Origin of the sequence: Brevundimonas sp. LjRoot202 (genome assembly GCF_964253355.1) — a bacterium.
In the GTDB taxonomy this organism is placed as follows: Bacteria; Pseudomonadota; Alphaproteobacteria; order Caulobacterales; family Caulobacteraceae; genus Brevundimonas.
This window is the reverse complement of the sequence record NZ_CAXUQW020000002.1, coordinates 35,001-141,584: the sequence shown is the minus strand read 5'-3', so window position 1 is coordinate 141,584 and position 106,584 is coordinate 35,001. Positions and strand designations below refer to the sequence as shown.

General features: G+C 69.9%; 116 protein-coding genes and 1 tRNA gene (2 of these 117 running past the window's edge). 53 read left to right on the top strand and 64 right to left on the bottom strand.

Features of this window, described 5'->3' with window-relative positions:
* Positions 1 to 1,117, bottom strand: partial view of an adenylosuccinate lyase gene (gene purB / locus ACSQ1L_RS05580; RefSeq protein WP_435992783.1) — the 5' portion only. 191 nt of this gene lie to the left of the window's left edge; 1,117 of the gene's 1,308 nt are visible here — the first part of the coding sequence; it begins with the start codon at positions 1,115 to 1,117; its stop codon lies beyond the left edge, outside the window.
* A gap of 132 nt (positions 1,118 to 1,249) precedes the next feature.
* Here purB and ACSQ1L_RS05575 point away from each other — a divergent pair, with 132 nt between their 5' ends.
* Complete coding sequence (locus tag ACSQ1L_RS05575) at positions 1,250 to 1,897, top strand: glutathione S-transferase (RefSeq protein WP_435992781.1); 648 nt, start codon at positions 1,250 to 1,252, stop codon at positions 1,895 to 1,897.
* 185 nt (positions 1,898 to 2,082) lie between these two features.
* Here the strand turns inward: ACSQ1L_RS05575 and ACSQ1L_RS05570 are convergent, their stop codons facing one another.
* Entirely contained in the window at positions 2,083 to 3,708 is a 1,626-nt protein-coding gene (locus tag ACSQ1L_RS05570; protein WP_435992780.1) for a lytic transglycosylase domain-containing protein, read from the bottom strand.
* 192 nt (positions 3,709 to 3,900) lie between these two features.
* Positions 3,901 to 4,692, bottom strand: a complete 792-nt coding sequence (locus tag ACSQ1L_RS05565; protein WP_435992779.1) for a uracil-DNA glycosylase — start codon at positions 4,690 to 4,692, stop codon at positions 3,901 to 3,903.
* A 201-nt stretch (positions 4,693 to 4,893) separates the two neighbouring features.
* Here ACSQ1L_RS05565 and ACSQ1L_RS05560 point away from each other — a divergent pair, with 201 nt between their 5' ends.
* From ACSQ1L_RS05560 to ACSQ1L_RS05540, 5 genes are all read left to right on the top strand, one after another.
* Complete coding sequence (locus tag ACSQ1L_RS05560; protein WP_435993655.1) at positions 4,894 to 6,549, top strand: electron transfer flavoprotein-ubiquinone oxidoreductase; 1,656 nt, start codon at positions 4,894 to 4,896, stop codon at positions 6,547 to 6,549.
* 56 nt (positions 6,550 to 6,605) lie between these two features.
* Complete coding sequence (locus ACSQ1L_RS05555; protein ID WP_435992777.1) at positions 6,606 to 8,417, top strand: tetratricopeptide repeat protein; 1,812 nt, start codon at positions 6,606 to 6,608, stop codon at positions 8,415 to 8,417.
* A gap of 3 nt (positions 8,418 to 8,420) precedes the next feature.
* Complete coding sequence (locus tag ACSQ1L_RS05550; protein ID WP_435992775.1) at positions 8,421 to 9,284, top strand: 4-(cytidine 5'-diphospho)-2-C-methyl-D-erythritol kinase; 864 nt, start codon at positions 8,421 to 8,423, stop codon at positions 9,282 to 9,284.
* A gap of 215 nt (positions 9,285 to 9,499) precedes the next feature.
* A complete protein-coding gene (locus tag ACSQ1L_RS05545) occupies positions 9,500 to 10,144 on the top strand; it encodes a fasciclin domain-containing protein (RefSeq protein ID WP_435992773.1) in 645 nt (214 codons plus the stop codon).
* Positions 10,145 to 10,250: 106 nt separating this feature from the next.
* Positions 10,251 to 11,171 carry a hypothetical protein gene (locus ACSQ1L_RS05540; RefSeq protein ID WP_435992771.1) on the top strand — a complete coding sequence of 307 codons (921 nt, stop codon included), beginning with the start codon at positions 10,251 to 10,253 and terminating at the stop codon, positions 11,169 to 11,171.
* A gap of 29 nt (positions 11,172 to 11,200) precedes the next feature.
* Here ACSQ1L_RS05540 and ACSQ1L_RS05535 read toward each other — a convergent pair whose 3' ends face one another.
* On the bottom strand, positions 11,201 to 11,938 hold the full coding sequence (locus tag ACSQ1L_RS05535) for a polysaccharide deacetylase family protein (RefSeq protein WP_435992769.1): 738 nt from the start codon (positions 11,936 to 11,938) through the stop codon (positions 11,201 to 11,203).
* A 438-nt stretch (positions 11,939 to 12,376) separates the two neighbouring features.
* Here ACSQ1L_RS05535 and ACSQ1L_RS05530 point away from each other — a divergent pair, with 438 nt between their 5' ends.
* Both ACSQ1L_RS05530 and glyS read left to right on the top strand, forming a co-directional pair.
* Positions 12,377 to 13,264 (top strand): glycine--tRNA ligase subunit alpha, encoded by an 888-nt coding sequence (locus ACSQ1L_RS05530; RefSeq protein ID WP_435992767.1) that lies wholly within the window; start codon positions 12,377 to 12,379, stop codon positions 13,262 to 13,264.
* Positions 13,264 to 15,441 (top strand): glycine--tRNA ligase subunit beta, encoded by a 2,178-nt coding sequence (gene glyS, locus ACSQ1L_RS05525; protein ID WP_435992765.1) that lies wholly within the window; start codon positions 13,264 to 13,266, stop codon positions 15,439 to 15,441. Before ACSQ1L_RS05530 ends, glyS begins: the two co-directional genes overlap by 1 nt.
* 10 nt (positions 15,442 to 15,451) lie before the next feature.
* Here glyS and ACSQ1L_RS05520 read toward each other — a convergent pair whose 3' ends face one another.
* From ACSQ1L_RS05520 to ACSQ1L_RS05495, 6 genes are all read right to left on the bottom strand, one after another.
* On the bottom strand, positions 15,452 to 16,414 hold the full coding sequence (locus ACSQ1L_RS05520; RefSeq protein WP_435992763.1) for a glycerophosphodiester phosphodiesterase family protein: 963 nt from the start codon (positions 16,412 to 16,414) through the stop codon (positions 15,452 to 15,454).
* Positions 16,415 to 16,461: 47 nt separating this feature from the next.
* Positions 16,462 to 17,265 carry an inositol monophosphatase family protein gene (locus ACSQ1L_RS05515; protein WP_435992761.1) on the bottom strand — a complete coding sequence of 268 codons (804 nt, stop codon included), beginning with the start codon at positions 17,263 to 17,265 and terminating at the stop codon, positions 16,462 to 16,464.
* A gap of 97 nt (positions 17,266 to 17,362) precedes the next feature.
* A complete protein-coding gene (gene efp, locus ACSQ1L_RS05510) occupies positions 17,363 to 17,929 on the bottom strand; it encodes an elongation factor P (RefSeq protein WP_435992759.1) in 567 nt (188 codons plus the stop codon).
* A 93-nt stretch (positions 17,930 to 18,022) separates the two neighbouring features.
* Positions 18,023 to 18,547, bottom strand: coding sequence for a tryptophan-rich sensory protein (locus tag ACSQ1L_RS05505; RefSeq protein WP_435992757.1), 525 nt, complete (start codon positions 18,545 to 18,547; stop codon positions 18,023 to 18,025).
* A gap of 51 nt (positions 18,548 to 18,598) precedes the next feature.
* A complete protein-coding gene (bfr, locus tag ACSQ1L_RS05500; RefSeq protein WP_435992755.1) occupies positions 18,599 to 19,099 on the bottom strand; it encodes a bacterioferritin in 501 nt (166 codons plus the stop codon).
* Between the two features lie 159 nt (positions 19,100 to 19,258).
* Positions 19,259 to 19,444 (bottom strand): (2Fe-2S)-binding protein, encoded by a 186-nt coding sequence (locus tag ACSQ1L_RS05495; protein WP_435992753.1) that lies wholly within the window; start codon positions 19,442 to 19,444, stop codon positions 19,259 to 19,261.
* 125 nt (positions 19,445 to 19,569) lie between these two features.
* On the opposite strand from ACSQ1L_RS05495, the gene thiE reads away from it, so the two are divergent.
* From thiE to ACSQ1L_RS05470, 5 genes are all read left to right on the top strand, one after another.
* Positions 19,570 to 20,229, top strand: coding sequence for a thiamine phosphate synthase (thiE, locus tag ACSQ1L_RS05490; RefSeq protein ID WP_435992751.1), 660 nt, complete (start codon positions 19,570 to 19,572; stop codon positions 20,227 to 20,229).
* 75 nt (positions 20,230 to 20,304) lie between these two features.
* Positions 20,305 to 21,999 (top strand): ATP-binding protein, encoded by a 1,695-nt coding sequence (locus ACSQ1L_RS05485; protein WP_435992749.1) that lies wholly within the window; start codon positions 20,305 to 20,307, stop codon positions 21,997 to 21,999.
* Positions 22,000 to 22,107: 108 nt separating this feature from the next.
* Positions 22,108 to 23,502 (top strand): cytochrome ubiquinol oxidase subunit I, encoded by a 1,395-nt coding sequence (locus ACSQ1L_RS05480; protein ID WP_435992747.1) that lies wholly within the window; start codon positions 22,108 to 22,110, stop codon positions 23,500 to 23,502.
* Positions 23,499 to 24,524: a cytochrome d ubiquinol oxidase subunit II gene (gene cydB / locus ACSQ1L_RS05475; RefSeq protein ID WP_435992745.1), complete on the top strand. Its 1,026-nt coding sequence runs from the start codon at positions 23,499 to 23,501 to the stop codon at positions 24,522 to 24,524. Before ACSQ1L_RS05480 ends, cydB begins: the two co-directional genes overlap by 4 nt.
* 159 nt (positions 24,525 to 24,683) lie before the next feature.
* Entirely contained in the window at positions 24,684 to 25,493 is an 810-nt protein-coding gene (locus ACSQ1L_RS05470) for a hypothetical protein (protein ID WP_435992743.1), read from the top strand.
* Here the strand turns inward: ACSQ1L_RS05470 and ACSQ1L_RS05465 are convergent.
* From ACSQ1L_RS05465 to ACSQ1L_RS05450, 4 genes are all read right to left on the bottom strand, one after another.
* Positions 25,490 to 25,918 (bottom strand): YkgJ family cysteine cluster protein, encoded by a 429-nt coding sequence (locus ACSQ1L_RS05465; RefSeq protein WP_435992741.1) that lies wholly within the window; start codon positions 25,916 to 25,918, stop codon positions 25,490 to 25,492. The genes ACSQ1L_RS05470 and ACSQ1L_RS05465 overlap by 4 nt on opposite strands.
* On the bottom strand, positions 25,903 to 26,241 hold the full coding sequence (locus tag ACSQ1L_RS05460; RefSeq protein WP_435992739.1) for a VOC family protein: 339 nt from the start codon (positions 26,239 to 26,241) through the stop codon (positions 25,903 to 25,905). The genes ACSQ1L_RS05465 and ACSQ1L_RS05460 overlap by 16 nt, the downstream gene beginning before the upstream one ends.
* A gap of 160 nt (positions 26,242 to 26,401) precedes the next feature.
* Positions 26,402 to 27,127: an ABC transporter permease gene (locus ACSQ1L_RS05455; protein WP_435993653.1), complete on the bottom strand. Its 726-nt coding sequence runs from the start codon at positions 27,125 to 27,127 to the stop codon at positions 26,402 to 26,404.
* A gap of 26 nt (positions 27,128 to 27,153) precedes the next feature.
* Positions 27,154 to 28,098 (bottom strand): ABC transporter ATP-binding protein, encoded by a 945-nt coding sequence (locus ACSQ1L_RS05450; RefSeq protein WP_435992737.1) that lies wholly within the window; start codon positions 28,096 to 28,098, stop codon positions 27,154 to 27,156.
* A 102-nt stretch (positions 28,099 to 28,200) separates the two neighbouring features.
* Between ACSQ1L_RS05450 and ACSQ1L_RS05445 the strand changes: the two genes are divergently transcribed.
* Both ACSQ1L_RS05445 and ACSQ1L_RS05440 read left to right on the top strand, forming a co-directional pair.
* Positions 28,201 to 28,695 (top strand): DUF2975 domain-containing protein, encoded by a 495-nt coding sequence (locus tag ACSQ1L_RS05445; RefSeq protein ID WP_435992735.1) that lies wholly within the window; start codon positions 28,201 to 28,203, stop codon positions 28,693 to 28,695.
* Entirely contained in the window at positions 28,695 to 28,931 is a 237-nt protein-coding gene (locus ACSQ1L_RS05440) for a helix-turn-helix domain-containing protein (RefSeq protein ID WP_435992733.1), read from the top strand. Before ACSQ1L_RS05445 ends, ACSQ1L_RS05440 begins: the two co-directional genes overlap by 1 nt.
* On the opposite strand, the gene ACSQ1L_RS05435 is transcribed toward ACSQ1L_RS05440, so the two are convergent.
* Positions 28,928 to 29,422 (bottom strand): DUF6702 family protein, encoded by a 495-nt coding sequence (locus ACSQ1L_RS05435; protein WP_435992731.1) that lies wholly within the window; start codon positions 29,420 to 29,422, stop codon positions 28,928 to 28,930. The two genes, ACSQ1L_RS05440 and ACSQ1L_RS05435, sit on opposite strands and share 4 nt — an antisense overlap.
* A 1-nt stretch (position 29,423) precedes the next feature.
* Positions 29,424 to 31,817: a M1 family metallopeptidase gene (locus ACSQ1L_RS05430; protein WP_435992729.1), complete on the bottom strand. Its 2,394-nt coding sequence runs from the start codon at positions 31,815 to 31,817 to the stop codon at positions 29,424 to 29,426.
* Positions 31,818 to 32,048: 231 nt separating this feature from the next.
* Here ACSQ1L_RS05430 and ACSQ1L_RS05425 point away from each other — a divergent pair, with 231 nt between their 5' ends.
* Both ACSQ1L_RS05425 and ACSQ1L_RS05420 read left to right on the top strand, forming a co-directional pair.
* Positions 32,049 to 32,393, top strand: coding sequence for a glycine zipper 2TM domain-containing protein (locus tag ACSQ1L_RS05425; RefSeq protein WP_435992727.1), 345 nt, complete (start codon positions 32,049 to 32,051; stop codon positions 32,391 to 32,393).
* A 49-nt stretch (positions 32,394 to 32,442) separates the two neighbouring features.
* The gene (locus ACSQ1L_RS05420) at positions 32,443 to 32,691 is read left to right on the top strand and encodes a hypothetical protein (protein WP_435992725.1); all 249 of its coding nucleotides are present in this window, start codon (positions 32,443 to 32,445) and stop codon (positions 32,689 to 32,691) included.
* A 288-nt stretch (positions 32,692 to 32,979) separates the two neighbouring features.
* On the opposite strand, the gene tipF is transcribed toward ACSQ1L_RS05420, so the two are convergent.
* A complete protein-coding gene (tipF, locus tag ACSQ1L_RS05415; protein ID WP_435992723.1) occupies positions 32,980 to 34,248 on the bottom strand; it encodes a flagella assembly cyclic-di-GMP phosphodiesterase TipF in 1,269 nt (422 codons plus the stop codon).
* Positions 34,249 to 34,356: 108 nt separating this feature from the next.
* Between tipF and ACSQ1L_RS05410 the strand changes: the two genes are divergently transcribed.
* Complete coding sequence (locus tag ACSQ1L_RS05410) at positions 34,357 to 35,127, top strand: SDR family NAD(P)-dependent oxidoreductase (protein ID WP_435992721.1); 771 nt, start codon at positions 34,357 to 34,359, stop codon at positions 35,125 to 35,127.
* 79 nt (positions 35,128 to 35,206) lie between these two features.
* Positions 35,207 to 36,049 carry a lysophospholipid acyltransferase family protein gene (locus ACSQ1L_RS05405; protein ID WP_435993651.1) on the top strand — a complete coding sequence of 281 codons (843 nt, stop codon included), beginning with the start codon at positions 35,207 to 35,209 and terminating at the stop codon, positions 36,047 to 36,049.
* On the opposite strand, the gene ACSQ1L_RS05400 is transcribed toward ACSQ1L_RS05405, so the two are convergent.
* From ACSQ1L_RS05400 to ACSQ1L_RS05380, 5 genes are all read right to left on the bottom strand, one after another.
* Positions 36,046 to 36,573, bottom strand: coding sequence for a response regulator (locus ACSQ1L_RS05400; RefSeq protein WP_435992719.1), 528 nt, complete (start codon positions 36,571 to 36,573; stop codon positions 36,046 to 36,048). The two genes, ACSQ1L_RS05405 and ACSQ1L_RS05400, sit on opposite strands and share 4 nt — an antisense overlap.
* Positions 36,574 to 36,687: 114 nt before the next feature.
* Positions 36,688 to 37,515, bottom strand: coding sequence for a M23 family metallopeptidase (locus ACSQ1L_RS05395; protein ID WP_435992717.1), 828 nt, complete (start codon positions 37,513 to 37,515; stop codon positions 36,688 to 36,690).
* A complete protein-coding gene (locus tag ACSQ1L_RS05390; RefSeq protein ID WP_435992715.1) occupies positions 37,512 to 37,712 on the bottom strand; it encodes a DUF2093 domain-containing protein in 201 nt (66 codons plus the stop codon). Before ACSQ1L_RS05390 ends, ACSQ1L_RS05395 begins: the two co-directional genes overlap by 4 nt.
* 48 nt (positions 37,713 to 37,760) lie before the next feature.
* The gene (gene xseA, locus ACSQ1L_RS05385) at positions 37,761 to 39,236 is read right to left on the bottom strand and encodes an exodeoxyribonuclease VII large subunit (RefSeq protein ID WP_435992713.1); all 1,476 of its coding nucleotides are present in this window, start codon (positions 39,234 to 39,236) and stop codon (positions 37,761 to 37,763) included.
* Between the two features lie 133 nt (positions 39,237 to 39,369).
* On the bottom strand, positions 39,370 to 39,618 hold the full coding sequence (locus ACSQ1L_RS05380) for a DUF6289 family protein (RefSeq protein ID WP_435992711.1): 249 nt from the start codon (positions 39,616 to 39,618) through the stop codon (positions 39,370 to 39,372).
* A 228-nt stretch (positions 39,619 to 39,846) separates the two neighbouring features.
* Here ACSQ1L_RS05380 and ACSQ1L_RS05375 point away from each other — a divergent pair, with 228 nt between their 5' ends.
* Positions 39,847 to 40,269, top strand: a complete 423-nt coding sequence (locus tag ACSQ1L_RS05375) for an OmpA family protein (RefSeq protein ID WP_435992709.1) — start codon at positions 39,847 to 39,849, stop codon at positions 40,267 to 40,269.
* An 85-nt stretch (positions 40,270 to 40,354) separates the two neighbouring features.
* Positions 40,355 to 41,785, top strand: a complete 1,431-nt coding sequence (locus ACSQ1L_RS05370) for an amidohydrolase family protein (RefSeq protein ID WP_435992707.1) — start codon at positions 40,355 to 40,357, stop codon at positions 41,783 to 41,785.
* Positions 41,786 to 41,793: 8 nt separating this feature from the next.
* On the opposite strand, the gene ACSQ1L_RS05365 is transcribed toward ACSQ1L_RS05370, so the two are convergent.
* The gene (locus ACSQ1L_RS05365; protein ID WP_435992705.1) at positions 41,794 to 43,227 is read right to left on the bottom strand and encodes a serine hydrolase domain-containing protein; all 1,434 of its coding nucleotides are present in this window, start codon (positions 43,225 to 43,227) and stop codon (positions 41,794 to 41,796) included.
* A gap of 234 nt (positions 43,228 to 43,461) precedes the next feature.
* Here ACSQ1L_RS05365 and ACSQ1L_RS05360 point away from each other — a divergent pair, with 234 nt between their 5' ends.
* Complete coding sequence (locus ACSQ1L_RS05360; protein WP_435992700.1) at positions 43,462 to 43,827, top strand: hypothetical protein; 366 nt, start codon at positions 43,462 to 43,464, stop codon at positions 43,825 to 43,827.
* 3 nt (positions 43,828 to 43,830) lie between these two features.
* Here ACSQ1L_RS05360 and ACSQ1L_RS05355 read toward each other — a convergent pair whose 3' ends face one another.
* The gene (locus ACSQ1L_RS05355; RefSeq protein ID WP_435992698.1) at positions 43,831 to 44,766 is read right to left on the bottom strand and encodes a GlxA family transcriptional regulator; all 936 of its coding nucleotides are present in this window, start codon (positions 44,764 to 44,766) and stop codon (positions 43,831 to 43,833) included.
* A gap of 89 nt (positions 44,767 to 44,855) precedes the next feature.
* Here ACSQ1L_RS05355 and ACSQ1L_RS05350 point away from each other — a divergent pair, with 89 nt between their 5' ends.
* Positions 44,856 to 46,028, top strand: coding sequence for a DJ-1/PfpI family protein (locus tag ACSQ1L_RS05350; RefSeq protein WP_435992696.1), 1,173 nt, complete (start codon positions 44,856 to 44,858; stop codon positions 46,026 to 46,028).
* On the opposite strand, the gene ACSQ1L_RS05345 is transcribed toward ACSQ1L_RS05350, so the two are convergent.
* On the bottom strand, positions 46,009 to 46,233 hold the full coding sequence (locus ACSQ1L_RS05345; RefSeq protein WP_435992694.1) for a hypothetical protein: 225 nt from the start codon (positions 46,231 to 46,233) through the stop codon (positions 46,009 to 46,011). The two genes, ACSQ1L_RS05350 and ACSQ1L_RS05345, sit on opposite strands and share 20 nt — an antisense overlap.
* A 140-nt stretch (positions 46,234 to 46,373) precedes the next feature.
* Between ACSQ1L_RS05345 and purD the strand changes: the two genes are divergently transcribed.
* Entirely contained in the window at positions 46,374 to 47,648 is a 1,275-nt protein-coding gene (purD, locus tag ACSQ1L_RS05340) for a phosphoribosylamine--glycine ligase (RefSeq protein ID WP_435992692.1), read from the top strand.
* 3 nt (positions 47,649 to 47,651) lie between these two features.
* Here purD and ACSQ1L_RS05335 read toward each other — a convergent pair whose 3' ends face one another.
* A complete protein-coding gene (locus tag ACSQ1L_RS05335) occupies positions 47,652 to 48,353 on the bottom strand; it encodes a murein L,D-transpeptidase catalytic domain-containing protein (RefSeq protein ID WP_435992690.1) in 702 nt (233 codons plus the stop codon).
* A 139-nt stretch (positions 48,354 to 48,492) separates the two neighbouring features.
* On the opposite strand from ACSQ1L_RS05335, the gene ACSQ1L_RS05330 reads away from it, so the two are divergent.
* The gene (locus tag ACSQ1L_RS05330; protein ID WP_435992688.1) at positions 48,493 to 49,794 is read left to right on the top strand and encodes an amidohydrolase family protein; all 1,302 of its coding nucleotides are present in this window, start codon (positions 48,493 to 48,495) and stop codon (positions 49,792 to 49,794) included.
* A 92-nt stretch (positions 49,795 to 49,886) separates the two neighbouring features.
* Positions 49,887 to 50,357 (top strand): CHRD domain-containing protein, encoded by a 471-nt coding sequence (locus tag ACSQ1L_RS05325; RefSeq protein ID WP_435992686.1) that lies wholly within the window; start codon positions 49,887 to 49,889, stop codon positions 50,355 to 50,357.
* On the opposite strand, the gene lpxK is transcribed toward ACSQ1L_RS05325, so the two are convergent.
* The 4 genes from lpxK to ACSQ1L_RS05305 are packed head-to-tail and all read right to left on the bottom strand — an operon-like array spanning position 50,350 to position 55,172.
* Positions 50,350 to 51,363, bottom strand: a complete 1,014-nt coding sequence (gene lpxK, locus ACSQ1L_RS05320) for a tetraacyldisaccharide 4'-kinase (protein ID WP_435992684.1) — start codon at positions 51,361 to 51,363, stop codon at positions 50,350 to 50,352. The two genes, ACSQ1L_RS05325 and lpxK, sit on opposite strands and share 8 nt — an antisense overlap.
* Positions 51,360 to 52,649 carry a 3-deoxy-D-manno-octulosonic acid transferase gene (locus ACSQ1L_RS05315; RefSeq protein WP_435992682.1) on the bottom strand — a complete coding sequence of 430 codons (1,290 nt, stop codon included), beginning with the start codon at positions 52,647 to 52,649 and terminating at the stop codon, positions 51,360 to 51,362. The genes lpxK and ACSQ1L_RS05315 overlap by 4 nt, the downstream gene beginning before the upstream one ends.
* 1 nt (position 52,650) lies before the next feature.
* Positions 52,651 to 53,337: a lysophospholipid acyltransferase family protein gene (locus tag ACSQ1L_RS05310; protein ID WP_435992680.1), complete on the bottom strand. Its 687-nt coding sequence runs from the start codon at positions 53,335 to 53,337 to the stop codon at positions 52,651 to 52,653.
* Positions 53,334 to 55,172 (bottom strand): ABC transporter ATP-binding protein, encoded by a 1,839-nt coding sequence (locus tag ACSQ1L_RS05305; RefSeq protein WP_435992678.1) that lies wholly within the window; start codon positions 55,170 to 55,172, stop codon positions 53,334 to 53,336. The genes ACSQ1L_RS05310 and ACSQ1L_RS05305 overlap by 4 nt, the downstream gene beginning before the upstream one ends.
* A gap of 158 nt (positions 55,173 to 55,330) precedes the next feature.
* Here ACSQ1L_RS05305 and ACSQ1L_RS05300 point away from each other — a divergent pair, with 158 nt between their 5' ends.
* The gene (locus ACSQ1L_RS05300; RefSeq protein ID WP_435992676.1) at positions 55,331 to 55,996 is read left to right on the top strand and encodes a fused DSP-PTPase phosphatase/NAD kinase-like protein; all 666 of its coding nucleotides are present in this window, start codon (positions 55,331 to 55,333) and stop codon (positions 55,994 to 55,996) included.
* 6 nt (positions 55,997 to 56,002) lie between these two features.
* Here the strand turns inward: ACSQ1L_RS05300 and ACSQ1L_RS05295 are convergent, their stop codons facing one another.
* The 10 genes from ACSQ1L_RS05295 to ACSQ1L_RS05250 all read right to left on the bottom strand — a co-directional run bounded on the left by ACSQ1L_RS05295 (position 56,003) and on the right by ACSQ1L_RS05250 (position 63,059).
* Positions 56,003 to 56,227, bottom strand: coding sequence for a hypothetical protein (locus ACSQ1L_RS05295; protein WP_435992674.1), 225 nt, complete (start codon positions 56,225 to 56,227; stop codon positions 56,003 to 56,005).
* Positions 56,224 to 56,433 (bottom strand): hypothetical protein, encoded by a 210-nt coding sequence (locus ACSQ1L_RS05290; RefSeq protein ID WP_435992672.1) that lies wholly within the window; start codon positions 56,431 to 56,433, stop codon positions 56,224 to 56,226. Before ACSQ1L_RS05290 ends, ACSQ1L_RS05295 begins: the two co-directional genes overlap by 4 nt.
* 43 nt (positions 56,434 to 56,476) lie before the next feature.
* Entirely contained in the window at positions 56,477 to 56,752 is a 276-nt protein-coding gene (locus ACSQ1L_RS05285) for a DUF4170 domain-containing protein (RefSeq protein ID WP_435992670.1), read from the bottom strand.
* 22 nt (positions 56,753 to 56,774) lie between these two features.
* Positions 56,775 to 57,584, bottom strand: coding sequence for a 3'(2'),5'-bisphosphate nucleotidase CysQ (locus ACSQ1L_RS05280; protein WP_435992668.1), 810 nt, complete (start codon positions 57,582 to 57,584; stop codon positions 56,775 to 56,777).
* A complete protein-coding gene (locus ACSQ1L_RS05275) occupies positions 57,581 to 58,936 on the bottom strand; it encodes a TldD/PmbA family protein (protein WP_435992666.1) in 1,356 nt (451 codons plus the stop codon). The genes ACSQ1L_RS05280 and ACSQ1L_RS05275 overlap by 4 nt, the downstream gene beginning before the upstream one ends.
* Positions 58,937 to 58,988: 52 nt before the next feature.
* A complete protein-coding gene (locus tag ACSQ1L_RS05270) occupies positions 58,989 to 59,396 on the bottom strand; it encodes an MAPEG family protein (protein ID WP_435992664.1) in 408 nt (135 codons plus the stop codon).
* Between the two features lie 2 nt (positions 59,397 to 59,398).
* Positions 59,399 to 61,228, bottom strand: coding sequence for a M14 family metallopeptidase (locus ACSQ1L_RS05265; protein ID WP_435992662.1), 1,830 nt, complete (start codon positions 61,226 to 61,228; stop codon positions 59,399 to 59,401).
* Between the two features lie 70 nt (positions 61,229 to 61,298).
* Positions 61,299 to 61,847, bottom strand: a complete 549-nt coding sequence (locus ACSQ1L_RS05260) for a hypothetical protein (protein WP_435992660.1) — start codon at positions 61,845 to 61,847, stop codon at positions 61,299 to 61,301.
* A 67-nt stretch (positions 61,848 to 61,914) separates the two neighbouring features.
* The gene (locus tag ACSQ1L_RS05255; RefSeq protein WP_435992658.1) at positions 61,915 to 62,574 is read right to left on the bottom strand and encodes an NIPSNAP family protein; all 660 of its coding nucleotides are present in this window, start codon (positions 62,572 to 62,574) and stop codon (positions 61,915 to 61,917) included.
* Positions 62,571 to 63,059, bottom strand: coding sequence for a DUF1579 domain-containing protein (locus ACSQ1L_RS05250; RefSeq protein ID WP_435992656.1), 489 nt, complete (start codon positions 63,057 to 63,059; stop codon positions 62,571 to 62,573). The genes ACSQ1L_RS05255 and ACSQ1L_RS05250 overlap by 4 nt, the downstream gene beginning before the upstream one ends.
* A gap of 88 nt (positions 63,060 to 63,147) precedes the next feature.
* Between ACSQ1L_RS05250 and ACSQ1L_RS05245 the strand changes: the two genes are divergently transcribed.
* Entirely contained in the window at positions 63,148 to 64,122 is a 975-nt protein-coding gene (locus tag ACSQ1L_RS05245; protein ID WP_435992654.1) for a helix-turn-helix transcriptional regulator, read from the top strand.
* Between the two features lie 3 nt (positions 64,123 to 64,125).
* Here ACSQ1L_RS05245 and ACSQ1L_RS05240 read toward each other — a convergent pair whose 3' ends face one another.
* The 6 genes from ACSQ1L_RS05240 to ACSQ1L_RS05215 all read right to left on the bottom strand — a co-directional run bounded on the left by ACSQ1L_RS05240 (position 64,126) and on the right by ACSQ1L_RS05215 (position 68,837).
* The gene (locus ACSQ1L_RS05240; protein WP_435992652.1) at positions 64,126 to 64,461 is read right to left on the bottom strand and encodes a hypothetical protein; all 336 of its coding nucleotides are present in this window, start codon (positions 64,459 to 64,461) and stop codon (positions 64,126 to 64,128) included.
* 98 nt (positions 64,462 to 64,559) lie between these two features.
* A complete protein-coding gene (locus ACSQ1L_RS05235) occupies positions 64,560 to 66,098 on the bottom strand; it encodes a UbiD family decarboxylase (protein WP_435992650.1) in 1,539 nt (512 codons plus the stop codon).
* Between the two features lie 10 nt (positions 66,099 to 66,108).
* Entirely contained in the window at positions 66,109 to 66,762 is a 654-nt protein-coding gene (locus ACSQ1L_RS05230; RefSeq protein WP_435992648.1) for a Pr6Pr family membrane protein, read from the bottom strand.
* Positions 66,762 to 67,010, bottom strand: a complete 249-nt coding sequence (locus ACSQ1L_RS05225) for a helix-turn-helix domain-containing protein (RefSeq protein WP_435992646.1) — start codon at positions 67,008 to 67,010, stop codon at positions 66,762 to 66,764. Before ACSQ1L_RS05225 ends, ACSQ1L_RS05230 begins: the two co-directional genes overlap by 1 nt.
* 75 nt (positions 67,011 to 67,085) lie before the next feature.
* On the bottom strand, positions 67,086 to 67,937 hold the full coding sequence (locus tag ACSQ1L_RS05220) for an aldo/keto reductase (RefSeq protein ID WP_435992644.1): 852 nt from the start codon (positions 67,935 to 67,937) through the stop codon (positions 67,086 to 67,088).
* Positions 67,938 to 67,958: 21 nt separating this feature from the next.
* The gene (locus ACSQ1L_RS05215) at positions 67,959 to 68,837 is read right to left on the bottom strand and encodes an alpha/beta hydrolase family protein (protein ID WP_435992642.1); all 879 of its coding nucleotides are present in this window, start codon (positions 68,835 to 68,837) and stop codon (positions 67,959 to 67,961) included.
* Between the two features lie 122 nt (positions 68,838 to 68,959).
* On the opposite strand from ACSQ1L_RS05215, the gene ACSQ1L_RS05210 reads away from it, so the two are divergent.
* A complete protein-coding gene (locus ACSQ1L_RS05210; RefSeq protein WP_168044841.1) occupies positions 68,960 to 69,196 on the top strand; it encodes a DUF3297 family protein in 237 nt (78 codons plus the stop codon).
* Positions 69,197 to 69,199: 3 nt separating this feature from the next.
* Here the strand turns inward: ACSQ1L_RS05210 and ACSQ1L_RS05205 are convergent, their stop codons facing one another.
* The gene (locus tag ACSQ1L_RS05205; RefSeq protein ID WP_435992640.1) at positions 69,200 to 69,976 is read right to left on the bottom strand and encodes an META domain-containing protein; all 777 of its coding nucleotides are present in this window, start codon (positions 69,974 to 69,976) and stop codon (positions 69,200 to 69,202) included.
* Positions 69,977 to 70,166: 190 nt separating this feature from the next.
* Between ACSQ1L_RS05205 and ACSQ1L_RS05200 the strand changes: the two genes are divergently transcribed.
* From ACSQ1L_RS05200 to ACSQ1L_RS05175, 6 genes are all read left to right on the top strand, one after another.
* Entirely contained in the window at positions 70,167 to 71,597 is a 1,431-nt protein-coding gene (locus ACSQ1L_RS05200) for a M20/M25/M40 family metallo-hydrolase (protein WP_435992638.1), read from the top strand.
* A gap of 50 nt (positions 71,598 to 71,647) precedes the next feature.
* Positions 71,648 to 71,732 (top strand) — tRNA-Leu (locus tag ACSQ1L_RS05195).
* Between the two features lie 37 nt (positions 71,733 to 71,769).
* Entirely contained in the window at positions 71,770 to 72,339 is a 570-nt protein-coding gene (locus tag ACSQ1L_RS05190) for an alpha-ketoglutarate-dependent dioxygenase AlkB (RefSeq protein ID WP_435992636.1), read from the top strand.
* 106 nt (positions 72,340 to 72,445) lie between these two features.
* The gene (gene pyk / locus ACSQ1L_RS05185) at positions 72,446 to 73,882 is read left to right on the top strand and encodes a pyruvate kinase (RefSeq protein WP_435992634.1); all 1,437 of its coding nucleotides are present in this window, start codon (positions 72,446 to 72,448) and stop codon (positions 73,880 to 73,882) included.
* Positions 73,883 to 73,910: 28 nt separating this feature from the next.
* Positions 73,911 to 74,951 carry a DNA adenine methylase gene (locus tag ACSQ1L_RS05180; protein WP_435992632.1) on the top strand — a complete coding sequence of 347 codons (1,041 nt, stop codon included), beginning with the start codon at positions 73,911 to 73,913 and terminating at the stop codon, positions 74,949 to 74,951.
* A gap of 55 nt (positions 74,952 to 75,006) precedes the next feature.
* The gene (locus tag ACSQ1L_RS05175; RefSeq protein WP_435992630.1) at positions 75,007 to 75,261 is read left to right on the top strand and encodes a hypothetical protein; all 255 of its coding nucleotides are present in this window, start codon (positions 75,007 to 75,009) and stop codon (positions 75,259 to 75,261) included.
* Here ACSQ1L_RS05175 and ACSQ1L_RS05170 read toward each other — a convergent pair.
* The 5 genes from ACSQ1L_RS05170 to ygfZ all read right to left on the bottom strand — a co-directional run bounded on the left by ACSQ1L_RS05170 (position 75,258) and on the right by ygfZ (position 78,625).
* A complete protein-coding gene (locus tag ACSQ1L_RS05170) occupies positions 75,258 to 75,857 on the bottom strand; it encodes a ribonuclease HII (protein ID WP_435993649.1) in 600 nt (199 codons plus the stop codon). The two genes, ACSQ1L_RS05175 and ACSQ1L_RS05170, sit on opposite strands and share 4 nt — an antisense overlap.
* A gap of 65 nt (positions 75,858 to 75,922) precedes the next feature.
* Positions 75,923 to 76,510: a DNA-3-methyladenine glycosylase I gene (locus ACSQ1L_RS05165; RefSeq protein WP_435992628.1), complete on the bottom strand. Its 588-nt coding sequence runs from the start codon at positions 76,508 to 76,510 to the stop codon at positions 75,923 to 75,925.
* Positions 76,511 to 76,579: 69 nt separating this feature from the next.
* Positions 76,580 to 77,134: a hypothetical protein gene (locus tag ACSQ1L_RS05160; protein WP_435992627.1), complete on the bottom strand. Its 555-nt coding sequence runs from the start codon at positions 77,132 to 77,134 to the stop codon at positions 76,580 to 76,582.
* Between the two features lie 5 nt (positions 77,135 to 77,139).
* A complete protein-coding gene (locus tag ACSQ1L_RS05155; RefSeq protein WP_435992625.1) occupies positions 77,140 to 77,790 on the bottom strand; it encodes a cyclase family protein in 651 nt (216 codons plus the stop codon).
* Between the two features lie 43 nt (positions 77,791 to 77,833).
* Positions 77,834 to 78,625 carry a CAF17-like 4Fe-4S cluster assembly/insertion protein YgfZ gene (gene ygfZ, locus ACSQ1L_RS05150; RefSeq protein ID WP_435992623.1) on the bottom strand — a complete coding sequence of 264 codons (792 nt, stop codon included), beginning with the start codon at positions 78,623 to 78,625 and terminating at the stop codon, positions 77,834 to 77,836.
* An 84-nt stretch (positions 78,626 to 78,709) separates the two neighbouring features.
* Between ygfZ and ACSQ1L_RS05145 the strand changes: the two genes are divergently transcribed.
* Entirely contained in the window at positions 78,710 to 79,663 is a 954-nt protein-coding gene (locus tag ACSQ1L_RS05145; protein WP_435992621.1) for a glycosyltransferase family 9 protein, read from the top strand.
* A gap of 9 nt (positions 79,664 to 79,672) precedes the next feature.
* Complete coding sequence (locus tag ACSQ1L_RS05140; RefSeq protein ID WP_435992619.1) at positions 79,673 to 81,004, top strand: dihydroorotase; 1,332 nt, start codon at positions 79,673 to 79,675, stop codon at positions 81,002 to 81,004.
* Here the strand turns inward: ACSQ1L_RS05140 and ACSQ1L_RS05135 are convergent.
* Genes ACSQ1L_RS05135 through ACSQ1L_RS05125 form a run of 3 tightly spaced genes read right to left on the bottom strand, consistent with a single transcriptional unit; the run spans position 81,001 to position 82,911 of the window.
* Positions 81,001 to 81,930 (bottom strand): alpha/beta hydrolase, encoded by a 930-nt coding sequence (locus ACSQ1L_RS05135; RefSeq protein WP_435992617.1) that lies wholly within the window; start codon positions 81,928 to 81,930, stop codon positions 81,001 to 81,003. The two genes, ACSQ1L_RS05140 and ACSQ1L_RS05135, sit on opposite strands and share 4 nt — an antisense overlap.
* Positions 81,931 to 81,952: 22 nt before the next feature.
* Entirely contained in the window at positions 81,953 to 82,618 is a 666-nt protein-coding gene (locus ACSQ1L_RS05130) for an SdpI family protein (RefSeq protein WP_435992615.1), read from the bottom strand.
* Positions 82,615 to 82,911 carry a metalloregulator ArsR/SmtB family transcription factor gene (locus ACSQ1L_RS05125; protein WP_435992613.1) on the bottom strand — a complete coding sequence of 99 codons (297 nt, stop codon included), beginning with the start codon at positions 82,909 to 82,911 and terminating at the stop codon, positions 82,615 to 82,617. The genes ACSQ1L_RS05130 and ACSQ1L_RS05125 overlap by 4 nt, the downstream gene beginning before the upstream one ends.
* 333 nt (positions 82,912 to 83,244) lie before the next feature.
* Here ACSQ1L_RS05125 and ACSQ1L_RS05120 point away from each other — a divergent pair, with 333 nt between their 5' ends.
* Positions 83,245 to 83,574 (top strand): hypothetical protein, encoded by a 330-nt coding sequence (locus ACSQ1L_RS05120; protein WP_435992611.1) that lies wholly within the window; start codon positions 83,245 to 83,247, stop codon positions 83,572 to 83,574.
* A 12-nt stretch (positions 83,575 to 83,586) separates the two neighbouring features.
* Here ACSQ1L_RS05120 and erpA read toward each other — a convergent pair whose 3' ends face one another.
* The gene (gene erpA, locus ACSQ1L_RS05115) at positions 83,587 to 83,964 is read right to left on the bottom strand and encodes an iron-sulfur cluster insertion protein ErpA (RefSeq protein WP_435992609.1); all 378 of its coding nucleotides are present in this window, start codon (positions 83,962 to 83,964) and stop codon (positions 83,587 to 83,589) included.
* A 77-nt stretch (positions 83,965 to 84,041) separates the two neighbouring features.
* Here erpA and ACSQ1L_RS05110 point away from each other — a divergent pair, with 77 nt between their 5' ends.
* The 11 genes from ACSQ1L_RS05110 to ftsA all read left to right on the top strand — a co-directional run bounded on the left by ACSQ1L_RS05110 (position 84,042) and on the right by ftsA (position 94,649).
* The gene (locus ACSQ1L_RS05110) at positions 84,042 to 85,217 is read left to right on the top strand and encodes a deoxyguanosinetriphosphate triphosphohydrolase (RefSeq protein ID WP_435992607.1); all 1,176 of its coding nucleotides are present in this window, start codon (positions 84,042 to 84,044) and stop codon (positions 85,215 to 85,217) included.
* A 107-nt stretch (positions 85,218 to 85,324) separates the two neighbouring features.
* Positions 85,325 to 86,086, top strand: coding sequence for an SPOR domain-containing protein (locus ACSQ1L_RS05105; RefSeq protein WP_435992605.1), 762 nt, complete (start codon positions 85,325 to 85,327; stop codon positions 86,084 to 86,086).
* On the top strand, positions 86,083 to 87,135 hold the full coding sequence (gene nagZ / locus ACSQ1L_RS05100; protein WP_435992603.1) for a beta-N-acetylhexosaminidase: 1,053 nt from the start codon (positions 86,083 to 86,085) through the stop codon (positions 87,133 to 87,135). The genes ACSQ1L_RS05105 and nagZ overlap by 4 nt, the downstream gene beginning before the upstream one ends.
* Positions 87,132 to 87,950, top strand: coding sequence for a segregation and condensation protein A (locus tag ACSQ1L_RS05095; protein WP_435992601.1), 819 nt, complete (start codon positions 87,132 to 87,134; stop codon positions 87,948 to 87,950). Before nagZ ends, ACSQ1L_RS05095 begins: the two co-directional genes overlap by 4 nt.
* Positions 87,950 to 88,606 (top strand): SMC-Scp complex subunit ScpB, encoded by a 657-nt coding sequence (scpB, locus tag ACSQ1L_RS05090; RefSeq protein WP_435993647.1) that lies wholly within the window; start codon positions 87,950 to 87,952, stop codon positions 88,604 to 88,606. The genes ACSQ1L_RS05095 and scpB overlap by 1 nt, the downstream gene beginning before the upstream one ends.
* Positions 88,607 to 88,674: 68 nt before the next feature.
* Complete coding sequence (murC, locus tag ACSQ1L_RS05085; protein WP_435992599.1) at positions 88,675 to 90,105, top strand: UDP-N-acetylmuramate--L-alanine ligase; 1,431 nt, start codon at positions 88,675 to 88,677, stop codon at positions 90,103 to 90,105.
* 32 nt (positions 90,106 to 90,137) lie between these two features.
* Positions 90,138 to 90,569 carry a hypothetical protein gene (locus tag ACSQ1L_RS05080; RefSeq protein ID WP_435992597.1) on the top strand — a complete coding sequence of 144 codons (432 nt, stop codon included), beginning with the start codon at positions 90,138 to 90,140 and terminating at the stop codon, positions 90,567 to 90,569.
* Positions 90,566 to 91,477 (top strand): UDP-N-acetylmuramate dehydrogenase, encoded by a 912-nt coding sequence (gene murB / locus ACSQ1L_RS05075; RefSeq protein WP_435992595.1) that lies wholly within the window; start codon positions 90,566 to 90,568, stop codon positions 91,475 to 91,477. The genes ACSQ1L_RS05080 and murB overlap by 4 nt, the downstream gene beginning before the upstream one ends.
* Positions 91,478 to 91,489: 12 nt before the next feature.
* Positions 91,490 to 92,428 carry a D-alanine--D-alanine ligase gene (locus tag ACSQ1L_RS05070; protein WP_435992593.1) on the top strand — a complete coding sequence of 313 codons (939 nt, stop codon included), beginning with the start codon at positions 91,490 to 91,492 and terminating at the stop codon, positions 92,426 to 92,428.
* A complete protein-coding gene (locus ACSQ1L_RS05065) occupies positions 92,416 to 93,315 on the top strand; it encodes a cell division protein FtsQ/DivIB (protein ID WP_435992591.1) in 900 nt (299 codons plus the stop codon). The genes ACSQ1L_RS05070 and ACSQ1L_RS05065 overlap by 13 nt, the downstream gene beginning before the upstream one ends.
* Positions 93,312 to 94,649, top strand: coding sequence for a cell division protein FtsA (gene ftsA / locus ACSQ1L_RS05060; RefSeq protein ID WP_435993646.1), 1,338 nt, complete (start codon positions 93,312 to 93,314; stop codon positions 94,647 to 94,649). Before ACSQ1L_RS05065 ends, ftsA begins: the two co-directional genes overlap by 4 nt.
* A 40-nt stretch (positions 94,650 to 94,689) precedes the next feature.
* On the opposite strand, the gene ACSQ1L_RS05055 is transcribed toward ftsA, so the two are convergent.
* Positions 94,690 to 95,253 (bottom strand): DUF3035 domain-containing protein, encoded by a 564-nt coding sequence (locus tag ACSQ1L_RS05055; protein WP_435992589.1) that lies wholly within the window; start codon positions 95,251 to 95,253, stop codon positions 94,690 to 94,692.
* A gap of 61 nt (positions 95,254 to 95,314) precedes the next feature.
* Positions 95,315 to 95,821, bottom strand: a complete 507-nt coding sequence (lspA, locus tag ACSQ1L_RS05050; protein ID WP_435992587.1) for a signal peptidase II — start codon at positions 95,819 to 95,821, stop codon at positions 95,315 to 95,317.
* A 165-nt stretch (positions 95,822 to 95,986) separates the two neighbouring features.
* Between lspA and ACSQ1L_RS05045 the strand changes: the two genes are divergently transcribed.
* Positions 95,987 to 97,243, top strand: coding sequence for a cation:proton antiporter domain-containing protein (locus ACSQ1L_RS05045; RefSeq protein WP_435992585.1), 1,257 nt, complete (start codon positions 95,987 to 95,989; stop codon positions 97,241 to 97,243).
* A gap of 12 nt (positions 97,244 to 97,255) precedes the next feature.
* Here ACSQ1L_RS05045 and ACSQ1L_RS05040 read toward each other — a convergent pair whose 3' ends face one another.
* Entirely contained in the window at positions 97,256 to 98,047 is a 792-nt protein-coding gene (locus ACSQ1L_RS05040) for a PhoH family protein (protein ID WP_435993645.1), read from the bottom strand.
* Between the two features lie 292 nt (positions 98,048 to 98,339).
* Between ACSQ1L_RS05040 and ACSQ1L_RS05035 the strand changes: the two genes are divergently transcribed.
* The gene (locus tag ACSQ1L_RS05035; protein ID WP_435992583.1) at positions 98,340 to 98,867 is read left to right on the top strand and encodes a gamma carbonic anhydrase family protein; all 528 of its coding nucleotides are present in this window, start codon (positions 98,340 to 98,342) and stop codon (positions 98,865 to 98,867) included.
* Between the two features lie 8 nt (positions 98,868 to 98,875).
* Here ACSQ1L_RS05035 and ACSQ1L_RS05030 read toward each other — a convergent pair whose 3' ends face one another.
* Complete coding sequence (locus ACSQ1L_RS05030; RefSeq protein WP_435992580.1) at positions 98,876 to 99,415, bottom strand: PAS domain-containing protein; 540 nt, start codon at positions 99,413 to 99,415, stop codon at positions 98,876 to 98,878.
* Positions 99,416 to 99,555: 140 nt separating this feature from the next.
* Between ACSQ1L_RS05030 and ACSQ1L_RS05025 the strand changes: the two genes are divergently transcribed.
* A complete protein-coding gene (locus tag ACSQ1L_RS05025) occupies positions 99,556 to 100,431 on the top strand; it encodes a hypothetical protein (RefSeq protein ID WP_435992579.1) in 876 nt (291 codons plus the stop codon).
* 126 nt (positions 100,432 to 100,557) lie between these two features.
* Here ACSQ1L_RS05025 and ACSQ1L_RS05020 read toward each other — a convergent pair whose 3' ends face one another.
* The 4 genes from ACSQ1L_RS05020 to hfaA form a co-directional block, all read right to left on the bottom strand.
* Entirely contained in the window at positions 100,558 to 103,416 is a 2,859-nt protein-coding gene (locus ACSQ1L_RS05020; RefSeq protein WP_435992578.1) for a M16 family metallopeptidase, read from the bottom strand.
* Between the two features lie 136 nt (positions 103,417 to 103,552).
* Positions 103,553 to 104,794, bottom strand: a complete 1,242-nt coding sequence (hfaD, locus tag ACSQ1L_RS05015) for a holdfast anchor protein HfaD (protein WP_435992577.1) — start codon at positions 104,792 to 104,794, stop codon at positions 103,553 to 103,555.
* Entirely contained in the window at positions 104,721 to 105,737 is a 1,017-nt protein-coding gene (gene hfaB / locus ACSQ1L_RS05010) for a holdfast anchoring protein HfaB (protein ID WP_435992576.1), read from the bottom strand. The genes hfaD and hfaB overlap by 74 nt, the downstream gene beginning before the upstream one ends.
* Positions 105,734 to 106,165: a holdfast anchoring protein HfaA gene (gene hfaA, locus ACSQ1L_RS05005; RefSeq protein ID WP_435992575.1), complete on the bottom strand. Its 432-nt coding sequence runs from the start codon at positions 106,163 to 106,165 to the stop codon at positions 105,734 to 105,736. Before hfaA ends, hfaB begins: the two co-directional genes overlap by 4 nt.
* A gap of 65 nt (positions 106,166 to 106,230) precedes the next feature.
* Here hfaA and ACSQ1L_RS05000 point away from each other — a divergent pair, with 65 nt between their 5' ends.
* Positions 106,231 to 106,584 carry the 5' portion of a rhomboid family intramembrane serine protease gene (locus ACSQ1L_RS05000; protein ID WP_435992573.1) on the top strand. It continues 408 nt past the right edge of the window, so the window shows 354 of its 762 coding nt (coding positions 1-354); it begins with the start codon at positions 106,231 to 106,233; the stop codon falls past the right edge of the window.

The following is a 106,584-nucleotide window of genomic DNA, read 5'->3' as shown; positions in this document are numbered from 1 at the left end:
TCTCGCGCGACACGCCCGCCTGGGTCAGCGCCAGCATGACCCGCTGGGAATGAACCAGCCCGCCCAGCAGGTTGAGGTTCTTCTCCATATTCGCCGGATAGATGTTCAGCCGCTCGACCACTCCGGCCAGCCGGTGCAGGGCGAAGTCGAGGTGGATGGTCGCGTCCGGCCCGATGCCGCGCTCGACCGAGGAATGGCTGATATCCCGCTCGTGCCACAGGGCGACGTTCTCCATCGCCGGCACGACGGCCGATCGCACGAGACGGGCGAGGCCGGTCAGGTTCTCGGTCAGGATCGGATTGCGCTTGTGCGGCATGGCCGACGAGCCCTTCTGGCCCGGATCGAACGGCTCCTCGGCTTCCAGCACCTCGGTGCGCTGCAGATGGCGGATTTCAACGGCCAGCCGCTCGACCGACGACGCCACGACGCCCAGGGCCGCGAAGAAGGCCGCGTGGCGGTCGCGCGGGATCACCTGGGTCGAAACGGGCTCGACCTGCAGGCCCATCTTGTCGGCGACATAGGCCTCGACCGCCGGATCGACATTGGCGAACGTCCCGACCGCGCCGGAGATGGCGCAGGTGGCGATCTCTTCCCTGGCGGTCAGCAGGCGGCGCTTCGCCCGCTGGAACTCGGCGTGATAGCCGGCCAGCTTCAGGCCGAAGGTCACGGGCTCGGCGTGGATGCCGTGGCTGCGGCCGACGCACGGCGTGAACTTGTGCTCCCTGGCGCGCTTCTGGAGCGCGGCCAGCACCCGGTCGACGCCCTCGACCAGCAGATCGGCCGACCGCGCCAGTTGCACCGCGAAACAGGTGTCCAGCACGTCGGACGAGGTCATGCCCTGATGCAGGAAGCGCGCCTCCTCGCCGACGATCTCCGACACATGGGTCAGGAAGGCGATGACATCGTGCTTGGTGGTTCGCTCGATCTCGTCGATGCGGTCGGCGTCGAACGCCGCGTCCTTGCCCTTGGCCCAGATGGCTTCGGCGGCTTCGGTCGGGATCACGCCCAGCTCGGCCATCTTGGTGGCGGCGTGGGCCTCGATCTCGAACCAGATCCGGTATTTGGTCTCCTGCGACCAGATATCGACGGCGGCGGGGCGGGAATAGCGGATGATCATGGGCGCGGGATGTCAGGCGAGGACGGGTCCGAGTCAAGCGCCGCTTGTGGCGGAGGCGCCGGAACTCGGCCCGCGAGGCATGGCGGCCAGGCCCGGCGCGCCCTATTCCTCCTCCAACTGACGGAGGGATTCATGGAACTGATCATCGGACCGCGCCTGTACTCCACCTGGTCGCTGCGGCCGTGGCTGGTGCTGAAGCGCTGCAAGGCGGACTTCACGGTGCGAGAGTTCGACATCTACACGCCCGAGGGTCAGGCGGAGCTCGAGCGCGTCTCTCCCTCGCGCCTCGTGCCCCTGCTCAAGGTCGAGGGCGAGACCATCTGGGACTCCATGGCCATCTCGGTCTGGTGCGCCGAACGCTATCCGCAGGTCCGGCTGTGGCCCGCCGACGCCCATGCCCGCTGGCTGGCCCGCTCCGCCGCGTGCGAGATGCATGGCGGCTTCATGGGTCTGCGCACCGACTGCGGCATGGGGCCCGACCACACCATGGTCGGTCCGGACCGCTCGCCGCCTCCCAAGGGAGAGGCCGTGGAGCGGGACATCCGCCGCATCGTCAGTCTGTGGAGGGAGATGCGGCGCCGCTTCGGCGCCGGCGGGCCCTACATGTTCGGCGAATGGTCGGTCCCCGACGCCTTCTACACCCCCGTGGCCACGCGCTTCCGGCATTTTCAGATCGATCTCTCGGCCTATGGGGATGACGACGGTCTGGCCGCCGCCTATCGCGACACCCTGCTGGCCCAGCCCGACTTCCTCGAATGGTCGGCGGAAGCGCTGCGTTAACCGCACGGCGGAACGCGGCCTTAAGACAACGCCGGTATCTCTGGAGCCTCGAATGCGCACAGGCGTTCCGGGTCAGCCATGTCGATGCACGCCCCACAGCCCGAGACCCGTCGCCCCAGCTTGATGGTCTATGGGCTGCTGATCGTGATCGCCTGCTGTCTGCCGGCGCTGCTGCTGGCCGGCCTCTAGCCGCTGGTCGCGGGAGCCGAGGCCACTTCCATCGGCTGCACCGGCTCGGGCGGAACATAGTCCAGCGACAGCGGCACCAGCGTGGCCCCCGCCGCCACTGCGTCCAGCGTGTTCAGCGGCCGTCCGTTGAGCCGCTGGTAGATCCAGTAGGCCGCCACAACCTTCTCCACATAATCCCGGGCCTGCGGCACATCGATCGTTTCGATCAGCAGGAGCGGGTCGGCGTCCTGGCCCAGCTTGCGCACTGCCGCGACCATGGGGCCCGGCCCCGCATTGTACGACGCCGCCACCCTCAGCAGGTCGCCGTTGATGGCCGGCATGGCCATCACCTTGGTCACATAAGCCTGACCCAGGCGGGCGTTCACGGCCGGATCGAACAGCCGGTCCGGCTCCGAGACGAAGGCGCGATCGTTGGCCAGCTCCGCCGCCGTGGTCGGCATCACCTGCATCAGGCCATAGGCGCCCACCGCCGAGCGGGCGCGGGCGTTGAAGTCGGTCTCCTTGCGGGCGATGGCGTAGACCAGCGAGCGCTCGATGGTGAAGCCGCCCTCCGGCTGGATGTCCGGCTGCGGATAGCGGTCGGCGTCGATGCGCCTGGCGTCGTCGCTGACGCCCGTCACGCGGGGGCCAAGCGCCCGGCCCAGCGCGGCCCACAGCTGCCGCCCACGCTCGGTCAGCGCCGAACGCAGGCCGGTGCGCAGTTCATCACGCGCGTCGGTCCCCCGCCCGACCTCGTAATAGGCCACGGTGCGGCGTGCGCGGTCGTCGGAGCGGATGAAGGCGTTCAGGTCGTCGGCGTCCACCTCGGCCGCATCGTCCGGATGATAGATCGTCCGCAGCACGCCGGCGGCCTGATACGGCGTCGGCCCAAGATTCTCGACGGTCGGCTCCTCGCCGAGCTGGCGCAGGGCGATCTGGCCATAGAAGGTCGCCGGCCAGGCGCCGGCCCGGCGCAGCAGGGGCTGCACCCGATCCTGCTGGCTCGAGCGCCCCGCGGCGCGAGCGGCCCAGAAGGCCGCGCCGGAGCGCACCCAGCCGTCTTCGGTCGGATCGTCCAGCACCCGCTCGAACGCCGTCGTCGCCTTGGCGTATTCGCCCAGCCGATAGCTGGCCAGGCCAACCACCCACCAGTCGCCGATCTGCTCGCCCAGGGCGACCGCGCCGGTCAGGTCGTCGTGGTTCAGGGCGATGCGCGCCGCCTTGGTCGGGTCGTCTTCCGAGGCCCCGCCGCCCGCCGCGACGACGCTGGACCAGGTCCGGCCGCTGACGCTGGAAGGCCGCTTCGGCTCAGGGGCGCCATCGGGGCGCCGGCGCAGGGCCAGATTATAGGCGCGCGGCGCGCACGGAAGGTCCGAATACTCTTCCAGCCAGGCCGCCAGTTCCTCGTAGGTGGCCGAATGGTCAGGGTGAAACAGCCGCTCGAACTCGACCTGGCCCAGCAGCACGCGGTCGTTGGCCTGTCGGGCCGAGGCGCGGGCGGCGTCGAGATCGCCACGGCGCAGGGCATCGAAGGCGGTGGTGTAGCTGAGGCGGTCCGCGGGACTCAGCGCGGACAGGGCCCGCCGACCTTCTTCCTCGGCGTGCGAGGGCGCGGCGGCCCCCAGCGCGAGGGCGAACGCCACAGCGGTCGTCGACGCGGCAAACACGCGGCGGAGATTAAACGGCACTGAGGCGGCCCCCCTTTGAGCGTCATGCGGATCGTCTCGACTCGATCCATCCGGCGCTGTTCGTTCGGTCGTCAGGCCAGAAAGGCGCCACCGCCCCGGCCCATGTCAAGGATTCACCCCTTTTGGGGCAGTTTTGAGTCGGTGGAGTTAACGAGCTTGACCGTCCAGCCGGGCCGCCAGCGACAGAATATCCGCCCAGGCCTGCCGCTTGGCCATCGGCTGGCGCAGCAGAAAGGCCGGATGCAGGGTCGGCAGGGCCGGGGCCGCCACGCCGCCCTCGGCCAGCCGCCATTCGCGCCACTGGCCCCTCAGCTTCATGATGCCTTCGTCCGCGCCCAGCACCGCCCTGGAGGCCGCCGCACCGACCAGCAGCACCGCCCTGGGCTTCAACAGGGCGAAGGCTCGCTCCACGAACGGCGCGCAAACCGCCTGCTCCGCCGGCGTCGGCGTGCGGTTGCCCGGCGGCCGCCAGAACACGGTGTTGGTGATGAACACCCGCCCCTCCAGCCCGGCCTCGGCCAGCATCCGGTCCAGCAGCTGGCCCGCCTTGCCGACGAACGGCTGGCCGCGCGCGTCCTCCTCCGCGCCGGGGCCCTCGCCGATGACCAGCACCTCGGCCTCGGGATTGCCCCGCGCGAAGACCGCCTGCCGCGCCCCGAGACCCCGCAAGGGACAGCCCTCGAAAGCCGCGATGGCCTCGCCCAGCGCTTCAAGCGTGTCCGCTCCCGCCGCCAGCCGCCGCGCCTCAGCCAGTGCATCCGAAGCGTCGACCACCGGCGTCACCGCCGCCGTCGCCCTGGCCACGGCCTTCAGCGCCGGCGGCGGCTCGACATGGGTCCGGTCGACCGGCGCATCCCCGAAACAGGCATCGACGCCCGCGTCGCGCCAGAAGGCGAGCAGGCTTTCGGTCGCGGCGGTGGTCGGGGTGTGCGAAGTCATGGGCGGGCTGGGACAGGGATAGTCCTTGACCGCCCCGGCGTCACCTTCGGATAAGGCGTCACCCACAAGACCCCGCGCAAGACGAGGATTTCAGCCATGGCCCAGGACGCTATCGAAGGCGGCGCGACGAACGCCTGGCAGGAAGCCGTGATCGACAAGCTGCCGCCTGCGGAGGCCCTCGCCGGAGTCGAGCGCGAGGTCATGGAGTACGACGTGGTCGTCGTCGGCGGCGGCCCTGCCGGTCTCGCCGCCGCCATTCGCCTGAAGCAGCGCGCGGCGAAGGACGGCAAGGACATCTCCGTCGCCGTTCTGGAGAAGAGCGCCGAGATCGGCGGCCACATCCTCTCGGGCGCCGTGATCGACCCGAAGGCCCTGACCGAACTGTTCCCCGACTGGAAGGAACGTGGCGCGCCGCTCGAGACGCCGGTGACGAAGGACCGCTTCCTTGTCCTAGGCCCGCAGGGCGAAGCCTCACTGCCGATGTTCCTGCTGCCGCCGCTGATGCACAACGACGGCTGCTATATCGCCTCCCTCGGCAACGTGTGTCGCTGGCTGGGCGAGCAGGCCGAGGCACTGGGTGTCGAGGTCTATCCCGGCATGGCCGCCAGCCATGTGGTCTGGGACGAACCCACCGGCCGGGTGAAGGGCGTCGTCGCCGGCGTGTTCGGCATCGACCGTCATGGCAAGCCCACCGGCGACTTCCAGCCCGGCATCGAACTGCACGGCAAATACGTCTTCATCGCCGAGGGCGTGCGCGGCTCGCTGGCCAAGACCATCATGGCCCGCCACAACCTGTGCGACACGGCCGAGCCGCAGAAGTTCGGCATCGGGCTCAAGGAGCTTTGGCAGGTGCCGGCCGACAAGCACCAGCCAGGCCTGGTCCAGCACACCACCGGCTGGCCGCTGGACGAGTTCACTGGCGGCGGCAGCTTCATGTACCATTTCGGCGACCGCTACGTGGCCATCGGCTACGTCGTGCACCTGAACTACAAGAACCCGTTCCTTTCTCCCTTCGACGAGTTCCAGCGCTTCAAGCACCATCCGTCCATCGCCGAACACCTGCAGGGCGGTACGCGTATCTCCTACGGGGCCCGCGCCATCACCGAGGGCGGGTTCCAGTCGGTGCCGAAGCTCAGCTTCCCCGGCGGCGCGCTGATCGGCTGTGCGGCCGGCTTCGTGAACGTGCCGCGCATCAAGGGCAGCCACAACGCCATGAAGACCGGCATGCTGGCTGCCGACGCCGCCTATGACGCCGTGATCGCCGGCCGGGCAGGGGACCAACTGCTCGAATACCAGACCGCCTATGAAAACAGCTGGGTCTACACGGACCTCAAGCGGGTCCGGAACGCCAAGCCGCTGCTGACCCGGTTCGGCACCACGCTTGGGGGGGCGCTCGGCCTGTTCGACATGTGGTTCCAGACGCTGTTCGGCGGCCTGTCCGTGTTGGGCACGCTGAAGCACCGGAAGACCGACGCCGCCTCGACCGAACCGGCCGCGAAGCACAAGCCGATCGCCTATCCGAAGCCGGACGGCGTCCTGTCGTTCGACAAGCTGTCTTCGGTCTTCATCTCCAACACCAACCACGCCGAAGAGCAGCCGGCGCATCTGAAGCTGCTGGACCCGTCGATCCCGATCCGTGTCAACCTGCCGGAATACGGCGAGCCGGCGCGCCTCTATTGCCCGGCCGGCGTCTATGAGGTGGTCTATGGGGACGAGGCGGCGAAGACCGACCCGCGCTTCGTCATCAACGCCCAGAACTGCGTCCACTGCAAAACCTGTGACATCAAGGATCCGTCGCAGAACATCGTCTGGACCACGCCCGAGGGCGGTGGCGGGCCCAACTACCCGAATATGTGACGGCGGCGTAAGCGAGAGGCCTTGCCGAGGCCGCATAATCCGGGAAGGGTTCCGTTATGCGCCTCACCTCACTTCGCCTGCTCCTGTCCGGTTGCGCCTTGCTGGCCCTCACGGCCCCCGCCGCGGCCCAGGACGCGCCGATCATCGTCGATCCGCCGCTGACCCCGCGGGACAGCGCCCCTGTGGTCGTTCCGACCGACGATCCGGCGCCCATCGCCGAACCGGCCGCGCCGGCGATCCCCGAAGTGTGGGCCCCCGCGCCTTTCACCGCCGACGGCCAGTCCGCCTACGGCCTGTACCTGTCCGGCCGTGTCGCCAGCCTCAGGGGCGAGCAGGCGACCGGCGCCGAACTGCTGGCGCACAGCCAGTCCCTGACCCCGGAACAGCCGCAGTTGGGCGGCGAAGCCTTCCTCGCCAGCCTGTTCTCGGGCGACATCGACGCCGTGGTCCGGCTGGCGCCCTTCGTGGCGGACACCCCTCTGTTCGCCGGGGCCGGTCGCCTGGCGACGGTGGTCCAGACCCTGCGCGACGGCAATGGCGAGGCCGCCCTTGCGCTGATGCGCGGAGAGCCTTTCCCGGATCCCTACGGCCCGGTGACGAGCTATCTGTTGCCGGCGATCGCCGCCGCCGGAGGCGACTGGGACGCGGCGCTCCGGCCCGTCGAGGCCCCGACGACCGAGACCGCTGGTCTCATCCTGCGCGATCAACGCGCCCAGCTTCTTGAGAGCCGCCGCCGCTTCGCCGAGGCCGAGGTCGAATACAAGGCCCTGCTGGCGATCCCGGACGGCGCGCGCCTGTTCCGCGTGCACTACGGCGCCTTCCTCGAGCGCCAGGGCCGGCGTGACGAGGCGTTGACCGTGTACGCGGCGGCGCTGGCCGGCGACGCGCCGGATCCTCGCGCCCTGGTCGCCGGGCGGCGCATGCGTAGCGGAGGCCGGGCGCCGGCCGCGCCGACGGCGCGCCAGATCGCTTCCGACGCGCTGGCCTTCGCCGCGATGGAGACCAGCCAGGTCGACGTGCACGAACTGTCGGCCATCTACCTGCATCTGGCGTCCGCGCTGCACCCCGACGACGCCATCACCCTGCGCTTGGCCGAGAGCCTGGACGAGGCGCATCAGGACGCCGCCGCCCGCGCCGCCTATGCCCGGGTCGGCCCATCCAATCCGATCGTCTACGCCAGCGCACAGCTCGGCCTCGGTGTCATCCTGCAGAAGGAAAACCAGCACGGGGAAGCGCTCGAAGCCTTCATCCGCGCCGACGCCGCGGCGCCCGACCAGGTCATCGTCTCGCGCATCCTGGCCAACCAGTATTTCAATCTCGAGCGCTACGAGGAGGCGCTCGAGATCCTCAACCGGCCCACGGTGAATACCGCCAGCCAGTCCGCGGATGTCCGCTTCGATCGCGGCCGCACCCTGGAGCGGCTCGGCCGGATCGAAGAGGCCGAGGCCGAGCTCTGGACCGCGCTGCAGATGGCGCCCGACGAACCGACGCTGCTGAACCATCTCGGCTATCTGTGGGTCGACAGCGGCCGCCGCGTCGAGCAGGGGGCCGAGATGATCGCCCGCGCCTTCGCCGCCGATCCGCGCAACGCCAACATCCAGGACTCGCTCGGCTGGGCCCAGTACCGGCGCGGCCAGTACGAAATCGCCGTCGAGACGCTCGAACAGGCCGTGGCCAAACAGCCCGCCAACGCCGAGATCAACGACCACCTCGGCGACGCCTACTGGCAGGTGGGCCGCCGCCGCGAGGCCGGCTGGCAGTGGAACCGGGTGCTGACGCTCGAGCCAGAGCCCGAGCGCCGCGCCGAGGTCGAGCAGAAGCTGGCCGACGGCCTCTCCGCGCCGGCCCTGTCCGGCGGCCAGCCCTGAGGCATGGCCGAGCGCTCCGCTCTCGCCCCGGCCAAGGTCAACCTGTTCCTCCACGTCGGCCCGGTTGACGGCGACGGCTACCACCCCCTTGCCAGCCTGGTCGCCTTCGCGGACGTCGGCGACCGCATCGCCGTCACGCTCTCAGACCGTCTGTCGCTGAGCGTCGGGGGCGAGTTCGCGGCGGGGCTAGGGCAGGGCGACAACCTGATCCTGCGCGCCCTGCGCGCGCTCGGCGAGGCCGCCGGAATCGGTGAGCCGCCGCTGGCCGTGACCCTCGACAAGCGCCTGCCGATCGCGGCGGGCCTGGGCGGCGGTTCATCCGACGCGGGGGCGGCGCTCAAGCTGGCGCGCGAGGCCCTTGGACTCGATTTTGATGACGACGCCTTCGCCGACATCGCCGGGACGATCGGCGCCGACGGCCCCATGTGCCTGCACGCCCGCACCGCCTGGGCGGAGGGCCGGGGCGACCGCCTGACCCCGGAGCCCCGCCTGCCGCCGCTCCCGGCCCTGCTGATCAATCCCCGCGTCCCCTCGCCGACGGGCGAGGTCTATCGCGCCTACGACGCGGGTCCGCCCGCCGCCGCCGACCGTCCGCCGGCGCCCTCCGCGTGGGACGTCGCCGCGGTGCTCGAATGGCTGGCCCGCCAGCGTAACGATCTGCAGGAGGCCGCCATCGGCCGTGCGCCCGCCATCGCCGAGGTGATCGCTGCCGCCACCGGTCTCCCAGCCGCGCGGCTGGTCCGCATGTCCGGGTCCGGCGCCACCGTCTTCGCCCTGTTTGAAACGCCCGCCGAAGCGATCTCCGCCGGCCGGCGCCTGTCGGAAAATCGGCCTGACTGGTGGATCGCTCCGACGAATCTGGGTTAGTTGCGACCGCGCCGAGCTTTATGGCGGCATATCGTCGGTATTGTGCAGTTCATCCCGGAATCGCCTTGAGATTACCTCATGATCCCGGATGTTTCGCCGCAACTGGCGTGAATATGGAACTCAGAAGGTCGCTCTGTTTCGTTTGGGGCGGATTTCATCATCACGGCCGCGCCTTTACTCGCCTTGCGGTCTCTTGAAGAACAAAGGGGATACTCATGCTTCGTATCAAACTTCTCGCCGCGGCTGCGACGACCGCTCTGCTGATCGCCCCGGCCGCCTTGGCCCAAGCCGCTCCCGCGCAACCCGCTCCCGCGGCCGCGCCGGCCCCGACGCCCGTCGCCGCCGAAAACGTGATCGAGGTGCTGAAGATGCACGGCCGGTTCACGACCCTGCTGCAGGCGCTTGATCAGGCCCAGCTGACCGAGACGCTCGCCACGCGCCCGCGCATCACGCTTTTCGCCCCGACGGACGAAGTCTTCGCCGCCCTGCCCGAGGCCGAGCGCACCCGCCTGCTCGACCCCGCCAACGTCCAGGAGCTTCGCAACCTGATGCTCTATCACGTGCTGGTCGCCGACCTGACGCCCGACCAGATCATGGGCGCGCGCGGCCCCATCGCCACCGCCGGCGGTCTTGAGGTCAACATCGACGGCACCGGCGAGGCCATCGCCATCGACAACGCCACGGTCACGGGTCCGGCGATCGATGCGGCCAACGGCGGCATCTACGTCATCGACAAGCTGCTGGACCCCGAGGCCGCCGCCCAGGGCGACTCGGAAGAGGCCGAGGCGGCTACCGCCGCTCCGGCGGAAGCCGCGCCGGCTCCGGACGGCTCGACCCCTCCGGCGACGCCGTCGAACTGACCGCTTGGACCTCTGAAAGCGAAAGGCGGCGGGCTCCGGTCCGCCGCCTTTTTCATGTCCGGACGGCCTTAACGGTCGGCCAACCGCTGTTGTGTACGCTGGCGGCATGGAAACGCTGACGCCCGCTCATATCGCCGCCTTCGAGGCCGTGCTGGCCCGGGTTTCCCCGGATGACCGCGCCCGCCTCCATGGCCTCAAGGACGCCGCCGCCGACGCGGCCGTCGCCTCCGCCCCGCACTGGGATTTCGACCAGCCGGCCCACCGCGCCGAAGAGGCCCTGCAGGCCGTCTTCGGGGCCGCGCTGACCGACGTCCACCGCCGCGCCCTCGTGGCCCTCTGGGCGCTGGAGATGCCGGCCCGCGTTCCCGCCGCCGACCTGCCGCCGGCGGTGATGGCGCTTTATTCGGAATGGATCGGCCGTCTCGCCGACTTCCTGACCGCCGCGCCTGACCCCTACGACCGCGACTTCTGGGCCAAGGACGTGCGCATAGCGCTGGTCCTCAGCGTGCCCGGCGCCCGCACCCAGATGATCGATCTCTCGTCGCCGATGGGGCCCGGCCAGGTGTTGCGCCACGCCCGCGAGGGCTGGGGCTGGTCCGTGGTCCCCGCCTACGCCGCCGCCCAGGCCTGGAAGCCGTGGCTGGAGGTGCACACCGAGAGCCGCGAACTCGGCGACTTCAATGAGGCCGGCTGGGATCGCGCCTGGGCCACCGCCGCCGAAATCCTCAGGCGCCGCCCCGAGATGGCCGGCATGCTCGGTTCCTCGTGGTTTTATGATCCGCCGCTGGAGCAGATCAGCCCGCGCCTCGCCTATCTGCGGGTCAATCCGCTGAAGCACGGCGCCTTCATGGTCCATCAGGGGCCCGGCGACATCCACACCCAGCGCGCCGCGACCAGTTCGCCGACCCGCGCCGCCCTGATCGAGACGGGCGAATACATCGCCCGCTCCTGGATCGTGGCCTGGCCCCGCGCCGCGCTGATCAGGTGGGCGGATGCGCGGAATGCCGAGATGGCGCAGGCCGCCTGAGTTTTATATCCGCTCGTCCCGGCCGGCGGCTATCGCGTGACCACGCCCCAGGCCGCCGCCACCGGTAGCACCTCCAGCCCCGCCGACTTCGCCAGCCGGAGCACCCGGTCCAGGTCGTCCGGCGTGCAACCATAGTCCGTCGGCCGGTCGCTTACATCGTGCCCATAGGCCGTCAGCCAGCCGCGCCGCGCCGCCGTCTCGGCCATCAGCGCGTCGAGGTCGTACCCCGGCAGCCGCCGGCTCTCCAGCCCGATGCTCCGGATCAGCGCCCGGTCCGCGCGCCCGGCGTTGACCCCGTCGCGCACCCCCCGCGCCAGATCGAACCGCCCGCGCACCACCCGCTTGGCCCCGACCGTCGCGTCCCCGAATGGCCAGGCGAAGGTCGTCATCCGGTAGCCGTCCAGCCGCTCCGCCACCCACGCCGCATTGGCGTCGAGGCTCAGCCGCAGCGCCTCCGCGTCCATCCGCAAGGCGCTGGTGTGGCCGAAGGTATGGCACCCCACCTCATGCCCCGCCGCGTGCAGCGCCTGCAGATGCTCCACCTCGAACTGGTCGCGGTCCATGTTGCGCCCGCCCGCCAGGCCGCCGCAGACATAGTAGGTGGCCCTGATCCCATGCGCGGCGAGGATCGGCCCCGCTTCCGTCCAGGCGCTGGCCGGGATGTCGTCGAAGCTCAGCGAGAACACGCCCTTCGCCGGGGCGATCTCCGCCGCCTCCACGTCGAGATAGCGCGCGGCCCGCCGGCGCAGCTGGTCGATCTGCTTCATGGCCGCAGGGTGAACGCCGCCCCTTAAAATTCCTTCTCCCGCGATGGCAGGCGGCGGATGGGTGACCCTGCCAACCCACACCCTGCCATCCCTGCCAAACCCGGTCGCCATCCCGCCATCTCGCACCCTGCGACCGTTCCTGACGTCCGCGTCCGCTACACTGCGGGGGCAATTTCGCAGAGGGACGCGCATATGAATGCACACGCAACCGCTCAGGGCCCTGCGCCCCGCCGGGCGCCTCGCGCCCGGCCGGCGGAGTACGCCGGCATCGGTCCGAGCGATCGCGCGCGGAGGGTCCGGGAGTGTCGGGATGACAGGGTTTCGGTGTTTTCGAATGACAGGGTCGGCCTTCCTGTCCGGAGAAGGCCCGCCGCCTTGCCCGTCGATACCGCCCCGTCTAGGGTCCGCCGCCTTCCTCCCCGGACGAAAAGCCTGCCCGTGACCACCGAACCGCTCGCCTTCCAGGACCTGATCCTGACGCTCCACAAATACTGGGGCGATCAGGGCTGCGCGATCCTTCAGCCCTACGACATCGAGGTCGGCGCCGGCACCCTGCATCCGGCCACCGTGCTGCGCGCGCTCGGCCCGCGCCCGTGGAAGGCCGCCTACGTCCAGCCCAGCCGCCGCCCCGGGGACGGCCGCTACGGCGAAAATCCCAATAGATTACAGCACTATTACCAGTACCAAGTGATTTTGAAGCCGAACCCGGAGAACCTGCAGGCGCTGTACCTGGGGTCGCTGGCGGCGATCGGAATCGATCCCAAGCTGCACGACATCCGCTTCGTCGAGGACGATTGGGAGAACCCCACTGTCGGCGCCTGGGGCCTCGGCTGGGAGGTCTGGTGCGACGGCATGGAGGTGACCCAGTTCACCTACTTCCAGGGCGTCGGCGGCATCGAGGTCGATGTCGTCTCGGGCGAGCTGACCTACGGCCTCGAGCGCCTGGCCATGTACGTCCAGGGCGTCGACAACGTCTACGATCTCAAGTTCACCAAAGAGGGCCTGACCTACGGCGAGGTCTTCCTCGAGAACGAGCGGCAGCAGTCGGAGGCCAACTTCCACGGTTATGACGTCGAGGGCCTGAAGCGCCGCTTCGAGGACATGGTCGCCGAGGTCACCCGCTTCCTCGCCATGAAGGGCCCGCAGGACCAGGCGCTGGTCCTGCCCGCCTACGACCAGGTCCTCAAGGCCTCGCACCTGTTCAACCTGATGGACGCCCGCGGCGCCATCGCCGTCGCCGAACGCCAGAGCTACATCGGCCGCATCCGCGACCTGTGTAAGGCCTGCGCTGTCGCCTACGTCGAACAAGAGCGGAAAACCGCCTGATGCCCCAACTCCTCCTCGAACTGTTCTCCGAAGAAATCCCCGCGCGCATGCAGCCCGGCGCCGCGCGCGACCTCGAGCGGATGGCCGCCGACCGCCTCAAGGCCGCCGGCCTGACGTATGACGCCCTGACCACCTACGCCGGTCCCCGCCGCCTGACGCTCGTGGTCGAGGGCCTGCCGGCCGCCACCCCGGACCGTGAGGAAGAGCTCAAGGGCCCCCGCGCCAACGCCCCGGAACAGGCGCTGGACGGTTTCCTGCGCAAGACCGGCCTGACCCGCGATCAACTCACCGAACGCGACGGGGTGCTGTTCGCCGTGATCAGCAGCAAGGGCCGGGCGACCGCCGAGCTGATCCCCGAGATGGTCGACCACATCGTCCGTGGTTTCCCGTGGCCCAAGTCGATGCGCTGGGGCTCAGGGACCCTGCGCTGGGTCCGCCCGCTGAAGCGGATCGTCGCCCTGTTCGACGGCCACATCGTCCCGTTCGAGATCGATGGGATCGCATCGGGCGACCTCACCGAAGGCCACCGCTTCCTCGGCTCCGGCCAGCCCTTCGCGGTGAAGGATTTCGCCGACTACCGCCACAGGCTGGAGCGCGAGTTCGTTCTCCTCGACGTCGCCGACCGCAAGCTGCGCATCCTCGAGGCGGCGCAGAAGGTCTGCCACGACCGCGGCCTCGCCCTCGTCGACGACGACGGCCTGCTCGACGAGGTCGCCGGCCTGGCCGAATGGCCGACCCCCATCCTCGGCGACATGGACCCGCGCTTCCTCGACCTGCCGCCCGAGGTGGTCCGCCTGTCGATGAAGGTGCATCAGAAGTATTTCGCCGTCCGCGATCCGGCGAAACACGGCCTCGCCCCCCACTTCGTCGTCGTCGCCAACGTCGAGGCCTCCGACGGCGGCGCGGCCCTCGCCGCCGGCAACAGCCGCGTGCTGTCGGCCCGTCTGGATGACGCCCGCTTCTTCTGGGACGAGGACCTCAAGACCGGCTTCGATGCCTGGAACAACAAGCTGAAGGGCGTCACCTTCCACGCCAAACTGGGCACCTTGGCGGATCGCGTCGACCGCATCGCCGCCCTCGCCCGCGAGATCGCCCCGCTGGTCGGCGCCGACCCGGATCAGGCCGAACAGGCCGCGCGCCTCGCCAAGGCCGACCTCGCCTCGGGCATGGTCGGCGAGTTCCCCGAACTGCAGGGCGTCATGGGCGGCTACTACGCCCGCGCCTTCGGCCAGCCCGACGCCATCGCCGACGCTGTCCGCGACCACTACAAGCCGCAGGGCCCGGCCGACACCGTCCCGACCGCGCCGCTTACGATCGCTGTTTCGCTGGCCGACAAGCTCGACACCCTCGTCGGCTTCTTCGCCATCGACGAGAAGCCGACGGGTTCGAAAGACCCGTTCGCCCTGCGGCGGGCGGCGTTGGGGGTGATCCGGCTGATTCTGGAGAACGATGTCCGCTTCGGCGATTTCGAAACGAGCATTCAGGACTGGATCGGCCAGTACTTCGCAGAACGACGGGCGTTGCCGGGCTTCGCAGCTGCGGACGCCGCCGACTTCGCGAAGCTGCGCGCTCGTCCCGAAGTCGCGGGCGCGCGGTGGGTTGCGGCGGAGTACGGCAGCCACGGGGTCGTGCAGGCGCTTGTGGCCCATTCGACGCCAAAGGATATCCTCGCCTTCTTCGCCGACCGCCTGAAGGTTCTCCTTCGCGACCAGGGCAAGCGCCACGATCTCGTCGACGCCGTCTTCGCCCTCGGCGACGATGACCTCGTCCGCATCGTGCGGCGGGTCGAGGCCCTCGACGCCTTCCTCGCCACCGACGACGGGGCCAATCTGCTGGCCGGTTCCAAGCGCGCCAGCAACATTCTCAAGGCTGAGGAGAAGAAGGGGTTGCTGCCCGCCGGAGAGCCCGTCGCCCTGACCGGCGCCCCGACCGAGGAGACCGCCCTGATCGCCGCCGCCTCCGCTGCGGCGACCGCCGCCGACGCCGCGCTGGCGATCGAGGACTTCGCCGCCGCCATGCGCGCCCTCGCCGCCCTGCGCGCCCCGGTCGACGCCTTTTTCACCGCCGTGCTGGTCAACTCCGACATCCCGGCGGAGCGCGACAACCGCCTGAAGTTGCTGGGACAAGTCCGCGCCATCATGGGTCGCGTCGCCGATTTCGGCCAGATCGCTGGCTAGCCCAAGCCAGTCAGCGGGCCAGTCCTGGCTGGTCCATGAAGGCCGCATCCAGCCCGTGGCCCGCGAACCGCGCCAGCCGCTCGCGCAACCGCCCGTGCGCCGCCGGGTCGTCGCCGTCACGGTCGATGTCCGGCAGGAACAGGTTCTCCGCCCGGAAGGTCCAGCCGGCGACCTTCAGCCCCGCCGCATGAGCGTCGGCGATCAGCGCCGAGGCCTCGCCCGGCCGGAGCTCGATCAGGGCCGCGTCGGCGCCGATCCAGTCCGCCCAGGTCGCCACCTCCGCCAGCCCCTCCGGCGTGATCATCGCCGCATAGGTCAGGTCCGGCCGATCCGCCGGCCCCCCGACCGCCGCGACCAGCTGCAGCAGCGGCGTCTCGATCCGCGCCCGCAGCCGCTCCAGCGGCCCGACCTCGAAACACTGCACGAGCACCGCCGCGTCCGCCCCGGTCAGCCCCCGTCGTTCCAGCGCCGCCACGAAGGCGTCCTCCATCGGCAGCCCGGCCGCGGCGAAATACGACGGATGCTTCAGCTCGGGAGCCACGCCGATGACCCGCCCGGTCCGCGCCGAGCCCTCGCGCGCGATCTCCAGCACCTCGTCGAAGGTCAGGATCGGCTCCCGCCCGTCGAAGGCCGTGTTGGCGGGGCGCAGCGCCGGCAGGCGCTCGCGGGCGCGCAGGGTCTTCAGCTCGGCGAGGGTGAAGTCCTCGGTGAACCAGCCCTCGACGGCCCACCCGTCGATCGTCTTCAACGCCCGGCGGTCCGCGAATTCGGGCCGGTCCGCCACGTCGGTGGTCCCGCCGATCTCGTTCTCGTGCCGGACCACCAGCGCGCCGTCGCGGCTCATGACCAGATCGGGCTCGATGAAGTCCGCGCCATGGTCGATGGCCAGCTCATAGGCCACGCGGGTGTGCTCGGGCCGTTCGCCCGAGGCGCCGCGATGGGCGATGATCAGCGGAGTCGCCGGGAGCATCATGCCGCCAGCATGAGCCGGATCATGCCCCGGCGACAGGGCCTGGCTTGCTAGCCCCGCAGCACCTTGCGCAGCTGCGGATGCAGGTCGCTGTTCGCGGCCAGGATCTGGCCGCCCGTCATCGGGTCGCCGTCCTCGTCGATGGTGGTGACCACGCCGCCCGCCTCGGTGACGAACAGGATCCCCGCCGCCACGTCCCACGGCTGAAGGTTGCGCTCGTAGTAGGCGTCGTACCGCCCCGCCGCGACCCAGGCGAAGTCCAGCGCCGCCGAGCCCAGCCGGCGGATGCCCGCCACCCGCTGACCCACCGCGTGGATGTCCTTGATCGCCTGCGCGTGCCCGGTCTTGCCGATGAAGGGCAGGCCGGTGGCGATCAGGCTCTCCGACAGGTCCTTGCGGCCCGCGACGCGGATGCGCTGGTCGTTCAGGTAGCAGCCCTTGCCCTTCTCGGCCCAGAACAGCTCGTTCATGACCGGGTTGTAGGTGACGCCCGCGACGATCTCGGAATGGCCGTCCGGCGCCGTCCGCTGCAGCCCCACCGTGATGGCGAAGTGCGGCATGGCGTGCATGAAGTTGGTGGTGCCGTCGATCGGGTCGACGATCCACATGTGCGACTTGTCGGTGCCCTCGATCAGCCCGCGTTCCTCGCCGAGGAAGCCGTAGCCCGGCCGCGCCTTCATCAGAAGTTCGTAGAGGGTGTCCTCGGCCTTGATGTCGGCGGCCGTGACGAAGTCGCCCGGACCCTTGCGCGACACCTGCAGCTGGGCCACCTCGCCGAAGTCGCGCAGCATCGGCCGGGCGGTCTTGCGGACCGCGTCGATCATGACGGAAACGAGGGCGGAGGCGAGGGCCATGGGGAATCTCCTGGTCCGCATGTCCTGAAAAGGCGGTCAGCCCGGACATGCGGAGAAGTTTCAGATGCCGGGCCCCGTCATCGGAGCCGGATAGGGATCAGTCCGCGCGGCGGACGTATTCGCCGGTGGTGGTGTCGACGACGATCTTCTCGCCGACGCCCATGTAGGGCGGGATCATGATGCGCACGCCGTTGTTGGCGATGGCCGGCTTGTAGGACGAGGAGGCGGTCTGGCCCTTCACGGTGGGCTCGGTCTCGACCACTTCCAGATTGACCTGGTCCGGCAGAGACAGGCCGATCGGACGCTCTTCATGCATCTCGATGACGACCTTCATGCCTTCTTGCAGGTAGGGGATGCGGTCTTCGCCGACCCAGTCCTTCTGCAGTTCGATCTGCTCGTAGTTGGCGTCGTCCATGAACACGAGGCTGTCGCCGCCGTCATACAGGTACGAGAAGTCCTTCTGCTCGAGCGTGACGCGCTCGACCTTGTCTTCGGACCGGAAGCGCTCGTTCAGCTTGTTGCCGGTCTCGAGGTTCTTGGCCTCGACGTTGGCGAAGGCGCCGCCCTTGCCCGGCTTGACGTGGCTGGCCTTGGTGACGACCCAGAGGCCGCCGTTCACTTGCAGGACCATGCCGGGCTTGATGGTGTTGCCGTTGATCTTCATCGGTGTCTCGGAAGGGAGTGGGCGCAGCCTGCGATGGCGCGCGAACGGGCGCAGTCCCTAGAGGATGAAGGGGCATCCGGCAAGGCGGCGCGCTCAGTGCACCGTCGCCGTCTCCTCGACGACATTGGCCATGTGCACCTGGCGGCCGACCGGCGCGGCGAGCTTGCCGGCCCGGGTGTCGATCTTGCGCGCCTCGTGGGCGAAGGCCGCGGCCAGCCCCGCCGATGACATGGCCGCTGCGATCTGCAGGTTCCGGCTCGCGGGCCGCAAGGCGATCCACACCGCATTCAGGGCCTGCGCCCCTGCCCACAGTGTCATCGCCACCGTCCGCTCCCGCGCGGGCGGGGCGTTCCAGACCCGGACCGCCGACAGGGTGGTGACCGAGAACACCGCCGGCAGGATCAGGCTCAATGGCCCGCGCGGCCGTTCGGTGATCGGCGCATCGTCGTCCCGCGGATCATCGCGCGTCGGCGACAGGGCCCGGCTTGCGAAGGCTGTCGCCGCCAGGGCGAACCCCACCGTCAGGGCCACGCCGAGCAACACATGGCCGGCAGGCCGACCCTCGGCGTTGAGGAAGTCCGCCGCCGCCTCTCGAGCGTCGTCCAGGGTGTCGTTCATGCTCATTCCGGCCTCCCTTGCGATCGGGACCGGAATGGGCGGGGAGGGGGCTCAGTTCCCGGTGGCGCTCTTGTCCGGCGCGATCTCGGTCATGGCCGACTGCAGGTAGTTTTGCTCGCCCAGCTGTTCGATCAGCTTGTGCTGGCTCTCGAGGAAGTCGATGTGCTCTTCGGTATCGGCGAGAATCTCGGTCAGGATCTGGCGGCTGATGAAGTCGGACGCCGCTTCGCACTGGGCGATGCCGGCCAGCAGGGTGTCGCGCCCGCCCAGTTCAAGCGACAGGTCCGAGCCCAAACATTCGGCTGCGCTCTCGCCGATCTTCAGCTTGTGCAGGTCCTGCAGGTTCGGCAGGCCGTCGAGGAACAGCACGCGCTTGATCAGCTTGTCGGCGTGTTTCATCTCGCCGATCGACTCGTCGTAGATGATCTGGCCGAGGTGCTTCAGGCCCCAGCTTTCGAACATCCGGGCGTGCAGGAAGTACTGGTTGACCGCCGTCAGCTCGTTGGTCAGCACCGCGTTGAGCGTGCGGATGATCGCGGGATCGCCCTTCATCGTCGTTCTTCCGTCCGCGGGTGCGTCCGTCGGCTGACGGTCTGAATCACGCGCGCTGTCCGTGACCAATTAACACGGAAAGCGCCGTTGTGTTCACCTGCGAACACTTCTCACGACATTGAAAATGCGAATGAATCTCCCCGATTGGCGGGGAGCCGTCTATTCCGCGGCGAGGGCGAACGCCTGGCGGCTTTCCTGGATCATCTCGCGCATCTCGCAGACGCATTTAGCGCACTGCGCCATGCATTGGTGGCGGGTGAAAACGTCGCGCGGACGCGTGGCGCCCGCCTCGATGGCCGAGGCGACGTCACGCTTGCGAAGACCGTTGCAGTTGCAGACGTACAAGGAGCGAGTCCAGACAGATGCGAATGGTTCGCTATAGCAGGCCAAATGCGGCGAATGCAAGTCGTTCGCAGGCGCCGCGGCGGGAATCATTGACGCAGCCGCCGGCGCGTCGCACTTGCCCTCGCATGGCCAGAGAACCCGTCGTCCCGCCGCGCCCTCCCTGCCGGCTGTATCTGATCACCCCGCCGGCGATCGCGAATCTTGCGGCCTTCGCGGTCGATCTGGACATCGCGCTCGCCGCCGGCGACGTGGCCGCGCTTCAGATCCGCCTGAAGCCCGCCGACGACGCCGCGATCCTGGCTGCGGTGGAGGCGCTGGCCCCCGTCGCCCGGGCCCACGACGTGGCCGTGATCCTGAACGATCGCCCCGACCTGGCCGCCCGCTCCGGCTGCGACGGCGTGCATCTGGGCCAGTCGGACGCCTCGCTGGCCGAGGCCCGACGGCTTATCGGGCCGGACGCCATGATCGGCGTGACCTGCCACGACAGCCGCGAACTGGCCATGGACGCGGCTGAGGCGGGGGCCGACTACGTCGCCTTCGGGGCCTTCTTCCCGACCACCACCAAGGAAACCGTCCACCAGCCGGAGCCCGAGATACTCACCATCTGGCAGGAGACGGTCGAGATTCCCTGCGTCGCCATCGGCGGAATCACGCCCGGCAACGCCGGCGATCTGGCCCGGGCTGGGGCGGATTTCGTGGCGGTCAGTTCGGCCGTCTGGAACGATCCGGAAGGGCCCGCCGCCGCGGTCCGGGCGTTCAACCAGGCGCTCGCGCAAAACGCCTGACCTTCAGGGGATATTAGGAAGCGGCGGGGTAGGAAAACCGCAAGACAGTCCGCTTTCCCCGGAACGCCCATGCTCATGAGCCGCGCGCTCGCTCCGACCGAACCGGCTGCGGCTCCTCCCGAGGCCGCGTCGAGCCCGCGCGTGGACTCGCCCGTGGCGGTCAACAGCGCCGTGGCCTTCTTCCGCGAGCCGCTGGCCCCGATCTTCACCGCCATCGCCGTTCTGGTGCTGGTGGTGCTGGCGATCCAGTTCGCCCGCACCGCCGGTCTGGTCGCGGGCCTGTGGGGCGCCGGCGGGGTCGCCGTCGCGGTCTGGCTCAGGAATGCGCGTGGTCCTTCGTACGACCTCTGTTTCGCGGGCCTGCTGGCCACCGGCATCACTGCCGGAGAGCTGCTGGCCGGCAATTCCTACGGTCTCACCGCGCTGTTCACCGTCACCAACATGATGGAGATCGGGGGCGCGGTCCTGCTGGCCCGAAGATTCGCGCCGACGCTTAACGTGGCCACCGTCGACGGAGCCTGCCGCTTCCTGCTCAGCGCCGCCGTGATCGCACCCATTCCCGCAGCCGTCATCACAGCCGGGGGGCTGTACCTGATCCAGGGCGCGGACATCCTCCACGCCTTCCAGACCTGGTGGTTCGGTCACGCCCTGGGCATCGCCGTCATCGGCGCCTTCGGCCTTTCGCTCACCCGCCGTCACCTGGTCATGCTGCGCAATCCCTTCCGTGCGGCCGAGGCGGCTATCCTGTTGGCCCTGCTCGCCGCGGTCTGCGTCGGCGTCTTCTTCCAGTCGCAGGTGCAGGTCGGCTTCATCGTCGTGCCCGTGCTGATCCTGTTCGCGGCCCGGTTCCGTGTGCTCGGCGTCGCGACGGCGCTGGTGCTCGTCGCCATCACGGCCGTCGGGGGCGCCATGCTCGGCCGCGGCCCGTTCATATCGGCGGGCCCGGACCTGGCCGACCAGGCGTTGCTGGCCCAGTTGATGGTGCTGCTCGGCTGCATGCCCATCCTGCTGGTCGCCTCGCTGCTGGAGGAGCGCGACCGCCTGTCCGACCGCGCCAAGGCCGGCCAGCTGCGCGCCGAGCTGGCCTCCGAGGCCAAGTCGCGCCTGCTGGCCAACGTCGCCCATGAGATCAAGAGCCCGGTCGGCGGCGTCATCGGCATCGGCGAACTCTGGAAGACCGGCCAGTTGGGCGCCGTCACCCCGACCCAGGCGGAGATGGCGGAGATGCTGGTCAAGACCGCGCGGCAGGTCGAGGCCCTCGCCCATGACCTGCTGGACGTGGCCCGCGCCGAGTCCGGGGCCGTCAAGGTCGAGCTGCGCCCCACCGACGTCCCCGGGGTGCTCGAGGACGTGCGCCGCGCCACCGCCCTGCGTCCGGAGGCTGAGGGCATCGCCATCCATGTGGTCAGCGAGGGCGACGGCCTGATCGCCCTGGCCGACTCCCAGCGGCTGACCCAGGTGATCGCCAACCTGGCCTCCAATGCGGTCAAGTACGGCGGGGCCGGAGGCGTGGTGATCTTCCGGGCCAGCAAGATTTACGACGGCGTCCGCATCGAGGTCATTGACCGCGGTCCCGGCCTGTCGACCGAGAAGCAGGCCCAGCTGTTCGAGCCGTTCAACCGACTCGGGCTGGAGCGCTCGACGGTGGAGGGCCACGGCATCGGCTTGGCCCTCGCCAAGCGGCTGGTCGAACTGCAGGGCGGGACCATCGGCGTCACCTCCACTCCCGGCGAAGGCGCGGCCTTCTGGGTCGAACTCCCCGCCGCCTGACGGAGCTTTTCCCGGCGTTGCGGCGTTCCGTCACGCGACGGAGCGTCCGGTTGCGGACGCCGGGCGGGTGGCTCAGGCTCCCGCCACGCTTCCGGAAAGGGTCGGGCCGTGGAATTCGACGCACTGCTGCTCTCGCGGCTCCAGTTCGCCTTCACCATCGCTTTTCACATCCTGTTCCCGGCCTTCACCATCGGCCTGGCGGCCTTCCTCGCTGTGCTTGAGGGGCTGTGGCTCGCGACGAACCGCGAGGCCTTCAAGGCTCTCTACCTGTTCTGGGTGAGGATCTTCGCCATCAGCTTCGGCATGGGCGTCGTCTCCGGCATCGTGCTCAGCTATCAGTTCGGCACCAACTGGTCCGAGTTCATCCGCCTGACCGGCGGCGTCATCGGTCCCATGCTGGCCTATGAGGTGCTGACCGCCTTTTTCCTCGAGGCGTCCTTCTTGGGCGTCATGCTGTTCGGCTGGAAAAAGGTCGGGGCGCGACTGCATTTCCTCGCCACCGTTCTGGTCGCCGTCGGCACCACCATCTCGGCCTTCTGGATTCTCTCCGCCAACAGCTGGATGCAGACGCCGCAGGGCTTTGAAATCCTGTCGGACGGCCGCTTCGTAGCGACCAGCTTCGCCGAGGTGATCTTCAACCCAAGCTTCCCGTCGCGCCTCGTCCACATGCTGATGGCCGCCTTCCTGACTACGGCCCTGGTGGTCGGCGGCGCCTCGGCCTGGCAACTGCTGCGCGACCGCGAACAGCGCGAAAGCCGGATCGCCCTGACCATGGCCGTCGGTCTGCTGGCCGTGGTCGCTCCCCTGCAGCTGCTTGCGGGGCACTGGTCGGGTGAGGTGGCCAAGGAGCACCAGCCGCAGAAACTGGCCGCCATCGAGGCGTACTGGGAGACCCAGGCCAATCATCCGCTGGTCCTGTTCGCCATCCCCGACCGCGCCACCCAGTCCAACCATTTCGAGGTCTCGATACCCGGCGCCGGGATCATCGTCGCGCCGCCGGACGAGGTCGTGACGGGTCTCAAGGCCGTCGCGGCGGAGGACCAGCCGCCGGTCTTCCTGGTCTTCTGGGCCTTCCGGGTCATGGCCGGGCTCGGCTTTCTGATGATCGGCCTCGGCCTCTGGGGCGCATGGCTGGCGTGGCGCAAGCGGTTGACCGACAACCGGCTGTTCCTGCGCTTCGCGGTCGCCATGGGGCCGGCCGGGTTCGTCGCCGTGATCGCCGGCTGGATCGTCACCGAGGTCGGCCGTCAGCCATGGGTCGTCTACGGCGTTCTGCGCACCGCCGACGCGGTGTCGGCGGTGACGACCGGCTCGGTCGCCACCTCGCTGCTGATCTACATCACCGTCTACGCCGTGGTCTTTGTGGCAGGGGCCATCTACATCCTGCGCCTGCTGGATGAAGGCCCCGCGGCCGGTCGGGTCGAGCCGTCGCCGGAAGGGCTGCGCGCTCCCGGCACCCCGCTCGCCGCCGCACCCGACGAAGCGCCGGGAGACCCGAAATGAACCTTGACCTCCCCCTCATCTGGGCCGGACTGATCGCCGTCGCCGTGCTGCTCTATGTGCTGCTGGACGGCTTCGACCTCGGTGTCGGCATCCTGTTTCCGTTTTCGCACTCGCGCGAGGACCGGGACGTGATGATGAACACCGTCGCCCCGGTCTGGGACGGCAACGAGACCTGGCTGGTGCTGGGCGGGGGCGGTCTGCTGGCGGCCTTTCCGCTGGCCTATTCCATCCTCATGCCGGCCTTCTACCTGCCTGTGGTGATGATGCTGGCCGGGCTGATTCTGCGTGGAGTCGCCTTCGAGTTCCGTTTCCGGGGCCAGCGCCGCGGACGGCCGTTCTGGACCGCCATGTTCGGCCTCGGCTCCATTCTGGCCGCCTTCGCCCAGGGCCTGATCCTCGGCGGCTTCATCCAGGGCGTGGAAGTCGCCGACAGCCGCTTCGCCGGCGGCACCTTCGACTGGTTCACGCCCTACACCCTGCTGGTCGCGGTCGGTCTGGTCTGCGGCTACGCCCTGCTCGGCGCGACCTGGCTGATGCTGAAGACCACCGACGCCCTGCATGGCGACGCCCGCCGCTGGGCCCTGTTCGCGGGCGTGCTGACGGCGCTGTTCATGCTGGGGGTCAGCCTGTCGACGCTGGTGGTGCATCCGCTCGTCGCCGCACGTTGGGGCTGGACCGGGGCCGGGTTCGATCTTGCCCGCTTCCTGCCGCTCAGCGTCATTCCGCTGATCGGTCTGGCCGGGCTGGCGACGGTCGCGCTGGGGGTACTCCGGTCCTCACATGTCTGGCCGTTCGCCGGCGCCGTGGTGGTCTTCCTGTCGGGCTACGCCGGCCTGGCGACGGGCTTCTTCCCCTATGTGGCGCCCTACGCCGTGGACTTCCGCGAGGGCGCCGCGCCTGACAACGCCCTCGCCCTGATGCTGGGCGGCACGGCCTTCATCCTGCCGCTGATCCTCGGCTACACGGCGTGGGTCTACTGGGTGTTCCGGGGCAAGGTGACGCCGGAGGCCGGCTATCATTAGGATCGAACCGCCCCCGGGGCCGGACGAGGCGGCCGGGCCGCTGTGGAAGCGACTGGCCTGGTTCGCGGGCCTCGCCGTCGCCGCCTCCGCAGCCACCGCCGTCGTGGCCTATGTGCTCAGGGCCTTGCCGTTCGCGGGTTGAAGGGAGAAGGTCAGGGCATGAAGAGAACCGTCCTGACAGCCGCCGCCCTCCTGCTCGCCGTCGTCCCCGGTGTATCCCATGCCCAGACTACGCCCCAGGACCCGCCTGCTTCCGGGGCCTCGGCCAGCGACCTTACGCGCGACCTCAACAGCGGTCCGCCGACCATCGAGGAGTATCTGGCGCGCCCGGTGACGCCGGCGCCGTCCGCGCCCGCGCCGGCGCCCCGGGCCGCGGCGCCGGCTCCCGCCGCCGCGCCGTCCGCCACGACACCGGAATCACGGCCGTCCCGCGTGGTTGAGCCGGCCCCGAGGCCGCGCACGGCCCCGATAACGCCGCCCGAAAGCGCCGCGGGACCCACCGCGACGCCCCGCCCGACCGCGCCTGTCCGCACGGAGCCGTCGCCGACCTCCGCGCCCGTCGCGCCGGCCGAGGCCCCGCCGCCGCCGCCGTCCGTCGCCGCCGTGGCCGTGCTGGACTCCGCCGCCCGCGCCGCCCTGCCGTTCACCGTCGACCTGCCGTCCGGGTTTGAGATCGTCACCGGCCGGCCGGGTCCGGACTTCCGGATCTATACGATCCGGCGCGGCGGCCAGTCGTTCGCCATGATCTACGCCGGCCCGGCGTCCCAGTTTCCGATCTACAGCGGCCAGATGATCGAGGCGGGCGGTCGTGCTTCCGTGGTGTCGACCGAGAGCGGCGTGCGCCATGCCCGCGAACATCTGTTCCAGCGCCCTGACGCCCCTCGAGAAGTCCACGTCTGGACCATGAGCCTCGAGGGCGCCGACCGCGCCCTGGCCGAACGCATCGCCCAGTCGGTCGACGTGCGCTAGACCCGGCGAACCGGCGTGTCGGCCTGTCCCAGCCGCACGCCCCGCTGACCGGCGAAGACGAGCACCTCCTGGCCGGCCGTCGCCGCCCAGCGCCGCAGCGTCGACTGATAGGGCTCGCGTCGCCAGTCGTGCGGCCGGGCCGGATCGGATTCGACGATCAGGCGCGCGCCGCCCTGTTCGCTGTGCAGGACGAAGCCTGCTGTCGTGGGCTTCCACGTCTCGTCCAGCGCGTCGGTCAGCAGCCACAGGCAGTTGAACACCCGGCAATCGCCGGGCCGGTCGACATAGACCGCGCAGCCGCCCGCTTTCGAGAAGTGACGGCACCATTTGCCCGCGGGCTTTTCGAGCGCCGTCACCCCCATCAGCTTGCAGCACAGGCCGCAGTCGCCACAGCTCTTGCCGGGCGGGGTCAGGTCTCCGACCACACCGCCAGCTCGTTGCCCGCCGGGTCGCGGAAGTGGAACCGGCGCCCGCCGGGGAAGGCGAAGATCGGCTTGACGATCGTCCCGCCCGCCGCCTCGACCCTGGCCAGCATGGCCGGCAGATCGTGGGCGAACAGCACCGGTAGGGGCGTGCGCGTCGCCTCCGCCTGAGCGTCGAAGCCGCCGTCCAGCCCCTCGTCGAAAGCCGCGTATTCCGGCCCGTAGTCGAGGAATTTCCAGCCGAAGGCCGCGCCATAGAAGGTCTTGCTCGCGGGCAGGTCGCCACCGGGCAGTTCGAGATAGTCCAGCTTGCCGTCCTCACGCATGGGTGATGCTCCCGTCAGTCGCCACCGACGCTTCGGGCTTGCCACGCCCGCCACTCCCGCGCAATCTGCGAACGGTTCGCAATGAACGGAGTCGGCGATGATCGTCCTGATGGCCGGAGGCGCAGCGCTCGCCGTGCTGATGCGCGAGGACCGGGTCGGTTCAGAGCACCTCGCGCCGGCTCAGGTGTGCGAGGGCGCCGATCAGCACGACCGCGCCCAGTCCGAGCCCCAGTCCCAGGGCCGTCTCCATTCGCCAGGCCTCGGTGGCCAGCATGTTCACCGGCATCTGCCACGGGAAGAAGACGCCCTGTTTCGCTGACGTCGCCACGACCGAAAAGAAGGTCCCGCCGATCCCGACCGCAAGCGCCGGCACGAAGCTGGCGAAACGCAGCGCGACCCACAGCTGGATCGCGATCATCAGCAGGGCGGCGAGATACATCTTTCCCATCAGCGAGGCGTAGCGCGCCAGCTCGAAGGCCCCGGTCGGCTCAAGCTGGGGTTTGACCGCGGCCGCCAACGTCACCGCGCCCCAGGTCATCGCCAGCACGGCCGCGCTCATCAGCGCCACGACTCCCAGCACGCAGGCCGCCTTGGCGGCGTACAGCCGCCAGCGGGGCAGGGGCAGGGCGCGCAGGTGATCCCACGACCTCGGCCCGTGCTCCATGTGGGCCACCAGCGCCGTCAGGGCGGTCACGCTCATCGGCAGCATGAAAATGGCCCAGATCGCCGCGGCGTTGATCATCCACATGTCCCACGGCGCCGGCGCCTTGCCGCGCAGCATGTTGAAGAAGACGAAGATGGCGATCAGAGACGGCGCGGCCACGGCCAGCACGGCGGCCAGCGAGCGGTTCAGCTTGCGCGCCTCGACGAACAGCGGCGCGAACAGGGGCGTGTTGGGAGGGAGGGCGGACATCAGGCGAACTCCGGCTCGGCGTTGACGACAGGGACGGGCGGCGACACCTCGCGGTAGATGCCTTCCAGCGAGCGCGACCGCGCGCCGATGGCGAAGACGGCGATGTCCGCTTCATTGAGGGCCCGGTTCAGCGCCGCCGAGGCGGTGCGGGCGTCCTCGCCCGGCCTCAGCCGCGCGACCAGCCCGTCGTCGGTCGCGAGCACGTCAAAGCCTCGCCCCCGGGCCAGGGCGGTCGCCCGCACGACGTCATCGGTCTGCAGGGCGATCTCCGGGGCGAGATCGGCCTTCAGCCGCCCCAGCTCGCCCTCCAGCACCAGCTCGCCGTGGCTGAGGATGCCGACATGGGTCGCTGTTTGCTCGATCTCGCCCAGCAAATGGCTGGACAGCAGCACCGTCGCCCCGGTCCGCTCGGGCAGGGCGCGCAGGAACCGCCTCATGTCGGCGATGCCGTCCGGATCCAGCCCGTTGGTCGGCTCGTCCAGCACCAGCACCGGCGGGGCGCCCAGCATGGCCCGCGCCAGCCCGAGCCGCTGCCGCATGCCCAGCGAATAGTCCGAGACCCGGCGTCGCGCATGCTCACGCATCTCGACCACCTCCAGCACCCGGTCGATCTCGCTCTTCGGGAGGCCCAGCAGGCTGCGGGTCAGGTCCAGGTTCTCGCGCCCTGCCAGGTTGCCGTAGAAGCCGTGCGCCTCCAGCAGGGCCCCGACCTTTCGCGCCGCCCCGATCCGGTCGCGGGCGACGTCGACGCCGCCCACCAGCGCCGCCCCGCCACTCGGCCGGATCAGCCCCAGCAGCATCTTCAGCGTCGTGGTCTTGCCCGCGCCGTTGCGCCCGAGGAAGCCGTAGACCGCCTTGTCCGGCACCGTCATCGACACGGAGTCGACCGCCAGATGGCGTTTGAAGCGGCGGGTCAGGTCGCGGGTTTCGATGGCGGCGATCATCGGCGGCGCTCTTGTTTGGTTTAAGTCTGACATAAAGTTGCAAACGCCGCGTCTTTAAGTCAAGATTAAAGATCAGACAGCTTTCGATCCGGAGATTTCCCCGTGAGCCAGACGGACCTCGCCCGCTTCCGCCGCCGCTGCGCCCAGTTCCGCTGGCTGGCGGTGTTCATGGTGATCAGCGTCGGGGCCCTGTTGGCCCTGATCCATGTGATAGCGCCGGCGGTGCTGACCCTGCGGGGCGAGGACGTCGCCGGCCGTTGGCTGACCCAGGCGGTTTGGGCCCTGCCGACCGTCTTCTACCTGTTCGCCGTCTGGGCGACCGGTTCGGCGATGGGCCAGCTGTCGAAAGGTCGATTGATCCAGCCGACCCTCGCCTCCGCCCTGCGGCGCGTCGGCCTTGCGCTCGGTTTCGGCGGTCTCCTCAGCGTCTTCGGCGTCACCAATGTCTCCCGTCTGATCGAAGATGGGCAGGGCGGCTGGGCGTATTTCGACGTCGCCGGCATGACGCTCGGCATGATCGGCGGAGCCCTGTTCCTGCTCGGCGGGGTCATGGAGCAGGCCGGCAAGGTCCAGGCCGAGCTGGACGAGATGATCTGATGCCGATCCGCGTCACCCTCGACCAACTGATTGTAAAAAAGGGCCTCAAGGCCCGGGACCTGGCCGCCGAGGTCGGGCTGAGCGAGACCCAGCTGTCACTGTTCCGCTCGGGCAAGGTGAAGGGCATCCGTTTCCGGACCTTGGCCAGGCTGTGCGCCGCCCTGGACTGCAAGCCGAAGGACTTGCTCGACTACGACTTCGATCCCGCCGACCTGATGGCGGCGGAAGAGGACTAGAACGTCACCGTCTGCGCTTCGGAGCCGGGGCGGAACACCACCGTGCGGGTGACGCCGTCGACCCGGACATTGACCTGCTGCTCCTGGTCGTCATGCACGCCGGGGAAGAAGTCGAGGTCGACCGTCACCGCCAGGATGTCCCGGTCGGCGGTCTCGCCCGCGAAGTCCACGCGGATGTTGTCCGCGGCGAGGTCGGTGCCGGCGTGGGTGACGGGGACGTCCGTCCCGTCGATCGAGAGCCGGAAGCGCGCCCTCAGATGCGCCTCGAGGTCGGCCACGGCCCGCGGATCGTCCAGGCTGGGCTGGGCCTCCGGGGCGATGCTCGGCAGGGCCGGCTCGACGTCGTGGGCCGCGAACCGGTGCGTCACGCTGACGGCGCCGGAGATCGGGTCGATCTCGATCACCGTCAGTCCGGCATGGCCGCGATGGGCCATCGCCGGCGTGGCCAGTGCGGCGATCAGGGCGGCGGTCAGGAGGGCGCGCCTGAACATCCTATTGCCGCCGCACGCGGGTCGCGGTGGAGTCGGGGCTGACCTCGACGTCGGAGTCGCGCATCCGGTTCTCGCCGGGCGGCGGCGCCGGCGACAGACGCAGCGAACGCTCGTCGATACGGCGCGGATAGTAGTTGTTGCTCCGGTCGGCGTCGGCGGTCTCCCACAGCGGGTCGATCTCGGCCCCGGTCAGCGTCTTCGACGACACGTGCTGCCAGACCACCTCGTGGCTGTCGCGGCGCCAGACCTCGGCCGGGATGCGGATCGTCTCGTTCGAGCCGTCGCTGTAGGTCAGCTTGAGGATCACCGGCATGACCAGCCCACCGACGTTGCGGAAGGTGAAGCGGTAGATGTTGTCGTCGAAGCCCTGGGCCGCGCGGCGCTCTTCGTCGGCCTTGCGGGCGGCGGCCTCGGCGTCGCGACGCTCCCGGGCCGTGACGGTGAACCGGTCGGTCTCGTTGTAGAAGTCCCGCGTCGCCGGATCGCGCTCGATCACCGTCTCGATGCCGGCGTTGTTGGTGATGGTGGTCGGGACCGGCTCTTCGGCGAAGCGCTCGCGGGCGGCGCGGGCGCGGACCTCCGGGTCGGCCGACTCCAGGGCCGCGGCGGTGACGCCCTCCAGCGCAATGTCGACGTGGTCGGTCGAATAGAACCAGCCGCGCCAGAACCAGTCGAGATCGACGCCCGAACTCTCCTCCATGGTGCGGAAGAAGTCGTACGGCGTCGGTCGCTTGAAGGCCCAGCGCTGCGAATATTCGCGGAAGGCGCGGTCGAACAGCTCGCGGCCCAGCACCGTCTCGCGCAGGATGACCAGCGCCGTGGCAGGCTTGGCGTAGGCGTTGTTGCCGAACTGCAGCAGGCTGTCCGAGTGGGTCATCACCGGCACCTGGTCCTCGCTGACCATGTATTCGACGATGTCGCGGGGCTCGCCGCGCGAGGGGAAGGCGGGGTCCCACAGCTTCTGGGCCTGGTACTGCAGGAAGCTGTTCAGCCCCTCGTCCATCCACGTCCACTGGCGTTCGTCCGAGTTGACGATCATCGGGAAATAGGTGTGGCCGACCTCGTGGATGACCACGCCGATCAGGCCGTTCTTGGCCCGTTCGGTATACGTCAGGGTCCCGTCGTCCGCCCGCACGGGCCGGGGCCCATTGAAGGTGATCATCGGATATTCCATGCCGCCGACCGGCCCGTTGACCGACTGGGCCGTGGGGTAGGGATAGGTGAAGGCGAACTGGTTGTAGACATCGAGCGTATGGGCGATCGACTTCGTCGAATAGGCGTCCCACAGCGGCCGGGCCTCCTTCGGATAGAAGGACATGGCCATGACCACCGGATGCTCTGCGCTCTGCTGGTCGACGCCCATGGCGTCCCAGATGAATTTGCGGCTCGAGGCCCAACCGAAGTCGCGCACGTTGTCGGCGCTGAAGTTCCATGTCCGCGTGCCCGACCGGGCGGGGCGGGCCTCCGCCGCAGCGGCTTCCTGCGGGGTGACGATATAGACCGGCTCGTCGGCGGTGCGGGAGCGGTCGAGGCGCGCGCGCTGCTCGACGCTGAGGATGTCCGGGTTGGTCAGCACTCCCGTCGCCGCCACCACGTGGTCGGTCGGGGCGGTGATCGAGACGTCGTAGTCGCCGAACTCGAGGGTGAATTCGCCCGAGCCGAAGAACTGGGCGTTATGCCAGCCCTCGTAGTCCGAATAGACCGCCAGCCGCGGGAACCACTGCGCCGCCAGGAACAGGCAGTTGCCGTCCTCGTGGGCCTTTGTGAAGCACTCGTAGCCGCTGCGGCCGCCGACCACGTTGGTTTCCGGCAGGGGCAGGGTGAAGTCGATGGTGAAGGCGAAGCTCTGACCGGTGGCCAGCGGTCTGGGCAGCTCGATCCGCATCATCGAGTCGACGATGGTGAAGGGCACGGCCTGGCCGTCGGGGCCGGTCACGCGCAGGTCGTTGAAGCCGCCCTCCCAGTCCTGGAAGCGACGGATGCGCTGGATCTCGTTGACGCTGACGGTCTCGGAATTGCGGTAGGTGCGGCTGCGTTCGGCCAGGGAGTCGCGGCGGTAGTTCTGCTGGTCCAGCAGCAGCCACAGGTAGCCGAGGGCGTCGGGCGAATTGTTGGTGTAGGTCACCGCCTCGCGGCCCGTCAGGGTCCGCCGCGCCTCGTCCAGCGAGACGTCGATGTCGTAGTCGACCTGCTGCTGCCAGTAGCGGTGGCCGGGCGCGCCCGAGGCGTTGCGGTAGTCGGTCGGGGTCGGCCAGTCCTCGCCCTCGAACTGGCGGAACTTGTCCTCGAACGAGCCCTTCGACTGGTCGATCGGGCCGACGCTCTGTTGGGCCGCCGTGGCCTGGGCCATGAGAGAGAGGCCGGCGACCGAGGCCAGCAACAGTCCGATACGCATGGAAATTCCGCCCCGATGCCACAAAACGCCGCCGGACCTTAGCGGGCGAGGGCGGGGGTGCAAGGCTGGGAAGGTTACGACTGTGTAATCCGGCACGGCGTCGACCGTCGGCGGCCGCGCCTCGCTGCGCCCGGCCACCTTCTCCCCGCAAGAAGGACGCGGGTGGTCCGGCCGGAACGCTCCTGCGGTCGCCGGTGTTCATCAGGGCGCGGGGCTTGAGGGAGAAGCGGTATGCGGTACCTGTTGAGCATGACGGCGGTGGCGGCCTGCGGCCTGACGCTGTCGAGTTGCGCGTCGACGGACGACTACGCCTCGGCGTGCGAACGCGACTACGCGCGGAACCGGGAGCGGGCCACGGCGGCCGGCGCGCTGCTGGGGGGCGCCATCGGCGCGGCGGTGGCGGGAAGTGAGGACCGGGAGCGCGGCGCGGCCATCGGTGCGGCGGCCGGAGCGCTGCTGGGACACACCCTGTCCGAGGAAGACGATCCGTGCGGCTATGGCTTCGGCGGCTACAACACGGACTATCGCTACGGCCGCGAGCGGATTTACTGGCGCGACCGCTATCAGGGCTGGTGAGGGAACGAGCCCGGGCGGCGGCGGTTGTCGGGTCTGACCGGAGACACCGATGACTCAGCTCAAGACCGTGTTCACGACCGCCGCCCTGGCCGCCGGCCTCTCGACCGGACTGGGGGCCTGCAACAATCCACAGTCCGCGCCGGAGCCCGAGAACGAGGCCGTGGCGGAGATGATGCCGGATACACCCGATGCGGCCGCGTCGCGCGCCGCGGCTGCGGAGGGCGCGACCGGACTGACGCCGCCGGCCGAGGACGTTCCGCCGCAACCGCAGGCACCGGCCCCCGCGCCGGCCGGCTGAACCCGTCACGGTCGCCCCCGGGCGCTCGCCTTCACGCGACGGCCGTTCCGCCGGGCCAGACCTGTGGGGGATTCACATCCGCGGCTTGGTATGTCTCCGGACATCGGCTAGGGGCCGGTGACCGATGTTCGGGAGATCTACAAGTTGCGTTGGTTTCGGAAGCTCGTCAGGCGGCTGGGTTGCAAGCGGCACCGCTGGCGCACGGACCGTCGGCGCGAGGGTTGGGAGTTCTGCGATCTGTGCCGAGCGCACCGGCGGGCGCCGCCGGCGAAGTGACGTCAGGGCCGTTCAGGCGAACCGCCGCCGCTGATCGGCGCTGCGCAGGGTCGAACGGATGAAGTCGGCCGGTGGGTCGGTCTCGGCCAGCACCGCCTCCTTGATGGCCCGCGGCTCGCCGAACAGGTGGCCCTGGCCGACCGAGATGTCGAGCTCGAGGATGTCGACGATCTGGCGCTCGGTCTCGCACTTCTCGGCGATCAGTTCGATGCCGTAGCGACGGGTCAGGCCGGCGAAGTCGGCGGCGGAGATGTCCCGCAGGGTCGGCAGGGCCGAGGCGGCGTCGGTTTCGAGCAGGGTCTCGATCAGCAGGTCGGCCGACACCTTCATGAACTTGACGTCGGACCTCTGCAGGTCGGCGAAGTCGAGATCCAGAGTCTGGACCTTGTCGATCGAGAAGCGGAAACCGAGGTCGGCCAGCTTGGCCATGTTGCGGGCCTCGATGGCGCCGCGGGCGTCGAAATTGGCTTGGCCCAGCTCGAAGATCAGCGCCTGGTTGAGGTCGCGGTTCTCGCTGAGGAAGTCGAGGAACTGCGGGAAGAAGGTTTCGTCGCCGAGCGAGGACAGGGCGACGTTGCAGAACACGCCGACCTTGCGGTCCTGACGGGCCAGGCGGCGGACGATCTGGGCGCAGCGGAACAGCAGCAGGTTGTCGATGGCCGGGACCAGGCCCTCGCCCTCGGCGACCGACAGGTATTCGGCCGGCATCATCACCCGGTCGTCGGCGGCGCGCAGGCGGGTGAAGCTCTCGTAGAAGATGGTGCGGCGCTGGGGCAGGGAGACGACCGGCTGCAGGTAGAGGTCGACGCGATTCTCGGCCAGGGCCTCGTGGATGGTCTGGAGCAGGACGTTGGACTGCTCGCGGTGGCGGGCCTCGAAGGTGTTGGCGGGGGTCGGCTGGGCGATGCGCTGGTCGATCGATTCGCTCATCTGCTGGATCAGCGATTCCAGCATGCGGACCTCGCCGGACAGTTGTTCGGTCGAGCTGAGGGCGCCGGATTCGATGGCCTGGGCCAGATCGGTCAGGGCCCCCTGTGTGGACTCCATGGCGTCGGCGAGCAGGCGGTGGGCCTCGCGGACCTGGTCGATCTCCTTCTTGAGCGAGGCGCGCTCGGCCTTGCCGGAAACCCAGGTGTGAAGGGTCGCGAGCAGGCCAAGGCCGGCGATGCCGGCGGCCGCGCCCGCGCCGGCGCCGAGGCCCGCGCGCCACACGAAGACGCCGACCGTCATGGCCAGGAACATGTAGCCGAAGAGCAGGAGGCCTTGAGTCAGGACGCGCATGGAAACGGTAGTTCCGCCTTCCCCCGATGGAATCGCCCGAGTATCGGGTTATCACGACAGATCGCCTAGGCTTGGTGCACGGATTCTCCCCAGACTTCGAGGTTAACGATGCAATTGTTCGATCTGAGCGGCCAGGTGGCGGTGATCACGGGCTCGTCCCGCGGCATCGGCAAGGCCATCGCCGAGCGGCTGGCGGAGCACGGCGCGCGCGTGGTGATCTCGTCGCGCAAGCCGGGGCCGTGCGACGAGGTCGCCCAGGCCATCAACGCGAAGCACGGCGAGGGGCGGGCCATCGCGGTCCCGGCCAACATCGCCTCGAAAGAGGACCTGCAGCGGCTGGTCGACGAGACCAACGCCGCCTTCGGCCGGATCGATATCCTGGTCTGCAACGCCGCCAGCAATCCCTATGCGGGACCGATGGCGGGGATCAACGACGAGCAGTTCGGGAAAATCCTGCAGAACAACGTGGTCTCCAACCACTGGCTGATCCAGATGGTCGCGCCGCAGATGCTGGAGCGGAAGGCGGGGTCGGTGATCATCGTCTCGTCGATCGGCGGGCTGCGCGGCAACGCCCTGATCGGCGCCTACAACATCTCCAAGGCGGCCGACATGCAGCTGGCGCGCAACCTTGCGGTGGAGTGGGGACCGTCGAACGTGCGGGTCAACTGCATCGCACCGGGCCTGGTGCAGACGGATTTCGCCAAATACCTGTGGGACAACCCCGCACTGCTGAAGCAGGTCACCGATCCGGCGCCGCTGAAGCGCATCGGCCAGCCGGACGAGATCGCCGGGGCGGCGGTCTATCTGGCCTCGCCGGCGTCGAGCTACATGACCGGCCAGACGCTGGTGGTGGACGGCGGGATCACCATTGCCTGGTGACGAACCGACGCGCGTCAGCCTCCGCCAGGACCTGATCTGGCGGCTGGAGGGCGTCGGGTTCGCGGGCTTCGTCGGCTTCATGCGGCTGCTGGGCGTCGAGCGGGCCTCGGGGCTGGGCGGCTGGCTGCTGCGCACGCTGGGGCCGAGGACGGGGACGCAGAAGACGGTGATGCGGAACCTGCGCATCGCCTTTCCTGACATGGATCCGGCGGAGCGCGAGCGGCTGGCGCTGGACCAGTGGGAGCAGACCGGGCGGGCGTTCGCCGAGACGGCGGTGATGGACCGGCTGGTGGCCGAGGACCGTATCGAGGTGGTCGGACTGGAGCGGCTGGAGGCCATTCGCGACAGCGGCGAGCCGGTGGTCTTCGTCGGCGGCCACTTCGCCAATATCGAGACGCTGGCGGCCACCATCGTCGGCGCGGGCGTGCCGTGCCAGATCACCTATCGCGCCGCCAACAATCCCTACGTCGACGCCCAGATCATCGCGGCGCGGGCGCGTTACGGGGTCAAACTGTTCGCGCCCAAGGGCGGGGACGGGGCGAGGGAGCTGCTGGCCGGCATGGCGCGAGGCGAGTCGGTGGCGCTGATGAACGACCAGAAATTCTCGGAAGGGCCGGAGGCGATCTTCTTCGGCCAGCCAGTCAATGCGGCGCCGGGGCCGAGCCGGCTGGCGCTGAGGTTCGGCACGGTGCTGCAGCCGATGTCGACGGCGCGGCTGCCGGGCGTGCGCTTCCGGGTGACGGTCTATGAGCCGATCCGTCTCGAGCCGACCGGCGACCGGCCGGCCGACATCGCCGGGGGGGTGCAGGCGATCACGCGCTTCATCGAGGATCGGGTGCGCGAGAACCCGGTCGACTGGTTCTGGGTGCACAAGCGCTGGCCCGACCGGGTCTATGCGGCGCTGAAGGCGGAAGAGGCCTAGAGGCTGGCGGCGTCGGCGGGCTCGGCCGGCTCGCGCGCGGCGTCGGTGGCGCGGCGGAAGGGGCCGCGGTAGCCGGGCGGGGACACCCGGCGTCGGTCCGGCCCGAAATAGCCCTCGGTCTTCACGAACGGCCGCGGCTTCCAGATCACCGAGTGGATACGGTCGAGGACGGCCTTGGCGGTGATCGGCTTGGCGAGAAATTCGGTGACGCCGGCGTCGCGCGCCGCATAGACACGCTCCTTGCCCGAATGGCCGGTCATCATGATGATCGGCAGATACGGGTTGACGCTGTCGGGGCTGTTGCGGACCAGACGGGTGAACTCGACGCCGTCCAGCGGGAACATCTTGTAGTCGACGAGGGCCAGGTCGACCGCGTTGTGGCGCAGCATCTCCAGCGCCGCGCCGCCGTCGGCCGCCTCGATCACCTTGCGGATGCCGGCGGACTTGAGCACCGCTGAGGCGATGGCCCGCATGTGGGGATTGTCGTCGACGAGAAGGACCTGGATGGCGGCGAGGGATGGCATTGAGGGTGGCCGGAAAAGCGCCTTCTGGCGCGCGGAAGCAGGATGCTAGGGACCGATAGCTTACCGGTCCATGACTGACCATTGATCAGGAAACACGTAACCGATTACTCGCGCTCAGGTTCGGACCAGAAGCGATGGGTCCATGTTGCGGTTGCGCCATTTCAGGCGCCAGCACAGGTGCGGACCGGTGGCGCGGCCGCTCATGCCGACCCGTCCGAGCGAATCGCCGGGGCGCACGTCCTGACCGGCGCGGACGTCGATACGGGACTGGTGCAGATAGGCGGTGATCAGGCCCTGGCCGTGGTCGATGAGGACGAGGCCGCCCTCGAAATGCAGGTCCGGCTGGGCCAGGACGACGCGGCCGGCGGCGGGCGCGCGGATGACGGTTCCCTGCGGCGCGGCGAGGTCGACGCCGTAGTGCGGCCGGGCCGGCGTGCCGTTGAGAGCCCGCTGGGCGCCCCAGCGGCTGCTGACCCGGAACGCCTCGAGGGGCCAGACGAAGCCGTCGCGGAAATGGTCGGCGTCGAGGCGGCTGGCGAAAGCTTCGGTCTTGAGCTCCACCTCGCGGGCGATGCGCCGCAGAAGGGCCGGGTCGGACGGAGTCACCGTCGCCGGCGGAAGGCCATCGACGCGGGTGATGTCGAAGTCGCCGGGCGCGATCGTCAGCGTGCGGCGGGCGGAGCGGCCGTCGGCGCGGACCTCGATCTCGATGCTGGCCGGGGCGTCGCGGTCGAAACCGACGACGAAGGCGCCGTCGGCCGAGGCGGCGGTCAGGGCCTCTCCATCGACGAACACCAGGGCCCGGGGCCAGGTGCGGCCCAGGGCGTGGCCGCCTTGGACAAAACGGCCAGTCAGGGCGAGGTCGTTCGCTTGCGATCGGCCGGGACCGGCGGCCGCCAGCGCCGCGGCTCCGGCGAGGAGGGCGCGGCGGTCGGGGGTCATCGCGACGGGGCCAGTCGCTGCAGGGCCTGTCCGGCCCCGGCGTAGGGTTCCTGCAGCGCTACCGACCAGTAGCGCAGCACCTCGAGCGCGATGGGACGCTCGCTGACGGCGCAGACGACAAACCGTCCCGGCTTGAGCACGACGAATTCACCATCGCCGTAGTGGAGGGTCGCGGGGGCGGAGTCGGTGTCGGCCATGATCGGAGGCTAGCCCGGCGGCGGAGGCGGCGCCAAGGCTTTCGCCCGTCAGAACAGGTCGCCCTGTCCGGGTGGAGGAGCCTTGGGCCGGACGGGGGGCGCCGGTTTGCCGCGGGGCGTTGGTGGAGCCTCGCCGTCGCCGTCGATACGGGCTCCGCGCGCGCCGTCGGCGAAGACGAGGCGGACGGCCTGACCGGGCTGAAGCGCGGCGGCGAGAGCGATCATGGCGCCATCCTCGGCCTCGACGCGGGCGAAGCCGGGCTTGGGCCGTTTCGGGTCGAGGCTGGCGAGGGCGCGGGCGAGGGCGGCGAGGCGGGCGCGGTCGTGGTCGAGCCGGCGGGGCAGGATGGGCGAAAACCGCGCGGCGGCGGCGCCGAGGCGGTCGCGGCGGCGTTCCAGGGCGCGGTCGAGCACGCCGCGGGACAGGCGGCCGGCGATGGTGATCAGCTGGCGCTCATGCACCGCGACATTGCGGTGCAGGGCCGAGCCGAGGCGGCTGCCGGCGTGGTCGAGCCGCTGGCGGGGCAGGGCCAGCAGATCCTCGGGACGGACGGGCAGGCCGCGCTCGACCGCCCGCAGCCGGGTGCGGCGCTCCTCGATCAGCCGCCCGCCGGCGCGGACCAGCCGCCGGTCGAGGTCGAGCACGGCGGCGCGCAGGTCGACCAGCACCGGGGTGGCGATCTCGGCCGCTCCGGTCGGGGTGGGGGCGCGGCGGTCGGAGACGAAATCGATCAGGGTGGTGTCGGTCTCGTGCCCGACGGCCGAGATGATCGGAATGGCCGCCGCCGCGACGGTGCGCGCCAGCCCCTCGTCGTTGAAGCACCACAGATCCTCGACCGAGCCCCCGCCGCGGGCGACGATCAGCAGGTCGGGGCGGGGGATGGGGCCGTCGGGCGTCAGGGCGTCGAAGCCGCGGATGGCGTTGGAGACCTGGCCGCAGGCGGCGTCGCCCTGGACCACCACCGGCCAGACGATGACGCGGCAGGGCCAGCGCTCGGCGATGCGGTGCAGGATGTCCCGGATCACGGCGCCGGTCGGGCTGGTGATGACGCCGATCACGGCGGGGAAGGTCGGGATCGGCTTCTTGCGGGCGGGGTCGAACAGGCCCTCGCCCTGCAGCTTGACCTTGAGCCGCTCCAACTGGGCCAGAAGGGCCCCGGCCCCGGCGGCCTCCATGGTCTCGATGACGATCTGATAGGAGGAGCGGGCCGGATAGGAGGTGATCTTGCCGGTGACGATGACCTCCAGCCCGGACTCCGGACGGACGCCGAGGCCGCGCACCGAGCCCTTCCAGATGACGCCGTCGATGGCCGCCTTGTCGTCCTTGAGGGTCAGATAGACGTGGCCGGAGGCGTGGTGATTGACCTTGGAGATCTCGCCCCGCAGCCGGACATGGCCGAACCGGTCCTCGAGCGTGCGCTTGAGGGCGAACGACAGTTCCGAGACCGTCTGCGGCGGATTGTTGTCGCGGGGCGCCGCCGGTTCGTCGGCCGGGCCCTCGAAGACGTAGGAGTCGTCGCTCATCGGGAGAGACTAGCGGGGGGAGCGGGCGACGGAAACGGGGTAGAGCGGGGGCGGGGCTGAAAGTCCGCCGGCGGTCCGATCGCCACAGGGCGACCGGACCGCACAGGTTCGAAAATTAACAGGGGGTGTTCGTCTAGGGCTGGATCGGGCCCTCAGGATCGCACGGGAATTCATAGACCAGGACTTGATACGGCCCTTGCTGTCCCCAGACGTAAACGTCTCCGAAGCAGTCCATTTCCCGCCCGCCCACCAGCGTGCTCAAGGAGGCGTCGGCATAATATTCCCAATGCCGTTCATGCGACGGGAATGCCAGCGCCGGCCCGGACGCCAGAGCGCAAGCCACAGCCAGACCTGTCGTGGTTAAAACGCGGAACAACTTCATCACGATCCTCCTCAGCGAGCAGGGCTGCTCAACCAATGGTAGTTGCAAGGAGGGTCGCGGTCAACGACTTAAGGTTGTCATTGGCCGGCAGTCCCAACAACCATGAACAGTCGGCTTCCGGCGGGTGACTTCACCACGCAGGACATTCTGAACGCGCCGTCAGGTTCTGTCCGCTTGGCAGCAGGCCGGACATTCGGCAGGGTGTCATTGGATCGAAGAGGAAATCCCATGCGCCGTTTCGCAGCTGTCCTGACCGCCGTGATGCTCGTGTCAGCCCCCGCCGCGGCGCATCAGGAAGCGTCCGCGCCGCTGAGGCTGTCCTTCCTCGCGGACTCCGACGAGGTCACCCAACGGGCCCGCGGCGAACTGGACGACTTCGCGCGCCGCTATGACCCGAAGGGCGGGATGAGCGTCCGGGTCGCGGGGCACGCGACCCTGGGGGAGTCGGAAATGCAGTCTCCGCAGTATGCGGTCGGCCTCGCCCAGCGCCGCGCCAACAACGTCCGCTCCTATCTGGTTGTGCGCGGCGTTCCCGATGGGGAGATCACGACCGAGACCTACGGGGCGAGCAGCCCGCTCGACGGCCGCCCCCACGACGACGCGGCCAACCGGCGGGTCGAGGTTTCGCTGCAAGCGGGATCCGGCTGGTAGCGCCGGGCCGCCAGGGCGATCGCGCCATTTCATTGGCCGACGATACGCGAGTGCGATAAGGCTGGGCGCATCGAGGGAGATGCCGATGCGTCCGCTGGCGATTGCACTTCCGTGGCTGGCCTTGCTGGGCGCATCCTGCGCGCCCGCCGCGCCATCCTTCGTCGGCCCCCCGACGGCGGTGCGGGTGGAGGCCCCCGCGGCCGCAGCCGGTTCACTGGTCATCACCGGCGTGTCGATCGTCGATCCCGAAAACGGCGTCGCTTCCGATCCCCACGACATCCTGATCGAGGCCGGGCGGATCGTGGCGATGGTCCCGGCCGGGACGCTGAGAGGAGCGGGCGGCGTTCCTCGGCTCGACGCCTCGGGCCTTTTCGCCATGGCCGGGCTGATCGACGTCCACGCCCATGTCGGCGAGGGAGGCATCGCGCCGGGGAGCGACGCCACGCGGGCGCGGGCGCTGCGCCAGTTCCTGCGCTATGGCGTGACCACCATTTTCGTGCCGGGCGCGACGGGCGCGGGCGATGCGGACTTTCCGGCCCTGCGCGAACGCTGCCGCGCCGCCGTCGCCAGCTGTCCCGGCCTGTACGGGACAGGTTCGCTGATCACCGCGCCGGGGAGCCATCCGGTCTCCACCATCTTCAACATGCCGCCCGACGTTCCGGCCGAGGTCACCGAGGCCCGCGGCGTCACCGTGCTCAGGCCCGGCACGGATATCGACGCGCTGATCGCGGCCAAACAGGCGGCGGGCGTGGACGCCATCAAGATCGTCATCGAGGACGGGCCGCCGCCCTGGTATCCGAAGCCACGCTTGGAGGACGCGCAGATCCGCGCCCTGGTCGAGGCGGCGCATGCCCGTTCGTTGCCGGTGTTCGCCCATATCAGCACTTCGGAGCATGTGCGGATCGCGCTGGACGCCGGGGTCGACGGCATCATGCACGGGCCGACCGACCGGCTGCCGGACGAACTGGTGCGACGCATGGCCGAACAGCGGATGACCTATGTGGCGACCTTCGCCCTGTACGACGGCATCCTGACCTGGGCCCGGGGGCAGCGGGAGTCCGATCCCTATGCCCTGGCGGGGGTCGAGCCCTCGGCGATCGAGAGCCTGACCGCGCCGCCCTTCCTCGCGGCGGCGGCGGAGGACGAGGCCGGGGCGTTGGGCTATCTGGCCAACAATTCCGACAACCTCAGGCGGGCGGCGGCGGCGGGGGTGCCCATCGCGCTGGGCACTGACGTCAGCAACCCCTTCGTCTTCCCCGGATACTCGGCGCACGAGGAACTGTCGTGGATGGTTCGGGCCGGGCTGACGCCGGCCCAGGCGCTGCAGGCTGGAACGGTCGGCGGAGCCGCCTTCTTGCGACGGCCGGAACAGGTCGGCCGCGTCGCGCCGGGGTATGAGGCGGATTTCGTGCTGCTGGCGCGCAATCCTCTCGAAAGGATCGAGAACAGCCGCAGCATCGTCGCGGTGTTCGCCGACGGGGAGCGGGTGGCCGACGTGGTTTCGGCGACCCCCTAGGCAGGCTCTCAGTCGATGCGCCGGAACGGCAGGCGGGTTTGTCCCAGCTGGATGTAGCCGCTCCGCGCCGGACCATCGCCGGGATCGAAGTGGAAGGCGGCGTCCTGGCTCAGGCCGAACAACTCGTCCGGAGACGCGGCATAGGCCGGTTCGGGATCCTCGCCCGGCGATCCCAGGGTCAGACGGCCATTCACCCGCTGGACCGTGAATTCGCCGGTGTCGCGATAGCGATAGCGGCCTTCCAGTCTCGCGCTCTGCGCGGAATCGAGCGGCACGGCCGTGCGTTCGCGCGGCTTGAACGCGTCCCAGTCCCAGGCGGCGGCGATACCGCGCACGACGTCCTGGGCCAGCACCGGCCCGTTGGCGCCGTTGGCCATGACGACGACCCCGTCGCCGGATTCGAACGCGACCATGAAGGCGCCGAAGCCCTGGGTGTCGCCCCCCTTGCTGAACCAGCGCCGCCCGTCGGCCCCGCCCACGTCAAAGCCCAAGGCGCGTCCGGGTTTGACTTCATCGAGCATACGCCGGGCCCTGAGCCGGGCCGTCTCGCCGTCGTCGCCGGACAGGGCGCGCTGAACGCCGCCCAGGGCCAGCGCCAGATCCCCGGGCGTCGTCCACAAGCCGGCGGCGGCCTGTTCGGGATAGATGAAGGGGCCACCGGCGACCGGCCGCCCGCGACCGTCGTGCGCCTGGGCATGGTCGCCGGTCGCTTCGTGCTCATAGCCGCTGTGCGTCATCCCGAGCGGCTGGAACAGCTGCGCGTCCATCCAGGGGGCGAAGGCGGTGTCGGTGACGTCCTCGATCAATTGCTGGATCACCTCGTATCCACCGCCCGAATATCGCCACTCCGCCCCGGGGCGGGTCGTCACCCGCACGGCCTCCGTATTTGCGGGCGGCGCGCCGTCCAGGACCTGGCGCAAGGTCGGAACCGGCCCGTCGACCGGATAGCCGGGGAAGCCGCGCACGGTCGTTCCGGCCGTATGGGACAGCAGGGCGCCCAGGGTCACGGACCCTTCCCAGGCCGTGTCGTCGACCGGCAGGCGCCAGGTCTCCAGCTTCGTGCTGACGGCCTCGTCCAAGGATACGGCTCCACCGTCCACCAGGGCCATGACGCCCAGAGCGGTGATCGCCTTGCTGATCGACCCGGCCTGGAACCGGGTGTCCGGTCCGACCGCCGCGCCTCCCGCGATCGTCACACCGTACTGCCGGGTCCAGACGACCCGGCCATTGCGGATGAAGGCGATGCTGAGCCCGGGGACGCCCTGCGCGGACATCGCTTCGGCAAGGGAGCGGCCGGGAGAGGCGACGCCGCGCAGCACCACGGCGGGCGGCAGATCGCTCTCCATTCGCGCGATCCGGTCGCTGTCGGCCGACTGCGCCGTCGCCGGCTCCCACAGGATGAGCGGCAGGAACAGGGCCGCCGCGATGGCAAGATGTTTCAAGCGACCCGCCCCCTTCCTCGAACGTCCCTGCCCGTCTCCGGGCCCGTGAGGGTATCCCGGATACAGGTCTGTCCGGAATGACATCAAGCGGGCGATATCGGCCAATCCGCCGGTCGGCCTCTTCGTGGCGGGCTTGTCGCCATGGGAGAGGTTTCGTCAGGACGCGGGACCCGGCGCTTGGGGTAGGGGGTTCGTCAGTCATCCTTCCGTGGAATCCAACCAGAGCAGACTGTGATGCTGGACCCCGCCACCCACGATTTCCTCGCCGCCGCCAAGGGCCGGCGCCAAGTAGAGCTGTCGGCGAGGTTCACCGACGCCCTGACCAGGCCTTCCAAACCCGATCCGCGGGCGGAAACCGTGCGCGATCAGGTCTGGGCCGACCTGAAGGCGGCGATCCTGGCGGCGGTCGGCGAGTACGAGGGCGACGGGCTGCGGGTGCTGAGGCATGTGAAGACCCGGCCGGAGATGATCCTGACCGGGCCCGTGGCGGCGTGGCGGCGGTTCTTCGACGAGAAGCGCACGCTGGCCGGCGGCCGGTCGGTGGTGTTCCGCCACTATGTCCAGCCGTGGAGCCACGGCCTGCCCGGCTTCCCGGAATAGCCGCTACCGCCGTGCGGCCCGTCTGAGCGATCCGGGCGGCTGGCCGAAGGCGCGGAGGAAGGCGCGGCGCATACGGCCGGGGTCGCCGAAGCCGGTGGATTCGGCGATGCGCTCGAGCGGCGCTGGCGTGGTCTCGACGGCGGTGCGGGCCATCTCGAGGCGCAGGCGCTCGACGGCGCGGGCCGGGGTGGTCCCGGTCTCGGCGGTGAAGGCGCGGGCGAAATTGCGCGGACTCATGGCGGCGTGATCGGCGAGGCGCTCGACGGTCAGCGGCTCGGCCAGGTGGTCGCGCATCCAGTCGATCAGGTCGGTGAAGCGGCCGGTGCGGCCGCCCAGGTCGACGAGGGCCGAGAACTGCGACTGGCCGCCGGGACGGCGCTGGTGGACGACCAGTTGCTGGGCCACGCGGCGGGCGAGGGCGGGACCGTGGTCGTCCTCGATCATGGCCAGGGCCAGGTCGATGCCGGCGGTGATGCCGGCCGAGGTCCAGACGTCGCCGTCGCGGATGAAGATGCGCTCGGCGTCCAGCGTCACCTTGGGATAGCGGCGGGCGAAGTGGTCGCTCGAATCCCAGTGGGTGGTGGCGCGGCAACCGTCGAGCAGGCCGGCCTCGGCCAGCAGGAAGGCCCCGGAGCAGACGCTGGCGACGCGGCGGGCGGGAACGGCCCTTAGCCAGTCGACGATGCGGTGCGCCTCGGGCAGGGCGCCGCCGATGTCGCCGCCGGAGACGACCACGGTGTCGATGGGCGCGGCGTCGAGCGGGCGCGCCGCGAGGGTCAGGCCGGAGGAGCTTTCGACCGCGCCGCCGTCGGGCGCGACCAGGGCCAGGTCGTAGCTGCCGGGGCGGAAGCGTTCGGCGATCTCGAAGGCCGAGACGGGGCCGGCCGCGTCGAGCAGCTGGAAGCCGGGGAAGATGACGACGGCGACGGCGCGCGGCATGGCAGGATTCGCCCGATCTATGTCATTTCGGACAGAAGACCCCGGGCCTAGGCTGGGTGTCAAGATCGGGGGCCGAGAGGACGAAGACGATGACACGGCGGATCGCGGTGTGGGGCGGGCTGGGCGTGCTGGCCCTGGCGGCCGTGGTCGGCGGGGCGCTGATCCTGTCGCTGCCGCCGGCGCCGGCCGCGGCGGAGGCGCCACCGGTCCCGCGGGCCGAGGCGGAGGCCATGCTGGCGGCCCTGAAGCCGCCGAAGCGGGCGCGGCCGGTGGTGGCGATCATCGGCATCAACGACGCGACCGAAACCACCGACTACCTGATGCCGTACGGCGTCCTGAAGCGGGCCGACGTGGCCGAAGTCATGCTGGTGGCGACCGGGCCGGGGCCGGTGACGCTGTATCCGGCCCTGACGGTCGAGCCGCACGCCACCACGGCGCAGTTCGACGCGCGGTATCCTGAAGGGGCCGACTACGTCATCGTGCCGGCGATGAGCCGCAACGACGATCCCGCGGCGCTGGCGTGGATCCGGAAGCAGGCGGCGGACGGGGCGATCATCATCGGCGTCTGCGCCGGGGCCACGGTGGTCGCCGAGACCGGGTTGCTGGACGGCCGGCGGGCCACGACCCACTGGTATTTCCTCAAGCGACTGAGGAAGGACCATCCGGACATCCGCTACGTCGCCGACCGGCGCATCGTGGTCGACGGCGGCGTGGCGACGACGACGGGGATCACCGCCTCGATGCCGATGGCGCTGACCCTGATCGAGGCCATCGCCGGCCGGGAGCGGGCCGGGGCGGTTGCGCGGGAGGTCGGCCTGGCGCGCTGGGACGCGCGGCACGCCAGCGCGGCGTTCAGGTTCAACCGGCCGTTCGCCCTGACGGTGATTGGCAACACCCTGACCTTCTGGAACCGGGAGACGCTGGGACTGGAGCTTACGCCCAGCATGGATGAGGTCTCGCTGGCCCTGGTCGCCGACGCCTGGTCGCGGACCTACCGGTCCCGGGCGGTGTCGTTCGCCGCCGGGCCGGTGACGACCCGCAACGGCGTGCGCGTCCTTCCCGACCGGGCGGGGGCGGACTGGCCGGCGGCGCGGCGCCTGCCGGCGATCGACGACCGGCCGCCGGCCCAGGCGCTCGTAGCGGCCCTGCAAGGGGTCGAGCGCCGCTACGGACGGCGCACGGCGGACGTCGTAGCGATGCAGCTGGAGTATCCCGGGCGGGGCGCCATCCGGCCCCGCGAGGTCAGCCCTCGATCGGGATGATGAAGACGCGGTCGTAGTTGGTGGGGCCGTCGTAACGGGGCAAGGCGACATAGTCGTCGCCGGAATGTTCCATCACCTCGCGCGCGAGCCGGTTGAAGGCCGCACGATCCGCCGAGCGCTTGCGCACGACGGCGAAGCCATCGTCGGATTTTTCGACCGCGTAGGACGGACCGCCGTCCCTCAGAGACTGCAGAAACACGCCCATGGCACGCCTCCCAGTGTTTGGTAACCGGAACGGGATCATTCATCCACAACCGGCGGCGACTTGCAACATCATGGGTTAACAGGAGCCGATCAACGGCGGCCGGCCTTGACCGCCTTCGCGGGTGCGGTCATTGCGCGGGGATGAACATCCTGCTGGTGGGATCGGGCGGACGCGAGCACGCCCTGGCGTGGAAGATCGCCCAGTCGCCCCTCGTGCGGCGGCTGGTCATCGCGCCGGGCAATCCGGGCATGGACAAGCTGGGCGAGCGGGTCGCGCTGAAGGTGACGGACGCGGACGGCCTCGCCGCCGTGGCGCGCGAGATGAAGGCCGATCTGGTCGTCGTGGGGCCGGAGACTGCGCTGGAGGCCGGCCTGGCCGACCGGCTGGCCTCGGCGGGCATTCCCTGTTTCGGACCAACGAAGAAGGCGGCCCAGCTTGAGACCTCGAAGGCCTTTTCCAAGGCCTTCATGGAACGGCACGAGATTCCGACGGCCGGCTACGGCGTCTACGAGCGGCTGCACGAGGCGCGGCAGGCGCTGTCGGTGTTCAAGCCGCCCTATGTGATCAAGGCCGACGGGCTGGCGGCGGGCAAGGGCGTGGCCATCAGCCCTAACCGGCGCGAGGCCGAGGGCGAGATCGAGCGGATGTTGGGCGGCCGCTTCGGCACGGCCGGCGCCCGGGTGGTGATCGAGGAGTTCATGGACGGCGAGGAGGGCTCGCTGTTCGCCGTGTGCGACGGTCAGCGGGCGCTGCTGCTGGGCGGGGCGCAGGATCACAAGCGCGCCTATGACGGCGACCTGGGACCCAACACCGGCGGCATGGGCAGCTATTCGCCAGCCCCGGTCTTCACACCGGACCTCGTCGAGGCGGCCGAACGGACCGTGGTCGGGCCGGTGGTGAGGGGGATGGCGCGCGAGGGCATGCCCTATCGCGGCGTACTGTACGTCGGGCTCATGGCCACCGAGGCGGGGCCGAAGGTGGTGGAATTCAACGCCCGCTTCGGCGATCCGGAATGCCAGGTGCTGATGATGCGGCTGGACGGCGACATCGTGCCCCTTCTGCTGGCCTGCGCGCGCGGCGACCTGACCCGGGTCGCGCCGCCCGAGTTCCGGCCGGAGACGGTGATCTGCGTGGTGCTGGCCGCCACCGGCTATCCCGACAGCCCGCTGGAGGGGTCGATCATCCGCGGGGCCGAGCAGAATTTCGGCCCGCATGTGCAGGTCTTCCACGCCGGCACCCGGCGACAGGACGACGGCCAGCTGGTCGCCGCCGGCGGACGGGTGCTGAACGTCTGCGCCCGCGGCAAGGATATCGCCGAGGCGCGCCAGCGGGCCTATGCGGCGATCAGGAAGATCGATTGGCCGGGCGGGTTCCACCGGACGGACATCGGCTGGCGGGCGATGGAGCGGGAGTAGGGCTCAGGCCCAGGCGAACAGGAGGCGGCCTTCGCCCATGCGTTCGCGCAGCACCGGCAGGTCGTGGTGGGCGACGGAGAAGCAGCCGTAGCTGCGGCCCAGCTTGCCCTCGCGGGCGAGGAAGGCGGGGTCGGCGTAGTCGGCGCCGTGGACGATGATGGCGCGCTCACGGGCCAGGTTGTTGGTGTACTCGAGACCGTCGAGCAGAACATTGGGGCCCTGCTGGGCGCCGTAGCCGGCCCCGGCGGTGGCGTAGGCGCCGACCGAGGACATGTAGCTCTCGGGAGTGTTGGAGAAGCGCTCGGCGAAGCCGGTGTGGGCCGGGTCGGAGCCGCGGCCGTGGGTGGTGCGCATCAGGGTGACGGCGCCGCCGTGCAGGTCAACCTCGTACAGCCGCTCGTCGCCCGAGAATTTCTTGAAGTCGACCAGATACATGCGGTCACGCCGGGTGATGCGGTCCTTGTGGATGTCGAGGGCGGCCATGGCCCGCTCCATCAGTTCCTTGCGGACCGCGCCGCGCGGATCGAGCGGACGGGTGGAGTTCAGTTGGGCGGTGATGGCCTGGGGCGGGCGGGCGATCTGGACGGTCGGCGTCGGTGGGATTTGCGCCCCGGCGAGGGTCGTGACCGGCCGGGCGGCCGCGGTGGCGCACCCCGACATCAGCGCGGCGCCGCCCAGAATGAATCCTCGTCTCGCTAGCCGCATGCGACGCCCCTCGCACGGTTTCAACAGGTTACGGGTTGTTTCAAATCATCCTGTCCGTAGCAACCTGAGCCTTGGCGGAAACGGGCAGGGGTCTAAGGTGAAGGCGCTGTTCTGGAGGGGTTTCGTGAAGATCATCACAATGTTTATCGTTGCCGCGGTCTTGACCGGGGCTACCGGCGTTGCCGCGCAAACGCCCGCTGTCGCGCCTGTTTCCCCACCCGGGGGAACCACGTTCGTGCACGCAGGGCGGCTTCTGGCCGATCCGGCTACCGGTGTTGTGCAGCGCGATAAAACTCTCGTGATCGAAGGGAACCGGATCGTCGAAGTGCGCGACGGCTTTGTCGGAGAGGGCCGGATCGTCGATCTGCGCGACTCGTTCGTTCTGCCCGGCCTGATCGACAGCCACGTGCACCTGACCGGCCAGCAGAACCCCAACGGGCGGCTGGAGGAGGTGACCCAATCCAACGCCGAACAGGCCATGGTCGGCGCGCGCTACGCCCGGCGGACGCTGATGGCGGGCTTCACCACGGTGGCGGACCTGGGCGGAAGCAACGAGGCGGTGTTCGCCCTGCGCGACGCCATCCGGCGCGGCGACGTGCCTGGGCCGCGGGTGATCGCCTCGGGCCAGTCCGTCTCGATCCACGGCGGCCACGGCGATATCAACGGCTTCCGCGAGGACGTCATGCACCTGCTGTCGCCGGAGAGCGTCTGCTCCGGGCCGGAGGATTGCATGCGGGCGGTGCGGCTGCAGGTCCGCTCGGGCGCGGACATCATCAAGATCACCGCCACCGGCGGGGTGCTGTCGAACACGGCGGCCGGCTTGGGACAGCAGTTCTCGGACGCCGAGCTGGCGGCGATCGTCGACGCAGGCCACCGCATGGGCCGCCAGGTCACGGCGCACGCCCACGGGGCGGACGGGATCAACAGCTTCCTGCGCGCGGGCGGCGACTCGATCGAGCACGGGACCTTCCTCGACGACCAGTCGATCCGGCTGATGCGCCGCGAGGGCGTCTGGCTGGTCCCCACCCTGCTGGCGGGGGATTTCGTGGCCCGGGTGGCCTCGGGCCCCGACAATTTCTTCACCCCGGCGCAAACCGCCAAGGCGATGGAGGCGGGGCCGCGGATGCTGGACATGGCGCGGCGGGCGCACGAGGGCGGGGTGCGGATCGCCTTCGGCACCGACAGCGGGGTCTCCGCTCACGGCGACAACGCCCAGGAATTCGCCCTGCTGACGCGGGCCGGACTAACGCCGCTGGAGGCCATTCAGGCCGCGACCGTCGGCGCGGCGGCGCACCTGGGGATATCGGACGAAGCCGGGCGGATCGCGCCGGGGCTGCCCGCCGATCTGGTCGCCGTGTCAGGCGATCCGCTGGCCGACGTGACGGAACTGGAGCGGGTGCGGTTTGTGATGAAGGGCGGGGCGATCTACCGGGCGGAGTAGCCCGATCCGGGGAACTGTTTGGAGAACGACGGTGTTGGAGGCCGCAGACCACAGAATTCCTGCGCGTCGCCCCAACAGCCGAGGACGCCATCATGACTTCCATCTCGCATCCGCTTTCCGCCCGCCGCCTGGCCATTCTGGCCGTCGCGGCTCCGTCGCTCCTGCTGGCCGCCTGTACCTCGGCGGACCTGAACATGGACGGCTCCACCGTCCTGACGGCCGCCATGACCGGCGCCGCCGAGGCCCCCGGACCGGGCGACGCCGACGGCAGCGGCTCGGCGACGGTGCGCATCGATCCGCTGATGGCGGGCCGGATCTGCTACGATCTGTCGGTCAGCGGCATCGCCACGGCGACCGCCGCGCACATCCACCGGGGCGCGCTGGGTGTGCCGGGACCCGTAGTGGTCACCCTGACCCCGCCGGCCGCCGGCTCGAGTTCGGGCTGCGTCGACGTCGCGGCCGGGCTCGGGGCCGAAATCCTCGCCATGCCCGCCGGGTTCTACGTCAACGTCCACAACGCGCCCTATCCGGACGGCGCCGTCCGCGGACAACTCGTCAACTGACCGTCAGAGCCGCGCGGAGCGCCGCCGAGACGGCCGCTTCATCCTCGAACGTCGCCTTGACCGGCCAGCCGACCACCCGCGTCCGCCACTCGGGCGTCAGCCGCGACCAGTCCTTTTCGGTGGTGATCAGCGTCGCCCCGAACTGGGCGGCGCGGTCGGCGAGGAAGCGCAGGTCCTGATCGCGGAAGGCGGCGTGGTCCGGGAAGGGCGCGAAATCGACGAGCTCGGCCCCGGCCGCCTTGAGCGAGCGCTCGACCTTCCACGGCTTGGCGATGCCGGCGAAGCCGACCAGCGGCCCGGGCGGGGGCGGCGCGGCCGGCTGGAGCCGGGCGACGAAGACCGGCAGGGCGCCGAAGGTCGCCAACAGTTCGGGGTCGGCCCCCGGCGCATCGGCCGGCAGCAGCACGACCACGGCGTCGGCGCGGGCGAGACCGGCCCGCAACGGCTCGCGCATCGGGCCGGAGGGAAACACCGAGCCGTCGCCGAAGGGCCATTCGTCGTCGCGGGTCTCGCCGTCCACCACAATCAGGCTGAGGGCCTTTCTCAGGGCCGGGTTCTGGTGGGCGTCGTCGAGGACCAGCGCCCGCGCGCCCGCCGCGGCGGCGGTGCGGGCCCCGGCGACGCGGTCGCGGGCGATCCAGGCGGGGCTGTCCAACGCCAGCATCAGCGGCTCGTCGCCGACGTCGGCGGCGGTGTGAGCGGCGAGGTCGACCCGGATCGGTCCTTCGAGCCGGCCGCCGTAACCACGCGACAGGGCGTGGGCGTCGATGTCGGCGGCCCGCAGCAGGCGCAGGATTTCGCGCGCGACGGGGGTCTTGCCCGAGCCGCCCACCGTCAGATTGCCGATTGAAATGACCGGCACGCCGGGATCGACCGGCGTGGCGCGGGCGATGCGGCGGGCGGTGGCGGCGGCCCAGACCCATGACAGGGGCTTGAGCAGCATGCGGGCCATCGGCGCGTGGCGGCGTTCGCGGTCGTACCACCAGCGGGGGGTGTTGAGCTTCACCGGCGTCCCCCCGCGGGCGGAAGCAGGGGCGTCAGGTTGTCCCACAGCCGATCAAGACCTGATCCGGCCTCGGCGGCGGCGCGGCGGCCCCGCTCGCCCATGGCCTTGGCCGCCTTGTCATCAGCGAGCAGGGGCGCGACCACGCCCGACAGGTCCCACGGCGCCTCGACCACGGCGAGGCCGCCCGCCTGGATCAGGGCGTCGGCGACGGCGGCCCAGTTCGACATGTCGGGACCGGTCACGGCGGGCTTGCCGAGGCGGGCGGGCTCCAGCGGATTGTGGCCGCCGACGGGGGGCTTCTCCAGAGCGGCGGAGAAGGAGCCGCCCATGACCACCACATCGGCCAGACGCAGGAACAGGCCCATCTCGCCGAGGGTGTCGGCGAGATAGAGGTCGGTGTCGCGGTCGGGCTCGCGGCCGTTCGAACGGAGGGCGAAGCGGTAGCCGTCGCGGGTCAGCGCCGCGGCGATGGCGGCGCTGCGCTCCGGGTGGCGGGGCACGAGGATCAGGCACAGGCGGTCGGCCAGCTTGTCGAGGGCGCGGACGAGGGCGATCTCCTCGCCGTCGTGGGTGCTGGCCGCGACGACCACCGGGCGGTCGCCGATGGCGGCGCTGAGGCGGGTGAAGGCGCCGGGATCGTGCGGCGGGGCGGCGCCGGCCAGCTTGAGGTTCACATGGCCGTCGATGCGGGCCCCGAGGCTCTCGAGCCGGGCGGCGGAGGCCTCGTCCTGCGGCAGGACGCGATCGAAGGCGGACAGGATCTCTCGGGCCGCGCCGGGAAAGCGGCGCCAGCCGTCGACGGTCTTCTCCGTGATACGGGCGCTGGCGAGCACCAGTTTCACCTCACGGCGGCGCGCCTCGAGGATCAGGTTGGGCCACAGCTCGCTCTCGACGAAGACGGCGGCGCGGGGCCGCCAGTAGTCAAGGAAGGCGCCGACCGCGCCGGGGGTGTCGATGGGGGCGAACTGGTGGAGGACGCCGGCGGGCAGGCGCTTGGCCAGCAGCGTGGCCGAGGTCAGGGTGCCCGAGGTGACAAGCACGGTCAGGTCGGGGCGGCGGTCGCGCAGGCGCTCGACCACGGGCAGCAGGGACAGGGTCTCGCCGACGCTGACGCCGTGCAGCCAGACGAGATCGCCGGCGGGACGGGCGGCGGAGGCGAGGCCGAGGCGCTCGTCGACCCGGGTCGGATCCTCCTTGCCCTGTTTGGCGCGGGCGTCGAGCAGGCGCGGGGCCAGCGGCTCGATCAGGCGGGTGACGAACCGGTAGGCGATCAGGGCGGGGCTCATGTCAGATCCGCTCCAGACCGGTGATGGCGTCGGCCTGCGCCTCAACGGCGGTGCAACGTTCCGACCAGTCGGCGATGACGTCGGCGATCTCCGCCCCCTCGGGGAAGTCGGCGCGGTCCCAGACGATCGCGCCCCGGCCGAAGGGCAGGGGGATCAGGGCCCGGTCCCAGCTGTTCAGGCGGATGGCGGGATTGCACGACAGGCCGATGAACAGGACCGGCGCCTTCGACAGCCGGGCCATGAGCGGCAGGCCCTCGGCCATTCTTCGCGCCGGGCCGCGCGGGCCGTCGGGGGTGATGGCCAGACCGCCGACCTTCAGCTGGCGCAGGCCGTCGCGCAGGGCCTGCGTGCCGCCCTTGTCGCGGTCGGTCTTGTCCTTGTTCGACGAGGAGCCGCGGACCGCCGGGATGCCGAGCCGGGCGACGGCCTTGGCGATGAATTCGCCGTCGGCGCTGCGCGAGATGACGCCCTTGACCGGCAGGGCCCGGTCGAGCGGCCAGCTGTGCGGGGCCAGAGAGGTGCGCGAGTGCCAGAATACGGCGAGGGCGCCGCCGCCCTGTTTCCAGACGGCTTCCGCCACATCCTCATTGCGATGCTCCCAACGGATGGTCGCGTAGCAGAGGCGCAGCCAGCCGGCGAGAATCGAGGCCAGCACTGACTGGATCACCGGATTGCGGAGGGGCTTCATGCGACGGTGGCCACCGTTACGGCATCGCCGTCCAGCGATTGCTGGCGGGCCAGGCGGGCGTAGAGGCCGCCTTTCCTGACCAGGGCGGCGTGGGAGCCGGTCTCGACGACGCGCCCGGCGTCGATGACGTAGATGCGGTCGGCGTTGCGGACGGTCGACAGGCGGTGGGCGATCATCAGCGTGGCGCGGCCCTGCATCAGCCGTTCGAGGGCCGCCTGGACCAGGGCCTCGCTCTCGGTGTCGAGGGCCGAGGTGGCCTCGTCGAGCAGCAGGATGGGGGCGTCCTTGAGGAAGGCGCGGGCGATGGCGATGCGCTGGCGTTGGCCGCCGGACAGGCGCAGGCCCGCCTCGCCGGCGCGGGTCAGATAGCCCTCGGGCAGGGCGGTGATGAAGTCGTGGGCGGCGGCGGCGGCGGCGGCGGCCTCGATCTCGGCCTGCGACGCCCCGGGGCGGCCGTATGAAATGTTGGCGGCGATGGTGTCGTCGAACAGGAAGGGTTCCTGCGTCACCAGGGCGATCCTCGAACGCAGGTCGTGCAGCTTCAGTTCGCGGATGTCCCGTCCGTTGACGGTCACGGCGCCGGCGGTGACGTCATAGAAGCGCGGCAGCAGGGACAGCAGGGTGCTCTTGCCGCCGCCGGACGGGCCGACGAGGGCGACGGTCTCGCCCGGCTTCACGGTCAGGGAAATGTCGGACAGCGTCGGCGCGCCGCCCTCGGCCGCCGGGGCGTAGGCGAAGCTGATGTGGTCGAAGGCGACGGTGACGGGGCCGTCCGGCAGGGATGCGGCGTCGGCGGCTTCACGGATCTCCGGCTCGATATCGAGGGCGCCGAACAGGCGGCGGGCGGCGGTCAGGCCCTCGGCCATCACGGTCTGCAGGTTGGTCACCTGCCGCAGCGACTGGCCGGCGGCCATCAGCAGGCCGATATAGGCGGCGAAGGCCCCGACGCTCATCGCCCCGTCGCGGGCGCGCCAGCCGGCGTAGGCCATGACGGCGGCGACCACGAACATGGCCACCAGATTGCTGAACGGGCCGGCGAAGGCGCGGCTGTCGGCAGACTTGATGACGTGGCGCTGGCGACGGGCCACGACCTCGCCGACGCGGGCCTCTTCCGCCGCCTCGCGGTTCTCGATCTTGATCAGGCGGACGCCGTCGAGATTCTCCATCAGGGCGGTGGAGAGGTTGGAGGTCTCGACCATGGCCCCGGTGGTGGCCTTGCGCATCCGCTTGCCGAAGCGGCGCAGCACCAAGGCGATCAGGGGCGCGCCCAGCAGCACGATCATCGTCAGCCGCCAGTCGGTCCAGGCCATGTAGGCGATGACCGCGATCAGGGTCAGGGCGTGCTGGGTGTAGTTCACCACGCCGTTGGTGAAGGCCTCGCGCACCAGGTTGGCGTCGAACAGCACCGAGGAGACGAAGCCGCCGGAGTGCTGGCTGCGCAGCCGGGCGAGGTCGGCGCGGATCATGGCGCCGAACAGCCTGACCTGGATGTCGCCGACGATGCCGTGGCCGAGGCGGTTGACCAGCGCGGCCTGGCCGAGGGCGGCGGCGGTCCAGATCAGGCCGGCGCCGATGATGATCAGGGGGATGCCCGTCAGGGCTTGACCCGGCGGCACGGTGAACACGCCCCAGATGGTCACGGCCTCGCCGAGGAACAGGCCGTCGATGGCCGGCTCGAGCAGCTGCAGCACGGTGGCGGCCATGACGCCGACGACCGCCGCGCACAGGATCGACAGGAACAGCGGCGTCCGGTGATGCGAGAGATAGTCGCGCCAGATCCGCCCCAGCAGCGGGCGCAGCGGCTCCTTCTCGTCGGCGGGGGCGGGAGTCGTCATCGGTCCGAGGTCGGTCGGGATGGTGGGGAAGTCAAGCGGTGTCGCCCTTGTAGCGGATGTAGCGGTTGTGTGGGCTTCCAATGTCGAGGGTGTGTCGCCGGAATTGTAATGGCCCTGAACCGGTGGCGTCGCGCCGCGGTGGAGGCTATCTCCCCTCCATGCCCCGCTACGACCTCACCACCCCGGCCGGCCGCTTTCGCGCGCGGTGGGACTATGTCTGGAAGGATCACGCCTTCCTGCGGCGGTGGTTCATGAACGCCCACTGGCTGGGGCCCGATCTGGTGCGGACCAACCAGCCGTCGCCGCGGCAGCTGGCCTACTGGAAGTCGAAGGGGATCAAGACCGTCATCAACCTGCGCGGGGCGCGGGATGAGGCCTATTATGCGCTGGAGAGGGAGGCGTGCGAACGGCTGGGGCTGACCCTGATCGACGCGCCGCTGGATTCGCGCGATCCGCCGCAAAGGGACCGCATCCACCGGGCGCGTGGACTGTTCCGGACCATCGAGTATCCGGTGCTGATCCACTGCAAGTCGGGCGCGGACCGGGCCGGGATGATGGCGGTGCTGTACCGGCATTTCCATCTCGGCGAGCCGATCTCGACAGCCATCGAGCAGCTGTCGAAGAAATACCTGCACCACCGCGAGGGCCTGACCGGGGTGCTGGACTACACGCTGGAGAAATACCTGAAGGAGGTCGAGCCGACCGGGGTCAGGTTCATCGACTGGGTCGACAGCGATGCCTACGACCCGAAGGCCATTCGGGCCGAGTTCAAGGCCAACTGGTGGGGCACGGTGCTGACGGACAAGCTGCTCAGGCGTGAGTAGGCCGTCTTAACCCCACGGCCCGCGCGGGGCGTCGCGGGGTGGCGGACCGTCGCCCTTGTCCATCGCCAGTTCGGCCTCGCGCCGGGCCTTGCGGTCGCCTTCCCAGCGCTTGAACCAACGCGCCCATCCCCGCTCGCCGCGGTAGACGGCGATCCACAGGACCAGCGCCGCCAGCAGGAAGACCAGGCTGGCGATCTCCTCGCCCCCGAGGGTGCGGCCGAACAGGGTCATGGGCGGGGGTCCTGCGAGGGTGCTTCCCCGTGGGTGACGGTGTCGCGCCGAGCGGGGGTCTCGTCCGGGGTGATCGGGTCGTTCCAGGCGGTGTCGGCCTCGGCCGGCCCGACCGGCGGGGCAGCGGGCTTGCGGCGGGCGGCCCAGACGACGATGCCGACGCCGAGAACCAGCAGGGCCAGAACAATCAGGGCGGGGGTCAGCATGGGTCTCTCCCGGGCAGGCGTGACAGCATACGCCGAAAGCGCGTCAGTCGGGCAGCAAGTTCCCGCCGCCCGGCTCGGGGGCGTCCCCGCGCGGATCGATCAGCCGGTGGGCGTGGAGGATGAAATACCGCATGTGCGCATTGTCCACCGTCGCCTGCGCCCGCGCCTTCCACGCCTTGCGGGCCTCTTCGTAGTTGGCGAAGGCGCCGACGAACTCGACCTTGGACAGGTCGCGGAAGACCGGGGCGTCGAGGTGGCGCAGCTCGCCGCCGATGACGAGGTGGAGCAACTGGGTGTCGGTCTCGGCGGGTTTGGTCATGGGCGGCGTCCGGTCCAGAGAGCTAGCGGGGCGCCAGCGGAATAGGCGCTGTACGCCGCACGATCAACGGGTGAAGGGCCGGAGCGCTGCACACCAGGCTGCCCTGGCGCGGATCGGCCTGGTTGAAGCGCCAGGCGCCGCCGTGGTGGTCGCTGACCCGGCCCCCGGCCTCCTCGACGATCAGGGCTCCGGCGCAGACGTCCCAGTCCCATTTGGGCGTCAGGGCGATGGCGGCGTCGAAGGCCCCGGCCGCCACGAGGGCCATGCGGTAGGCGATGGCGTTGCGTTTCTCGAAGCGCATGGCCGGCCACGGCTCGGGCCAGAGCGGCCCCTCCATCAGCCGGGCGTCGGCCAGCACCGAGGCGTCGTCGAGGTCAGCCGTGTCCGAGGCGGTGATCGGCCGGTCGTTCAGGAACGCCCCGCCGCCCAGCACGGCGGTGAAGGTCTCGCCGAGCGCCGGGGCGTGGATGACGGCGGCCACCGGGCGGCCCTCCTCGACCACCGCGATGGGGATGCACCACCATGGCTTGCCCTTCATGTAGGCGACGGTGCCGTCGATGGGGTCGACCACGAAGATGCGGCGGGCCGCCAGGCGGGTCGGGGTGTCGACGGTCTCTTCCGACAGCCAGCCGTGATCGGGGCGCGCGCCCAGTAGGGCGTCATGGAGCAGGCGGTCGACCGCCATGTCGGCCGAGGTGACGGGCGAGCCGCCGATCTTGGACCAGATCTTCAGTCCCGCCTCACGCTCGGCCAACGCCAGCTCGCCGGCGGCGATTGCGGCGGCGCGGATCAGGTCGAGATCGGCTCCGAGGTCGTCTGTTGCGTCGCTCATTTGCCGGCGATGGCGACCGCGTCGAACATCAGGGAGGGGCTGTTGTTCGCCCCGCGGAACTCGAGGTCCGAGCCGCGCTGCATCCTGGCGTAGAGATCGGTCAGCTTGCCGGCCACGGTGACCTCGCTGACCGGCCAGGCGATCTGGCCGTTCTCGAACCAGAAACCGGAAACCCCCGCGGACCAATCGCCGGTGTTGGCGTTCAGAGAGGGGCCGAACATCGAGGTGACCAGCAGGCCGGCACCGGCGTCGGCCATCAGGCCGTCGAGGTCCCGCTCGCCCGGTTCAAGATGCAGGCTGTGGGTCGAAACCCCGGGCGGCCCTGCGAGGCCCCGCGAGGCGTGGCCCGTCGAAGCCAGGCCCAGTTGGGCCGCGGCGGCGCTGTTGAGCAGCCATGTGGTTACGACGCCGTCCTCGACGATCGACTGGCGTGACACCGCCACGCCTTCGTCGTCGAACGGGGTCGAGCCCATGCCGCGCGGGCGGAACGGGTCGTCGATCAGGTTGACGCCCTTCGGCAGCACCGCCTGGCCGAGCCGATCCTTCAGGAACGAGGTACCGCGCGCGATCGACGGGCCCGATATGGCGCCGATCAGGGGCGACAGAATCTGCATGGCCAGACGGTTCTCGAAGATCACCGGGGCGGTGGTGGAGGCGATTTTGCGCGGACCTGTGCGGGCCACGGCGCGGCGTCCGGCCTCGGCCCCGATGCTGTCGGCGGAGGGCAGGTCGGACAGGTGGCGGGTAGCGCGATGCTCGCCGCCGCGTTCCATCGCGCCGTCCTTTTCGGCGATGACGCCGACGCCCAGCGAAAAGGCCGAACCGTGATAGGCGCCGTCGAAGCCGTGCGAGGTGACCAGCCGCCAGCGGCTGGCCGAGGCGGAGGCGTGGCCGCCCTCGGAGCGGACGACGCCCGGCACCGCAAGGGCGACGGCCTCGGCCTCGGCGGCGACCCGCTCCAGATCGGCGGCGCCGCGTTCCGACGGGTCGAATAGATCGAGGTCGGCGAAGGGGCCGCGGGCGAGGCGGTCCTGCGGGGCCAGGCCGGCGTAGGGATCCTCGGGAGCGAGGCGGGCCATGGCCACGGCGCGCTCCACCAGCCGGGCGCGGGTGGCCTCTGACAGGTCGGAGGCGGAGACGGTGGCCTGGCGCCGACCGATGAAGACGCGCAGGCCGAGGTCGCGGCTCTCCTCGCGCTCGACATCCTCCAGCGCGCCGTTGCGGACCCCGACGGAGAGGGCGGCGCGCTCGGCGGAAACCGCCTCGGCCGCGTCGGCGCCGGCCTTCAGCGCGGCGGCGACCAGATCGGGCAGGATGTCGGGGGAGGCGGAGGACGACAGGCTATCAGGCATGCCCCGATATGGCCGGGCCGCCCCGGCGACGCAACCGGCGCGCCGGCCTTGCTCAGCGCAGGTGCGGGCAGATGATCAGCGTCGCAGCGGCGCCGAGCAGCGCCAGCCACGTCAAGGTCATGCCGACGACACGGCCGAGCGAAGGGCCGGAGCCGAACTTCAGGCCAATCGGATGAACCAGCCGCCCGACGAACAGGGTCGCACCCACCGCATGCACGATCCACGAGGCATAGCCCGTGACGGCCAGCAGGATGAGCGCTCCGATGCCGATGGGGATGTATTCCGCCGCATTGCCGAAGGCCCGGCTCGCGAGGGTCATCTGCTCGACGCCCCCGTCGCCGAACAGGACCCCGTGCTTGCGGCGGTTGAGGACGACCCGGATCGACAGCACGACCATCAGCACGATGAGGGCGCCGCTCCACACGCCGGCGGCCTGCACCGCGGTCAGATGGTCATGCATGGTCAGGTCTCGCGCGCCACCGGATAGAGCCGGTAGCGGTCATCATAGAACGGGGTTCGCTCATAAAACCACTGCAAACGCGCGTCGCCGTCGGCGGCGAAGGCGGGATCGGCGGCCAGCTTGGCCTCGAACTCGGCCTTGAGCGCCGGGTCGGCGGCCAGCATCCGTTCGGCCAGCGGAGCGATGGCGTAGCCCTCGATGTATTCGACGCGGCTGAGCACCTCGGGGAACAGGCCCCAGGCGAAGAAGCTCTCGGACGACTGCGGCTCGAGCAGCAGGACGACGACGTCGCCGAGCGGCTGGTCGGTCGGCACGCGGACCGAGCCCGCCGGGAAGATCCAGTCGCGGTGTTCAGGCGTGACCGAGGTGACCGAGGCCTGCACGTGGCCCTCGTTGGCGCGGGTCGCCAGCTTCGGGTCGTCGAGGCGCAGCATGTCGACGGAGACCGTGCGGGGGGCGTCGAGCGTCTCCATGCTGACGCCATGGGCGGCGAGGCGTTCGATGATGTCGGACCGGTAGGACGGCACCCAGTAGGCTTCCGGCCGCTGCAGCGTCAGGGTCGGGTGCGACGAGTAGAAGGGCAGTTGCCACAGTTCAGGGTCCGGCTCGCCGAGCCAGCGGATTTCCCGGCGGCCCGAGGCGGGGCTGTCCCAGGTCTCGTAGCGGATGCCCTTGAAGGCGCGGGTGGTCGAGGGCTGGTCGTCCTGGACGAAGTTGGCGGGAATCTCGGCCGGGCGCAGGGCGCTGTCGGCGGCGACGGCGGCGCGCAGGTCGGCGCTGCCGGCGGCCAGGGTGCGCAGGGCCTGTTCGAGGAAGACGTAGGTCCCCAGCACCCGCTGTTCGTGCGGCTTGAGGCTGTGGTTCTCGATCAGGATGGTCGGGACGTGGGCGGCCGAGCCCCAGCCGTTGGAGAAGCGTTCGCCGAGGCCGCCGTCGGACAGGCCGGCCTTGGGATCGTCGCCCATGCCGAAGACCAGTTCGCCGGGGATGTGGCCCTGGGCCTCGAGCGCGGCGTTGATCGCCGGCTTGAAGGCGGCGTCGAGCCAGCGCGCCGTGGCCGGTGAGCGGGAGTAGATGCCGTTTTCGCCGTTGTATCCGTAGGTGACGTCGTACTGGTAATCCATGCCGTCGGTGACGTGGATGTCGACGTAGAGGTCGGGCCGGTACTTCAGGATCAGGCCGCGGACAGCCCGCATCTCGGGCTGGTCCAGCTTGAGATAGTCGCGGTTGAGGTTCTGGTTGGTCGCCGTGTTGCGCCAGCCCTGGATGCGGGGACCGCGCTGATTGGGACGGGAGTAGGCCGAGGCGCGCTCGTGACCGTCGACCGACAGGATCGGGATCAGGATCAGATTGACCCGGTCCAGCAGATCATCCTTGCCGTTGAACGCGATGTCGCGGAGCAGCATCATGCCCGCGTCCTTGCCGTCGATCTCGCCCGGGTGGATGCCGGCCTGGGCGAGCAGCACGGGCTTGGCCGGATCGAAGGCGGCGCCGTCCTTCGAGGCGATGACGGCATAGATCGGCCGGCCCTCGGGCGAGACGCCGAACTGTTCGATGCGGATCAGGTCGGAGGCCGCGTCCAGCCGGTCGAACCAGACGCGGGTGTCCGCGTAGGTTGGGCTGAAGTCATGCGCCGGGTCGGCCTCGAAGGCCGTGACCCAGGGGTCGGAGGCGTCGCGCAGCAGGGCGCGGCTGGCGCCGTCCCATTCGGGCGCGGGCGGCAGGAAGGGCTGGTCCCACGGGGCGGCGTTGGGGACGGACGGGGACGCGGACTGGGACATGACGGGAGTTCCCACGGAAAGCAGGGTGAGGGCGAGGATCAGGGAGCGCATGGGACCTCGAGGCGACGGATGGCCCTGACTATCAGCCTTGCATGTCTGGGCCAACGCCGCGCGGTCGCGGTCAGGCGACAAAGGCCTGGGCCACGTCCATCGACAGATGCAGCAACAGCAACACCAGGTTGACCCGCCGGTTCTTGATGACGATCAGCGCGCCCAGCAGGCCGAAGAACAGGAGCAACAGGACGGCCTCGATCACACCCCAGCCCGCCAGCCCCGTCATCATCACCCGCCAGGTGATCCCGATCGCATTGCTGGCCAGGACGCCGCCCAGGACCAGCGCCTTGTGGCTGTCGTAATAGTCGTCCAGTGAGGTCCATTCGGAGGCGTCTTTCGGAAAGACGATGGCCGCCGACAGGAAGTAGATCATGGTGATCGCCAGACCCACGTAGAGCGAGGCGTAGCCGATGGTGATGTCCTGGAAATTATTCCAGCCGATGACCCAGAAGCTGACGATGTCGAACAGCACCAGCAAGGCCAGAAGCGGGGTCAGCCACCCCAGCGGCACAACCTTGCGCGCCCTCAGCACATTGGCCAGGCCCGAGGCCACCGTCGCCAGCGCGAGGCCCATCACCAGGCTGAAGAAGCCGAAATAGAATTCGAACGGGCTCACGAGGCACTCCGACCAACGTTCACCGAACACTAGGCGTTGCCGGGCGATGCGTCACCAGCAATCAGCATCAGCCATGCAGGCGCGACCGCGCGGTGGCTTCCAGGCGCAGGCGCTGGATCGATTGCTCCGGGAAGAGGTGGCGCGCCGCGTCGGCCGCGTCCGGATCGGCGAAGAGGGCGAACCAGACCAGCACCTGCTCGGCCTCACGCACTGGCAACCGGGGAAAGGTGTTCGGGCTGCTGTCGGTGACCAGCACGGCGATGGAGGCCGCACCGGCGTCCCGCAAGGACGGGATGACCTCACGCCGGAACCGTCCCGGCAGGGGATCGTCAGGTCCGTTCAGGGTGTGGACGCCGGCGATGATCCGGCCCGCGCCCGGACCGGACGCGCCGCGCGATTCCCGCTCGCCGAGGGTGAAGCCCGGCGCCCCGTCCAGCGGTTTCAGCAGCAGAACGTCGTCGGAATCGATCATCGTCTCGTTGGCGGCGTCGCGATGGGCCTGCCAGACCGACCCCCCGTAAAAGGCCTCCAGCGAGCGGCTTCGGGCCTCCATGTCGGGAAAGCCGCGGAGCCAGACGAAGCGGTCGGGGTCGTCGAGGTCGCGGAATTGGCCGATCAGGGTCATGCCGACCGCTTCCTGGCTCTCGACGAACTCGCGCTCGAACAGGTCGATCAGGTCGTCCCGCCTGCCGGGATGGAGCGTGTACTGGCGCAGTTCGACGATCATGCCGCCGCCCGCGTGAAATCCATCACCCAGTTGGTCTCCCAGGTCGCGCCGTCGTCGTAGGAGAAGGCCTGGGTCCAGCGGGCGCTGTCGGGGGTGATGTCGGACCAGATGTAGCGGGCGATGATGGGGCGGTCGTCATCGCTGTCGGGGCCCTCCAGCACGCAGCCGTCGGCGTTGAAACGGCCCCGGACCGGCGGCTGGAGCCGGCCGTTCAGGCTGCTGATCCAGTAGACCGACCACTCGCGCGTTTCGACGTCGAGGGTGCGCACCGACATGCCCGTCCAGCCGCGGGTCGGACTGTCGATCTCGTCGACGTTGACGAGACCGCCGAGGCGGGGCTCGCAGGAGGCGGTGGCGGGAAACGCATCCCAGTCCTGGCTGCCTACGCCGCGGGCCTTGAGACGCCGGTGGGCGACTGTCCAGCGGCCGAAGAGGAAGTCGAAGTCGTGGATTTCGGGCAGGGCGTCGACGGGGACGGCGGACATGGCGGTTTCCTTCTCGTGAGGCGATGCGAAGGGAATAGGCCCTGTAAACTGACACCTGTTGTCAGCATTTATCGGCTACAGTCGAAAAATGCGCGCCAGCCGACTGCTCTCCATCCTGCTGCTGCTCCAGACCCGGGGGCGGATGACGGCCGAGGCGCTCGCGGCCGAGTTCGAGGTATCGGTGCGCACCATCTACCGCGACATCGACCAGCTGAGCGCGGCGGGGGCGCCTGTCTACGCCGACCGCGGCCGATCGGGCGGATTTCAGCTGCTGGACGGCTACCGCACCCGGCTGACCGGATTGACCGATGCGGAAGCCGAGACGCTGTTCCTCGGCGGCCTGTCGGGACCGGCGGCGCAGATGGGCTTCTCGGGGGCGGTGACCACCATGCAACTGAAGCTGCTCGCGGCCCTGCCGCCCGAACGGCAGGCGGCGGCGGAGCGGCTGGCCGGGCGATTCCATCTCGATCCGGTCGGCTGGTATCAGAACCCGGACGAGGCCGGGCGCCTGCCGGCCATCGCCCAGGCGGTGTGGAACAGCCGGCGCATCTCGGTGCGCTACGAGAGCTGGAAAGGCGAGGTGCGCCGCGAGCTCGAGCCGCTGGGCCTGATCCTCAAGGCCGGGCTTTGGTATCTCGCGGCGCGGCCGGCGGACGGACACGGGCGCGAGCCGCGCACCTATCGCGTCGCCAACATTCTCGACCTGACCGTCAGCGACCTGGCCTTTGAGCGGCCGGAGACCTTCGACCTGGCGGGCTGGTGGACAGAGACTTCGCGGCGGTTCGAGACGGAGATCTTCACCGGCCAGGCGACCCTGCGACTGTCGCATGAGGGGCTGAGACGGCTGGCCCGGCTGGGGGTGGAGCAGTCCCGGATCGCGGCGGCCGTCGATGCGGCCCCCGGTGATGGCTGGGCCGAGGTCGTCGTGCCGATCGAGTCGGTCGAGCACGCCGCGATCGACTTTATGCGGCTGGGCGCCGAGGCCGAGGTGCTGGCTCCGCCGGCCCTGAGGGTCGAGATGCGCCGGACGGCCGAACGGCTGGCGGCGCTTTACCGGGTCTGAGGCCTAGCGGTTCCGCTTGGCCTCGAGCCGGTCGACGGTCCGCTGGACGTCCGTGCGGCGGCGGTTCAGCTCGTTGAGCTGGTTTTGCTGGGCCTCGGTCAGCCCGCCCTGTGCTTCCGCAGCGGCCTGGATGTCGGCGATCTGGGTGTCGATCTCGAACACCATGCTCTCGGCTTCGAACAGGCGATCCTCCTCGGCCTCGCTGAGGGCCGGACGGGGCGGAGGGGAACGGCGAGGCGAGCCCCGCCCCGTCAGGACCTGGGCGTCGGCGGCCACGGGCAGGGTGATGACCGGCATGGCGATGGCGAGCGCGAGGGCCGTGACGAGGGTGCGTTTCATGAGGGTCTCCGGGAGGACGCGAACCCGCATGGTAGATTACAGCCTCGTCATCTGAAAAGCGCTTTTTGAACACATTCGGGCGAGTCGCGGCCCTGCCGTCACACCGGTTGCTTCCAGATCGGCGTCCCGTCGCCCGGCAAGCCCAGCCGGTTCCACATCTCCGAGACCCGGTCGACCACAGCCTCGTCCATGCGGATCTCTTCGCCCCATTCGCGCTTGGTCTCGGGCGACCATTTGTCGGTGGCGTCGAGGCCGATCTTGGAGCCCAGGCCGCTGTCCGGCGACGCGAAGTCGAGGTAATCGATCGGGGTGTTCTCGATCAGGGTGATGTCGCGCGCAGGGTCCATCTTGGTCGAGATGGCCCACATGACCTGTTTCCAGTCGCGGGCGTCGATGTCGTCGTCCACGACGATCACCCATTTGGTGTACATGAACTGGCGCAGATAGCTCCAGACGCCGAGCATCACCCGCTTGGCGTGCCCGGGGTAGGCCTTCTTCATCGACACCACGGCGATGCGGTAGGAACAGCCCTCGGGCGGCAGCCAGAAGTCGGTGATCTCGGGAAACTGGGCGCGCAGCAGGGGGATGAAGACCTCGTTCAGGGCTTCACCGAGCACGGAGGGCTCGTCCGGCGGGCGGCCGGTGAAGGTGGTCAGGTAGATCGGATCCTTGCGCATGGTGATGGCGCTGACCTGGAAGACCGGGAATTTCTCGACCGAATTGTAGTAGCCGGTGTGGTCGCCATAGGGCCCCTCATCCTCGAATTCGTCGAGCAGGACGTGGCCCTCCAGCACGATCTCGGCCTGGGCCGGCACCATCAGCGGCACGGTCTTGCAGACAACCAGCTCGGCCTTGGCCCCGCGCAGCAGGCCCGCGAACTGGTATTCGCTCAGGGTGTCGGGCACCGGCGTCACCGCCGCCAGGATGGTGCCCGGATCGGCGCCCAGCACGACGGCGCAGGGCAGGGGCTCGCGCTTGCCGGCCTTCTTGTGCCGGGCGTAGTGCTGGGCCCCGCCGCGATGGGCCAGCCAGCGCATGATGGCCTTGTCCTTGCCCAGCACCTGCATGCGGTAGATGCCCAGGTTGAAGTCGTCCTCGGCCGACTCGGACGGCCCCTTGGTGACGACCAGGCCCCAGGTGATCAGGGGCGCGGGCTCGCCGGGCCAGCAGCCCTGAACGGGCAGGGAGGTCAGGTCGATCTGGTCGCCCTTGAGCACCATCTGCTGGACGGGCGCGGACTTCACCACCTTGGGCCGCATCGACATGACGCTCTGGGCCAGCGGCAGCATCTCCATGGCGTCACCGAGACCGCGCGGCGGAGTCGGGTTGCGCAGGAAGGCCAGCAGTTCGCCGACCTCGCGCAGTTCGGCGGCGGTGGTCCGGCTCTTCTTGTCGAGCGTGACGCCCATGGCGACCCGCTTCACCGTGCCGAACAGGTTGGCGAGGCAGGGGATGGGACTGATCGAGCCGTCGGGCATGACCGGCTTTTCGAAGATCACCGCGGGCCCGCCGTTCCTGAGCAGCCGCGTCTGGATCTCGGTCATCTCGAGTTGGGTGGAGACCGGTTCGGAGACCCGCACCAGTTCGCCCTCGGCTTCCAGAAGGGCGATGAAGTCACGCAGGGATTTGTAGGCCATGCGCCGACGCTTATGCGGCTGCGGCGCTCCTGTCACGCCGTCCGAGGGTGCGGTCGACGGCCACGACCATCAGCCCCGCGCACAGGAAGAAGACCAGCAGGCCCGAGAAGTTGAGCGCGGCGCCGGCCACGCCGAGCTCGTCGACATTGATGAACCAGTAGGGCCACCAGCCGGCCGCGTAGCCGTGGACCAGTGTCCAGCCGCCGTAGATCAGCGGGAAGGCCAGCCATTTCGGCGCGTCGATCCAGCGCAGCCGGCCCTTGGGGGTGAACAGCAGCCAGTCGAACAGGATGGCGGCCGGCATGACGTAGTGCAGCGCGATGTTGGCCACGAGGTCCCAGCCCTGCGGGTTCCAGGTGGCGTGCAGCAGGAAGTGATACACGAGGCCGACGACGACCGCGTACAGGGTCACGCCCGCGCGTACTCCCTCCGATCCGGCCCAGCGGCCGAGCCGGGTTCCGGCGCCGACAACCGGCAGGGTCAGGGCCGCGGCGACCAGCCCGTTGGTCAGGATGGTGAAGAAGCTGAAGAAGTTCAGCGTCAGCTCGGCCGGGCTCATTTCGGGATTCCCGACGAGCATCAGCCTGTATTGCAGCGCCAGCGCCGCCCAGCCGGTCAGGGCGAAGGCCGCGCGCCAGACCAGCGCCGCGCGCGATCCATCCATCAATAGGCCCGCGTGTCGGAGACGAGGGCCCAAAGCGGCAGGCGAAGGGCGCTGGTGGCGGCGCCGAGCTGGGCGGAGGTCAGATGGCCGCGGCCCGCCTCGACCCGCCGGGCCTGCTCGGGCGACATGTGCAGCACGGGGGCGAGGTCATCAAGCGCCATGCCGCGCGCCTCGCGCCATCGCTTCAGTCTCGCGCCGACCGCCGCATCCAGCGGATCGACGCCGGGGAAGCTCAGCACCGAACCCATCGGCGTCACTCCCTTCTGGCGCTACCGGCTATCGTTCGCCCGAGCGCGCGGTGGACGTCCTCTGGCCGGGACGCCTCACGCCCATTCTTGATCCCATTGGAAGGCGGGATCAATCCAGTCGCCAAGGCGGCCGTCCGGCCGGGCCAGGGCGTGGATGCGATCCATCTCTTCAGCCGACAGCGCGAAATCGAAGATATCGAAGCTTTCCTCGGCGCGGCTGACCTTCGTCGTGCGCGGGATGGCGACGACGTCCTGCTGGATCAGCCAGCGCAATGTGACCTGACCGGCCGACTTGCCATGCGCGCGGCCGATCTCGATCAGGGTGGGATCGTCCGCGATCTTGCCCTGGGCCAGCGGCGACCAGGCGGTGATCGAGGAACCGAGCGCCCGGGCGGTCTCCAGCAACTGCGCAAGCTTCAGGTAGGGGTGGTATTCGACCTGGTTGGTGACCAATTTCGCCTTCGACAGCGCCTGGGCCTGGCGGAACTCGGCCGAGGGGAAGTTGGACAGGCCGATGGTCCTGGTCAGACCCTTGTCCTTCGCCCCGTTCAGGGCGCCGAGGGTTTCTTCGAACGCGGGCTTTTTCTTCGGCCAGTGCAGCAGCAGCAGGTCGGGGGTGAAGCCGAGGCTGGCGGCGGATTCTCCAGCCTGCTCCAGCAGGGCGTCACGGTGGAAGTGATCGACCCAGATCTTGGTGGTCAGCCAGATGTCGTCGCGAACGACGTGGCCGGCCTCGATGGCGTCACGGATGCCGTCGCCCACCGCCGCCTCGTTGCGATAGATCCACGCCGTGTCGATATGGCGGTAGCCGATGCGCAGGGCCTCGGCGACCATGCGACGGGCGTCGTCCGGCTCGAGCATCCAGGTGCCGAAGCCGAGCAGGGGAATGGCGTGGCCGTCGACGGTGATGGCGGGCTGGTCGGTCATGGCGGGCTCCGAAGGGTCCGCTTACCTAGGCCGCCCCGGCGCCGGTTCAACCAGCCAGTCGAACATCTCGTCCCACAACGCTTCCATGCCCCGCCGGAAGGCGCCCTCGTGACCGATGCGGGCGACCCCGTAGTCGGCGGGCGCGCGGACCACTACTTCGCGCGGCGCATTGGGATAGACATCCAGCAGGATCGGAGAGGTGACCGGAGTGGCGATCGGGTCGTCGGTGAAGATCCACGAGCGGATCGGGGCCGTCACCGCCTCGAAATGGTGCGGTCGCAGCCGGTCCTTCAGCTCGTCGCGGAAATAGGCCTGCTTCAGGCACCAGCGCCGCCAGGTCTCCCAGACGCCGCGCGGCAGGTCCGTTCCCGCCCACAGGCCGCCGCCCTTGATGTAGCCGCGCCGGAACAGACTCCACGGGCCGTAGCCGAACCAGAAGAACAACTCGAGCGGGTTGTAGGAGCGGTGGTGCCGACCCCAGTAGCCGCTGCCCACCGAGACGAAGGCGTGGCGGGCGATACGGTCCTGATTGGCCATGAAGCCGAGGAAATGGCCGCCGACGCTATGGCCGACGTGGGCGACCGGCACGTCCGGGGCTGCCTCGATCAGGGCGTCGAGCGCGGCGGGCATGTCGAGGCGGCCCCAGTCAGGATAGTCCATCCGCATGGCGGCCAGGTCGTCCGGCCGCGATCCGGCGATGCCGCGGAAGTCATAGGTCAGCACTGCCGCGCCCCTGGCCGCCAGATGACGGGCGAACCGGTCGTAGAAGCCCTTGGGGAAGCCGGTGCCGGAACTGATCAGCACAGCGACGGTCGGCCGTTCGGCCGAGATCAGGCGCATCGACAGCGGATAGCCGTCAGCGGCGGGGGCGCTGAAGTCGCGGATGACTGGGTCGCTCATCAGGGGTCCGTAGCTATTCACAACTAACCTAGCCGATTGACGCGAGGTCAGGTCAAGCTCTCTTGGAGTGGACGCCGTCCTCGGCTAAAGCCCGCGACCTGTCCTTCGCCGAGCGCTTCACCATGACCGACCTTCCCGACCGCCTGTCCGTCGACCCCGACAGCCCGTTCCACGACGCCGACCTGCTGGCGAAGGGCATCGGCGTCCGCTTCAAGGGCGAGGACAAGACCAATGTCGAGGAATACTGCGTCTCGGAAAGCTGGGTCCGCCTCGCCGTCGGCAACCGCGTCGATCGTCGCGGCAAGGCGCTGACGGTTAAGCTGCAGGGACCGGTCGAGCCCTACATCAAGGGCGAGTGAGCCTCACCCGACCCTGTCGAACTCGACCTGTTCGGCCGCGCTGTCCAGGATCAACGACCCGTCCTGAATGATTGTGGCGCGGGTCACGCGGTCCATGAACGCCCCAAAGCGCTGCTCGAACGGGCTTGTCATGCGCTCGCAGACCGCGCCGTCGGCCGGGGTCACCTCCATCAGCGTTCCATCCCGCCGATAGCGCCAGCCAGAGAAGACGCAGGCGTTGGCGTCGATCCGCCCGTCGGTGATCGTGATCTCGATCGGCTCCTCGCCGGCGGGCGGCGCAGCGCCGTGGAAAAATTGCAGCCGCCAGCGGCCGGTGATGTCGTGCCGCGGGAGGGGCGGCGCGGCCTCGAAGGTCAGGCTGGCCTCGGGACCAGTCAGCCGCAGGTTTCCGTTACGGCGTTCGGCCCGGGTCACCGCCGACAGGGTGCGGCTGAACTCCGTTTCCCACGTCGAGAGACCGCGGGCGCACATCGCTCCGGGATTGGCCTGTGTGACGACAAGGCGATCCCCTTCCCACGCATAGCGCCGCCAGAAGGCTACGCACTGGGAGCGGGCGCGGAGGGTGAAGTCGCCCACCGTCATCAGGATCGGGTGCATCGAGTCCGTATCGTCGGGCGCCGGGGCCGGGCGGCCGTTCATCGCTGTCAGCCGCCATTCCCCACGGATGTCGGCGGGAGCCGGGGCCGCGGCGGGCGGCGGCAGAGCGGGCCGCTGCGCGGCCGGAGGCGGGGCGGCGGGGCCGCAGGCGGCGAGGCACAGGGCGAGAAGGACGGCGCGCATGATCTCAGAGCGAATGAGCCGGGCGACGGTTTCATCTCCGGCCGTCCCGGGCGCCGCGGGGCCTGGCCGGGCCATATCAAAAGGAACAGGCCGGCTTATGCAGCTGCTGACAAAACTCCGGCGCCGATCGCTTCTCCCTACGGCGTGCGCGGTCTAGGTTCGGGTTCCTTCTGAGTCCCCGGAGCCGCCGATGTCCCTGTCCGCCCGACTTCTCGCCGCCAGCGCCCTGGCGCTGACCCTCGTCGCCGTGCCGGCGACGGCCCAGGACGCCGCCACCATCGAGCGGGCCGGCGCGATCCGTGACGCGGCCATGGAGCGGAACATCGCCATGGACTACGTCACCCAGCTGACCACCCGCTTCGGCGCGCGGCCGGCGGGGTCGAAGGCCGAGCAAGACGCCTCGGCCTGGGCCGCCGACTACATGCGGGCGCAAGGATTCCAGAACGTCCGCATCGAGGAGTTCCCACTGGTCGGCTGGGAGCGGGGCGAGGAGAGCGTCGCCATCGTCGGCGCGCGACCCCAGCGGTTGGTCGCGGCGGCGCTGGGTCATTCGCCCGGCACCGACGGCGTGATCGAGGCCGAGGTGGTGCGGTTCGAGACGCTGGAAGACCTCAACGCGGCGCCGGCCGGGTCGCTGGCGGGCAAGATCGCCTATGTCGACGCCGGCCAGATGGTGCGGATGCAGAGCGGCGCCGGCTACGGCCCGCTGACCCGCATCCGGGGCGCTGGCCCCGGCGCGGCGGCTGCCAAGGGGGCGGCGGCCTTCATCATGCGCTCGGTCGGCTCGGACGAGCACCGCATGCCGCACACCGGCACCACCCGCTATGTCGACGGCCGGGTGCCCGTGCCGGGCTTCGCGCTCAGCGCGCCGGACGCGGACCAGCTGTCGCGGCTGATCGAGATGGGCGAGACGGTGACGCTGCGGCTCTCCTCGACGGCCCACACCTACGAGACCGTGTCGCAGAACGTCGTCGGCGACATCGTCGGGCGCTCGCGGCCGGAGGAAGTCATCGTGCTGGGCTCGCACATGGACAGCTGGGACCTCGGCACCGGGGCGATCGACGACGGCGCCGGCGGGGCCATCACCCTGGCTGCGGCCAAGGCCATCGCCGAGAGCGGACGCCGTCCGGCGCGAACCGTCCGCGTGGTGCTGTACGGCTCGGAGGAAGTGGCTCAGCCGACCGACACCGGCAATGGCGGCGGCGCCTATCTCCGCGGCATCGGCGATGCGGTCGAGGACCATGTAATCGCCGGCGAGAGCGATTTCGGCGCCGACCGGGTCTACGCCCTCGGCCTGCCGCCCGGCGCCCAGGATTCCGATTTCGCCCGGGCCGCGGCGCGCGTCCTGTACCCGATCGGCGTACTGGCCTCGCCGCAGCCGGAACTGCACGGCGGCGCCGACATCGGTCCGCTGGCCGGAGCCGGCGTTCCGGTGTTCGGCCTGAACCAGGACGGGACGCGCTACTTCGACCTGCACCACACGGCGGACGACACCCTGGACAAGATCGACCCGGAACAGCTGGACCAGAACGTCGCCGCCTGGGCCGCGCTGGTCTGGCTGATTGCCGACTCGGACGTGGACTTCCGCGCCATGCGGCCGGCGGAGGCGGCGGCGCACTGAGCCCGGGCCGCATGGCCGCCGGGTACGCACCCTGCTAGACAGCCAAGGCCGCGAGCGTGGCGAAACTGGTAGACGCAAGGGACTTAAAATCCCTCGACTTCGGTCATGCGGGTTCGACCCCCGCCGCTCGCACCACGGCCGAGCCAAACAGGCGTCGGCGCGTTTGAGGCGGATGGCCCGCGTGCAACTGAGCCTGTTCGACGCCCCGCCCGCGCTGCCGGACGGGCTGCGCTACGCAGGGGATGTGATCTCCGCGCCCGAGGCGGACCGGCTGGTGGAGGCGTTCGCCGACCTGCCGTTCGAGGCCTTCGACTTCCATGGCTTCAAGGGCAATCGCCGGGTGGTGTCGTTCGGGTGGCGCTACGATTTCAGCGCCGCGAGGCTGAAGGACGCGGAGCCGATGCCGGCGTTTCTCGGCGCCGCGCGGCGGGCGGCGGCGGATTTCGCGGGCGTGAATCCCGCCGTGATTGAGCACGCGATGGTCACCGAATACGCGCCCGGCGCAGGGATCGGCTGGCACTGCGACCGGCCGGAGTTCGACAAGGTGATCGGTCTGTCGCTGGTGTCTCCGGCGGTGCTGAGACTGCGCCGCCGGGAGGGCGTCGGCTGGCGGCGGGCGTCGCTGCCGCTGGAGCCGCGCTCGGCCTATCTGCTGGACGGACCGGCGCGCCGGGACTGGCAGCACAGCATCGCGCCAGGTGAGCGGCTGCGCTATTCGGTGACATTCCGGACGTTCAGGTGACGACCGTGCGCATAACTTCGTGTTTCCGGCGGCGAACCGACCTTAACCGGGCGCGCTTTCATGGGCACAAGGGAGGCCTTCCCCTTTCAGGCGGTATGGATATTCGATGAAAAGAGCCCGGCGCGCCCGCATCGTCGCGACCCTGGGACCCGCCAGCCGGGCCCCCGGCACGGTCAAGGCCCTGGCCCAGGCCGGAGTCGACGTGTTCCGCCTGAACTTCAGTCACGGCTCGCATGACGACCACGCGGCGGCGCTCAAGGCGGTGCGTGGGGCCGAGCTGGCGCTGAAGCGGCCGCTGGGGGTGCTGGCCGACCTGCAGGGCCCGAAGCTGCGGTTGGGGCGGTTCGCCGACGTCGAGATCGATGTGAAGCCGGGCCACAAGATGCGCTTCGACCTCGACCCCTCGCCGGGCGACGAGACCCGGGTGCAGATGCCGCACCCGGAGATCTTCAAGGCGCTGCGCACCGGCATGCTGCTGCTGCTCGACGACGGCCGGGTGCGGCTGCGGGTCGGCGAGCGGTCGGACGAGTGGGCCGACGTGACGGTCGAGAGCGGCTCGAAACTGTCGGATCGCAAGGGCGTGGCCGTGCCCGAGGCGGTGGTGCCGGTTTCGGCCCTGACCCCCAAGGATCGCGAGGATCTCGCCTTCGCCCTGCGCGTCGGCGTCGACTGGGTGGCGCTCAGCTTCGTGCAGAAGGCCGAGGACATGGCCGAGCTGAAGCAGATCGTGAAGGGCCGGGCCGCCTGCCTGGCCAAGATCGAAAAGCCGCAGGCCCTGAGCCAGTTGGAGAACATCCTCGACTACTGCGACGGGGTGATGGTGGCGCGCGGCGACCTGGGCGTCGAGCTGGACCCCGAAGAGGTGCCGGTGGTCCAGAAGCAGATCATCCGAGCCGCCCGTCAGCGCGGCGTGCCGGTGATCGTGGCGACCCAGATGCTGGAGTCGATGACCTCCGCCCCCGCCCCGACGCGGGCGGAGGCGTCGGATGTCGCCAACGCCGTCTATGAGGGCGCCGACGCCCTGATGTTGTCGGCCGAGACGGCGTCGGGCGACTATCCGCTGGAGTCGGTCGGCATCATGAACCGCATCATCGAGCGGGTGGAGCGCGACCCCATCTGGCCCAGCCTGATGGACGCCGAACACGCCGGCATGGACGACATCGACGCCGACGCGCTCGTCGCCGCCGCCCGCAAGGCGGCGGAGGCCCAGTCGACGGCCTGCATCGTGGTCTTCACCACCTTGGGCGGGACGGCGCGGCGGATGGCGCGCGAGCGGCCCCTGCAGCCCATCCTGGCCCTGACCCCCAATCCCGACACGGCTCGACGGCTGTCGCTGGTCTGGGGGCTGGAGAACCGGCTGGGCAAGGAGCCGGCCTCGCTGGAGGACGTCACCGAGGACGCCGTCGCCAGCGCCGTGGAGTACGGTCTCGCCGAGGCGGGCCAGCGCGTCCTGATCCTGGCCGGCACGCCCTTCGGCGCCCCGGGGGCTGCGAATCTGCTGCGCCTGGCCCATGCTCCCAGCAGGGGCGGTCGCAAGGGCTGACCCGGAGCGTCGTTCCAAAAGGGTCGGCATGATCAAATACATCGGCTCCAAGCGCGCCTTGCTGGGCCATGTGACGGCGGCGGTGGCGGCGGCGCTCCCGGACGGCGGGACCGTCTGCGACCTGTTTTCGGGCACTGCGCGGGTCGGTCATGCCTTGAAGAAACAGGGCTTCCGGGTCTGGTCGAACGACCACAACGCCTACGCCCATGTTCTGGCCACGGCCTATGTGCAGGCGGACCGGGAGCGCTGGCTGGGACGGGCCGAAGGCGTGCTGGCGGAACTGCGGGCGGTGACGCCTGACGCGGGCTGGTTCACGAAGACCTTCTGCGAGGACGCCCGCTATTTCACGCCGGAGAACGGGGCGCGGATCGACGCCATGCGCGACCGCATTGCGGCCATGGAGCTGGAGCCCGAGCTGGAGGCCATCGCCCTGGTCAGCCTGATGGAGGCGGCGGACCGGGTCGATTCCACGGCCGGGCTGCAGATGGCTTATATGAAATCCTGGGCCAGCCGGGCGCTGAAGCCGCTGGAGCTGCGCCTGCCGGACGTGCTTCCGGGCGTGGCGACCGGAGCGTGCAAGGCGACCCGGGCCGACGCTGTCGAGCTGGCCCCGCAGGTAGAGGCCGACCTCGTCTATCTGGACCCGCCCTACAACCAGCATTCCTACCTCGGCAACTACCATTGCTGGGAGAGCCTGGTGCTGTGGGACAAGCCGGAGACCTACGGGATCGCCAACAAGCGGATCGATGTGCGCACGAGGAAGAGCGCCTTCAACAGCCGCCCCGGCATCGCCCCTGCGCTAAAGGCGGTGATCGAGGGGGTGAAGGCTCCGAACCTGATCGTCTCGTTCAACGACGAGGGCTATCTGGGTCGCGACCAACTGGTCGAGATGCTGTCGACGCGAGGCGAGGTGCAGGTCATCGAGATCGCCCGGCCACGTTACGTCGGCGCCCGCATCGGCATCCACAATCCGAAGGGCGAAAAGGTCGGCGCCGTGGGGCGGCTGCGCAACGTGGAATACCTGTTCGTGGTCAGCGACCGGCGCGTGAATCTGGCCGACGCGGCGTGAGCGCGGGCGCACGGAACGCGAGCGAGTCCCGACCGTTGTGTCGGGCATGGAACAGATGACCATCACCCCCTCGCGCCGCCTCCAGGCCCATCACGCCTACGGCCGGGCGGTCGACGCCTTTGAGCCTGTCGCCTGGAGGCCGCCGACGGCCGCGCGCTTCGACAGCCATGTCGCCAACGATGTCGCGCCCCGGCGGGAACCGGCCTTTTCGGACATGGCCGACGGGATTCCGGGGTGGCTGACCGTAGTGCTCGGCGGCGTTGTCGCGGCGTTGGCGGGCGCGCTGATGGGCGGCGCCCTGCACATCTAGGTTTCCAGCAGCGCCCGGATCGGAGCCCAGCCGCGGCGGTGGGCCGGGCAGGGGCCGAGGGCCTCAAGCGCCGCCTGATGCACCGGGGCGTTGTAGCCCTTGTGGGAGGCGAAGCCGTAGCCGGGGTATTCGGTGTCCATGGCGATCATCAGCCGGTCGCGCGCCGTCTTGGCGAGAATCGACGCCGCAGCGATCGATAGCGACAGGCCATCGCCTCCGACCACCGTCTGCACGTCGCACGGCAGTTTGAAGCGGTAGTTGCCGTCGACCAGCGCGGCGACCGGCTGCACCGCCATCGCCTCGATGGCGCGGCACATGGCGAGGCCCGTAGCGTGCAGGATGTTCAGTTCGGCGATCTCCTCGACCGAGGCGAAGCCGACGCCCCAGGCGACGGCGCGGGCCTTGATCTCGATCTCCAGCGCCTCGCGCCGTTCGGCGGTCAGCACCTTGGAGTCGTCGATACCCTCGGGCAGGTCGTCCGGGCTCAGGATCACCGCGCCGGCGGCCACGGGTCCGGCCCAGGGACCACGCCCCGCCTCGTCGACGCCACATACGGGGCCGGCGCAGGACTGGATCAGCACCGTCTCGAGCGCCAGCGTCGGGAAGCCGCGCGGCGCCTTGGCGGCGGCCTTCTTCTTCGCAGGTGTCTTCGCCGGGGACTTCACCCGTCGGCCATCGCACGAACCTGCCGGTGACGGAAGCACTCGACGCCGTGATCGTTGACCATGCCCACAGCCTGCATGAAGGCGTACACAATCACCGGCCCGCAGAACGTAAAGCCACGCTTCTTCAGCGCCCTGGCCATGGCTTCGGACTCCGGGGTGGCCACCGGCCGGGCGCCGCTGTCGGGCCAGTGGTTCTGGATCGGCGTCCCGCCGACGAACGACCACAGCCACTCGCTGAAGTCCTCGCCCTGCTCATGCATCTCCTGCCAGATCCGCGCGCCCTTGATCGCCGAGTTGATCTTTGCCCGCGAGCGGATGATCCGCGCATCGCCCAGCAGCCGCTCGATATCGGCCTCGCCGTAGGCGGCCACCTTTTCCGGATCGAAGCCGTCGAAGGCGTCGCGCATGCCCTCGCGCTTCCTGAGGATGGTGATCCACGCCAGCCCGGCCTGGAACCCGTCCAGCACCAGCTTCTCCCACAGAGCGCGGGGATCGTACTCGGGCACGCCCCATTCCTCGTCGTGATAGGCGACATACAGCGGATCGGTCCCGCACCAGGCGCAGCGGTGGAGTGAGTCGGACATGGGGGAAGGGTAGCGGTTTGAGGGTAATGACGCAGGCGCGAGGTTATCAGTCGTCAGCGAGCTTTTGAGTTATTGCTCGTCCTCTGCCCGCAGTGGCGTCCTATACCAGTCGAATTCAGCCAAAAGGCTCGCCGCCTCTCCGTCGTACTCAGGGCGATAATGATGGAAGTGGTTGGCGAGCGGCTGGACGATGCCTTCCTCAAATCCCTGCTCACAGAGCGCGCTGATCACATCGTCAAGCGACTCCCCCTCGGCAAACAGCATATTGTGCCTGTCCCAAACCAGAGTTCGACCTGAGTTTGGCGAATAGACCCACAGGTCGTGCCGCGCATCATCCGCGAAAAACGACCTGTATTTGATCAGGAAACGATCCAACTCCCGCCTTGAAAGCTCCGTGCTCTGATACCGTCCTGGCTCGCCTTCACCTCTAGGCGTGTGAAGGACATACAGGACGTAGAACGGCTCCGGCATCAGCACCGAAAGCCGCTGGATCAGGTCGGCTTGTCCGTCCGGGACATAGGTAATCACGCGGGGCTTGCCCGTTTTCATCACCTGCTGCTCAAAAAGGGCGCGGGGCGACTGGTCGACGTCGTTCCCGTTCAGCTCCAAACTCAGTTTGCGCATGGCCTTCACCCCACCTCCGCGAACGCCCGCACCGGAAACGTCCCGAACGCCTTCACCTTCGGCGGGGTGGCGCTGAAGCGGAAGCCGTCGTCGGGCAGCAGCTCCAGCCCCCGCATGTGCTCGCAGATCGGAATGCCCGCGCCCAGCAGCCGGGTGTGCGCCGGCCGCGCCCGGGTCCGGGTGTCGTCGATGTTGTGCGAGTCGATGCCGACCAGCGCCGCGCCCGCCTCGACGAGGAAGGCCGCGGCGGCTTCGGTCAGGAAGGGGTGGTCCTCGAAATAGGCGTCGGTGCGCCAGTGGCGGGCCCAGCCGGTATGGACCAGCACCGCCCTGCCGCGCAGGTCGCGGCCCGCGAAGCGGTCAGCGTCGATGGCCTGGACGTCCGGCGCGCGGACGACGAGGCCCGGCAGGCCGGCGACCCGTTCGAGGCCGACCTGGCTCAGGTCCTCGCCATCGGCGTAGCGGTGGAAGGGGGTGTCCAGATAGGTGCCGGTGTTGCCGACCATCTCGATCCGGCCGATCTGGAATTCCGTGCCGGGCTCATAGTTCGCCCGCGACGCCTCGCGGCTCAGATGATCGCAGATCAACGGCGCCGGCAGGCCCTTGTAGGTGATCATGCCGGCTTCGATGGTGTGGCTGAGGTCGATCAACGGCATGCGGCGGGTCCGGGCGGGTGGGCTCCGGATGATGGGCGCGGGATCAGGAACGGTCCATCCACCCCGGCCAGCGCACCTCGACAGGTCGCCCGTCCACCGACAGCGCGCCCTCCAGCCGGTCCAGCCGGAGCAGGGCCGTGGCCGCGCCGGCCTGACCGCCGAGCACCTCGCCGGCGCGCAGGGTCCCGTTCAGCACCTCGGCGCCGAAGGGCGGGGGCGGGCCGTCGAAGGTGACCGGCAGCATGCGGTTCTTGATGCTGCCGCGGCGCTTCATGCGGGAGGTGGTCTCCTGGCCGACGAAACAGCCCTTCTGGAAGTCGATGCCGTTGAGGAGGTCGAAATTGGCCTCGATCGGATAGGTCTTGTCGGACGGCGCGTCCGCGGCCGGGTCGGGCACGCCGACGGCGAGGCGATGACGCTGGTAATCGGCCTCGGTGGCGTTCGTCTCGTCCTCGCCGCCGTAGCGCCGGCCGCCGAGGCCGGACGCACGCGGGTCGGCGGTGAATCCCTCCAAGACCTCGGGCCAGCAGGCGAAAGTCGGTGCGTCGTCCGCCTCGACCGTCACCTGGGCGCGGAGCCGGTACATGGCCAGCCGCTGCAGCAAGGCGTCGCGGCGGTCGGCGGCGACGTCCAGCAACACCCCGTCCGCCTCGCCCCGCAGGAACAGGTCGAAGAGCAGCCGGCCCGGCGGGGAGAGCAGGGCGCCGAAGCGCAGGTCGCCCTCGGCCAGCGTATCGACATCCTGGGTCAGGAGGTTGTGCAGGAAGGGCCGGGCGTCGGGGCCGGAGACCCGGATCAGGGCGCGGCTGTCGAGGCGGGCGATATGGGTCGTCATACGGCCTAGATAGGGCCGCGACCGCCTGTGGACCACACCCCGTGAAACGCTGATTGAAAGGGAGAATCCGTATACGGTCCAGGCATGACGGGTCGGTTCCCCATCCTCTATGTCGCCGAGGCGGGCGCGCAGGACGCGGTGCTGTCGTCCGGCGTGCTGGCGTATCTGGTCGAGGCCATGCCGATGGCGCGCTTCACGGTGGTCGGATCGCCGGCCAGTGCGCCGCTGTTCGCCGAGACTCCGCGGCTGGACCGGCTGATCGTGCTGGAGAAGGAGAGCCGGCTGGACTGGATCGGCCTGTGGAACCAGGTGCGGGGGACCAACTGGGGGCTGGTGGTCGACATGAGGGGGTCGGCCCTGTCCGGCAAGCTCAAGCGCCAGAAGCGGGCGGTGCGCGGCGAGCGGGAGCCGGGCGTGCACGCTGTCGAACTGGCGGCGCGGGTGCTGCAACTCGACGAGATTCCGGGGCCGAGGCTGTTCGTGTCCGAGGCCACGCGGGCGTCGGTCGAGGCGCTCCTCCCCGCGGGCGACGGACCGCTGCTGGCCATCGGGCCCGGAGCGGCGTGGATGGGCCGACGCTGGCCCGCCGAGCGCTACGCCAAGGTGGCCTCAACGCTGGTGGGCGAAGGCGGCCCGCTGGCCGGCGGGCGGGTGCTGATCGTCGGCGACGAGACCGACCGCGACGCGGCCCACACCATCCGCCTGGCCCTGCCGCGGCGCCGCACGATCGAACTCCACGGCCGGCTCAGCCCGTTGCAGGTGGTCGCGGCGGTGGGCCGCAGCGCGCTGTACCTCGGCGGAGACTCATTGTGGACGGACCTCGCCGTGGCGTCGGGCGTCCCGGTCGTCGCCGCCTATGGACCGTCGGATGAGGTCGAGCGGGGCCCGTGGGGCGGGGTGGCGGTGCGCGGGCCGCGCTCGGTGGAGGAATACCGCAAGATCGATCCGCGGCTGGACCAGGCCATCGAGCACATGAACGACCTGCCGGCCGAGCGGGTGCTGAAGGCGGCTCGCAAGGCGCTGGCGGAGCGCGTATAGGGCCGGGTCATGACCCAGAATTACGACCTGATCGTCCGTGGCGGCGAGGTGGCCAATCACGCCGGACGCGGCATGGCCGATGTCGGCGTGATCGACGGCAAGATCGCCTTTATCGGCGACCTGTCGCAGGCCAGCGCGGGCGAGACGGTGGACGCGGCGGGGCTGACGGTGCTGCCGGGGGTGATCGACACCCAGGTGCATTTCCGCGAGCCGGGGCTGGAGTGGAAGGAAGATCTGGAGACCGGCAGCCGCTCGGCGGCGCTGGGCGGGGTCACCGCCGTATTCGAGATGCCGAACACGGAGCCGGCGACCACGGACCCCGAGGCGCTGGCCGACAAGCTGGCCAGGGCGCGGGACCGGATGTGGACCGATCACGCCTTCTACATGGGCGGCACGCACGAGAACGCGAAATACCTCGGCGAGCTTGAGCGGCTGCCCGGCTGCTGCGGGGTCAAGGTGTTCATGGGGGCCTCGACCGGCACCCTGCTGGTCGCCGACGACGACGGGGTGCGCGAGGTGCTGAGCCATGTGAAGCGGCGCGCCACCTTCCATTCCGAGGACGAGTACCGGTTGGCCGACCGGCGCCCGCTGGCGCGCGCCGGCGACTGGACCAGCCATCCGGAGGTGCGCGATCCCGAGAGCGCCATCATGAGCACGCGCCGGCTGGTGCGGCTGGCGAAGGAGACCGGGGCGCGCATCCACGTGCTGCACGTGACCACGGCGGAGGAGGTCGAGTTCCTGGCGAACCACAAGGACGTGGCGACGATGGAGCTGACGCCGCAGCACCTGACGCTGGACGGCGACGAGGCCTATGAGCGGCTCAAGGGCCTCGCCCAGATGAATCCGCCGATCCGCAACAACTACCACATCGCCGGGCTGTGGCGGGGCATCGAGCAGGGCGTCGCCGACGTGCTCGGCTCCGACCACGCGCCGCATACGCTGGAGGAGAAGGCCCGGCCCTATCCGGCTTCACCGTCGGGCATGCCCGGGGTGCAGACGCTGGTGCCGGTGATGCTGACCCATGTGGCCAACGGGCGGCTGAGCCTCGATCGTTTCATCGACTTGACTTCGCACGGGGCCAACCGGGTGTTCGGCATCGCCGGCAAGGGCCGGATGGCCGAGGGCTATGACGCCGACCTGACCCTCGTCGACCTGAAGGCCAGGCGGGTCATCAAGCACGAGGACATGGCGACGCGGGCGGGCTGGACCCCGTTCGACGGCTTCGAGGCGACCGGCTGGCCGATGGCCACCCTGGTGCGCGGGCGGGTGGTGATGCGCGACGGCGACCTGATCGGATCCGCTCACGGGCGGCCGGTGCGGTTCCAGGAGACGCTGGCCTAGCGCGGCTGCAGGATGAAGCCGGCGACGTCGTCAACGACGCCGGGCGCCAGCGGCAGGGCCGGGTCGCCGTAGGTGGCGATGTTGGCCGCGCGATCGGCGGGCGCGAGCTTCAGCAGGTGGTTGACGCCGTCCCACAGCACCAGCTTCGCGTCGGGCCTGGCTGTCGCCAGGGCGCGGGCGTCGGTCTCGGTGGTCTGCAGGTCGGTGGTTCCCTGGCCGATCATGACCGGGCCGTCCCAGGACGCGATCAGGTCCGCCGGGTCCAGCGCCAGCCACGAGATCAGGTAGGGCTGCACCGATGGCCGCAGCAGCGCCGCGAGCGCCGGCGGGGTATCGGCCACGAGACGGCCGGCCTCCAGCTCCGCCAGGGCGTGGAAGGCCTGGGCGCGCATCGGCTCGGGCAGTTGCGACCCGAGCTGTTCCTCGATCACGACCCGCGCGGGGCGGCCGGCCCCGGACAGCAGGACCAGGCCGCAGACCTTGTCGTTCCCGCCCTCGATCGCGGCAAGGGCGACCAGCGCGCCCTCGCTGTGGCCGATCAGCCATGCGCAGGGCTGTCCGGCCCGCGCCGCGGCCTCGGCCGCCCAGGCGCGGGCGTCGTCGGCGTAGGCGAAGAAGCGCAAATCGGCCTCGGCCGGGCCCGCCGCCGCGCTTTCGCCGATGCCGCGCTTGTCCACGCGGATGGTGGCGACGCCCTGTCCGGCCAACCCTTCGGACAGCCGGCGATACGTCCCGCCGACGATGCCGAACTGCGGGCTGTCGCCGTCGCGGTCGGTGGGGCCGGAGCCGGGCAGGATCACAGCCGCCGCTCGCGGCGCCTCCGGCGTCAGGAACGTCCCATGCAGCGGCGCGGGCTCGGACGGGAGGCTCACAGGGGTGGCGACCGGGTCGGACAGCAGGGCGGCGGCGAGGATCAGGCTCAGCATGGCGGACTCCTTGGCGACAGGGTCAGAAGGGTTGGCGGTCGGGATCGGCGCGCCAGACGCGCCAGCTTTCGACGACGGCCCAGAGCATGGCTATGAGCAGGCCAGCGCCGAGAACCATCAGGCCCGCCGGCTGGGGCGCGACGGCCGAGGCGGCGAGGCCGAACAGGCCGAGCATGAACAGCAGCCGGCCGGCCAGGCGATTGCTGCGGTCCCAAGCCAGGCGGCTCTTGTATGTCCATGGCGTGCGCAGGCCGACGAAGGGATTGGGTCCCACGCGGCCGAGCAGGGCCCCGGCGGCGAGCAGGATCAGGCTGAAGCCGGCCATCGGCAGGCCGCCGGCGATGGAGACGACGCCGCCGAGGCTGGCGCCGCCGGCGAACAGGGCGACCCCGAGCAGGACGATTAACGACACCAGCTGAGCCATCCTCAAGGCGCGGCGGCGGGCGGGGTCGTCGGTCCGGCCCGCCGCCAGTCCGTTGCCGCCGGCGATGACGACGATGAGTACGCCGAGGGCGGCGATCAGTCCGCCGACCTCGCCGCGGCCGCCCCAGCGGTCGACCTCGCCATCGAGGCCGTAGTGGACCGGCATCAGTTCGAGAGGGCCCGCCAGGATGACGCCGATCCCCGCGGCGGCGACGATCAGGCCGATGACCAGGGTGGCGATGTCGGCGGCGGACAGGCGGGTCATGGACGGGTCTCCTCTGTGGGGTCGGGATCCGGGGCGCGGGCGCCGGTCATGGCGAGCAGGAAGGCGAGGGCCTCCTCGACCGCCGAGATTTCCAGCCGGTAGCGGATCGAGGCCCCGTCGCGCTCGGGCGAGACCAGCCCCGCCTCCTTCAGCGCATTGAGGTGGCCGGTGATGGTCGGCCAGCTCATGTCGAAGGCGGCGGCGATGTCGCCGGACGCCATCGGTCCCTTGCGCAGCATCTCGATGATGCGGCGGCGGACCGGATGCGACAGGGCCTTGAACAGGGTGTTCATAGGGAAGAGGCTAATTAGGAACTTGGCTAAGTGCAAGCGCTTTCGGGGCGAGGGGAAGGGATCAGGGCGCCGCCCTATGGCGGGTTCAGGACACTGAGGCGGCGGCTTGTTCAGAAGGAACAGGGGCTTGCCGGCCAGGATTATGATCGCCGTCCCATGAACTTGCAGCCAGCATTTGTGTCGTCTCCCGTGGCGGCCGCGCTGGAACGAAGGCGCTGGTGATCTGTTCACCGAACGAACCGTGGTCGCGGAAGAGGATAATTTCTTCACGCAAGCAACTGCGGTCCGAGGCGCGACCACGCAATCAGCCGAACCGTTGCCAGGAGATCGATGATGTTGATCCGGAGTAAGCTGAAAGCCGTCCTGACGGCGCTGGTCGTGACCGGCGCAGCCTCGGCGGGGGCGGTTCACGCACAGGACAGCACCGCCCCCGGAACCCGGGCCGAGCCCGTCGTGGTCGAGCGCGGAGCGAACGGCCGGCCGACCTCAGTGCGCATCGAGGGCGTGGTCTATGCCGTGTGCGTCACCGAGAACCAGGACAGTTGCATTCAACCCCGCGAGATAGGGTTGGGCTTCGGCGATCGCCCGCTGCAGCATTGGCCCGGCGTGCCTGTCAGCGAGAGACGCGCACCTGCCCGACCCGCCGCTTCGACCAGTCGCTGACCGGCGCCGCCCTCAGATCGAGAAGCTGACCCCGCAGCCGCAGCTCGACGCCGCGTTCGGATTGCGCACCACGAACTGGGCGCCGGCCAGGTCATCGACGAAGGCGATCTCGGAGCCCTTGAGGAAGGGCAGGGACACCGGGTCGACGAGGGCCGCCTGGCCGTCGGCCTCGATGCGCAGGTCATCGGGCTCGGCGGCCTCGACCAGTTCGAACCGGTACTGGAAGCCGGAGCAGCCGCCGCCGTCGACGGCGACGCGGAGCAGGACGGGATGACCGTCGGCCTCGGCCAGTTTCGCCAGACGCCGGGCGGCGCTTTCGGACAGGCTCAGGCCATGCCCGCCGGCGTGGGGCGAAATCTCGAAGGCGGGGGCGGCCAGATCAGTGCTCATTGGACGGTGCTCACAGGGGGCTATATGAGGCGCGCAGGGCCGATCGCAAAGGCCCGCCATCGAATGAGCAGCCGACGTTGATCCCCGAGCGCGCCGCCTATGCCGAATATCCCGAGCACAGCCGCGGCCGGCTGACGCCCGAGCCGATCAGCCGCACCCGCAACGCCTATGCCCGCGACCGCGACCGGATCATCCACGCCACCGCCTTCCGCCGCCTGAAGGAGAAGACCCAGGTCTTCGTGGCGCACGAAGGCGACCACTACCGCACCCGCCTGACCCATTCGCTGGAGGTGGCGCAGATCGCCCGCTCGATCGCCCACGCCCTGCGGCTGGATACCGACCTGGCCGAGACTGTGGCGCTGGCGCACGACCTGGGGCATCCGCCGTTCGGCCATTCGGGCGAGGACGAGCTGCAGGCGCGGATGGAGCCGTGGGGCGGCTTCGACCACAACGTCCAGACCTTCCGCGTGGTGACCCGGCTGGAGCATCGCTACCCGCAGTTCGAGGGGCTGAACCTGAGCTGGGAGACCGTCGAGGGGGTGGTCAAGCACAACGGGCCGGTGTCGCACCGGCTGGAGGAGCCGGCGTGGAAGGCGATCGCCGACTATGCGCCGGGCTGGGACCTGCGGCTGGACAGTTTCGCCTCGCTGGAGGCGCAGGCGGCGGCGCTGGCGGACGACATCGCCTACAACAACCACGACGTCGACGACGGGGTGCAGGCGGGGCTGTTCACACTCGAGGACCTCGCCGAGGTGCCGCTGATCGGACCGGTGCTGCACGGGGTGCGCAAGGACTGGCCGGACATCGACGAACGCATGGTCCGCATCGAGGCGGTGCGCCGGATGATCGGGGTCATGGTCGAGGACGTGCTGGCCGAGACGGAGGCGCGGATCGAGATGGCCGGCGTGCGGTCGACCGAGGACGTGCGGACGGCGGGGCGGCCGCTGGTCGGCTTCTCGCACGGCATGCTGGCCGATCTGGGGGTGCTGCGGTCGTTCCTGTTCGAGCGGATGTATCGCCACTATCGCGTCAACCGGACGCGCAGCCAGGCGCGGCGGCTGCTGGGCGAGATGTTCGAGCTGTTCATGGCCGATCCGGGCACCCTGCCGCCGGAGTGGTCGGGCAAGGCGGGGAACTGGGACGAGGCGCGGCGGGCGCGGGCGGTGTGCGACTACATCGCCGGCATGACCGACCGGTACGCGATCGAGGAGCACAGGAAGCTGTTCAGCCTGGATCTGGCGCTGGACCTTTAGGCGTTTCCCTTTCCCGGGATGATGGAGATGGCCTGAAAAAGGACTCCGACCGGGATAGAGTGTCTGTTCCGCGCGTCGATTCGCGCGGCACGACGGAAGGCGCGGCCATGTCCCACGAAGATCCCTATCGCCCGAACCAGGGCCGCGACCGGGGCGCCTATACGCCGCCGACCGACGACGACCTGCCGTTCAACCGCGGGGGCTACGACCCGCGCCGGGGCGGCGGGGGAGGCGGCGGCAAGGGGCCGCCGTGGACGCTGATCATCTCGGCGGTCGTGCTGCTGGTGCTGATCATCGCCGTGGCGGTCTATTACAGCCGGGGCGGCCTTCGCGCCTCCGAAGACGCGCCACCCGCAGTGGGCACGCCCGTCGGCGAGATGAAGGCCGGCGTCCCCATCGACGCCCAGCCGGTCGATCCGACCGCCGGCATCGACGTCTATTCCGAGGCGCCCGCCGCGACGACGGACCCCACCTTCACGGCGCCGCCGGAAGAGGTGGCCCCGCGTCCCGCGCCGGCGCCGATCGAGGGAGCGCCGCTGCCCGCTCCGACCCGCCCGGCCCCTGCTCCGGCTCCGGCCCCGACCGCTCCGCCCGCCAAGAAGGCCGAACCCAGTCCAGCCCCGGTCGGTGGAAGCGCCGGCGTCCAGATCGGCGCCTTCTCGACCCCGACCCTGGCCGAGCGCGAGTACAACGCCGTCGTCGGCCGCTATCCCCAGCTCACCGAGGGAGGCAGCCGCCGGGTGCAGGAGGTGACGGCGTCGAACGGCTCGACCGTCTATCGCACCACCGTCACGGGTCTCAGCCAGGAACAGGCGAGGGCCCTGTGCGGCGCTATCCGGGCCTCGGGCGGGGACTGCATCCTTCGGTGACACGCTCGGCGGCGATCTACGGCTGCAGCGGGCATCGGCTGACCGCGGCGGAGAAGGCGTTCTTCGCCGAGGTCCGGCCGTGGGGCTTCATCCTGTTCCGCCGCAACGTCGACAGCCCAGACCAGCTGCGCGCCCTGACCGACGAGATGCGCGACTGTCTCGGCGACGCGGCGGCGCCGGTGCTGATCGATCAGGAGGGCGGCCGGGTCCAGCGGATGGGGCCGCCGCACTGGCCGAAATACCCGCCGGGCGACGCCTTCCTGAAGGCGACCAACGACCCGCTGGCGGCGCGCGAACTGGTGCGGCTGGGAGCGCGGCTGATGGCGCATGACCTGAAATCGGTGGGGATCAACGTCGACTGCGCCCCGGTGCTGGACGTGCCGGTGCCGGGCGCCCACGACATCATCGGCGACCGGGCCTATGGGCGCGATCCGGCGACGGTGACGATGTTGGGCCGGGCGGCGGCCGAGGGATTGCTGGCCGGCGGGGTGCTGCCGGTGGTCAAGCACGCGCCGGGGCACGGCCGGGCCTTCGCGGACAGCCATCACGACCTGCCGGTGGTGCATGCCGACCTGAAGACGCTGGACGGCTGGGACTTCGCGCCGTTCCGGGCGCTGTCGGACATGCCGCTGGCGATGACGGCGCATGTGGTCTTCGACGCGGTGGACCCGAAGCGGCCGGCGACGACGTCGCGAAAAGCGGTGCGGCTGATGCGCGAGCACCTGGGTTTCAGCGGCCTGATCATGACTGACGACCTGTCGATGAAGGCGCTGTCTGGTTCATTGCGGGAGCGGACTGAGGCCTCGCTGAAGGCCGGCTGCGACGTGGTTCTTCACTGCAATGGCGACCTCAAGGAAATGCGGCAGGTCGCCGAGGGAGCCGGCAAGCTGAAGGGCAGGACGGCGAAGCGGGCGGAGGCGGCGCTGACGCGGATCGTTCGCGATCCCGAGCCCTTGGACCCAATGGAGGCGCGCGACCGTTTCGACGCGCTGATGGCCGGGCGGCTGGACGCGGCGAAGGGGCCGGATGTCGGGGAGCGTCAGGCATGACCGACGCCTTTCAGCCCAATCTGGATTTCGCCGCGGTCGAGCAGGCGGACGAGCACGACGCCTTCGTGGTCGATCTTGAGGGCTATGAGGGCCCGCTGCACGTGCTGCTCGCGCTGGCGCGGACTCAGAAGGTCGATCTGCTGAAGCTGTCGATCACGAAGTTGGCCGAACAGTATCTGGCCTTCGTGCACGAGGCGCGGCGGCGGAATTTCGCGCTGGCGGCCGACTATCTCGTGATGGCTTCGTGGCTGGCCTATCTGAAGTCGCGCCTGCTCTTGCCGCGCACCGAGAAAGCCGGCGAGGAGATGCCGGCCGAGGAGATGGCGGCGGCGCTGGCGTTCCGGCTGCAGAAGCTGGAGGCGATGCGCAAGGCGGTGGAGGCGATCACCGCCCGGCCCCGGCTGAAGCGCGACGTGTTCACGCGCGGCGACCCCGAGGCGCTGGTCATCATCCCGTCCGACCGGATCGACGCCAGTCTGTACGAGCTGATGGCCGCCTATGTGACGCAGCGGCGGCGCGAGGAGCAGCGGCGCTACAATCCCGGCCAGCGGGTCGAGGCCTTCGGGCTTGAAGCGGCGCGGGACTGGCTGCGCGACATCCTGCCCCGGCTTGAGGAATGGACGCCGCTCGAGCGGGTGGCGCCCGAGAAGCACGGGGCGGAGGGGCCGTCGCAGGCCAGCTTCACCGCCTCGACGCTGTCGGCCAGCCTGGAGCTGGTCAAGGAGGGGGCCATGGACGTCAAACAGGCCGAGGCCTTCGCCGAGCTGTACCTGAAGCGACGCGGACGCGGGCAGGTGCTGGAGCTGACGCCGTGATCCAGTTCGCCCCCGATCATCTGGAGATCGAGCGCCGGGTCGAGGCCCTGCTGTTCGCGGCCGCCGGCCCGCTGTCGGCGGCGGAGATCGCGCGGCGGCTGCCCGAGGGGGCGGACGTCGGCGGGGCCATCTCGGCGCTTCGCGAGCGGTATCAGGGGCGGGGGGTCGAGCTGGAGTGCGTGGCCGATCGCTGGCGCTTCCGCACGGCGGCGGACCTGTCGTTCATGATGACAGAGGAGCGCGAGGAGCCGCGGCGGCTGTCGAAGGCGGCGCTCGAGACCCTGGCGATCATCGCCTACCACCAGCCCTGCACCCGGGCCGAGATCGAGAGCGTGCGGGGGGTGTCGCTGTCCAAGGGCACGCTGGACCTGTTGCTGGAGATGGGCTTCGTACGGCTGAAGGGCCGGCGGCGGACGCCGGGGCGGCCGGTGACCTACGCGACGGCGGACAAGTTCCTAGAGCATTTCAGCCTGTCGAGCCTCTACGACCTGCCGGGGGTGCAGGAGATGAAGGCGGCCGGGCTGCTGGACCTGTCGATCCCCGTGGGGTTCGAGGTGCCGGACCCGTCGCGGGCGTCGGACGAGGACGATGCGCCCTTGCTGCCGGGCGAGGAGGACTCGCCCGAGTTCGCGCAGGATTTCGTGGCCGAGGACTGAGCGTTCCTCTCCCCAAGGGGGGAGGATCGGGTGTCGCAATCCCCCCGATCCCCCGCTATGACGCCTGAATGATCGCACGCCTTCGTCCCGTTCCGTTCGACCTCGGTCCCGTCCATTTCGTGGGCATAGGCGGCATCGGCATGAGCGGCATCGCCGAGATCATGCTCAAGATCGGCTATTCGGTGCAGGGCTCGGACGCGAAGGCCAGCGCCAATACGGAGCGGCTGGAGAAGCTGGGCGCGAAGATCTTCATCGGCCACGACGCCGCCCATGTCAGCGACGGGGTGTCGGCGGTGGTCTATTCGACCGCAGTCAAGCCGACCAATCCCGAGATGGTGGTCGCCCGCGAACGCCGCATCCCGCTGGTGCGCAGGGCCGAGATGCTCGCCGAGCTGATGCGGCTGCAGTTCTCGGTCGGGGTCGGCGGCACCCACGGCAAGACCACGACGACCTCGATGGTCGCGGCGGTCCTCGACGCCGGCGGGCTGGACCCCACCGTGGTCAACGGCGGCATCATCAACGCCTATGGCACCAACGCCAAGGTCGGTGACGGCGACTGGATCGTGGTCGAGGCCGACGAGAGCGACGGCAGCTTCCTGCGCCTGAAGTGCACGGTGGCGGTGATCACCAACATCGACCCGGAACACCTCGACCACTACGGCGACTTCGACGCGCTGAGGAAGGCGTTCGTCGATTTCATCGAGGACATCCCCTTCTACGGCTTCGGCGTGGTCTGCCTCGACCACCCGGAGGTGCAGCGTCTGGTCGCCTCGATCGACAACCGGCGGCTGGTCACCTACGGCCTCAACCCCCAGGCCATGGTCCGGGCCGAGAACTGCGACATGGGCGCAGACGGCTGCCGCTTCGACGTGGTGATCCAGGGCCAGGGACTGGCCGCGCTGGACGAGCCGACGCGGATTGAGGGCCTGCACCTGCCCATGGCCGGCTGGCACAACGTTTCAAACGCGCTGGCGGCGATCGCCGTGGCCCGCGAGCTCGATGTCTCGGATGCGGCCATCAAGGCGGGGCTGGCGGGCTTCGGCGGGGTGCGGCGGCGCTTCACCACCACAGGCGTGGCCAACGGCGTGCGCGTTATCGACGACTACGGCCACCACCCGGTCGAGATCGCCGCCGTGCTCAAGGCGGCGCGGCAGGTGGCCGAGGGGCGGGTCATCGCCGTGGTCCAGCCGCACCGCTACACCCGGCTGCGCGACCTGATGGAGGAGTTCTCGACCTGCTTCTCGGACGCCGACGCGGTCATCGTGGCCGACGTCTATCCGGCCGGCGAGACGCCGATCGAGGGGATCGACCGCGACGCGCTGGTCGAGGGCGTCCGCCGCTTCGGCCACCGCTCGGTGCAGGCGCTCGACGGCGTCGAGGCCCTGCCGGGGCTGATCGCGGCGGAGGCGAAGGACGGCGATCTGGTGGTGCTGCTGGGCGCGGGGGACATTACCCAGTGGGCCTATGCCCTGCCGGGGCAGCTGGAGGCGCTGGGGTGATCACACGCGCTCTCGAAAGCTTTTGCACTGAGATGCGCGATCTGGCGTCCCGGATTGATGCCCCCGAGGCGTTCGTTCCGATGTGCGGAAGGTGCGGACGCCAAGGTTGGAGCGTCGATATTTCAGACGATGGGAGCGAGTATGTCTTCTCGGCGTCCGACAAAGGCGCTCCATACGACCTCTGCCGTTCAACAGACCGGGCGAGAGTTATGGAAGCCGTGTTTGTCGATGTCACAGAGCGACTGGCGAGGAAAGAAGTTGTCGCCCGGTATCCTCCAATCAGCTTCTGGCGGTCCTTGTTGGGGGAGCTGGGGAGACCTAACCCGATCAGGCAGCAACGGGAAATCCAGATTGTGGAGGAAGCGTTGCTTTCGCGGATCAACCTAGGTTGGGGCGAGCGGCGCGCTATCGAGAACGCCATGCGCCTGAGACGTGACGTGGATTTCTATTTCGGGGTTCAATGACAGCCTCTTCTGATTTTCCAGCCGTTCGCGGCAAGCTGCTCCGTGATGAGCCGCTCGGGCCTTTCACATGGTTCCGGGTGGGCGGGAGCGCCGACACCCTGTTCATTCCGGCGGACCCCGACGACCTCGCCGACTTCCTGAAGGCGCTGGACCCGGTCGTGCCGGTGACGGTGCTGGGCGTTGGCTCCAATGTCATCGTCCGCGACGGCGGGGTCGAGGGCGTGGTCATCCGGCTGGCCGGGCGGCCGTTCGCGGGGATCACGGCGGAGGGCGACACGATCACCGCCGGCGCGGGGGCGCTGGACTCGATGGTGGCCAAGGCGTCGGCCAAGGCCGGCCTCGCGGGGCTGGAGTTCTACGCCGGCATTCCGGGGACGATCGGCGGGGCGCTGACCATGAACGCCGGCTGCTATGGCGCGGAGACGAAGGACATCCTCGTCTCGGCGTGGGGGCTGAACCGGAAGGGCGAGCGCGTGGAATATGCGCTGGCCGACTTCGGCTACACCTACCGCCACTCCGAGGCGCCGGCCGACATCATCTGGATCGAGGCGACCTATCGGGGAACGCCCGCCGATTCCGAGGCGGTCTCCGCGAAAATCTCCGAAATCACCTCGCGCCGCGAGCAGACCCAGCCGATCCGCGAAAAGACCGGCGGCTCGACCTTCAAGAACCCGCCCGGCCATTCGTCGTGGAAGCTGGTCGACGAGGCGGGCTGGCGCGGCAGACTGTTCAAGGCCACCGGTGGCGGGGCGATGTTCAGCGAGCTGCACTCCAATTTCATGATCAATCCCGGCGAGGCGACCGCCGCCGATATCGAGGGATTGGGCGAAACCGTGCGCGGGGACGTTAAAAGTAAACTCGGCGTAAACCTTGAATGGGAGATCAAGCGGATCGGCCGAGCCGCCTGATCAGGACACCCGATGACCCGCCCCTTCGCAGACCTGCACGTCGCCGTCCTGATGGGCGGGCTGTCGCCGGAACGCGAGGTGTCGCTGACGTCGGGCAAGGGGTGCGCCGACGCGCTGGAAGGGCAGGTGGCGCGGGTCAGCCGGGTCGACGCCGGGCGCGACATCGCCGAGGTGCTGAAGGCCCTGAAGCCCGATGTGGCGCTGAACGCCCTGCATGGCGTGTGGGGCGAGGACGGCTGCGTGCAGGGCGTGCTCGAGACGCTGCAGATTCCCTACACCCACTCCGGCGTGCTGGCCTCGGCTCTGGCCATGGACAAGGACAAGTCGAAGGCCGTGCTGCGCGCCGCCGGGGTGGTGGTGCCGGGCGGCGGGCTGTTCGACCGGTTCGAGGTGGCGCGACGCCACGTGATCGAGCCGCCCTATGTGGTCAAGCCCAACGCCGAGGGCTCGTCGGTCGGGGTCTATCTGGTGCCGGAAGGCGCCAACGGCCCGGTGATCCAGGTCGGCGAGCCGGACTGGACCTATGGCGACCTGGTGATGGTCGAACCCTACATCCCGGGGCGCGAGCTGTGCGTGGCGGTGCTGGGCGAACCAACGGGGCCGCGGGCGCTGACGGTGACCGACATCACCCCGGTGAAGGGCTTCTACGACTACGAAGCCAAATATGCCCCGGGAGGGTCGATCCATAAGCTGCCGGCCGAGATCCCGCCGCATGTGTTCGAGGCGGCGCTGCGCCAGGCCGAGCTGGCCCACGCCGCCATGGGCTGCCGCGGCGTGTCGCGGACCGACTTTCGTTATGACGATATTAACGACGTTCTCGTTCTTCTGGAGGTCAACACCCAGCCCGGCATGACGCCGACCTCGCTCGTCCCCGAGCAGGCGGCCCATCTCGGAATGGGTTACAAAGACCTGGTCCGGTGGATGGTGGAGGACGCCTCATGCCCGCGGTAGTTCGCGGCGGTCGGCGACAGAGTAACAAGCAGCCGGCCAAGCGGTCCGCGGCTCCGAAATCCGGAGGCCGGGGCCGCGCGTCCCGCAACGCCTCGGCGACCCCCGACAAGATGGCGGCGATCGGCCGGCTCGACCTGTCGCCCCGCGCCGTCGCCGTCACGATCTTCGCCGGCGTCCTCGTCCTGGCGGGCGTGCTGACCACCGGCGCGCGCGCCGACCGGATCGGCGCCTCGATCAACCAGGGCGTGGACGGCCTCGCCGTCGGCCTGGGTCTGAAGCTCGACAAGGTCTACATCGAGGGCGAATCCGCCGAGGCGAGCGCCGCAATCCAGCGCGCGGCGCAGCTGCGGCCCGGTCAGGCCATGACCTCGATCGACCTCGACGCGGTGCGTGAGCGGGTCGAGGGCGTCGGCTGGGTCAAGTCGGCCCGGGTCGTGCGCCTGCTGCCCAACACCCTCGTCGTCCACGTCGTCGAGCACGACCGGCTGGCCATCTGGCAAGCCGGCGGGCGCAACATGGTCATCGACAGCCATGGCCAGGTGATCCGGGGCGCCGACGCCGGCCGCTATCCGAACCTGCCGCTGGTGGTCGGCAAGGGAGCCGAACAGGCCGCCGCCGAGGTGCTGCCGCTGATCGCCCAGCGTCCCCGGCTGATGGGCCGGCTCGAGGCGTTGGTGCGGGTGGATGAACGCCGCTGGGACCTGCGCCTCAAGGACGGCAGCCTGATCCAGCTGCCCGCCACCAACCAGGACGCGGCCCTGATCCAGCTGGACGCGCTGGACCAGCGCGAACGGCTGCTGGAGCTCGGGTTCGCCCGCATCGATCTGAGAACGCCCGACGAGGTCGCCGTCCGGCCCTCCGCCGGCGCCGCCGAGAAACAGGGATAACGCGTATGGCCGGGCGGTCTGTGGACAAATCTGTGGATGGCGGCAAGTCCGCCGCCGGTCGGGCGCCGGTGGTGGCCGCGCTCGACCTCGGCCACGCCAAGGTCGGCTGCTTCATCATGAAGCCCGACGGCGTGCGTCACGCCGACCGCACCATCCGGGTGGCGGGGGCGGGTCACGTCCAGTCGCGCGGCATCCGCGGCGGCGGCATCGTCAACATGGACGAGGCGGCCCAGGCTATCGGCCACGCCGTCGAACGGGCCGAGCGCGCCGCCGGCTCGCCGGTCTCGGGCGTCGTGGTGACCACCGCCATCGGCCAGATGGCCAGCCACCGGGTGCAGGCCCGGGTGTCGCTGGGCGCCAATCCGGTCGGCGACGCCGACCTGGCGCGGGCCATCGCCATGGCCCTGGCCCAGATCCGCTTGCCCAACCGGCGACCGATCCACGTGCTGCCGATCGCCTGGTCGGTGGACGGCGCGCGCGGGGTGCACGATCCGCGCTCCATGAAGGGCCATTCACTGGGGCTGGACCTGCTGGTCGTGTCGATGGCCGAGAGCGCCTTCACGGCCCTGAGCCACTGCCTCGAGCTGGCCCACCTGGACCTGCAGGGCGTGGTGGCCGCGCCAGTGGCGTCGTCGCTGGCGGCGCTGGAAGACGACGAGATGGACCTCGGCTGCGTCTGCATCGACATGGGCGGCGGGGCGACCTCGGCCGCGGTCTGGGGCGGGCGCTCGCTGCTGCACATCGAAAGCCTCAACGTCGGCGGGGACCACGTCACGGCCGACATCGCCCGGGGGCTGTCGACGTCGCGGGCCGGGGCCGAGCGGCTCAAGACGCTGCACGGCTCGGCCATGGCCAGCGCCAACGAGGATCGCGAGATGCTGGAGGCCCCGCCGCGCGGCGAGGACCCGTCGGCCGGGCCGGTGGTGGTGCCGCGCGCCATGCTGAAGACCGTCATCGCCCCGCGCGTCGAGGAGACGCTGGAACTGCTGCGCGACCGGCTGCGCCATGCGGGAGTCGGCCTCGAGCCGGGCGCCGGCCTGGTTCTGACCGGCGGCGCCAGCCAGCTGAACGGGGTGCGCGAGCTGGCGGTGCGGGTGTTCGACCGGCCGGTGCGGCTGGGCAAGCCGCAGCGCGCGCCACACCTGGCCGACGCGGCCTCGGGCCCGGCCTTCTGTTCGGCCGCCGGCGTGCTGCTGCGCGCCGCCTATGGGCCGCGTGAAGCCGTTTCGGCCCGGAAGTTGATGTCCCGTCAGATCACCGCCGCCGACGCGCCGCGCGTGCACCGGGGCGGACTCGTCGCCCGCGCGGCGGGCTGGCTGCGCGAAAACCTTTAGCGATCAGGCCTGTCTCGCCCCGAAAAGGGCGGCGGAAGCCCTAGAGGCCCGGCAGCTTGAAGCCGGTGTCGCGACGCGGCGCGATGATGATGCCGGCCTGGCCGCCGGTCAGGGCCTGCAGACGCTCATACTCGCTCGCCGCGTCGATGGTGACGGCGCCGGTGGCGGTCTGCGTCGTGGTCGGCGCCTGGGTGGCGGCGTTGTCGCGGCGCCAGAAGAGGATGCGGTTGGCCCAGCCCTCTTCCTTGTGGGCGAGGTCGCCGAACTCGTCGTCGATGACATAGCGGGCCAGCGGATCGGCGCGATCGCCGCCGGCCTGGGCGACCAGCACCTGTTCGCCGGGCGACCGGGTCACGGCCTGGCGTTGGCCGAGAAGGATCTGCCGGGCGGCGGATTCGGGGGCCAGTTCCTGCGGGCGCGGCTGGCCCGGCGCCGGCGGGCGCAGGCCGTATTCCGGCGGCACAGTCAGGGGCGCGGTCGAGACGGTCAGGAACTCGTCGGGAGTCACCTTGGTCAGGCCGATGCTGTTGCGCATGGTGCCGCACCCGCCCAGCACGAGGGCCGATGCGGCGAGGGTCAGAACGGCGGTGCGGGTAAGGCGCATGTTTGATCTCGGCTGGGCGCGCCCGGCAGGCGCGCGCGTAGTCCATAGAGGAAGCGGCTGATTACGACTTTTCGGCGGCCACGCCAACCTTGGCCGCCCTTTCGGACAGCAGGCTGTCGAGGATGAGCAGGATCACGCCGACGGTGATGGCGCTGTCGGCGACATTGAACACCCAGGGGAAGACGCCGGTCCCGGAGAAGTCGAGGAAGTCGACCACGAATCCGAAGCGGATCCGGTCGATCACATTGCCGATGGCGCCCCCCATGATCAGGCCGATCGAGGTGACCAGCAGGCGGCGGTCGGCCTTCAGGGCCCACCAGCCGAGAACGCCCGCGACCACGACCGAGAAGACGCTGAGCATCCACCGCGCCGAGCCGTCGCCGAACAGGCCGAAGCTGACGCCGCGGTTCTCGACCCAGGTGAAGTTGAGAACCGGCGGCCAGACCGGGACGCGGCCAAGCTCGCGCAGGTCCAGGCCGGAGAGAACCCAGGCCTTGGTCAGCTGGTCGACGACGATGATGAGAATGGCGAAGCCGTAGGCGGCCAGGGCGATGCGTGGGATTTTCATTCGGGTCGCTGAAAAGTGAGGCAGACCGGTTAGCAGGCCCCGCCGCGGGCGCGAAGGGGCAATCGTGCCGCGCGGGCGGCATGGGAGGTTGCGTCAGGCCGCTGCAGACCGCAAATGTGGCGCTTCCCGACCCGAGGAACTCACCGCCCGCCGCAAGGAGCGCCGATGCCGCATGCCGACAGCCTGATCCTCACCCTGGTCGGCGGCTTCGTGCTGGCCTTCGTGTTCGGCATGTTGGCCAACCGGCTGAAGCTGTCGCCCCTGGTCGGGTATCTGGTCGCCGGCGTCGTTGTGGGCCCGCATACGATCGGCTTCGTGGCCGACACGGAACTGGCGCCGCAGCTGGCGGAGATCGGCGTGATCCTGCTGATGTTCGGAGTGGGGCTGCACTTCTCGCTCGCTGATCTGATGAAGGTGCGCAAGATCGCCATTCCCGGCGCCCTGGTGCAGATCGCCGCCGCCACCGTGCTCGGCTGGGGCATGGGCCGGCTGATGGGCATGGGGGATCTCGAAGCGGTGCTGATGGGCTTCGCCCTGTCCACGGCCTCCACCGTCGTGCTGCTGAGAGCGCTGGAAGAGCGCAAGCAGGTCAAGGCCGAGGCCGGGCGCATCGCCATGGGGTGGCTGATCGTTGAGGATCTCGTGATCGTGCTGGCCCTTGTCATCCTGCCGTTGCTGGTGGCGGGGGCGGGCGAGGCGGCCGGCCCCGTCATGCTGGCGCAGTCCATCGGCTGGACGCTGCTCAAGGTGGCGGGCTTCGTGGCCTTCATGCTGCTGGCGGGCACGCGGATCCTGCCCTGGCTGCTGGTCAGGATCGCCCACACCCGGTCGCGCGAGTTGTTCACCCTGGGCGTGCTGGCCATCGCCCTGGGCATCGCCTGGGTGGCCTACCAGCTGTTCCATTCGTTCGCCCTCGGCGCCTTCCTGGCCGGGCTGGTGCTGAACAGTTCGCCGCTGGGGCACAATGCGGCGGAACGGTCGCTGCCGTTGCGGGACGCGTTCGCGGTGCTGTTCTTCGTCTCGGTCGGCATGCTGTTCGATCCGACCATCCTGGTGCGCGAACCGCTGGCCGTGCTCGGCGTGCTCGGCATCGTCATCGTCGGCAAGTCCATCGCGGCCCTGGGCATCACGACGGCGTTCAAGCTGGACAAGGCGACCAGCCTGACGGTGGCGGCGGCGCTCGCCCAGATCGGCGAGTTCTCCTTCATCCTGGCCGCGCTCAGCGTCGGGCTGGGGGGTATGTCGCAGGAAACCCACGACCTGATTCTCGCCGCGGCCCTGCTGTCGATCTCGCTGAATCCGTTCGTCTTCGCCCTGATCGACCGCCTCGGCGGGCGGCCCAGGCCGCCGGCCAGCGGCTCGCCGGAGGGAATCGCCTTGGCCGAGGAAGAGGCCGCCGCGCCCAATCCCGCGACGGCCTGATCCTGCGCGGGGTCAGAGCACCCCGATCATGCTCGCCACCAGCGGGTGGCGGACGATGTCGCGCTCCGCCAGCTTGACCACAGCGATGTCCGGCACCGGCGCGAGGCGTTCGGCGATGTCGGATAGGCCGGAGATGCCGGGCAGCAGGTCCGACTGCTGGGGATCGCCGGTGACCACCATGGTCGAATGCCACCCCAGCCGCGTCAGCAGCATCTTGAGCTGGACGTAGGTGCAGTTCTGGGCCTCGTCGACGACGATGAAGGCGTTGTTCAGGGTGCGGCCGCGCATGTAGCCGATGGGGGCGATCTCGATCAGCCCCTCGGCCATCAGCGCCTTGACCCGCTTCATCGACAGCCGGTCCGACAGGGCGTCGTAGAGGGGCCGCAGATAGGGCGCGAGCTTGTCCTCCATGTCGCCGGGCAGGAAGCCGATCGACTCCCCGGCCTCGACCGCGGGGCGGGACAGGACGATGCGGCCGACCTTGCCCGCCTCCAGCGCCTCGACGGCTTTGGCGACGGCGAGATAGGTCTTGCCGGTGCCTGCCGGCCCCAGCGCCAGGACCATGTTGTGGTGATCGATGGCCGTCATCAGCTCGGCCTGACCTTCGGATTTCGGCTTCAGCGTCTTGAGATAGGCCTGCTCGCGGTCGTCGTTGGAGGGATAGGGCGACCAGCCGGCGTGGGTCGGGAGCCGCCTTACCTTGGCGTCTTCCATGAACTGCCGCGAATCCAGAACCCCGTGTTCACGGGACATGTCGCGGGTCTGACGCTTGATTGCCGCACGCTTGGTCATGGACGCCTCCAGGGCATGAAAAAAGGCGATGCCGCAAAAGCATCGCCTCGAACGAACAGGGAGAGGTAGGGGACAGAGGATGCGACGCACCCGCCCGGGTCGGAGGAAGGACCAACTTCCAGCGGAAACACCCGCCGACCGGAACGCGTCACGCGCGTCCTCCGTGGATCTGACCGGACCGGGCTTGATCCGGCTTCGGATCCGGGGCCGAAATGGCGACCTCGAATCGCATCTACACTCTGATGCTAGCGTGGTTTACGAACGCTTAAAGCGCTGATTGGCTTCAAGATAAGGTGATGATTAGATGACGATTCATGCGTTGGCGGACAAGAAACCGCAGCTTCCCCCCGAGGGCGAATACTGGGTGGCGCCGGATGCAACCGTCATAGGAGACGTGATTCTCAAGCCCGGCGCCAGCATCTGGTTCGGCGCCGTGGTGCGCGGCGACAACGATCCGATCACCATCGGGCGGGACACCAATATTCAGGACGGCAGCGTGTTGCACTCCGACCCCGGAGAGCCGCTGACCATCGGCGACGGCGTGACGGTGGGGCATATGGTCATGCTCCACAGCTGCGAAATCGGCGACAACACCCTGATCGGCATCGGGGCGGTGGTGCTGGGCCGGGCGAAGATCGGAAGGAACTGTCTGATCGGCGCCAACACCCTGATCACCGAGGGCAAGGAAATCCCGGACGGCTCGCTGGTCATGGGCCAGCCCGGCAAGGTGGTGCGCCAGCTGGAGCCCGGCCAGATCGAGGCGCTGAAGGCGTCGGCGGCCCACTATGTGCAGAACTGGAAGCGCTATGCGACAGGTCTGAAGCCGGCGTGAGGCGCGGCTCAGGCGATCCGGCGACCGCCGACGGCGGCGAGGCTGAGCGGGGCCCGGGCCGCATCCCCCACGCCGATCGAGACCCGCGCCGTCAGCAGCCGCGGCTCGTCGGCGGCGAGCGTGAGGGTGGCGGCGGGCGCATAGAGGCCCAGCAGCCGGTCCGGACGGCCTGACGGTCCGCGCAGCGGCAGCAGGGCGACCTCGATCTGCGCGGTGAGGCTGCCGGCGAGGGCGACGATCACGACCGGTCGGCCCTCGCGGACGGCCTGAAGAAGGGCGGTGGACACCAGCGGTCGCGAGGCTGTTCGCCACAGGGACAGCAGGGACTGGCCCTTCAGGCTCTCGCCGTGGAAACCCTCGATCCAGCCTCCCGCCAGACGGACGACGGCGTCGTCGCGGCATCGCTGGGCCATGAAGGTGCGCGGCAGGCGCAGGCCCAGGGCGTCCGGCTCCAGCGCCGCACGGTCGGGAATGCCGCCGCGCGACACGGACCGGCGCGACAGGGCCGTCCAGTGATCGATCAGGAACTGCGTGTCAGGGTGAAACATCGTCTCTGCCTCTGGCGCGCACGCCGCAAGGACCAGGCCGGACGAAACGCAACGGAAACGAAAGGCTTTGCGGTTCAGATGCAGGCTGGAGCGGCCCACGTCTTGCAGGGACCGCGATGTTTCAATCTGGAGGTCGGCCCATGCGGGTGCGGATCATGAACTGGACCCCGGCCGTGGCGACGTTCGTCGTCGTGACGGCGGTCGCGGGCGCCGCCGCCGCTCAATGCGGGCCGGTGTGCCCGCCGCCGCCGCCGCCGTGCTGCGAACCGCCCCCGCCGCCGCCCCCGCCGCCTGCACCGCCGCCCTGCTGCCAACAGCCCCCCGCGCCGCCGTGCTGCGGCGGCGGCGGCGACGTCAACGTCAATGTGAACGTCAACGCCAGCGCCGACGCCGGAGCGCGCAGCCGGGCCGGACTGAACGCCCGCGCCGGCGGCAGCGTCTTCGTCTCGGGCGGGGGCTCGGCCTATGTGACGGTCGACCAGCCCTATCCGACCACCATCAACGGCCTGACGGTCGAGGGCGCCCGCGTGCGCCAGGTCATCCGCGTGCCCTATGAGGCGCGCCGCCGGTGGGAGAAGCGGGTGGTCATCCGCGCCTTCTGCATCGACGACCGCAACGTGCCCCACCCGGCCTCGCAGGTGCGCCCCGACCGGGAGGTTGACGCCGATTACGAGGGCGAGCTGTACCGCTGCCTGGCCGGGACCTGGCTGCAGTACACCTGGGCCGAATACGCCGGAGACGTCGACTTCGAGCGGGGCGAGACGATGAACTGCCGCAAGGGCGAGTCGCTGTGGCACGGCCGCGGCGGCCAGGTCGAATGCCGGGACCAGAAGACCGAGCGGGAATGCAACGAGCGTTCGCTGCTGCGCCGCTATGGGGCGGGGGTGAAAATCCTGACCATGGTGCGTGAGGAGATCTACACCGAGTACCGCGAGGAAGTGGTCGAACAGGCCGGCGTCGCGGTTTCGGGCGCGTCCATCACCCTCGACGGCGGCGTCGGCGGCCGGGTTTTCTGACGCCAGCCTGAACACCGCTGTTCAGCCGGGCGTCATTCCGGACTGGCTAGAGTATCGATCGTCGGCTCTGTCGACGATCCTGAGAAGCGACTGGCCCCGATCCGCAAGGACCGGGGCCTTTTTTCGCTATTCCGCGGCGGCGGCCTGGGTCGACCGGACCGTGGTCTTCCACGCCCGTTCCGGGCGCAGGTACTGGCGGGCCAGGCGCTGGATGTCGGCCGGGGTCACAGCCTCCAGATCGGAAATCTGGGTGAGGGTCTGCTCGACCTCCCGCGGATCGGTCGCCACGTCGGCGAGCTGCGCCAGCCAGTATTCATTTCCGGCCTGGGAACGGCGCAGCGATTCGATCAAGGGCAGGCGGGCGCGGTTCAATTCGTCCTCGGTCGGCGGCGCCTCGTGCAGCGAGGCGACGATCGAGTCGACCGCGGCATAGAAGGCGTCCACCTTGTCCGCCGCCGTTTCGCCACGGACGGCGATGTAGCCGTAGCCCTCATAGACATCGGACGCATTGGCTCCGACGCCCGGGGAATAGGCCAGGGCCTGGCGTTCGCGAATCTCTTCAAGCACCCGCAGGGACAGGACCTCTGAAAGCAGGTTGACCTGCCGTGCTTCGGTCCGGTCGCCCACCTGGTCCGTGGTCGGGAAGGCGACAAAGGCCAGCGCCTGTTCGGCCGGCCCGGTGTGGGTCAGCTGGACCGGCTCGGGCGTGGGGGCGGGGAAGCGCAGCGTGGTCGCTTCGGGGGCCGGAACCGGATCGGGCCCGCGAGCGGGCAGGGCGCCGAGTGTCGGGGCCACCGCCGCGACGGCGTCCTCCACGGTCAGGTCGCCGACCATGATCACGTCGATCGGACCCGAGGCGAGGCCGGAGGTCACGCCCGAGCGCAGTTCCTCGATCGTCCAGGAGGCGACCTCCGGGACGGTCGGGAAGCTTTCCCGCTTGTCGCCGCTGGCCAGCAGGCCCGAGCCCTGAACCTGGAAGGCGCCGCCGGGCGTGGCCAACTGTTGCTCGAGGATCTGCGGGAACAGACCCTTGATCTGCTCGAAAGGAGCCGGGCGCATGGCCGGATCGGTGAGATAGGCGGTCAGGACCTGCAGCTCGAGGTTCAGATCCTCGGGCCGGGTAGCGCCGGACAGCTGATAAGTGTCATCGGAGACGGAGAAGCCGGCCGAATAGATCCGCCCGGTCAGAACCCGCGTCAGTTCATCGAACGTGAGCTTGCCGACCCCGCCCTGGGTGAAGAAGGCGGGAGCGAGCGACTGCGGCGTCGACCGGTCGGTCGGCAGGCCCAGGCCGCCGATGCCGGTGCGGACGCTGACGAGGATCTGCTCGTCGCGGAAGGTGGTCGGCTTGACCGTCAGGCGCACGCCGTTGGCGAACGTCACGACGGTGGCGCCCAGTTCGGCGATCTCGCGCTGCTCGCTGACCACGCCGGGCGTTCCGAAGCTGGTGTAGGGCCATTCCAGTTCAGCCTGCGCCGCCGGCGCCGAGACCGGGACCTGGCGGGAGGCTTCGAGCGCCGCGGTTACGGCCGCCTCGCCGCCCTCGATGTCGACGGGCGTGATGACCAGGGCCAGCGGTCCGCCGCCCGAGAAGGCCGGGGCCAGGGTGGCGTTGACCTGTGCGGCCGTGAGGCCTTCCACGGAGGCGTTGAACAGGTCCAGTTCGGTTTGCGGCGAGCTGAACACCTCCGCCTCGTTGACAGCGCTGACCAGCCCATTGGCCAGGGCCGGAGTCCGCCGGGTGGCGGCTGCGGCCACGGCGGTCTCAAGGCTGGCCCGGATCGCCGTGATTTCACGCTGCAACTCGGCGTCGGACACGCCGTACTGCACGAGCCGCCGCTGCTCCTGCTCCATAACCTCAAGGGCGGGCTTCCAGCCGCCCGGATTGAAGTCGGCCGACACCGCGGCGACGTCGAGGCTGTTCCACAGGGTCGAGAGGCCCCCGCTGGCGCCGGTGAACGGCGGATTGTCCGAGCGAGCTATCTCGCCGAGCCGCCGGTTCAGCACCCGGATGCCGAGAGTCTGCAGGAGGTTTTCACGGCGCTCGGCGACCGTGTCGAGGTCGAGGTCCGGCGCCTTGGTCCAGTTGAGCTGGATCTGCGACTGGATACCGGGTTCGACAAGGATGCGGGTGGCGGGCTCGCGCGGCGCCACCGTGCCAAGGTCGGGTTCGGGACCGTCCGCCGCCGAGGGCTCCCAGCTCTCGAACGCACCCCGGATCTTGGCCTCCATGACATCGACGTCGAAGTCGCCGACGGCCACGAAGGTGGCGCGCGAGGGCCGGTAGTAGGCCTCATAGAACTCGACGAAACGTTCGCGCGGCGCGGTCCGGATGATGTTCAGGTCGCCGATCGGCAGGCGCTCCGAGATGCGCTGGCCGGGTGCGAGCAGCGCCAGCTGGGCCTTGATCGAGCGGAGCCCGGGCGTATTGCGCAGCCGCTCCTCGCCGACGATCACGTTCCGCTCGGCGTCCACCGCGTCGGGGGCCATCAGGGCCTCGGAGACCTGCTCGCGCATGATGCGCAGGCTGGTGTCGACGGTCTCGTCGTTCGTCCGCGGCAGCTCCAGCATGTAGATGGTTTCGTCGAACCCGGTCGAGGCGTTGGTGTCCGCGCCGAAGGCCAGGCCGAGCCGCTCGAGAATGCGCAGCAGGTCGTTCTCGGGGATGTTGGTCGTCCCGTTGAAGGCCATGTGCTCCATGAAGTGGGCCAGCCCCAGCTGGTCCTCGTTCTCCATCAGGGACCCCGCGTCGATCCGCAACCGCAGCGACGCCTGTCCGGGCGGGGTGGCGTTGCGCAGGATGGCGTACTGCATGCCGTTCGCCAGGACGCCGAAGCGGACGTTGGCGTCCGCGGGGATGTCGCTGGCGCCGTGGGCCCACGGATCGGAGGGCTGGACCTGCGCCTGGGCCAGGGCCGGGGAGGCGGCGGTGAGCACCGCCACGGAGGCGGCGGCGAGCAGGAGCAGGCGACGGGGTGAGCGCATTTGGCTTCTTTCCGATGGGCGCGAGGGCGCCCGGATCGGGGCCGCGCCGGAGGAGGTTCAGGGGGTCGCGATCCTCGACCGCCGACGCCCCTGACAACCTTTTAGCGAAGAAGCAGGCCGCTCAAGTTACGGAAGATTAATGTGAGGGCCGGGAGACGTGGAAGGTGGCGGAGTTGCCGACCGCGTTGGCGCCGGTGATCGCCGCCCGGCCGGAGCCCGCGACCGTCGTGCTGGCGATCGCCGAGACGTCGCCGCTGTTGGTCTGGCTGTTGCGCGCCTCGAGATAGCCTTCGCACTCCGAGCAGGCATAGCCGGTGACGCTGTTGCCGACCGCGTCGGCGCCGACGTAGGCGTCATAGCCGTTCGTGCCCGAGAAGGTCGCCGTCACGGCGACGCCGCCCGAGTTGATCTGGCTGTTGTCGATCTCGACGTAGATGTCGTTGTTGCCGACCGACAGCTCGTTGGCGGCGCCGCGGGCGTGCGCTTCGGCCCGGCCATAATCGTAGGCCGTCGTGGTGGCGGCGGCGCGGACGAAGCTGGTGTTGTCCTGGCTGGACTCGACCACGACCGATCCACCTTCATTATAGAGCACGGCCTGGTTGGCGGCGGCGTGCGCCCGGCCGGTCAGGTCCCAGGCGTTGCCGGCGTTGGCGCTGGACTCGGCCTCGACGAAATCGCCGGTGGAGGTCTGGACGATGCGGAGGTCCTGGCCGGAGGTCTGGCCACTGGTCACCGCGACGGCGTTGATGATGGCCTGGCTCGAGACGCTGGCCTCGGCCGGAATGTACTGGGTCTCGATGCGGTCGTAGGCCCGCACGGTGGCGGAGGACGACTGGTCGATCGCGCCGCCGACCGAAGCGCCTTCGCCGTACAGGGCGACGGTGTTGGAGATGGCCGAGGCGTTGATGACCGCGCCGCCCAGCAGCCGGGCGTCGTCCTCGCCCAGCTCGGAGGTGGCGCTGACCAGCCCGGTGCTGGACTGCGCGGCGTCGACGGTCAGGTCGGCGTCATAGGCGCTGACCGCCAGGTAGTTGCCGCCGGCCTGGGTGGTGGCGGTGACGAGGCCATCGGTGTCGCCGCCCAGGGTCATGTCGGTCGTGGCGACGGCGTCGCCCTGCATCTGCTGGTCGGACTGGACCGTGACGCTGCCGTTCTCGACCGCCCCGGAGGCGCTGTTGCCCTGGGCCGAGGTGCTGACGGTGACCTGGTCCTGGGCGTCGACGACGTTCAGCGTCTGGTGCGAGAAGACGTCGCCCAGCTGCAGCTGTTCATTCAGGACGATCGTGCCGTCCTGCGCCGAAGCCTCAGTAGCGGCTGCGACGCACAGCGCCGTCGCGGCGATCGTGCCAGCGAGACGGATCCGCGCGGGTATCGCCATTGTTCGTGTCCGTGTTTGCATAAGCCGGATAGTAGCCGCCGGTGGGGCCGGTCGTGCCGCCGAGGGGGTCGGGGCCGGCCGAGAGACAGATGTCGGGGCCGGGCGCGCCGTACAGGTTGGCCATGAACTCGACCGTCGCCCGCTCGATCAGCGCGCGCACCGCCAGCTGCACCGGCTCCAGCCCGCCCTCGCCGGCCGAGATGTCGAAGACGTTGCCGTTCAGGAAGTCGAACACGCCGGCCGAAATCTCGCGGCCGATGATCTGCTTCTGGTAGGAGATGACATCGACGACCTCGAAGGAGGTGGTCTGCACCACCCGCAGGTCGATGGCGACGTTCATCACATAGGCCTTGCCCGCGAAGGCCGTGGACAGTGGCGTCTGGCTGGTCGCCTGGCCGGCGGCCATGTCGAAACCGCCGGAGCGGATGTTGTAGTTCACCTCGGTGATGCCGCCGATGATGTAGAAATCCGATCCAGGCACCGATCCCGCGAGGATCCGCCGGTATTCCACGTCGTCCGGGCCGCCGACGCCTTCATCGCCGATCAGGCGGTTGTTCGCGTAGCGCAGCTCCATTTCGCCGACGGAGGTGTCGTAGCGCTCGACCAGACGGGCGCCCGCCTTGGCCAGGGCGGTCATCGCCATCGCCGAGGCGCCACCGGTGATCTGGCGTCCGCCGTCGGCGGAGACCGTGCCGGTGTAATCGCTGATCCGTCCCACCGCGATGCGCGGCGACGGCAGATTATAGCGCCGGGCGTAGTCTGCCATGCAGTAGAGGGCGGCGGAGTAGGGGGTCGGGTTGGCGGTCACCGGCGCGTTGCCGATCGGCGTGGCGTAGGTGCCCTGCGGCCCCGCGGACGCGGAGATGCAGCCGCCCAGAAGCGCGGCGATGGCGCTCGCGGCGGCGGCCGTCCTCAGACGCCGGGCGGTCGGACCGTGATTCATGGAAGCCTCAAGGTGCCGTTCAGGCTGGTTCCGGCAGTGACATTGCCGTTGTTGGTCTGGGTGGAGTTGACGATGACCGTGTTGTGGTCGCCCTGAACCACGACGTTCAGGCTGTTGCCGATGGCCGTGGAGCCGCCGATGGCCGTGCCGCCGTTCGCGCCCGCGCCCGAGAAGCTGGACGAGACGCCGCCGCTGGCGCTGGAGTAGCTGCTGGCCCCGGCCTGGATGATGCCGTCGACGATCAGGCGGTTGCCGTTCTGATCGCGGGTCGATCCGGTCTGGGGCCGGGCGGTGGTGTAGCGCGATCCGCCGTAGCCCGCCTGGTAGCTTCCCATGCCGGACGAACCCGCCGACTGGGCCGCCGCCATGGCCGGCAGGGCGAGGAGGGCGCTGGACAGCGCGCAGACGGTCTTCAGCCGGATGGGCAAGGCGAACCTCCACATGCGAACACGGTTGCTGATCGGAAATGCAACCCCCGTGCCAAACATCGATCATGGTTATTAAGAAACCGCTTGCGATGGTGAACGGCGATCACGATGTGCCGCTCACGACACGCCCGAGGAGCCTCGCCCTGACCGACCAGCCGCCGCCGCCCGAACGAATCTTCACGGCCCCGGCCGTGACCCTGATCCTGGCCGTTTCGTTGCCCATCCTGTTCTGGCTGCAGACGACCCTGCCCGACGGGGGGGTGTCGCTGGCCTTCCGCCCGGCCTCGCTGTGGAGGGGCGACTGGTGGCCGGGGATCTTCACCTCGATGTTCATCCATCACGGATGGGGACACGTGGCGATGAACGCCGTGGGCGTGCTGGCCTTCGCCTCGCCCGTCGCCCGGCTGATGCCGGGGCCG

Bases quoted from the DNA above. Each gene is read 5' to 3' on its own strand.
- ACSQ1L_RS05105 (WP_435992605.1), top strand. From the start codon at position 85,325: ATGTCCCACGAAGATCCCTATCGCCCGAACCAGGGCCGCGACCGGGGC.
- ACSQ1L_RS05205 (WP_435992640.1), bottom strand. From the start codon at position 69,976: ATGCGCGCCGTCCTTCTCGCCCTGTGCCTCGCCGCCTGCGGCCCCGCC.
- ACSQ1L_RS05120 (WP_435992611.1), top strand. From the start codon at position 83,245: ATGTTGATCCGGAGTAAGCTGAAAGCCGTCCTGACGGCGCTGGTCGTG.
- ACSQ1L_RS05210 (WP_168044841.1), top strand. From the start codon at position 68,960: ATGACCGACCTTCCCGACCGCCTGTCCGTCGACCCCGACAGCCCGTTC.
- thiE (WP_435992751.1), top strand. From the start codon at position 19,570: ATGGCCAGAGAACCCGTCGTCCCGCCGCGCCCTCCCTGCCGGCTGTAT.
- ACSQ1L_RS05315 (WP_435992682.1), bottom strand. From the start codon at position 52,649: ATGAGCCCCGCCCTGATCGCCTACCGGTTCGTCACCCGCCTGATCGAG.
- ACSQ1L_RS05020 (WP_435992578.1), bottom strand. From the start codon at position 103,416: ATGCGCTCACCCCGTCGCCTGCTCCTGCTCGCCGCCGCCTCCGTGGCG.
- ACSQ1L_RS05030 (WP_435992580.1), bottom strand. From the start codon at position 99,415: ATGTTTCACCCTGACACGCAGTTCCTGATCGATCACTGGACGGCCCTG.
- ACSQ1L_RS05175 (WP_435992630.1), top strand. From the start codon at position 75,007: ATGACCATCACCCCCTCGCGCCGCCTCCAGGCCCATCACGCCTACGGC.
- hfaB (WP_435992576.1), bottom strand. From the start codon at position 105,737: ATGAATCACGGTCCGACCGCCCGGCGTCTGAGGACGGCCGCCGCCGCG.
- ACSQ1L_RS05180 (WP_435992632.1), top strand. From the start codon at position 73,911: ATGATCAAATACATCGGCTCCAAGCGCGCCTTGCTGGGCCATGTGACG.
- ACSQ1L_RS05265 (WP_435992662.1), bottom strand. From the start codon at position 61,228: ATGCGCTCCCTGATCCTCGCCCTCACCCTGCTTTCCGTGGGAACTCCC.
- ACSQ1L_RS05425 (WP_435992727.1), top strand. From the start codon at position 32,049: ATGCGGTACCTGTTGAGCATGACGGCGGTGGCGGCCTGCGGCCTGACG.
- ACSQ1L_RS05295 (WP_435992674.1), bottom strand. From the start codon at position 56,227: ATGACCCTGTTCGGCCGCACCCTCGGGGGCGAGGAGATCGCCAGCCTG.
- ACSQ1L_RS05375 (WP_435992709.1), top strand. From the start codon at position 39,847: ATGCGCCGTTTCGCAGCTGTCCTGACCGCCGTGATGCTCGTGTCAGCC.
- ACSQ1L_RS05125 (WP_435992613.1), bottom strand. From the start codon at position 82,911: ATGAACACCCTGTTCAAGGCCCTGTCGCATCCGGTCCGCCGCCGCATC.
- ACSQ1L_RS05065 (WP_435992591.1), top strand. From the start codon at position 92,416: ATGCCCGCGGTAGTTCGCGGCGGTCGGCGACAGAGTAACAAGCAGCCG.
- glyS (WP_435992765.1), top strand. From the start codon at position 13,264: ATGCCCCAACTCCTCCTCGAACTGTTCTCCGAAGAAATCCCCGCGCGC.
- ACSQ1L_RS05330 (WP_435992688.1), top strand. From the start codon at position 48,493: ATGTTTATCGTTGCCGCGGTCTTGACCGGGGCTACCGGCGTTGCCGCG.
- ACSQ1L_RS05450 (WP_435992737.1), bottom strand. From the start codon at position 28,098: ATGATCGCCGCCATCGAAACCCGCGACCTGACCCGCCGCTTCAAACGC.
- ACSQ1L_RS05305 (WP_435992678.1), bottom strand. From the start codon at position 55,172: ATGACGACTCCCGCCCCCGCCGACGAGAAGGAGCCGCTGCGCCCGCTG.
- ACSQ1L_RS05545 (WP_435992773.1), top strand. From the start codon at position 9,500: ATGCTTCGTATCAAACTTCTCGCCGCGGCTGCGACGACCGCTCTGCTG.
- ACSQ1L_RS05370 (WP_435992707.1), top strand. From the start codon at position 40,355: ATGCGTCCGCTGGCGATTGCACTTCCGTGGCTGGCCTTGCTGGGCGCA.
- ACSQ1L_RS05435 (WP_435992731.1), bottom strand. From the start codon at position 29,422: ATGTTCAGGCGCGCCCTCCTGACCGCCGCCCTGATCGCCGCACTGGCC.
- ACSQ1L_RS05190 (WP_435992636.1), top strand. From the start codon at position 71,770: ATGGCCCGCGTGCAACTGAGCCTGTTCGACGCCCCGCCCGCGCTGCCG.
- ACSQ1L_RS05080 (WP_435992597.1), top strand. From the start codon at position 90,138: ATGCGCGATCTGGCGTCCCGGATTGATGCCCCCGAGGCGTTCGTTCCG.
- ACSQ1L_RS05140 (WP_435992619.1), top strand. From the start codon at position 79,673: ATGACCCAGAATTACGACCTGATCGTCCGTGGCGGCGAGGTGGCCAAT.
- ACSQ1L_RS05245 (WP_435992654.1), top strand. From the start codon at position 63,148: ATGCGCGCCAGCCGACTGCTCTCCATCCTGCTGCTGCTCCAGACCCGG.
- ACSQ1L_RS05555 (WP_435992777.1), top strand. From the start codon at position 6,606: ATGCGCCTCACCTCACTTCGCCTGCTCCTGTCCGGTTGCGCCTTGCTG.
- ACSQ1L_RS05095 (WP_435992601.1), top strand. From the start codon at position 87,132: ATGACCGACGCCTTTCAGCCCAATCTGGATTTCGCCGCGGTCGAGCAG.
- xseA (WP_435992713.1), bottom strand. From the start codon at position 39,236: ATGAGCGACGACTCCTACGTCTTCGAGGGCCCGGCCGACGAACCGGCG.
- ACSQ1L_RS05520 (WP_435992763.1), bottom strand. From the start codon at position 16,414: ATGATGCTCCCGGCGACTCCGCTGATCATCGCCCATCGCGGCGCCTCG.
- ACSQ1L_RS05560 (WP_435993655.1), top strand. From the start codon at position 4,894: ATGGAGTACGACGTGGTCGTCGTCGGCGGCGGCCCTGCCGGTCTCGCC.
- bfr (WP_435992755.1), bottom strand. From the start codon at position 19,099: ATGAAGGGCGATCCCGCGATCATCCGCACGCTCAACGCGGTGCTGACC.
- ACSQ1L_RS05540 (WP_435992771.1), top strand. From the start codon at position 10,251: ATGGAAACGCTGACGCCCGCTCATATCGCCGCCTTCGAGGCCGTGCTG.
- ACSQ1L_RS05165 (WP_435992628.1), bottom strand. From the start codon at position 76,510: ATGTCCGACTCACTCCACCGCTGCGCCTGGTGCGGGACCGATCCGCTG.
- ACSQ1L_RS05240 (WP_435992652.1), bottom strand. From the start codon at position 64,461: ATGAAACGCACCCTCGTCACGGCCCTCGCGCTCGCCATCGCCATGCCG.
- ACSQ1L_RS05355 (WP_435992698.1), bottom strand. From the start codon at position 44,766: ATGCCGCGCGCCGTCGCCGTCGTCATCTTCCCCGGCTTCCAGCTGCTC.
- ACSQ1L_RS05070 (WP_435992593.1), top strand. From the start codon at position 91,490: ATGACCCGCCCCTTCGCAGACCTGCACGTCGCCGTCCTGATGGGCGGG.
- ACSQ1L_RS05410 (WP_435992721.1), top strand. From the start codon at position 34,357: ATGCAATTGTTCGATCTGAGCGGCCAGGTGGCGGTGATCACGGGCTCG.
- murB (WP_435992595.1), top strand. From the start codon at position 90,566: ATGACAGCCTCTTCTGATTTTCCAGCCGTTCGCGGCAAGCTGCTCCGT.
- ACSQ1L_RS05325 (WP_435992686.1), top strand. From the start codon at position 49,887: ATGACTTCCATCTCGCATCCGCTTTCCGCCCGCCGCCTGGCCATTCTG.
- ygfZ (WP_435992623.1), bottom strand. From the start codon at position 78,625: ATGACGACCCATATCGCCCGCCTCGACAGCCGCGCCCTGATCCGGGTC.
- ACSQ1L_RS05575 (WP_435992781.1), top strand. From the start codon at position 1,250: ATGGAACTGATCATCGGACCGCGCCTGTACTCCACCTGGTCGCTGCGG.
- ACSQ1L_RS05400 (WP_435992719.1), bottom strand. From the start codon at position 36,573: ATGCCATCCCTCGCCGCCATCCAGGTCCTTCTCGTCGACGACAATCCC.
- ACSQ1L_RS05420 (WP_435992725.1), top strand. From the start codon at position 32,443: ATGACTCAGCTCAAGACCGTGTTCACGACCGCCGCCCTGGCCGCCGGC.
- tipF (WP_435992723.1), bottom strand. From the start codon at position 34,248: ATGCGCGTCCTGACTCAAGGCCTCCTGCTCTTCGGCTACATGTTCCTG.
- ACSQ1L_RS05130 (WP_435992615.1), bottom strand. From the start codon at position 82,618: ATGACCCGCCTGTCCGCCGCCGACATCGCCACCCTGGTCATCGGCCTG.
- ACSQ1L_RS05350 (WP_435992696.1), top strand. From the start codon at position 44,856: ATGACACGGCGGATCGCGGTGTGGGGCGGGCTGGGCGTGCTGGCCCTG.
- ACSQ1L_RS05200 (WP_435992638.1), top strand. From the start codon at position 70,167: ATGTCCCTGTCCGCCCGACTTCTCGCCGCCAGCGCCCTGGCGCTGACC.
- ACSQ1L_RS05280 (WP_435992668.1), bottom strand. From the start codon at position 57,584: ATGAGCGACGCAACAGACGACCTCGGAGCCGATCTCGACCTGATCCGC.
- ACSQ1L_RS05395 (WP_435992717.1), bottom strand. From the start codon at position 37,515: ATGACCCCCGACCGCCGCGCCCTCCTCGCCGGAGCCGCGGCGCTGGCG.
- efp (WP_435992759.1), bottom strand. From the start codon at position 17,929: ATGAAGATCAACGGCAACACCATCAAGCCCGGCATGGTCCTGCAAGTG.
- ACSQ1L_RS05230 (WP_435992648.1), bottom strand. From the start codon at position 66,762: ATGGATGGATCGCGCGCGGCGCTGGTCTGGCGCGCGGCCTTCGCCCTG.
- ACSQ1L_RS05155 (WP_435992625.1), bottom strand. From the start codon at position 77,790: ATGCCGTTGATCGACCTCAGCCACACCATCGAAGCCGGCATGATCACC.
- ACSQ1L_RS05550 (WP_435992775.1), top strand. From the start codon at position 8,421: ATGGCCGAGCGCTCCGCTCTCGCCCCGGCCAAGGTCAACCTGTTCCTC.
- ACSQ1L_RS05405 (WP_435993651.1), top strand. From the start codon at position 35,207: ATGCGGCTGCTGGGCGTCGAGCGGGCCTCGGGGCTGGGCGGCTGGCTG.
- hfaD (WP_435992577.1), bottom strand. From the start codon at position 104,794: ATGGCGATACCCGCGCGGATCCGTCTCGCTGGCACGATCGCCGCGACG.
- ACSQ1L_RS05135 (WP_435992617.1), bottom strand. From the start codon at position 81,930: ATGCTGAGCCTGATCCTCGCCGCCGCCCTGCTGTCCGACCCGGTCGCC.
- ACSQ1L_RS05225 (WP_435992646.1), bottom strand. From the start codon at position 67,010: ATGGGTTCGGTGCTGAGCTTCCCCGGCGTCGATCCGCTGGATGCGGCG.
- ACSQ1L_RS05565 (WP_435992779.1), bottom strand. From the start codon at position 4,692: ATGACTTCGCACACCCCGACCACCGCCGCGACCGAAAGCCTGCTCGCC.
- ACSQ1L_RS05440 (WP_435992733.1), top strand. From the start codon at position 28,695: ATGCCGATCCGCGTCACCCTCGACCAACTGATTGTAAAAAAGGGCCTC.
- ACSQ1L_RS05535 (WP_435992769.1), bottom strand. From the start codon at position 11,938: ATGAAGCAGATCGACCAGCTGCGCCGGCGGGCCGCGCGCTATCTCGAC.
- purD (WP_435992692.1), top strand. From the start codon at position 46,374: ATGAACATCCTGCTGGTGGGATCGGGCGGACGCGAGCACGCCCTGGCG.
- ACSQ1L_RS05430 (WP_435992729.1), bottom strand. From the start codon at position 31,817: ATGCGTATCGGACTGTTGCTGGCCTCGGTCGCCGGCCTCTCTCTCATG.
- ACSQ1L_RS05215 (WP_435992642.1), bottom strand. From the start codon at position 68,837: ATGAGCGACCCAGTCATCCGCGACTTCAGCGCCCCCGCCGCTGACGGC.
- pyk (WP_435992634.1), top strand. From the start codon at position 72,446: ATGAAAAGAGCCCGGCGCGCCCGCATCGTCGCGACCCTGGGACCCGCC.
- ACSQ1L_RS05380 (WP_435992711.1), bottom strand. From the start codon at position 39,618: ATGAAGTTGTTCCGCGTTTTAACCACGACAGGTCTGGCTGTGGCTTGC.
- erpA (WP_435992609.1), bottom strand. From the start codon at position 83,964: ATGAGCACTGATCTGGCCGCCCCCGCCTTCGAGATTTCGCCCCACGCC.
- ACSQ1L_RS05390 (WP_435992715.1), bottom strand. From the start codon at position 37,712: ATGGCCGACACCGACTCCGCCCCCGCGACCCTCCACTACGGCGATGGT.
- ACSQ1L_RS05460 (WP_435992739.1), bottom strand. From the start codon at position 26,241: ATGCGTGAGGACGGCAAGCTGGACTATCTCGAACTGCCCGGTGGCGAC.
- ACSQ1L_RS05160 (WP_435992627.1), bottom strand. From the start codon at position 77,134: ATGCGCAAACTGAGTTTGGAGCTGAACGGGAACGACGTCGACCAGTCG.
- ACSQ1L_RS05025 (WP_435992579.1), top strand. From the start codon at position 99,556: ATGCGGGTGCGGATCATGAACTGGACCCCGGCCGTGGCGACGTTCGTC.
- ACSQ1L_RS05275 (WP_435992666.1), bottom strand. From the start codon at position 58,936: ATGCCTGATAGCCTGTCGTCCTCCGCCTCCCCCGACATCCTGCCCGAT.
- lspA (WP_435992587.1), bottom strand. From the start codon at position 95,821: ATGAAAATCCCACGCATCGCCCTGGCCGCCTACGGCTTCGCCATTCTC.
- ACSQ1L_RS05310 (WP_435992680.1), bottom strand. From the start codon at position 53,337: ATGAAGCCCCTCCGCAATCCGGTGATCCAGTCAGTGCTGGCCTCGATT.
- cydB (WP_435992745.1), top strand. From the start codon at position 23,499: ATGAACCTTGACCTCCCCCTCATCTGGGCCGGACTGATCGCCGTCGCC.
- ACSQ1L_RS05485 (WP_435992749.1), top strand. From the start codon at position 20,305: ATGAGCCGCGCGCTCGCTCCGACCGAACCGGCTGCGGCTCCTCCCGAG.
- ACSQ1L_RS05290 (WP_435992672.1), bottom strand. From the start codon at position 56,433: ATGCTGACCCCCGCCCTGATTGTTCTGGCCCTGCTGGTTCTCGGCGTC.
- ACSQ1L_RS05235 (WP_435992650.1), bottom strand. From the start codon at position 66,098: ATGGCCTACAAATCCCTGCGTGACTTCATCGCCCTTCTGGAAGCCGAG.
- ACSQ1L_RS05055 (WP_435992589.1), bottom strand. From the start codon at position 95,253: ATGCGCCTTACCCGCACCGCCGTTCTGACCCTCGCCGCATCGGCCCTC.
- ACSQ1L_RS05345 (WP_435992694.1), bottom strand. From the start codon at position 46,233: ATGGGCGTGTTTCTGCAGTCTCTGAGGGACGGCGGTCCGTCCTACGCG.
- ACSQ1L_RS05045 (WP_435992585.1), top strand. From the start codon at position 95,987: ATGCCGCATGCCGACAGCCTGATCCTCACCCTGGTCGGCGGCTTCGTG.
- ACSQ1L_RS05470 (WP_435992743.1), top strand. From the start codon at position 24,684: ATGAAGAGAACCGTCCTGACAGCCGCCGCCCTCCTGCTCGCCGTCGTC.
- ACSQ1L_RS05145 (WP_435992621.1), top strand. From the start codon at position 78,710: ATGACGGGTCGGTTCCCCATCCTCTATGTCGCCGAGGCGGGCGCGCAG.
- ACSQ1L_RS05285 (WP_435992670.1), bottom strand. From the start codon at position 56,752: ATGACCAAACCCGCCGAGACCGACACCCAGTTGCTCCACCTCGTCATC.
- ACSQ1L_RS05300 (WP_435992676.1), top strand. From the start codon at position 55,331: ATGCCCCGCTACGACCTCACCACCCCGGCCGGCCGCTTTCGCGCGCGG.
- ACSQ1L_RS05250 (WP_435992656.1), bottom strand. From the start codon at position 63,059: ATGTCCGCCGTCCCCGTCGACGCCCTGCCCGAAATCCACGACTTCGAC.
- ACSQ1L_RS05515 (WP_435992761.1), bottom strand. From the start codon at position 17,265: ATGGCCCTCGCCTCCGCCCTCGTTTCCGTCATGATCGACGCGGTCCGC.
- ACSQ1L_RS05270 (WP_435992664.1), bottom strand. From the start codon at position 59,396: ATGCATGACCATCTGACCGCGGTGCAGGCCGCCGGCGTGTGGAGCGGC.
- ACSQ1L_RS05360 (WP_435992700.1), top strand. From the start codon at position 43,462: ATGCTGGACCCCGCCACCCACGATTTCCTCGCCGCCGCCAAGGGCCGG.
- ACSQ1L_RS05035 (WP_435992583.1), top strand. From the start codon at position 98,340: ATGACGATTCATGCGTTGGCGGACAAGAAACCGCAGCTTCCCCCCGAG.
- ACSQ1L_RS05335 (WP_435992690.1), bottom strand. From the start codon at position 48,353: ATGCGGCTAGCGAGACGAGGATTCATTCTGGGCGGCGCCGCGCTGATG.
- ACSQ1L_RS05220 (WP_435992644.1), bottom strand. From the start codon at position 67,937: ATGACCGACCAGCCCGCCATCACCGTCGACGGCCACGCCATTCCCCTG.
- ACSQ1L_RS05505 (WP_435992757.1), bottom strand. From the start codon at position 18,547: ATGAACGACACCCTGGACGACGCTCGAGAGGCGGCGGCGGACTTCCTC.
- ACSQ1L_RS05255 (WP_435992658.1), bottom strand. From the start codon at position 62,574: ATGATCGTCGAACTGCGCCAGTACACGCTCCATCCCGGCAGGCGGGAC.
- murC (WP_435992599.1), top strand. From the start codon at position 88,675: ATGATCGCACGCCTTCGTCCCGTTCCGTTCGACCTCGGTCCCGTCCAT.